This window comes from Paenarthrobacter sp. 10L412 (assembly GCF_056395565.1).
This window is the reverse complement of record NZ_JBFTJT010000012.1, coordinates 57370-172457: the sequence shown is the minus strand read 5'-3', so window position 1 is coordinate 172457 and position 115088 is coordinate 57370. Positions and strand designations below refer to the sequence as shown.

Genomic DNA, 115088 nt, shown 5'->3' with positions numbered 1-115088 from the left:
CCCGTGCCCTGCTACCTCAGTCCATGCGGGACAAAGGCACGCTGGTGATGGCAACAGACCCCACGTATCCCCCGTTTGAATACTTTGACACCGACAACAAGACAGTCATCGGCTGGGACGTGGACATGGGCAATGTCCTGGCGTCCTCCCTCGGGCTCAAGGCGCAATATGTTCCAGCTACGTTCGACACGATCCTGCCGGGATTGGCCTCCAACAAGTACGACGCCGGCATGTCAGCCTTCAACGTCACGGAAGAGCGACAGAAGGTGGTCGACTTCGTTCCATACATCTCTGGTGGTTCCGGCATGGCCGTCCTACCCGGGAACCCGGCCAAACTATCGATGACCGCCGCTTCCTTGTGCGGTAAGAAGATCGCCGCACAAAAGGGCACCCACGAATCCCTCGACATCCTCCCGACCATGTCAGAGGAATGTACCGGCAGCGGCGAACAGGCAATCAATCAGGCTGTGTTTCCCACCCAGACAGACGCAAACCTTGCGCTCCTGTCAGGGCGGGTCGATGGCGTGATGGCAGACAGTATTCCTTTGAGCTATCAAGGAGCACTTGCCGAGAACAAATTCGAGTTGGCGGCTGGTGGCGACTACGAGCCGAGGCTCACTGGTATTGCCCTGAACAAAGAGTCCGGCTTGCGCCCGGCGATCACCGCTGCCATGAAAGCAATTGTGCAGAGCAAAACATACTCCGACATCAACAAGCGCTGGGGAATCCCCTCCGGGTCCAGTATCACCGCTGATCAGATCTCCGAATAAGAGCCACAGTAGACAAGGGATATCCAATGGGAGCAACAACACTTCCGATAGAAACGCCGCAGAGGTCTCTTGATGAGTTCACCACGGTGAAGGCAAAGTATATTGGCCGCTGGGTTTCAGGAGCCTTGATTCTGGTACTTGCCGCGCTGGCATTGCAGTCAGTAGTGACCAATCCCCGTTTCGGGTGGGAAACGGTGGGTAAGTACATCCGTGATGTTTCAATTGTGAACGGCATAGCCGTCACATTGATGCTCACAGCTGTTTCCATGGTGATCGGAATCGTCCTGGGCGTGGTCCTGGCCGTCATGAGGCTCTCCCCTAACCCCGTGATCCGTGCCGCAGCATCAACGTACGTAAACTTCTTCCGAGGCACGCCGGTTTTGGTCCAACTTCTCTTCTGGTACAACCTTGCGGCGCTCTACCCGGTGATCAGTTTCGGCATGCCTGGAGTGGCCCTGGACGCGAACCAGTTCATCACCCCGATAACAGCAGCGATACTTGGTCTCGGTCTGAACCAAGGAGCGTACATGTCCGAAATCGTACGCGCAGGAATTCTCTCCGTAGACCATGGCCAGGCAGAAGCAGCAGGCGCCCTGGGAATCAGCCGCTTCCGCACTATGCAGCGCATTATCTTGCCCCAAGCCATGAAAGTCATCATTCCCCCCACCGGAAATGAAACCATCGGCATGCTCAAAACCACATCCTTGGTGTCAGTGATCTCTGTCCCGGAACTTCTCTACTCGTCACAAATCATCTACGCCAGGACCTTCGAAACCATACCGCTGCTGATTGTGGCCAGTATCTGGTACATCATCATCACCTCCGTCCTGAGCATCGGCCAGTACTACCTGGAACGCCGGTACGCCAAAGGCAACCAACGCAACCTCCCCCTCACCCCTTGGCAGAGCCTCACGCTTTTCTTCAACACCCACCATCGGCCAACCAGAAAAGGCGGTATACGATGACCAGCACCACGACCCAACCGGCCGGAGCAGTCACTGGACCGCGAAGCATGATCAAAGCAGAAGGCGTGGAGAAAAACTACGGTTCGCTCCACGTCCTCAAGGGAATCAACCTGGAAATCGACGCTGGCGAGGTAGTCTGCCTGATCGGCCCTTCAGGATCAGGCAAAAGCACCCTGCTGCGCTGCATCAACCACCTCGAACGGATCAATGGCGGCCGTATGTGGGTCGACGGAAAAGTCATTGGATATGACATCAAAGGCAACAAGTTACACGAACAAAAAGACGCCGACATTCGGCGCAGCCGCGCGGACATCGGCATGGTTTTCCAACACTTTAACCTCTTCCCCCACATGACCGTGCTGGAAAACCTTATCGAAGCGCCCCGACAGGTTCTGAAGCAAAGGAAAACAGAAGTCACCCCGCGAGCACTCCAACTACTGGAACGCGTCGGCCTGGCAGACAAAGCAAACGCGTACCCACGCCAACTCTCCGGTGGCCAACAACAACGCGTCGCCATCGCCAGGGCCCTGTGCATGGAACCAAAACTGATGCTCTTCGATGAACCCACCTCCGCACTGGACCCTGAACTGGTCGGAGAAGTCCTCAAGGTCATGAAAGACCTCGCCCAATCAGGCATGACCATGGTGGTGGTTACCCACGAAATGAACTTCGCCCGCGACGTCGCTGACCGCGTCGTATTCATGGCAGAAGGCGCCATCATCGAACAAGGCCCAGCACAACAAATCATCCGCAACCCACAAAATGAACGCACCCAAACATTCCTCAACTCCGTCCTCTGACTTTCCAGAGAAAGGCTTCGATGTGTTCGGAAGTATCCATCTGATGATGGATTCCGCTGTTGCCGTTGCTGGGGCCGGTCCCGGGATGGCCAGAAAGGGTCTCCTGTGAAGCCGATTCAGGGTTTAGAACCGCGCTTTCATGAGGTCCACGAGCATCAGAACTACAGGCAGAGTGCCCATGGCAAGCACGGTTTGTGTACCTGTTATCGCTGCCATAAGGCGGACATCACCGCCCATCCGGCTGGCCAGGACGTAGGCTGAGGGCGCCGTCGGGATGGCGCAGATCAGCACGATACTGCTGAGGCCGGCTCCCGCGGCGCCTAAGGGTATGGCAATGGCGGCAGCCGAAAGCGGAAGCACGACGAGCTTCAGTAGAGAAACTGCCGCAATATCGGCTGTATCCCGCCATCGAATGTCAGCGTGGAGCGCCGCCCCGGCAATGAGCGTTCCGCAGGCGAGGGCGGGGGCGGCCAGCATAGTGAGTGCCGCGGACACAAACTCCGGAAGAGGCAAGTCCGCCAGGTTAAGAAGCAGTCCCAGAGCGCAGCTTTGGATGAGCGGATTTTCAAGCAACTCCCGCCACAGCGGCCTGCGGCGCACCAAGGCCAGCTTGTCGCCGTATGCGGACAATGTTCCCACGCAGATCACATTCACCAATGGCACAACAACAGCGCTGGCTAGGGCGAAGGTAGCCACTCCCTCCTGGCCGTGGAGCGCGCCGGCAAAGGTGAGGCCAACATAGGTGTTGATTCGGACAGCGCCTTGCACCAGTGAAGTCAACCGGGGGCCATTGGTGCGAAGCATGCGAGCCGAGCCGATGACCAATGCAGCAATAACGGCAATCGGCACGCCGACGCTCAGGAGGAGCGGCCCTACGGGAACGATGCTCAGATCCGTGCCTGCGATGGATGAGATGAACAGCGCCGGAGTAAAAACCTTGTAGCTCAACCATTCCATGCCGCCCCAAAACCCGGAATCAACGAGGAACTTCCGTCGCAAGACCGCCCCAAGAACAAGAAGCGATACAACAGGAATAATTGCGGTGGTTACGAGCAGCATATGGAAAACTGTGCTGCAATGGGTTAGTGCAGTTCAACCATGACAACATGACGGGTCCTGAATTGGCAGTAGACCTGGTCAACCTTGCCGGCGGACCCGACTGGAGCGTTGAGCGTGTCCTGCACATTCTGGACGAGCATCAAATCCGGAAGACCTCGTCTTTGACCGCCAATTCAGCCGAACGCCTCCGGCAATGGGCCCTGATGCTGCGGAAGGCCTTCGACGCAACAGATGCCGAAGGGCTTTGCAGGGCGATCAATTCACTCTTGGAGGCCGGGACCAGCCGGGCCTATCTGAGCACTCACGACGGACTGCAACCTCACCTGCACTGGGCGCCCGAAGAGGAGGATGTTGTAGCGCGCGTCAAAGCAGTAACAGCCGGAGGCCTTGCACTGTTCACTGTCGAATCTGCGGGAAAAAGAATAGGGGCTTGCACCCGCCAAGGCTGCGAAACAGTGTTTGTGGATACTAGCCGCAACGGCAGGCGCTCGTACTGTTCCGCCAAGTGCGGCAATTATGATGCTGTCCAGCGCCATCGACAGGGAGCCCCCAGCAAGTAATTCAGCCTTCCGCACCGCCACGCCAGATGCTCAAAACCAACGCTTTACGGCCTGACGGCCTTTACGGCATGGGTCGCGTGCCGGGACGATCGTCGTAGGCGTCCCGCGCGGCCAGTACCTCGTTGATGTGCTCTTCGGCCCAGCGCCCCAGCGCCGTCAGCGGCTCACGCAGGCTGTGGCCCAGCGTAGTGAGTTCGTACTCCACGCGCGGCGGCATCTCGTTGTATGCGGTTCGCTCGATAATCCCGTCACGCTCCAAATCCCGCAACGTATCGGCCAGGACCTTGCCGCTGATGCCATCTACTTCTTCGCGGAGTTCGCCAAACCTCAAAGAGCCCTTGCTGAGGGCAATGACGATCATTGCCGTCCACTTGTTGGCGATCTTAGCCAGGGAAGTACGTGAGGGGCACGTGGCCACCATGATGTTCCAAACCGGCGCATCCAATCAAACCCAGCTCCTTTAGTTACGTTGATGTAACAGGTTACCGAATGTAACCATGGCTGCGTAATCACAACTGAAGGAGAACTGATGAATGATCAGACGCCGGCGGCCGTGGCCGCCTCGTACTTCGAAGCCCTTGGCCGGGGGGACGTGCCAGCAGCCATGGCGCTGCTGAGTCCTGACGTGGTGTGGCACCAGCCGGGGTCCAACCGCTTTTCCGGTGACCATAAAGGGCTCGACGGCGTAGGTGCCTTGCTGGGCGGGATGATGGAAGCCAGCCAAGGGACCTTCCAATTGGCTGTTACCGGGCCGGCAATGGTCAACGGTGAGCTCGTAGCCGTCCCGGTCACGTTCTCGGGCACGCGGACCGACGCCTCCATGGACATGGCGGGCGTAGACCTTCTCACTGTCCGTCAGGGGAACATCGTAGACGTCCGTTTGTTCTCGGCCGATGGCGCGACGGAAGACTCATTCTGGGGACAGGCCTAGATACAACAGGCGTCCTGACCAGGACACTGCCCCGGACTGCCAGCGCGGCAGGACAATTTCTGCGACGACATCGTCACAGGGCTGCTCATGGGAGTTTCCGGGCCGGGCTTCGAAGCCCTGCCCGGAACTCACGCATGGTCCTAGTTCAGTGCAGTGGTGACTTTCACGGGGTTGGCAAGGGTGTCGCGGATTGGCGAGGTCGCTTCCAGTGCCTTGACGAGGTCCTGAAGATCTTCTCGTGGAGTGCCCGGGCTTTCGAGCTCCACGTTGACCGTGATGTGTTCTGCGCCCTTTCGGACGGACTCGTCGATGCCGAGGAATCCACTCAGATCGATATCGAACCCGAGGGTGAGCCGAATCTCCTCCAGGGTGATGTTGCGAGCTGCGGCGAGTGAGGCAAGGGTAACCATGTAGCAGCCGGCGAGTCCTTTGAGGATGTATTCAGCAGGGCTGACGGCAGTGTCTGTGCCGAGCAGCGAGATGGGCTCGTCACTATGCAGTGTGTACTTTCCACGTCGTGAGTTATCCGGTACGCCTGCCTGCAGCAGCGGGCCTGTTTCGGTCTTCGCTGTCAGACCGCCTGCGGACTCGCTGTTCATGGTAAAAGTGACGCGGCCGAGTTCACGCTGGGCGCTGACAGCCTCGACGGTTGCCTGGATAGCAGCGAGGTCGGCGAACGGCTTCGTGGTGGTGCTGGTGTTCATTTTTTCTCCTTGATTTATTTGACGATTTGTCTTGTACAGGGAAGGTGATTGATGCGTGCCTGGACGATTGCCCGCATGACTTGGCCGGGCAGAGTGATGCTCCAGTGCCTCATTTCGGGCATGACGGGGTAGGGAATTGTTCATTGCTGGTGATCCGGCGATGAGGAAGGCTTGAGTTCCAGGGAACGGGGTAACGCTGCCTTCTGTCGGGTTAGGCTGTCTCTTCGACCTCTCCGCCGAGTTCGTTGAGATAGTTGTAAATGGTGAAGCGGGTGACTCCGAGTGCCGTCGCCGCTGTCTCGGCAGCCTGCTTTACGAGGAAGAATCCACGACGTTCCAGCTCCGCCACGACCTGCACTTTGTGTTCCTTGCGCATTTGCTCAACGGGGACCCCAATGGCGGCGATCGCCGCCTCGACGAGCTTGGAGCTGAGCTCCTCCACACTGTGCGGGAAGTACTCGCTCCCCTGGGGGCCGACCGACGCTGCCCTGTTCGCGGTCGCGGTCGCCAGCATGGAGCTGCCGTCGTGGCCGAGAACGAAGCGGTCCAAGGCTGAGCGGAGCGTGACCCAGGCCGATACGTCAGCATTCAGACACAGAGCCGCGGCGGCTCGGCCTTCCTTGTCGATGTAAATGATCGTCGTGCTTTGGAGGATTCTCCCGTCGAGCAGTTGTGAGCGGTAGCCGATCTCATGGGAGAAGTCGCCGGCTGCCACACGTTCGAGCAATTTGTCGGTAGGCGGGTCTCCGATCTGGCGGCGAGTAACGTCTCCGGCGATAGCACGAACGGTGTTAGGGATTCGCTGCAGATCATGAAGGACAACCTCGGTGGGCTGAGGCACCGCGGCCTGAAGGGGTGCCACCAGGAGCTCGAGGACGCGGTTGATGGACTCGGCGTCCATGCCCTGCAGCGCGTCCGGGGATGGAGCTGTTGAGCCGACCGAACCAATCTGGGTCATCATTGTTGTCCTTCCGATTAGCAGGCGGTCCAGGTTCCCGGACTCGCCATAAATTTCTGCCTTTTTGTTGAAGCGTATCCGCTAGGGCCGCAAGCAGCCTGAGATAGACCTTCTTCGTTCAACATGCTGTTGCAACTAAGGAAGCTTCAGTCAACGTGGGCGGCTCGCCCCATCCGAGTGATGGCTTCGGTGAGATTGGTCTGGGAAGTGGCAAAGTTAAGGCGAACATGTCCTGCCCCACCCGTGCCGAAGACATGGCCGGAGCTCAGAGCGACCCTAGCCTTGTCGAGGAACATCCTGGCCGGCCCGGCAAGGTCGGAAACGGTAGCGAGGCCCTCGTGCCCGGCTGACGAATCGAGGGCCAGATGGCTGCAATCCAGCCAAGCCAGGTATGTCCCTTCGGGAGCAGCGTACCCGACCCCGGGAAGATGCTCGGCGAGCAGCTTGCCGAGGAGGGCCCTGTTCGCATCGAGGCCTCGGAGGAGGGCATCCAGCCACTCTTCACCATCACGGAATGCGGCGGTCTGGGCGATCACACCCAGATGGCTCGGTCCGTGGCTGACCTCTTCGGGCATGCGCTCCAGATCATCGGCAGCATCGGGCCCGGCGATTGCCAGTGCTGCCTTGAGGCCGGCAAGGTTCCAGGCTTTTGACGCCGAAGTGAGCGCAAACGCGTTCTCCGCCCCGGGCACGCTCAGATACGGCGTGAACGTTGCTCCCGGAAGGACGAGCGGGGCGTGGATCTCGTCCGAGACAACCCGGACCCCATATTTGTGGGCGAGGGCGGCGACAGCTGCGAGCTCTTCAGGGCTGTGGACCACCCCGGTCGGATTATGGGGATTGCTGATCAGGTACGCGGCATTCCGTCCGGATGAGCGCGCGCGCTTGAAAGCTTCCTCGAGGGTGGCGAGGTTGATCCGGAGATCCTGTCCTAGCGGCGCCTCAACGATCCTGCGCGAATCATGGGTGATGAAAGCATAGAAAGGCGCATACACCGGGGAGTTGACGACGACTGCGTCGCCTGGGTCTGTAATCAGACGCAGGATCTCGACTACGCCCATCATCACGTCAGGCACGACGGCGGTGCGCTCGACTGCCAGCCCATCCCAGCCCCAGCGCCGGTAAGCGAACGCACTTATGGCTTCCGCGAACTCCGTCCCTGCAGGGTATCCGGTGTCTCCAGCGTCGATGGCTTCGTGCAGCGCTTCCGAAACCGGCGGCGCGAGCCGGACGTCCATCTCAGCAACCCACAGAGGCAGCACGTCGGAGGGATGAGTGCGCCATTTCATGCTCATGCGCTGGCGGAGCTGTTCGAGGGAGAGCTCCTCAAGCGGGTTCCCGACTGCCGCGATGCTGGCGGTTTGAGTCTTCTCGGCTGTCCTTAGCACTGCACAGTCATTTCAATCTCGACACATGCACCCAGCGGCAGCGAGGCTACTCCCACTGCCAGCCGCGCATGGTGGCCTTTTTCTCCCAAGACATCGACGGCGAGCCACGACGCGCCATCGACCACTGCGGGTGCATCCACGAATCCTTCCCCTGCTGAGACGTACCCTCCGATCCTGGCGATACCCTTCACGGCGTCCAACGATCCGAGTTCATCGCGGACGACATCCAGACATCGTCTGGCAGCAAGCACTGCAGCCTCACGCGCCTGCTCGACTGTAACTTCCTGGCCTACGCGCCCGGGATACAGCAAGCCGCCATCTCCGATAGGGAGTTGGCCGGAGACAAAGAGTAAATCCCCCACCCGGACCGCGCGTTCATAGAGCGGTGTGGACGTAACGGATTCAGCCATAAGAAACCTTCCAGACGTTCGAGAGACGGACGCGGCACAGCAGGTACGCCACACCGATCCAACTCAAAGTGTATTCAACACAAAGTTTGAGTAAAGCGGAACTTTCCACAATTATTACACATTTCGTTTACATGCGGAAGGCCGAGCCAACGCTAAATCAGTCCCTGCAAACTGCACATTTCTAGGCATACCCGCCCTCAAGGTCGAAAACCATTCCAACAAACTGTTGATCTTTTGATGTGACTTGCCGCATACTCTCAACTGTGATTTGAATCCCCGGTACTTCGGTGTTCAGGTCTTCCATATCGCATTCTGCCCATTACAGCCCTACCGCGGGCGCCCAGAACGGCAATCCCCTCAAATGCCTGCCCAGACCCCCAACTCCGGCGGTCACTCCGTAGACCATCAGGCCCAATTCAGGTTTCAACCAACAGGAAGGCTTCCCATGTCGATTCAGCCGCCCGTCACAGACTCGGGACACGCGCACTCACCCGATCCCGTCCTGCACGCCGAGGATGCCGGCTACCAGAAAGGACTCAAATCCCGACAAATCCAGATGATCGCTATCGGGGGTGCGATCGGCACCGGCCTGTTCCTCGGCGCAGGTGGCCGACTTGCCGCAGCCGGGCCATCACTCTTCATCGCCTACGCGATCTGTGGGGCCTTCGCCTTCCTGATCCTGCGCGCCCTGGGCGAACTCGTACTGCACCGACCGTCGTCGGGCTCGTTCGTCTCCTATGCCAGGGAATTCTTCGGCGAGAAGGCAGCGTTCACCGTCGGATGGTTCTACTGGCTGGTTTGGGCTGCGACGACGATCGCCGACACGACCGCTGCCGCACTCTACATGAGCTTCTTCGGCAGGTACGTCCCCTGGATCGCCGCGGTCCCACAGTGGAGCTGGGCACTGATCGCCCTGGTGCTCGTCCTCGCCCTCAACCTTGTCTCCGTCAAGGTCTTCGGGGAGATGGAATTCTGGTTTGCCCTCATCAAGGTCACCGCACTGGTCGCGTTCCTCCTCGTGGGCATCTATTTCGTCGTCTTCGGCACTCCTACCGGTGGCGCGGTCGGATTCCAGCTCATCTCCGACAACGGCGGAATCTTCCCGAACGGCGTTCTGCCGATGGTCCTGCTCATGTCGGGAATCATCTTTGCCTACGGCTCAATTGAGCTCGTCGGCACTGCCGCCGGCGAGACCGAGAACCCAGCCAAGGTCATGCCGAAGGCGATCAACGCCGTCATCGCCCGCATCGCGCTCTTCTACGTCGGATCCGTCGTCTTGCTCTCACTGCTGCTGCCCTACACCGCTTATGAAAAGGGCGTCAGCCCGTTCGTGACGTTCTTCAGCTCAATCGGCATCAACGGCATCGACTCCATCATGAACCTCGTTGTGCTCACAGCTGCCCTGTCTTCGCTGAACGCCGGGCTCTACTCCACCGGACGCATCCTACGCTCGATGGCCGCCGCCGGCTCAGCGCCGAGATTCGCACTTCGAATGAACAAGGCCGGCGTGCCCTACGGCGGCATAGCCATCACGGCAGCAGTCTCCTTCCTCGGTATCCCGCTGAACTACATCGTCCCGGGCGACGCATTCGAGATCGTCCTCAACATTGCGGCCGTTGGCATCATCGTCGCGTGGGCCGCGATCGTCCTGTGCCAAATCCAATTTCAGAGGTGGGCCAGGAAAGGGTGGACCCAACGTCCCTCCTTCCGCATGCCCGGAGCCCCGTTTACGGGCTATCTAACCATTGCCTTCCTAGCCGTGGTCCTTGTCATGATTCTTATAGACTCCCCGTTGACCGTGGTCGTAACCGCAATCGCGGTAGCGCTCATGATCGCAGGCTGGTACGCATGCCGCGGGCGGATCCGCGAGATTGCCGCTGCACGCGACGGCCACACCGGAGCGGCGCCCATCGTCACCCAGGCCACAGGGCGGCAGCCGTAAGGTGCGTATCGAACGAGGTGGATGACCATAGCCCCGGCAATGGTCATCCGCCCGTTCCCTGAACCCTGCAATGGTTTGGCTCACGCACGAGCACAAGCCATGAACCCCGGAATCAACAGCCTCCCGGTGAACCAACACCAACTCCAATGCGCGAAGGAACTCGGAGCGTCCGCGGCTGATCACGGAAGCCGCAACTGGAAGTAGAATTCTGAGACCAACCAACGGAACGCATTGCCCTACGGCCGTCTGGGGCTCCATTCCATGTTCCGTAAGACTTGTACGGACAGTTTGCGTCGGGCCTATGCAATGGGCGAGACGGTGTTGTCCGGGTCCTGGCTTCGCCGGCCGACCACCACCCAGATGGCTACACAGTCCTCGGTGAATGGATTGCTAAGCCGGTGTGGGAGGGACGATAAGAAATTGATGCTGTCCCCGGCGTTAAGCGTTCCCGACGAGGAGCCTGCCTCCACGTGGAGCCTTCCTTCAAGGATGTGGAAGTACTCATGCCCACCATGCCGCATGAGGTTGTCCGGCGGGCAGGATTCTGTGCCGCTTCGGTACGTCACGCGAAGCAGCTCCACGCTGGGGTCGTTCTCAGCGGTCAGCCGCTCCCAGAGGACACCGTCGACTCGTAGTTTTGGACGGTCCCTCGCTTCAAGCAGCCCTGGGAGTGGATTGGCCGCCATGGAGGTCACTGAATGGGTGACCCGGTGCTGGTCCTCCGCGGACTTGGTTTCCGCTTCCCCGGTTGCGACGGCGGTGTCAGCCATCCGGAGGTTCGTTACTGGAGACGGAATACTCAACAGGGCCCCATCCTGCATCAGGGTGTCCAGTGACAGGCCCAATTCGGAGACGAGGGCGTAAAGGGTTCCCACGGACGGTGACGTGCGGCCAAGCTCGATTTGTGAAACGAGGCTGGCGGAAACGTCTGCGCGGCGCGCGAGTTCGCGCAGGGACAGCCTGACGCTTTGCCGGGCATTCCGGAGCCGACTGCCAAGCTGTGTGGCCGCGTCCGATCGTTCCTCGGGGGCTGGTGCGCTCACGGTGTTCCGCTTCTTCTTAGGGTGCTTGTCGTGTTTGACCCACGCGCTGCCTCTTGCGGGCAGCGCGTGGGCCGGGAGTATTCAGAAAGCTCAGTCGCTTCAGACCTTTTCGGACTGCTCTGCGGCGATCAACTGGGACGCTGCCTCGAGTGTTGCCGCCGCCGAATCGTGGGCGCGGGCCAGGGCCCGGTCCAAGGGCAGGATCCGGTGTGATTCCGCGAGTATTTCCACACCCCAGTGACCCCGCCAGCCGGCGTCATAGATTGCCTTGACGAAGCTGACGGTGTCCAGGTCTCCCTCGCCGGGGTAGAGCCTCTCGTTGATCGTGTCTTCCCAGAGCGAACCGACAACGTCCTTGCGGGCATCATCGATTTCGACAATGAAGACCTTGTCCATCGGCAGGATGGAGGACAGATCTTCATAACGGGTCCCGCCGCGGCTGGTGTGCCAGGTGTCGACGGTGAGTCCGCCGTGCGGGTTGTTGACTTCGTTGATGAACTTCGCGCCGATTTCGATCGTCTTAAGGTTGTTCATCGGCATCGGTTCCAGGGCGACCCGCGTGCCTGCTTCGCCGGCTTGGGTGGCGAGCCGGTCGAATTCCTCGTGGAATGCGATCTCATCGACGGGCGCCGGTTCACCTTCGAGAGCAAGCTCCGCGCCGATCTTGATGGTCTTGACGCCGAGAATCTCCGCGGCGTTGAAAAGGATCTTGCGCCAGCGATCGGATTCCTCCCGTTCAGGGCCGTTCTTCCACCAATCGGCGAGGAATTCCATCTCGGCGTGGACGATGCCGTTGTCGTCCATCAGCTGGCGGAGTCCCTTAAGGCCAATGGTTTCTTCGATCTGTGGAAGGTCGGCGTGGATGAATCCAAGGCCTTTCCAACCGGCTTTGGCGGCGGCCTCAACCCGGGTCCGCACGTCAATGGGACTTGTTTCGTCGCCACGCAGCGGCGCTGCGTTTCCTGCCCAGGTCCAGCAGGAGGCCAGCAGGTCCCGGTTTTGAATGATGCTCGTGTCGTTCACATTCGTCCTTTGTTAGTTGGCTTTGGGGGTTGGGGAGCTTGGCCCGCCGTCGAGCGCTGTGTCGTCAGGGGCGAGCATGACCTTCGTTTCATGGCTGGAATCCTGTGCACGCTGCAGGGCTTCGTCCCCTCGGGAGAAGGGGACCACAGTGGAGACAATCTCACCGAGGTTCAGGCCCGAGTTGGCAACGAAACGGATCGCTGCCGGCCAAATTGCCACCGGCGCCCCGGTGGAGCTGGCGATTGTCAGGTTCCGTTCCTGGACAAGGCCCAATCGCGCGGGAGCGAATTTCGGAGTGGAGACACCCATCAGCAAGACACGTCCATTGTGGTCAGCGCTCTCGAGCGCAGCCGCTTGAGCCGCCGAGTTCCCGGAAGCCTCAATAACCACGTCTGCGAATGGCCGTCCGATGGCCTCTGATGCCGCAGTAGTGGTGTCCGGGTTCTCCAGGGGATTCACGGCAGCTTTTGCCCCCAGTTTCATCGCAGTGTCGCGACGAAGCGGACTGGGGTCGAACACGACGACGACCGCGCCTGCGGTGACTGCCTGCAGGACGGCGTTGAGGCCGATGGCTCCGAGTCCGTGCACGTGGACGGTGTCCGCAGCGCTGATTCCGCCGATTTTGGTCAATCCGTTCAGTACGCAGGCGAACGGCTCGATGACGGCGGCCGTAAGCATGTCCACCTCGGCGGGGATGTGGAAACACATGTCCGCCGGGACAGTGAAGAGCTCTGCTGCTGCTCCGTCGTGAGTGACGCCAAACCAGTCATTTCCACCCAGGTGTCCGTGGCCGAGCACCCGGTCCCCTGGGTGGAACCCTTCAACGTCAGCACCTGCTTCCACGACGAAACCTGACCATTCGTGGCCCATGACATGGGGATAGTTGATCTTGAAGGATTCCGGCATGCTGCCGTGCAGGATCTCGATATCGGTTCCGCACACCCCTACGTAGGCGGGCCGGATAAGGAGTTCGGTGGGCTTGGGCGATGTGACGGCTGTAGTGCCTGGCTCGACTGTGACGGTGGCGTTGGCGTCTTTGCGGACCAGAACGGCTGGGACAGTGCCCAGAGGGGGTACTGCGGATGCTGGCCGCACGTCTTTGACGGTCTCAGACATGATGTCTTCCTTCTGTAGGTTCAGGCAGCGGGTAGTAACGAGGTTCGTCGGCTTAGACGTCGCTGCCGTGGAGAGCCGCAGTGATGAGCTCCCGGATGCCCTCCGGCGTAACTTCCCTCGGGTTGGCGTAAGGGTTCTTGGTCGCGATTTCGACAATCTTGTCGATATCGGACTCCTTAAGGCCCAGTTCAGCCAGCGACGACGGCGCACCGAGGGCTACGCTCAACTTCTTGAAGTGCGCAGCGGGATTGTCTGAACCGGTTGCGCGCTGCAGGGCCGCGATCGCCTGCGGGGCGTGCTGGGCGTTGTAGGCCAGGGCATAGGGAAGCACCACTGTGTGGGTTTCGGCGTGGGGAAGGTTGAAGGTCCCGCCGAGAGTGTGGCACAACTTGTGGTGCAGGGACATTGTTGTTGCACCCAAAGTAGCTCCGCAGAGCCAGGCACCGTACAGGGCGTCGGAGCGGGCTTCGATGCTGGAGGGGCTTTCGGCGATCTTCGGCATCGCTTCGAGCAGTGCACGGGTGCCTTCCTCTGCCATCAGCGAGATAATCGGCGATCCGTCGGGAGCGTAGAGGGCCTCCACGGCGTGGGCGATGGCGTTGAATCCGCTGGTGATGGACATGGCCACCGGGAGGGTGACGGTAAGTTCCGGGTCGTAGATGACACTGGTGGGCAGAACTTTGGGATCGCGCCCGGTCTTCTTTTCGCCGTCGGCGGTCAGCCCCCACACCGGCGTCATCTCGGAGCCGGCGTAAGTGGTGGGGACGGCGATAATCGGCTGGCCGAACTCGAGTGCGATGGCCTTGCCCAGCCCCGTTGTCGATCCGCCGCCAACAGCAACGTACCCGTCGGCCTGAGCCGCTGCGGCTACCTCACGCGCCCTACGGGCAGATTCGATGGGCACGTGCATTTCAGCTTCCGCATGCACGCCGGCGCTGAGATCTCCCAACTGTGCGGAAACCTCTTCAGCGAGGTCCGCCTGGAAAGGGGTGGCAAGGACCAGAACACGCTTGAGGCCAAGTTTGACCACCTCATCGTTGAGGGAGGCAAGAGATCCTGCTCCAAAGCGGACGCGCATTGGAAGTGCCTGGTACTGAAAATCCTTCATTGGGTGTTCTCCTGTGCTTCGATAATCCGAGCAGTGGCCGGGGACATCACCGCGTTCTGGATAATGTCGGGGTCGACGAGGTCGGGGTGGATAACGATGTCGATCACTGCCTCCATGAACGGGGAGGCAAGCCCGTAGCGGGCTGCGTCGTCCGCTGAGGTGTTGGGCGCGAATTCGGCGATCAGGCTCTTCTTTACGGCGAAAACGGCGTCTGAGTCGATGTAGTCGCTGCCGGCAACAAAGATGTGGGTTGTCAGTTCCCGGAATCCGGGGGCGGTGACGATGAAGTGGATGTGTGCCGGCCTGTTCGGATGGCGCGCAGTGGCGTGCAGCAGGTCACCGACAGGCCCGTCGGTTGGTATCGGGTAATAGCTGGGGATAACGCTGCGGAAGTAGAACTCTCCGGCGGCGTTGGATGTGAACAGACCGCGTCCGTTGCCGATGCTTTGGATGCCGGGTTGCTGAACGTCGTAGAAGCCTTTGGTGTTTGCCTGCCAGATGTCGATGGAGGCATGCGGGACCGGTTCACCGGTGACGGACAGGATGCGACCCCGTACCAAGCAGATATCACCTTCGCTCTCGGGCGAAGCGTTCTCGCCCAGATCCCGTTTCGGGGATTCGACCATATGGAACGGCCCCAGAACGGTGGAGTCGGTGGCGTCCGGGGTTTCGGCGTCGTTGATCGTTTCCACCATCATCGACACGCCCAGCACGTCGGAAAGGAGGATGAACTCCTGGCGGACGGTGTCGCACTTCTGGCCTGTGGCGGTCAGGAAGTTGATGGCGGTTTCCCATTCTTCGATCGTCGGTTCGATTTCCCGGATGAAGTTGTGAAGGTGGGTGGTGAGGCTGGTCAGGATGGTCCGAAGCCGGTCATCCGGGGTGCTGCGGAAACTGTCGATGACTGCGGCAGTCAGTGTTCCGGGGCCGAGGTCCGTGCTCATGGTGCTGTTCCTTCCTTGGAGCTGGGGCGGCTGGTCAGTGGGGCTCAGATGCTGGTGAATCCGCCATCGACAACGAGTTGCGCGCCGGTGATGTATGAGGCCTTGTCGGAGGCGAGGTAGACGATCGCATCGGCGACTTCGCTGGCCTTTCCGGCCCTGTGCATAGGGGTCTTGGCGATCAGCTCATCTGAAATGGCCTGATCCTGGTTTTCCGTCAAGGGTGTTGTGATCAGCCCGGGGTGGACCGAGTTCACGCGGATCCCCTGCGCTGCCCAGGTGGCGGAGGCGTTCTTCGTCATCATCGTCACGGCACCCTTGGATGCCTGGTAGGCGGCGACGCCGGCTGCTCCGACAAGTCCCCAGATGGACGAGACGTTCACGATGGATCCGGATTCCTGCGCCAGCATGGCCGGTGCGACGAAGCGCATTCCCAGGAAGACCCCGGTCTGGTTGATGGAGATGATCCGGTGCCAGTCCTGGATGTCGATATCCGTGATCGATTCGTACGATCCGACCAGGCCTGCGTTATTGACCAGGACGTCGATCCGGCCGTGGGCCTGGAGCACTTCTTCCGTGAGTGCCTTCCAGCCGTCTTCTTCGGCGACGTCGAGGCGCCGCCACTGGATGGTCCCGTCAGCTGCGTCGCCGGCGGCTATGTCAGCTCCGTAGACGGTCGCACCCTGTGCGGTCAGTGCCGTAGCGGTCGCATAGCCGATGCCACTGGCCGCGCCGGTGACGATGGCGACTTTCCCGTCGAAGGATGGTGAACTCACGGTGTGATGCTCCTTGTTTTCAAGGGGTGGCGGATTGGTTACACGACGCGGCGGGTACTCCGGGAACCGGCGAAGTAGTTGAAGATCAGCGCGCTGAGAATGATGAGGCCGTAGATGGCTTTGATCCAGAATGAGGGCACCTGGGACAGGACCAGGATGTTCTGGATGATGCCCAACAGCAATACGCCGCTTAGCGCACCGACCATCGATCCCTTGCCGCCGTTAAGGCTGATGCCACCGATGACGGCCGCAGCGAACACAGTGAAGATGAGGCCGTCGCCCTGGTTGGCGGTCACGGATGCGATGCGGCCGGTGAGCATGAGACCGGCGAATGCGGCGATGATCGAGCCGGCGACGAACACTCCGATGGTCAGGCGCAGCGTCTTGATACCTGCCGCCGCTGCCGCTGCGTTGTTTCCCCCCATTGCGTAGAGTTTGCGGCCGACCGGGTGGCTGCGCATGAAGATGGCGGCAGCGACCAGGAAGATCACGAAGAGCCAGATCTGGATGGAAATCCCGAACCACTTGGCGTTGCCGAGGGCCAGGAACTCAGGGGGCAGGCCCGAGAGGGTCTTGCCGCCGGACAGGCCCATGGTCAGGCCCCGGAGGAGTGTGAGCATGGCGAGGGTGACCATGAAGGCGTTGAGCTTGAGCTTGCCGACAAGGAACCCGTTCGTGAATCCGATGACAATACTGAGGACAAACATGACCGCCATCGCGGCCCAGGGCGACCATCCAAAACCGGAGCCGCCGACCGCGGTGGGCAGGACCAGCCAGACGGCGAGCATCGGGGCCAGGCCCACGACGGATTCGAGGGAAAGATCGAAGTATCCGGAGATCAGGATGATGCTTTCAGCGATCACGACGATCCCAAGGACTGCAGAGGTGACGAGGACGTTGTTCAGGAGGTTGTTCGCCGTGAGGAACTGCGGGGACAGCACCGCGCCGACCACCATCGCCAGGATAATGGCGGGCAGCAGTGCCAGTTCACGTGCCCAGCCTGACGAGCGGGCTTGACCGATGATATTGACGGGCCGGCGGCTGGTCGGCGTACCCGCAACGGTCGGGGTATGCGTGGACATGGGAGTTTCTCCTTGGTTCTTTGGCTCTGTGGGTGTGGGCTGAAGGGGCGTGGCGGCAGTTTTCATTTTCATGCCGCTGCCTCCGCCCCCTGGATGGCGCCTACGAGTTCCCACTCTTCGTAGCCGGCGTCGAGTTCGGCGTGAATTTCGCCCCTGTACATGACGATGACCCTGTCGCAGATTTCCAGGTCCGTGTCGTCCGTGGAGACGATCAGCAGGGACCTTCCGCTTTCGCGCAGCGCCCGGAGTGATTCGTAGATGGACTCCTTGGCCGTTACGTCCACACCGGCAGTGGGATGGACGAGAACCAGCGTGTCCGGGTCGGACGCCAGAGCCCGTGCGAGCACGACCTTCTGCTGATTGCCTCCGGAGAGCTCTTCGACGGCCTGCGTGGGTCCGTCACATTTGATGGCCCAGGCTCCGGACAGTGCTGTGAAGCGCTCGCGGCGTCGGCCTGAATTGATAAGGCCGCCGCGGCCGCGAAGCCGGTCCACGATGGTCAGGGTGGCGTTCTCCTCTACCGACATCTCCGGGACGTAGCCGTTGACGTGGCGGTCTTCTGGGACGAAACCCACGCCAGCGTTGATGGTCTTGATGACGTTGCCTTGACCAAGGGTGTGGCCGTTGTGCTCCACCGTGCCCTTATCCAGCGCGAGCTGACCGGCGATGGCCTGCGCGAGCTGGACGTGGCCTGCCCCATCGAGGCCTGTCAGCCCGACGCATTCCCCAACGCGGATTGTCAGGCTCGCTCCCAGGACACGGGAGCCGACGGCGGCGCCGGTAACAGTCAGGCGCGTGTCGCCCAATTGGTCCTGGCGGCGATGTGCGCCAACGGTACCTTTCTTTGCGGCCGCAGCTTCTTCCTCACTCACCCCTGCCATAACATTGACGATTCGACTAACGGTAAGGTCCGACGTCTGGGCAGTCAGGACGTCCCGTCCATCGCGCAGGATCGTGACAGAGTCGCAGACCTTGAAGATTTCCTCAAGGTGGTGGGACACATAAATGACCGTGACTCCGCGCTGGCGAAGGCTGTTGATCTGGGCGAAGAGTTCGTGGGATGCCCCTTCATCGAGTCCGGCAGTGGGTTCATCCAGAAGAAGGATCCGTGGTCCCCGGGACAGCGCCCGGCAGACTTCGACGATCTTCTTTTCCAGCGGTTCAAGGTCAGCAACCACCTTGTCGGCAATGCGCTCGTAGCCCCAATCTTTGAGCTGGTCAGTGGCCGTCCTGCGGATCGCGGACCAGTCCACGCTCCCCCAGCGCTTTCGCGGGTAGGCACCAAGGCTGATGTTTTCCGCCACCGTCAGTTCCGGCACCAGGGTGCTTTTCTGATAGACGCAGGCGATGGAATCAGACCCGGGGCCTTCGGTGACTTCACCGTTGGCGCCCTGGATGTGAATGGTGCCGGAGTCCGGCGTCACCAGGCCGGTGAGCATCGCTATCAAAGTGGACTTTCCTGCCCCGTTCCGACCGAGCATGGCCCGGGATTCGCCTGAACGGACGATCAGGTTGGCATCTGTCAACGCCTGAGTGGAACCGAAGGACTTCTGGAGCCCACGAATCTCGATGGCATTTTGCGTGTTAACTGTGACCACGATGTCACCCTTTCTCAAATTCAGTCTTCACCCAGGTCCGGCCTGAGGGAAGGAGGGGGCAGCTACTTCTTGTTGCCCCAGAGGTTTTGGTCATCAACGTTGGCTTTGGTGATAACCGGGGAAGGAAGCATGTCAGCCAGGTTTCCCTTGTAGTCGACGATCTCGCTGCCATGTTCGGACGGGCCGACTTTGTATTCCTTGCCGGCGATAGCGTCCTTAAGGTACTGGACTCCGTACTTGCCGTAGAGGTCCACGGGCTGGGAAACGACGGCATCAACGTGGCCGGAACGAATGGCTTCCAAGGATCCCTTGGATCCGTCAATCGTCACCAGAGGAACGTGGCCAGGCTGTCCGGCGGGAGCCCACTTGCCCTGGCCTTCCATTACGGTCTGTACGCCGGAGAGCATCACTGAGTCACTGGCTAGGAAGACCGCGTCGATCTTGGACGTGCTCAGAACCGTTTGAGCATTCTCTACAGCCTTCGCGGATTCCCAGTTGGTGTCTTTCTTGATGATCTGCATGCCGGGGAACTGGGCCGACATGCAGTCGCTGAATCCCTTGTCGCGGTCGAATCCCGACGTCGTTGACAGCGCGCCGTGCAGCTCCAGCACCGTGCCCTTGCCACCGGTGAGCTTGCCGATCTGTTCACAGACACTGGTGCCCATGGCAACATTGTCAGCCCTGATGTTCATGTAGATCTTGCCGCCGTTGGCTGCGGTGTCCACTGTCACCACCGGGATGTTGGCGGCATTCGCGGCCTGGATAGCCGGAACGACGGCATCACTGTCCCGGGGGATGGTCACAAGGCCTTTGACGTTCTGGGAAATCAGTGTGTTGATATCGGTCACCTGCTTGGCGGGGTCGCCTTCAGCGTTGGATGCCGGGAGCATGTTCAGGCCGTTTGAGTTGGCCTCGGTGACGACCGAGTCAACCAGACCCGCAGTGAAGGGGTTGTCGAGGACACCTGCTGAGAAACCAACGGTGGGCTTCTCATCAGCACCTCCAGGTGCTGCACCCCCGCCACAGGCGGAAAGCGCGACAGTGGCGCTGGCGAGCACGGCGACACCGATGTGGCGACGGCTCAGTTTGAATGCGGAGGCGCCTTTGCGATCCTGCACCATCATTTGCTCCTAATTAGAAGGTAGATATACACGGTGGAACTCTTCTTGTTCCGGGGCGGTCCGTCCTCGGCTTCGAGTACCGGGCGCTTGTCGAAAACTTTGGCCGGCGGTGGCGACTGGGAAATCCTCCATTAATGGCCAGCGTCGGCTTCATCACTCCTCAAATGTAAAGTGACACACCCCACACTGTCAAGTAATACAGCACATTGAACTTTACAGCTGGAGGTCCAAACTCGCAGTCGTGCTGGCTGAAGTCTAAATAAACAGCCAAATATCGCCAGAGCGGGCAAGAGAAGGGTAAACTGGCGTGAGCGCAGACTTTACATTGTGGCCAGCTAAGTGGTCGCTTGGTGGACAGACATATCAACGACTGGCTCGCATGCCGGGTTGGATCGCCGGAAAGGCCCACGATGAGTATTCAAGAGACAATACCGGCTACAGAAGAGGGTCGCGCCCAACTGGGCGGTCAGCTCCGGGCCGCACGGACCAAGGCGAAAATCTCCCTCCGGGAGCTCGCCCGCCGGGTCGGCATCTCCGCAAGTTTTATGTCGCAGGTCGAACTGGGCCGTGCCGTCCCTTCCATCGGAACCCTGTACACCATCGTGTCCGAACTGGGACTGTCGCTGGACTCGCTGATGAGCGGTGAGCACTCGGGGCCAGCCCAGCAGGCCAATGACGCCAGCGCCAAAGCGTCAGCGAACAAACTGAACGGTGTTTCCGCGTTCGTCCCTCCGGCAGGTTCCCTGCCAGGAATCCAAAGGGCCAGCGACCGTCCGGAGATCAACATGGGAGGCGTCCGCTGGGAGCGGCTTACGGAACGGGCGGATCCGTTGGTCGAGTTTTTGCGGGTGACGTACGCACCCGGGAGCGAGTCCTGTGCCGCGGACGCCTTGATGCGCCACCCTGGATGGGAGTACATCCACATACTTTCTGGCCACCTGAACGTTCAGGTCTCCTTTGACGGCGATGTTCTCGGGCCGGGAGACAGCATGAACTTCGACTCGAACGTGCCGCACCGTCTCAGTAACACCTCCGGTGAAGACTGCATCGCCATCTGGGCAGTAGTCGGCCGTCAGGGTTTCGCCCATCCTCTGGACCTCGCCAGGGCGAGGCACGGATCCGACGACGGCGATTCCGCGGCGATTGGCCACTCACACTCCTGATTTCTACCCCTTCGTGCCGTCCATCCGTTGCCCTGCCGACGGGCGTCAAGGACGGACTGAGAACCTAGATAAGTCCGCGGATACTGCCGCCGTCCACGCCCCAGACGGATCCGGTGACGAAACTGGTAATCGGGCTGCAGAGCAGGGCGATGATGCGTGCCACTTCCTCCGGAGTGCCCAGCCGTTCCAGTGGCAGCTGACGCAGCTTCATTTCGTGCTCGACCGCCGCCTGGCGTTCCATCCCGTGAAGGGTGGCAAAGGTGTCCGCGAAACCGCCCGGTTTGGTCCAGAACGGTGTCCAGATTGGCCCAGGAGCGACCGCATTGACGCGGATCTTCGGACCCTCTGCGCGGGCAATAGACTTCGTCAGCGCCAGCACTGCCGCCTTGCTTGCCGAGTAGTCAACAGGCTGGGCTTCAGGCTGGCGGGCCAGATCGGAGGCATTGTTGACGATGCATGGCGCCGTTGATTGACGAAGCGTAGGCAGGGCGGCCCGGATGGTGCGTACGTAGCTCATGAAGTTCAACTCCATCGTCCGCTGCCAGTCTTCGTCTGAGATCTGCTCGAAAGTCCGGACCGCCCCGGAGCCGACGTTGTTGACCAACAGGTCAAGGCCGCCGAGCTGGCTAATGGCCTCAATGACCGCGTTGGTGGTGGCTTCGCCGTTGGTGAAGTCCACGACGGCGGGGACAATCCGGCCCGGATTGTCCGCCGCCAGTTCTTCAAGCTCGGTCAGAGCCGATTTGTCGATGTCCAGCGCTGCCACCGTTGCCCCCTCTGCGGTCAACAAAAGTGCGGTCGCACGCCCGATGCCCTGGGCGGCACCTGTCACGATGGCCTTCTTGCCGGTCAGTTCCAATTCCATGAGATCTACCTTTCGGTCCGCACTACGGCAGCGCTGGTTGTGGTGGCGAAGGATTCGAGGACGACGTTAAGTGATTCAACACACAGCTGTCAAGTAAAAGGTTACATAGTTGTTCGAAGCGAACCCAAGCTTGAACGCTCAGAAACTACGAAAAGTGCCTAATTACTGCGCACTACCCGGCGTCTAACGGCGCCCGAGCGATAAGACGTGGCAGGGGCCTGGCTGCTTGGAGCGAGAGATTCGTCAACTATTAGTTGACACTCTTCTTGTCGTCAATTACCTTGGAAGCAGACTGGGGTCAAACACTTCAAGCAAGGAGAGCGCTTTCGTGGATAACGCCACCGCAGCCGAGAAAAACCAGATCGAAACGTTGGAGGCGAAACGCTACCAAGCCGTAGTCGATGGTGACTACGCTGCCTTTGAAGACCTCTGCCACAAGCAGCTGGTGTACACCCATTCACTCGGCGACAGGGACACGTTGGGCAGCTACCTGGAAAAGCTTCGCAAAGGGTTCTACAAGTACCACCGAATCGACCACCCCATTGAAGACATCCTCCTTATCGGGGACACGGCACTGGTGTTCGGCGAGATGAACGCAGATCTCACTGTCAACGGAACCCATAAAACCCTTGCCAACAGTGCCCTGTCTGTATGGGTCAAGGAGGATGAAACCTGGAAGTTTCTGGCCTACCAGCCGACGCCCCGGAAGCCTGCCGCCGCGTAGATCGAGGGGCAAACGAACGAACGCGATGTCTTTCACAGATGACAAAGTCATCTGTATCAACCGTCATTGTCAGGAGGAGAAATGGTGACCTCACGGCGGGACGTGATCCTGAAAAAGAAGGCGATAGCCGCTCGTCGGCGTGCTGCAGGCGGCTCTTTCGCCACCAAATCCTCCCCCTCCACCGTGAAGGAATTCTCCGAGGTTGTCGGCGTCGATGCATGGATCCTAAAAAGGGCTCTCAGTGAAGCGAACAGCATCTCCGCCTTGGGAGCCGCGATTGCGTCCAATCCGGATACGCCCTCTCCTGAACTTGTCCGCAGCCTGCAGGCGGAGGAGAACTGGTGGCGGCGGATCGAGAACGAGTTGCCGTCGATGAGCAGCACTGAGACGGCAGCTTTCCTTGGCGCCAAGGCCACCAACCGGAACTTCGCGTCGTCGCAGCGGTCCGCCGGGAGGCTGCTCGGGTATGCCCGCCGCCAGGCCATCCGCTACCCGAAGTTCCAATTCGATCTGCAGCGCGGTACCGTCCTTCCTGTCATTCCAGAGCTAGTGGCGCTCACCCGCGGTCTCGACGTCCCGGACGAAGACCTGGTCTTATGGATGGCAACCCCTTCATCGGCATTCGCTGATCAGCGCCGGCCAGTGGACCATCTCAACGACCGGGAACAACTGCTCGCCGCGGCTGAGGCCCACTTCGAGGCCATCTGGTGACGGTCGTCTGGCCCACGACCCCGGAGCCACCCGACCCCTTCGAGCCACGCATCGGAGTCTTGGCACTTGGGACCATCCTCCACCGTATTCACTCCAACCGGTTCCGGCCCAACCAGTTCAACCCCGGGCCCCAGGGCGCCGGCCGGTTCCACTTCTTCGGCGACCCCATGGTCCCGGCCCTGTACCTGTCCGAAACCCGGGAAGCTGCCTTGGCTGAGACCCTGCTGCACGATGTCCCTGTTGGCGCCCCGGCGACGCTTCCCGCAGCATTTACGCCAACAGTGTCTTGGCGGGGCTGGAGTTGAAGCGGCAGGTTCGGATCGCAGAATTTTTCGGACTGGGCCTTCGTGCGCCCGGAATCGAAGCCACCCAACTTACAGACACCCCGATGGATAACTACCCACAGACGCGCAAATGGGCACAGGCAGCCCACTCCGCAGGGTTTGACGGCTCGGTTGGATGTCTAGACGCGACAACAGTGCCAGAGCCAACGTGCTATTTGGTGACAGGTTTCAGGAAGACCACCTTGAAGTAGTCCCGGGAAGCGGACTTGCCTTCGCCGCGGCTGACGGCTTCAGCTGGCTCGTGAATACCTGTGCGCCCCTCAAAGTCGACGTTCTCGCGAGGTAGCAGGAGGCCCCGCCGACGAAGGAGAACCCCGGTCCGACTTCCCGGAGAGTTTCGGTGATCCGGCTGGTGGTCAGAGCATTTTCCAGATCACGTTGGACGACTTCCCCGGAGAGGCCGAGGAATTCGAAGTTGTAGGGGTCTTTGGCAACCTGTTGGGCCAGTTCGGATGATTGCGCAGCAAGTTGCCGCGCAAAGTTCGAAGTGGCATTGTCCGTGCGTTCCAGAGCTCTATTCATGATCTTGTTCAGCAGCACATTGCGTGACCACCCGTGCTGAACTGCCCCCATCGCGTAGGCGTTGGTGGAATCGGGGTCCCATGCCCGCCCCGAAACTAGACCATAGAAGGCGCCAAACAACTTTTGCTAAAACGCTTGACCACCCCCCACGATTAACGCTAACTTACTAGTGATCAAACGCTTTAGCAGAATGGACATCAGCGCAGATGAAACGCTCAGTCTTCTTCCAACCCGCCAACGGATGGGTTGGGGACCTCATCCCCTTCGAAAAGGACGGCGAGTTCTGGCTCTTCTACCTTCACGAAGACCGTACGGACCCGAAACCCGGCACTTCATGGAATCTGGTCACCACCAAGGACCTCACGGAGTTTGAGAACCACGGCGTATCCCTGCATCACGGCAGCGAAACCGACGTGGACTTCAACGCCTACACAGGCAGCATCGTCGTCGACGACACCGGCGTCCACCACCTCTTCTATACCGGCCACAACCCCCGGAACCTCGGCCCCGACGGCGCGCCCCTGCAGCTGGTTATGCACGCCACGAGCACGGATGACATGCGGAGCTGGGTAAAGCATCCGGAACTCACCTTCGGCGCCCCTGACGGCTACGAGTCCGGTGACTGGCGGGATCCCTTCGTGTTTCGCGATGAAAGCAAAGGCCAGTGGAGGATGCTGCTGGCGGCACGCCACTCCGCCGGACCGGAACGGCGCCGAGGCGTCATCGCACAGTGCGTGTCCACTGATCTCATGACGTGGCAGCACACCGAACCATTCTGGGACCCGCGCCGCTACATCACCCATGAGTGCCCCGACGTCTTCTCCTGGGGCGACTGGTGGTACATGGTGTACTCCGAGTTTTCCGAATCGTTCACAACCCGCTACCGAATGGCCAAGAGTCCCGACGGCCCGTGGACCGTACCCAATCTTGACAGCGTCGACGGCCGCGCCTTCTACGCATCCAAGTCCGCAGAGCGCGATGGTCGCCGCTTCTTCTTTGGATGGATCGCAAGCAAGGAAGGCAACACCGACGACGGTCCCTGGCAGTGGGCCGGCACAATGTCCGTCCTGGAAGCACGCCAGAACCCCGACGGAACACTGGGATTCTCCTTCGCCGACGAACTCGTAGACAGCTTCTGGGAAGACGTCCCGGTAACCCTGCCAGCCGAACTGCCCACACGACTGGACGTACCGGACGGGTACACCGCCATCGTGTCCGAAGAAGAACTGCCCAGCCAGTTTTACGCCAAGGCAGTACTGGACATTGACCCCAACACCACCGAATGCGGGCTGTTGCTCCGGTCAAGCCAGGACGGGGATCAGTCCTACGTCCTGCGCTTGGAACCGAAGCGCGGGCGCATGGTTTTCGACCGGTGGCCAAGGAAGATCACCGGCGACGCGCAGTGGCATGTCTCCGGGGACATCCCGTTCGACATCGAATTGGAACGCCCCTGCCACCTGCCTCCCGGCGAACACACGCTGGAAGTCATCGTCGACGGGGACCTGTGCGTTGCCGTTGTTGATCGGCAGGTCGCCCTCAGCACCCGGATCTACGACTTGCCCGCGGGGCGGATAGGCATCTTCACCGGGGAGGGCTCCGCTGCTCTTACCGAACTTCAGATACGTAAACGCACAGACAACTAAACACCACCACTTTCGGCTCAAATCAAAGGAGATTGTTCCATGAAGAAACTGATTCGCACGGCTGCGGTCGCGGCCATAGCTGCGCTGTCCCTGGCCGCCTGCGCCGGCGGAGGGGCCGGCGGCCCTGCCAATGTGAGGCCCACCGGCGAGATCAAACCGAGGGAAATCTCATGGCTGCTCTCTCGCCCAGCGGACGGGGCAGTAATCAACATCATGAAGAAGGTCGCGGACGACTATGCCAAGGACCACCCGGGCTTCTCGCTGAACCTCATCACCACCCCCGACCGCCCCTCATATATCCAGAAACTCGAGACCCTCGCCGCCGCGAACAAGCTTCCCGAGCTTTTCGACACGGATGCCACACCCTTCGCCCAACAGCTCGCCAAGCAGGGCAAGATGGTGGACGCGGAAAAGCTGCTCAAAGACCTGGGCGTGTATGACAACTACCGACCCAACGCCCTGAACTACCAGCGATTCGATGACGGATCGCTGTACATGATCCCGTTCCAATTCGAACTGGAGTTCATTTGGTACAACAAGGCCTTGCTGCAGCAGGCTGGCGTCCCGGTACCGAAGTCGCTGGACGACATCCCCGCGATGTGCACCGCACTGCGCAACGCCGGAATCACCCCGATCGCCATCGACGGGCAGGACCAGTGGCCCCTGGAACGCTACATGGCCTACCAGCCGTTCAGGACAGCGGGTCCCGACTTCCTCCAGAAGCTGAAGAAGGGCAACGCGAAGTTCTCAGACGCTGCCGGGAAGAAGGCCGTTGACTGGCTGGCTGCCCTGGGCAAAAACAAGTGCTTCCAGGATGGCTTCTCCTCGCAGGGCTACTCCGACGCCCAGAACATTTTCACCTCCGGGAAGGCAGCGATGTACAACATCGGCACGTGGGAATTGCCAAGCCTGGCGACTGACAAGCTGAACCCGGCAGTTCGGGACAATATTGATTTCCTCACCCTCCCGACAACTGAAGGATCCGTCACCGCTGCCAACGAATACGTCTCGCCGTCCGGAATCGGCATGGCTGTCAATGCCAAGACCTACGACCCGCTCGTCAGTGACTTCCTCAAGTTTGCCCTGACGAAATACCCTTCCGAGTACGCGGCCACCGGCGCTCTTTCACCGACGACCAACGTGCAGACCGCCACCCCGGCCAATGCGACTCCCCTGTACAAGAAGGCCCTCGAGACAGCAAACGACCTGGGAGACCAGCAGGCCATGCCGTGGGATACGCAGCTGGACCCGACAACTGACTCACGGCTCAAGCAAGAACTCGTGCTCCTCGTCCAGGGCGACATCACGCCGGAACAGTTCACCAGCACGATGGACAGCACCATCGCGCAGAACGCACCGAAGTTCTTCAAATAACACATAACGGTGGGGGGCCTCGGCCCCCCACCCGAAAGGCCCCACCATGCTCCCCAACAGGTCCCGACTCTCAGTACTGGTTTTCCTGCTCCCACCCCTGCTGCTCTACGGCGCCGCCGTACTGTTCCCCATCCTCCAGTCCCTGTTCCTCAGCTTCTTCTCCTGGAACGGCATCAGCGACATGGAGTTCGTCGGCCTCGCCAACTACCTACGGATGTTCACCGGCGATGACGTCTTCTGGCGCTCCTTCTTCAATGCACTCGGCTACCTGTTTATCTGTCTGGTCCTGCAGCTCGGCGGTGCGCTGCTTGTCGCCACCCTACTCACCTCTCTGCGCCGCGGCCGCGAACTAATTAAGACTCTTTACCTGCTGCCGGCCGTGATCTCCACCGTGGCTATCGCATTCCTCTTCGTGCGGATCTACTCGATCGACCCGGTGGGTCTGCTCAACCAGGTGCTGCAGTGGATCGGCCTCGGCACCCTCGAACACGCATGGCTCTCAGACGTGAACACCGTCCTCACGGCAGTATCGGTACCGGAAGGCTGGCGCTTCACGGGGCTGTACATGCTCATCATTTACGCGGCCTTGCTATCCGTTCCGCAGGAACTTGAGGAAGCCGCCCGCCTCGACGGTGCATCACGGTGGCAACTGTTCACCAAGATCCGCTTCCCGCACATCCGGCCCGTCTGGATCACCACCACTATCATGGCGACCACTTACGGCCTGCGCGGATTCGACATCCCCTATCTGATGACCAACGGCGGCCCCGGACAGTCCTCGGAACTGCTGACCACCTACATGTACAAGACAGCTTTCACCAGCACCGACTTCGGCTACGCCAGCACCATCTCGGTATTTATCGTTGTCGAGTGCCTGGTCGCCGTCGGACTCATCCTTTTCATGCTCAAACGAAAGGCGGACGCATGACCGCGCAAGCAGCTCGGATCACAAGGCACAGCCCTGCAACATCAGAAAGCAGGCCACCATTGCCCACGCGGCGCAGGCGCAAACGAAGCCTGCACGGCACCCTATCAAAGGTCCTCATCGCGCTCATCGTCATCGTGCAGGTCTACCCGCTCGCATGGCTTTTCATCACCAGTCTGCGCACCGAAAATGACTTCGCGACGGGCGACCCGTTTGCTCTGCCCAAGGCGATCACATTCGATAACTACGCCCGCGCGTTTGAGACCGGCAATCTCGGGATGAACATCGTCAACAGTTTCATTGTCACGATGGGCGCCAACCTGCTGATCGTGCTTCTGGGCATGATGGCGGCCTATGCCCTGCAGGTCCTCGGCTTTCGGTTCAGCAAGTTCGTCCGCAGCTTGTTTATGATTGGCATCATCGTGCCCGTGCAGATCGCGCTGGTACCGCTTTTCATCGACTACTCGACCGTTAACCTACTCGACACCTACCCGTCGATGATCATTCCCCTGGCGGGATTCGCTCTTCCGATGTCGATCTACCTTTTCTCCTCCTTCTTTGAATACATCCCTCGCGAGACATACGAGGCCGCCTCGCTGGATGGCGCGGGCCCCTACCGGATCTTCGGGCTGATCACCCTCCCCCTCTCCGTGAATACTGTGGTCACAGTCGTTCTGGTCAACAGCATCTTCATCTGGAACGATTTCATCTTCGCCAACACGTTCGTGCTCTCTGAGGGCCTCAAGACGATCCCACTGGGCCTGCAAAACTACATCGGAGCCATGGGAAAAACCGACTGGACGGCCACCTTTGCCGCGGTCTGCGTCACGATCACGCCTCTGCTGCTGGTGTTCCTCGTGCTGAACAAGGCGATGATCCAAGGCCTCGAGAGCGGGGCGACGAAGGGGTGACGCCCATGCCAGCCGGATATACTCCCGATGGAGGGCAAATGATTTCGCAGAAGAAAAATTCGGGCAACGCGGCCACCCCCGACGTTCCTGTCAAAATAGGCCGCGCGCATCCGGTTACCCTCCGCGAAGTTGCTGAAGCGGCCGGCGTGTCCACTGCCACGGTCTCCCTGGTCATCAACCAGAAGAAGAATGCCCGCATTGCAGATAAGACGCGTCAACGCGTCCAGGACGCAATCCGGCAGCTTGGATACCGCCCCAATGCAATGGCCAAGACCCTGGTCAGCGGCACCTCACGGTTCATCGGGCTGGTCGCAGACGGCGTCGCTACCACCCCCTTCGCTGGACAGATCATCCACGGAGCCCAGGACGAAGCGTGGAAACACGGGTACGCCCTACTGATCGCCAACACCGAGGGCAACCGCGACCTGGAAAAGGACGCCATCGCCATGATGCTGGAATACAAGGTACGCGGCATCCTGTACTCGACGTGGTTCCACCGGCCCACCGACATCCCGGAAACCCTGCGTGAGGCGGACTTCGTCCTCGTCAACTGCTTCGCTACAGAGCCCGGGGCAGCCCGCGCTGTCGTCCCCGACGAAGCACAGGGCGGGCACTCCGCCACGGAGATACTGCTCAACGCCGGCCACCGACGCATCGCCTTCATCAATGCCACCATCCCCGCCCCGGCAAAAGACGGACGGCTCCAGGGCTACAAAGACGCGTTGGCTGCCGCGAGCATTGGGTTTGACCCTGACCTGGTCATGGAAGCCTACCCCGACCAGGAAGGCGGATACGGCGCCACCGAAGAGCTGCTCAAACGCAACGTCACCGCCGTGTACTGCTACAACGACCGCATGGCCATGGGACTCTACGACGGACTGCGGGAACACGGGCTGTCCATCCCTGACGACATTGCCGTGGTCGGTTTCGACAACCAGGAAGTCATCGCCGCCCACCTTCGGCCGCCGCTGTCCACAGTGTCGCTGCCGCACTACGAACTCGGGGCGGCAGGAGTACGCATGCTGCTGGGCTTGGACGAAGCACCCATCGACTCCGCAGTGAAGATTGCGTGCCCCACCATTGAACGCGCATCCGTGGCTGCGCACTCGCCCGTATAGGTTTCGAGCACCCGGCTGGACTCGGGGACCGCATCGTCGCACTGCGCTGCTGTCGCCGGCGCCCCCGCCAAGCTGCGCCTCCTTATGCCAGAATCCCGCGGCCAAAGGCCGAGGCTATACAAACGATGTTGCGGGAGGAGGTTCTTCCCTCCTCCCGCAAGGCTCAAATCAGGGCTCCGGCGCACATTCGTCATGTCGTCGAGTGTCTGTCTTGCCCAAAAGAACGACGACATGCCCCCACGGCAATTGTGCAACGGCTTGTTGCACAATCAGTGTCCGCGCGGGAGAATCCGGCCAAGACGCGGCGAATTTTTATCCCCGGGAACAATGACGCCGTGGTGCGCGTTGCAGTGTCGTCAGAATCGAACACCCAGAAAAGAGAATCACCTAAGTGGCAACTGACTACGACGAAGTCCGCTCCGACGTTAAGGAATCTCAGGACCGCTCGCTGGAGGCACTGAAATCTGCCAACGCGCCTGATGCCCGCAGCGTCGTCACTGAATTGGACGAGGCCGATGCGTTCGATGAAGGCTTGACTCCCGGCGGTGAAATTGTCTCCGAGGAACTCATCGTTCAGGTCATTCCCCAGGCCGAGGACGAATTCACCTGTTACTCCTGCTTCTTGGTCCGGCACCGGTCCCAATTGGCACGCGAAGCCAACGGCCACTCATACTGCATTGAGTGCGAAGGCTAAACCCCTTGCCGTAGGTACCACCACGAACCCAACGGCATCGCAGAATCGCGCCCAGGCGGCTGGCACCCCAGCCGTCCGCAGTGGCGCAGCTCAGTTGCCCTGAGCCAGCGGCGCCAGCCGGTACCCAACGCCGCGCACGGTCTCGAGCCAGCGCGGGTTCTGGATGCTGTCGCCAAGTTTCTTGCGCAGGTTGCCCATATGTACCTCAACGGCGCGTTCGTCGGCGTCGCTGACGTAACTGCCGACGTCGTAGGGTTCGTTGCGTAGCCGCCGCGCCAGATCTGCCTTGGTCCGCACGATCCTGCCGGTCTCAAGGAGGGCGAGCAGGAGGTCGAATTCGGTGCGTGTCAGCCTCAGTTCCTTGCCGTTCAGGACTGCCGTCCGGGAACCTGCCGAAACGGCAAGGCCGTTGTGGCTCATTTCCGGGTCAGTTTCTTCCACGGCTGCCTTGGACTCCGACGACGCGCGGGGCCTTCGCATCATGGCCTCGACGCGGGCGCGAAGTTCGCGCGGACGGAACGGCTTGGTCAGGTAATCATCACCGCCGGCCTCAAGGCCCATGAGGGTGTCCAGTTCCTCCGCCCGGGCGGTGAGCATGATGATGTAGGCGTCCGAGGATTTCCTGATCTGCCGTGCCACCTCGAAGCCATCGATGTCGGGAAGGCCCAGATCCAGCGTTATGACGTCAGGATTCAGTTCACGGGCTGACGTAACGCCCGCGGATCCAGTGGATGCAACATGGACGTCAAACCCCGCTTGCGAAAGGACCACACGCACCAATTCGCGAATATCCTGGTCATCTTCAATGACCAGCCCCACACGTACTTCACTCATCGCTGCCCCTCAGCCCCTTCGATAACCCTTCGAAGTATAACCATTATGGTTAGGCTGATCTCATGAACCGACTTTCTTCTGCATTCCCGGTGGTTGCGCCGTGACCCGCCCAACCACCTGGGATCTTGGGGAGAAGAAAAAACTCCTGGTTTTTCGGCGCTCTTTCCACGAACACACCCTGCGAATGAGGGTGGTTCTCAGCCAATTGCCGCTGTCTGTCTGTGTCTGCATTTCGGCGATTCTGGTGTGGCTCTTTTTCCCGGCCACCCTCGAGAATCCCCTGTTTCTCCTCTTCCTGCTGAGTCAGGCATTCCTGTTGGCGGTGTGCGTCATTGTGCCTTGGCACCGGCTCCCGTTCCCCAGCTTCCTGACGATACCGATCCTGGACATGGTCTCAATCTCCTTCGGCAGGGAAGGAGGACAGGAATCGCTCACGGGACTCAGCGTCCTGGTGGTCCTGCCCGTCATTTGGCTCTGTGCATCCGGCCTGTACCCAAGACTGGCCATTGCTTTGTCATTCTTGGGCCCGCTTTGCATCGTGTGGGCCCCCTTGTTCGTCAACGGATCACTAACCGAGCGGGACCTCACTAAACCCCTGCTCTTCCCCATCCTGATGCTTGGCATCGGCGTGTCCGTGAGCGTGCTGACGCTAAGCATGGTCCGCCAGCAGCGGGCCTTGGAGCAAAAGGACGAGGAGCTAAAGAAAGCCCTGGACATCAGAACCAAACAGGAACGGCTGCTCAACACCGTCATGGAAGCCCTGCCGCTGGGTGTGGTGGCCGTGGATGGCGACGGTCATGACATCCTCATGAACCGCCGCCAAAGACACACGCACTCCCTGGCAACTCCTGCAGGCAACGACGATCCGAACGAATCCCAGCTGCTCGTCTTCGACCAGGACAGGACCACGCCGTTGCCCGTCGACCGCCGTCCAGTCCGGCGAGCGGTTCTGGGGGAAAGGTTCACGGACCAACTCGTGTGGCTTGGCTCCGGAGCAGACCAACGTGCCTTCACCACGAGCGCCCGCCCCATGGTGGATGACGCCGGGAACTTCGCCGGCTCGGTCGTCGTCTTCAGCGACGTCACGGACCTGGTCAATGCCTTGGCAGCCAAGGACGACTTCGTGGCCAACGTCTCCCACGAATTCCGAACGCCGCTGACGTCCATCCTTGGTTACGTGGAGCTTTTGCTGGATGATCCCCGGTCCCTCGATCCCTCCTCGCGCAGGCAGCTGGATATCGTCCGGCGGAACGCCGAAAGGTTGCTTACCCTGGTGTCCGATTTGTTGGCAGTGCGGTCGGGCCACATGATCATTCAGCCGCACACGGTGGACGTGGCGGAGCTGGTGCGGGGAAGCGTGAGTTCTGCCGGTCCCCGCGCTGCCAAGGCGGGCATCCGGTTGTCCATGGATGTCCCTGACTCTTTGGAAGCCCATGTGGACTCCTCACGCATAGCCCAGGTCCTGGACAACCTGGTATCAAACGCCATCAAGTACTCCCCCCAGGGCGCAGACGTAGAAGTAGCCGCGTGGGAGGACCAGGAATTCGTGTTCTGCCGTGTGTCCGATACCGGCATGGGCATGACCCAAGAAGAGCAGTCCGAGGCGTTCACCAAGTTCTTTCGGGCCGGCGGCGTACGCAACAGCACCATTCCCGGCGTCGGGCTTGGACTGCCCATCAGCAAGGCAATCGTCGAAGCGCATGGCGGAACCATCACGCTGGAAAGCGAACCCGGCCGGGGCACGACCTTCCTCGTGAAGATGCCCGCCTGAGTCTTAGCGCCTGGTGCCGACTGTGCCCACTACTGCGGCATCACGACGGCGGCCGAAGAGGAAGTAGCTCACCGGTCCGAAGAAGTTGATGAACGAAACAGCGCGCCACACCGCCTTCTTCCCCCTGATCATGGAGTCGGGGGTCTTGCCGATACTGCGTTGCGCTGCACCCAGCAGGGCCATATTTATGGCTCCGCTGACGATGAGCATGATCCGCTGGCCCTTGCTCATATCGCGCCACGATTTCCTGCGAGCCATGATGCCTCCATCCGTGAAGATTTAGTTATCAGGCTAGTCCGACGCCGTGCGTCCCGCCACAGCCTGACGTACAACCTCGCCCCACGATTGTTCCGCGAGGTCCGCCACGGCGGCCAGGATCTCCGACGGCGGCAGGGACAGGTCCAGCGGATACTCCACGATGTCGATGTCTGTGTTGAGTATCCTGCGCAGCTTCATCTCCCCCGGCCCGGCATAGACAAGCCACGCAGTCGGGACCCTTAGTGCGGTGCAGTACGCCAGCAATTGGTAATGGTCCGCGTTCAGCGAAGCGCCGGCATCACCTGCGGCGGTGTACTTGGAGTCGTAGACCACCACCGGCCTGCCGCCCAAGAAGTGGACGGCGTCGGGGCGAACTGTCAGGCGATCAGAGTCCCGGACAGCCTCATTGAGCATCGCTCCATACTGGAGGCGCATCTCGCCAGGGTAGGCACTCATCGCGTGGCGCAAGGCCGTGCCCACGAACTCCTCGAAAACTTGTGCCATATCCACCACGAAGGACGCCGTCTGTTGCTTCCCTTCTCCGGCCTCGGCCGAGGCATTGCGCAGGATGACCTCCGAGAGCCGCAGAACGGCGTGGTACCTGAGGTTCATGCGGTTGGCCCGCCACGGCGGCAACGGGGCTCCGGACTGAAGGCGGGTGACGGCGTCGAGCTTTCCCTTGAGCTGGCGCAAGCGGCTCAGGACGTCGGCCCGGACGCCTGGCACCTTTCCCATTCGTTCCAAGGCGGCGCGGAGGATGCGGTTCTCAGCGATGTCCTCGGTGAATTCGTCGTAGGACACTTCCAACGGCACCATCATTCCGGGCCTGCGGGAGATCTGGTCCGAGATGCGGATGCGGCCTTTGACGGTCCGGAGCGATTCGTCAATGGTGAGGTAGCCCTGAAGGACGCCGCGGCTCAGGGCGCGGTCGGCCAGCTGGGCCAGCGACTCGGCCAGGGCGCTCCAGAGATCCGGGTGCTCAATGGCTTCCACGGAGTGGTCACGGAAACCTTGATCACCGGCGTAGCTGAGGAGGAAAAGCAAGCGACTCAGGCCAAGCCTGTCCTTGGGGCGGACCTCAAGCTGGACAGTGGAAGTCCTTACCGATCCGACCTTGCCCACGGGTTCGATCCGGTAGAGGCCCATGCCAATCGGTGAGGCCTTGGCCAGCCCGCTGGCATTGATGAACGCAGCCGTTGGGGGGTCGAGTTTGTCAACGACTCCGCGGGAGAGCTCGTCCATGACGATGTGCCGGGTCCCGGCAGCCGCCGACGTCTTGCCGGCGCTTGCAGGTGGCCGGCGCGGACGTGGCGGGACGTCCTTAGCGGGCAGCAAGTCGTCCCAGCAATTGGTCCAGGCCGAAGCGTTCCTCAAGCTGCGCGCGGTTCAGTTGCCCGTGATAGTGCTCCTCCAGCAACGGCATGAGCTCGTACTTCCAGATGCGGCGAAGACCTGTGGGGTTTTGGGCAGCGTTCTTCATGAAGTAGGACGGCCCGATCATCAGGTCACGGTCCCAGTCGTCGATGGCGTCGTTGAGGGCGTCCAGGAGATCCGCGTTGAGGGTGTCCAAACCACGCGCTTGAAGGAAGCGCCGCAACGAACCCCTGACCGGTTCAACCTTGGGATGGAGTTCGATGAACGCGAAACGACGACGGATGGCGGCGTCCATCATGGCGATGGAGCGGTCAGCGGTATTCATGGTGCCGATGATGTACAGGTTGTCCGGCAGGCTGAAGGGCTCGTTGGGGCTGTACTGCAGGTAAATGCGGTCGTCACGGTACTCAAGGAGGAAGTACAGCTCGCCGAAGACCTTGGCCAGGTTGGCACGGTTCATCTCATCGATGATCAGGAAGTACGGCTTGTGCGCGTTCTCCGGCTTGGCAGCTTCCTCCGCGAGCCGACGCAACGGCCCGGCCACAAGCTTGAAGGAGACCTGTCCGTCGTCGGTCTTGTCCGGCCTGTAACCCTCAAAGAAATCCTCGTACGCGTACGACGGGTGGAACTGCACCAGCTTCACTCGTTCATCGGTGCTGTCGCCTGCGAGCTCCGCAGCGAGGTGCTTGGCCAGGTACGTTTTGCCGGTCCCTGGAGGACCATAAAGAACCAGTTGGCGGTTCTCTTCGAGCAGTTCGGCGATCTCCTTCAGTGGCTCGAGGTCCATGTGGAGGGACGCCGCGAACTCTTCCGTCAACGGCCGGAAACCTTGCTGGACAACTTCGACGACGGCGGTGGGCGGCGCTTCGTCCTCGCCGTCGGTTTCGGCTTCTACCGGCAGGAGTTCCTGCAGCGCCTGAATAACCCGGGTGACATCCACGATGATGCCGGGCGTGGACAATTGCCGCTGTGCATGGCGCGGGAGTTCGGTGATGGCGTAACTGTCATCGAACCAGCGGACCTTGCGACGGATACGCCGATTGTCCTCGTGGTGTTCTGGTTCGCCGAGGACCACGCCAACCCGAACGCGTCCGGCGTTCTGGTAGAGCGTAAGGTCGCCGGGTTTCATCACCGTGAGGAAGGCGAAGACAGCCGTCTTGGTGTCCTCGCGCTCAACATAGCCCAGATGCTTGTAGTCCTCGTCCACGGCATGTTGGACCACGCCCGCAGTGACTCCGGCAGCGAGCGAGCGGAGGTGCTCAACATCCAGCGTGGCTTTCTCTTCAGCAACCCACGCGGCCAGCAAATCAGCGTTGTCGTGATGCGTACGCAGCAACCAGGATCTGCGGCCGGGATCTCCCACCTTGCGCCATTGGCTGACCAGCTGGCGTGCGTACCAATCGATACGCTGCCCGGCTTGTTCGTCCAGGTGGAGCCGGATCCTGTGAATGTCCGCGGTGACGTCTTCCTCGGTCTCGCCCCCGGCGCCACCAACGAGTGAGGCGAAAGCGTCACGAATCTCCCGACGCTCCACGTCGGCCACCACAGGCTCGAAGTAGCTGGGCCACACCAAATACTCAATGCTGCGGCGAAGGGCCGACTGGTCCTCTGGTGTTCCGACCGCAAGCTCGTGGAACTTCAAAGGATCGGCGAGCGCCTGATTGATGGTTTCCGTGCTCTGGCCGTCCACGTGTGCAACAAAGCGGCAAAGCCATTTCAGGTGGTCCCAAATGGTCCAGTTGAACTCCGCGGTGCGGTCGCGGATCACGCCGTGGTCCGTCATGCCCTCGTAGAGCTGTTCCGGTAACTCGATGGCCGGTTCCACCCAGGAGGCAGCCTCGGCCACCCGTGCGCGCTTCACCCTGAGGGACTTGACCTCATGAGCCAGCGGCAAGGACTGCAGGAACAGCAACTCCACTGCCAGCAGCTTGGCCTCGCGGGATGCGCCTTCGAGGTTTTGCCGGAGATTGGTCATCATGGGGGCTTTGGAATCTTCCACCCCGCGTTCAAGGCGTTCAAGCAGCTCCCCGGCGGCGTCTGCCGTCCACGTCAGCGTGCGTCCGTCCAGCGCTGACGATCTTCCTTGGAGGGCCGGGCCCAGCACATACCAGGCCGCGTCCTCGATCTCCTTGGAGATTCCGGGGGCGCGGTCAATGGCAGGCTTCACGGAGGGGGTCACCATGCCAACTTACCTTGTTTGACTTAGCCAAGCATCTGGATTTGGAGCACTGCGAAGGTGCAAAGTCTTGACGTGGGCCTGTCATTCCCATAGACATGCAGTACCCGTAACATGCAGTGATCGGATCCAGACAATGGTGTGGACCTCCAACGCTTTTCGCCGGGCGGGGGCTCATGTCAGGAGCGGGATTTGTGAACAGCAAACCTCCTGACAAAGGCCCAACGCGGCTGCGCATTCGCGCCCGGTTTCCGTTAGCGCTTATTACGGCGGCGGTCCTGCTCGGCTGCTTCCAATCCGGAGCAGCCACCACGGCGCCCTCAGCCATCCAACAGATCCGGGCAAACTCATCGACGGACGCGCCTTCCGTAGCCAACCGGTCCACGAATGACACTCCGGTTCGGGCCACCAACTCATCGGGGATGTCTGAGCCTGCGCCTACAAACCCCTTGGCGTCGACGCTCTGCCAACAAACAGCCTCAGGATTTGGAGTGGCGTCCACAAGCAGCGGCCCTTCAGACCTCCAACTCCGCAATGCTTCGGCCATCATGGTGGCGGCGGAAAAACTGGACCTTCCCTCCGATGCCCAAATCCTTGGGGTACAAGCCGCGCTTGGCGAATCTTCCCTTGAAAGCAAGGATTTCGGCGACGCCGCGGGGCCGGACTCCCGTGGGCTGTTCCAGCAGCGTGCCAATGGCGCATGGGGCTCTTATGCCGATCGCATGGATCCGTTCATCAGCGCGACCAGTTTCTTCCTAGCTCTGAAGGGCATCAAGGACTGGCAGCTTCTGCCTTCCACCCTGGCCATCCACCAGGTACAGCACAACCAGGATCCAGACCACTACACGAAGTACCGGGAGCTGGCCCAGAAGATCGTGGGTTTCCTGAACTCCCAAGGTCCGCTGACACTCCCTTGTTCCAGCGGCAGCGGCTCGTGGCAAACGTCCGTTGGTAACACTGAGTCCCTACACGTACGGCCAGGACCAGGCACTTTAATGTCCCCACTGGTGAATCTGCGCCCCAGCTCACCCTTCGGGCTACGCACCAGTCCCATCACGGGTGCCCCCGGTGAATTTCATACCGGGCAGGACTTCGCGGCGCCCTGTGGAACCCCGGTTCATTCTGCCGACGACGGCTACGTGCGCGAAGTTGGCTGGCATGCCTGGGGCGGAGGCAACCGGATAGAAATCGATCACGGCAACGGGCTTATCACCACGTACAACCACCTGCAGGCGAGCGCCGTCCGTAAAGGGCAAGTAGTCGAAGCCGGGGAAGTCATCGGATTGGTCGGCTCCACTGGTTCCTCGACCGGATGCCACCTTCACTTTGAAACAATTGTGAATGGCGTGCTGGTGAACCCATCATCGTGGAGCCTGATTCCGTTGGACAGGGAGTCGTCCGTGGATCTGCTCAGGCTCACGAGCTACTCACCAGCAACAGGAACGACGCCGGTTGGCGAGGTTCCGGTGTGGTCGCTCGGCGGCGCGCTTGGCGAGCAGGCGACGTCGGCCCCCGCGACGGCCACGCCGTCGACTCCCGAACCTGCAACGACCCCAACGGCTACGCCCACGCCAACTGCCACGGCTGAACCCACCCCAACTGCGACTGCTACGCCGACGCCGACCCCAACGGCCAGCCCCACCCCCACCGCCGAACCCACGGCATCTCCAACAACTACGCCCACGGCCACGGAAACGCCCACGCCCAGCCCAACGGCCAGCCCAACAGCCAGCCCGACGCCAACCGCCGAACCCTCAGCAACCCCAACGCCCTCATCCGACCCCACGCCACCGCCCACTCCAACAGCTACGGCCGTTCCCACCGCAACCATCACGGCGACCCCAACTACCGAACCCACGTCGACTCCAACCATCACAGCAACCCCAACCACCGGGCCCACACCGACGGCAACCATCACGCCCACGCCCACTCCGACGCCCTGAGCGTGTCCACGAGAAGTGTCCGGCCTTCCGTCTGCTTGCGTGCAAGCAGACGGAAGGCGGGACTTATTCTTACCGGCAGCATTCCTGCTGGCCGACAGCGTTCCCGCTGAGCGGGAGCATTCCTGCTAGCCGGCAGCCGCGATCCTGAACACCATGGTTCGGGCTTCAGGCTTGAGGGCGAAATCCGGCCAAACGTCGGGTCCGCAGGCCCGGGAGCCCAGCCCGTGCTGTGCGGCGTCAAGATAGAGGAAGCTGTTCCGGCTCTGCGGCAATTCATGTGGATGGGCTGCGCCCGTGACCTGCTGCGCCGTATGCCGGGACAACGTGAAGCCAGGGAGTCGATCCCTGGAATCGGGCAGTGCATGGAACGTCACCCAGGGATCCGTACTGTTACGCAGTTCCAAGGATCGGACAGCACTCCTGTGCCCTGTCTCCTGCGGCCGGGCGTAGTTCACGCTGAGCTCGTCGATTGCCGCCGAGTAGCGGCCCACCAGGGCGGCACGCATGCTGTCCGGATACGATTCCCGGGGTCCTGTCCCGAACCAGGAGGCTCCATCCACTGATCCGGGCAGGTCAAACCGCACTCCCAGACGAGGCCACACGATGTCCCAGCCCGAGCTGGGTGCAATGTCCAGACGCAGCCACAGCTCTCCCCCGGATACCTGCCACTGCTCGTCCACGGAAACAGAATGTGCGGTGTCCGCGGCGGCATAGCGGGTGGTGACGAACACGCCGTCGTCGGCCTGCACCACTTTCTCGACGCGGGCCGTCAACCTATCAAGACCCGCCTTGAGCCACACACTCTGATTGGACGGAGCCGGGACGCCGTTGCCATTGTTGAGCCAAGGGTCGCCGAGGTCGTAGCTGCCGAAATTCGAACCTCGATCATTGTCCGTTGGTGCTCGCCACAACTCCAGGCGCGGGCCCGATACCGGCAGTCCAGCGAGGGCAACAAGCCGCCCATCCTCAAACTGGGCAGGTCCCAGGGAGGCAGGACCCAGGGATAAGGTGCCACCTGTCCCGGTCTCCCCGCGCCCAGCCGACGACAGTGGTCGCGGGGCCATAGTGGGACGCCTGGCAGCAGATGCAGTGAAATCCAACTGCACAGTGCAATCCAACTGCGCAGTGGAGATGACATGTCCAGCAGGTGCCCACGCGGTGTCCTTGCGCAGGGCAACCTCAACGGTGAGCCACTGTTCGCTGGCCTTCACCTTACTGAGTGCCCGCAGCGCCGACTCCGGCAGCTCCATAACTGTGGACTCACCGGCAGCGAGTTGACCGCCAGCGGAGGTCACGACGTCGAACGTTCCGGACGCGGTCGCCTCGCCGTCAGTTTCGGTGCGCCAGCGAAGGACGACGTCGGACGCGTCCGCCGAGTGCCGCAGGTTGGCGACTGTGAGCATGGGACGGGTCACGCCGTCGGTGACGGCTGTTTCGAAGCCCAAGCGGAGGGGCGCCACGATCTGTTTGAACTCGAACAGTCCCGGGCTGGGCGTCGAGTCCGAAAGGACCATGCCGTCCATGACGAAATTGCCGTCGTGGACAACCTCACCGAAGTCGCCTCCGTAGGCGAAGAACTCCGTTCCATCAGCGGTGGTGGTGCGGATCCCGTGGTCACGCCATTCCCACACGAAGCCTCCATGCAGCCGCGGGTAGCGGTCCACCAGGTCCTCATATTGGTCGATCGCACCGGGACCGTTGCCCATTGCATGCACGTACTCGCAGAGGATGAACGGTTTGCTGCGTTGGCGCGCCGATTCCGCGGCGGAGCAGCCAAGCAGGAGCGAGCCGGAATCGTCGCGGCCAATGGCTTCGGTTTCGGGGATGGAGGAGTACATGCGCGAGTAGACGTCCGTGTACGCGCCGGTGTAGTCGCCCTCGTAGTGCACTGGACGGCTGGAGTCTCGCGCGTGCGTCCAGGCGGACATTGCCGCAAGGTTGGTGCCGGTTCCTGCCTCGTTACCCAAGGACCACATGACGATTGAGGGATGGTTCTTGTCCCGCTCAACGGTGCGCTCCATCCTGTCCACCAGCGCCTCGCGCCAGGCGGGATCGTCACTGGGATTTCCGGCCCAACGGTGCCGCTCAAAGCCATGTGTTTCAAGATCGCATTCCAGGATCACCCAAAATCCCATTTCATCCGCGAGATCCAGCAGGCGCGGGTGCGGCGGGTAATGGCTGGTGCGGACGGCATTGACGTTGAACTGCTTCATCATGGCCAGATCGGCGCGGGCAAAATCTTCGTCGAAGACGCGGCCACTGTCCGGGTGTGTCTCGTGCCGGTTGACGCCGTGGAACACCACCCGCCGCCCGTTCACGAGGAATTGGTCTCCCCTGATCTCCACGGTACGGAAGCCAATCTTCAAGGAGACCGTTTCGCCCTGGCTGGAGACCGTCGCCGCATACAGCCGGGGGACTTCCGCGGACCAGGGTTCGACGGCGGCAATCGCCACCGGAGCGACGTCCGCCGGGGTTTCCCACACGACGTCAACATCGAGCTCGGGAACGCGGAGGCGCACAGGATAGGCAGCAGGAGCAGCGGCAATTTCGGCGTCGATGATGCCTGAACCGGAGTCGCTGGTGCCTTCAAATGGGGTCCGCAACCAGACGTCGTCGATACCTGCTTGAGGACGGGCCTGAAGCGTGACGTCGCGGAAGATGCCCGGCATCCACCACTGGTCCTGGTCCTCGACGTAGCTCGAAGCAGACCACTGATGGACGCGGACGGCGAGGACGTTTTCTCCAAGACGGACTGCCTCGGTGACGTCGAATTCCTGGGCCAGCCGGCTTCCCGTGCCGACGCCGATCACTGTTCCGTTGACCCACACTTTGTAGCGGGACTCCACCCCGTCAAAGCGCAAGACGATCCTCTCCGCACTTGCCCAGTCAGCAGGAATGGTGAAGGTCCGACGGTAGTCGCCCGTTGGATTCTCGTCCGGCACGTGGGGTGGCTCGGTGGGAAAAGGGAACTGGACGTTGGTGTAGATGGGGCGGCCATAGCGGCCCTCACCTTCCAGGACCCAGTGGGAAGGAACCGGGATTTCATCCCAGTCGGAATCATCCAGACCTTCGTCAGCGACTCCTTCTACCTGCTCGCCGGCGGGCAGGACTCCCCTGCCGCCGGGCGTTCCGGGCGCACCGGGCAGCAACCGGAATCTCCACAAGCCGTTGAGTGGGATCGTGGGCGCGTCACTCCGTAGCCAGGAGCGGGCCGGCAGGCGATTGCCGGAGCCGGGGCCGGGATGGGTGATGTAGGAAGTGCCGGCAAACAAGGCCGAAGATGTCGATTCCACGTGGCTCCTTCAAGCGTCCACTGCAGGGTTGGGTGTGACCACGCTAACACAAATTTCGAGTAATTACTCTAATTTCAGAATTCCAATCCCCGCCCGCTGTACACTGACTTGCCATGACCACAAAGGACACGGCGAGCGCCAAGCGGGGACCCTATGCCAAGGCGAAGGAAAAGAGACGACTCATCCTCGACTCCGCCCACGCCGTGTTTGCGGCGAAAGGGTATTTGGGCGGCTCGCTGCAGGACGTTGCCAACCAAGCGGGCATGAGCCAGACCAGCCTCCTGCACTATTTCCCGTCCAAAAGCGATCTCCTGATGGGCGTCCTGGAGTGGCGCGACGAACTGACCGGAAGCGAGAATCCCTCGGCCGAGGAAGAGTCGCTTCAGGATGCCGTGATTCGCACGGCGCTCCATAACGAGAAGATTCCAGGCGTCATCGAGCTCTACACAGTGCTGTGCGCGGAATCGATCACGAATGCCCATCCCGGACGTGATTACTTCACCGAACGCTTCGAACGCATACGGGCAAGCTATAGGCGCTCTTTCTCGACCTTGGCCCAGGAAGGCAAGCTCCGGCCCGGCGTGGATCCAGCGTGGGCAGCCACGTCCCTGGTGGCCCTTTGGGACGGACTTCAAACCCAGTGGCTGTTGGCACCTGACGCCATAGATGTAGCAAAAACCCTGCGCGGCTTCTTCGAACTGGTCCTACTGCCTGAAGCGTGACGGGCCGAAAACCTGCTATGCGTTGCCGTTCCAGCCCCCTAGTGCATTCCAAATTGGTAGTTGAACGGCACAGCTTCGCCCGGACAGACTTCTTCCCAGAGCGCCGCGATGGCATCCTCTCCCTCGCGGAGGTCCGGTATCTCCACCCCTTCGCGCAGGATGGCTGCTGCCCCGCCCGCCTTGCCCACCCGGGCCAGTGCCAGGGCCCTGAGGAACCTCAAACGCCCGACGGCGGCGCCCTCCCTGGGTGCGGACTCCAGCAGTTCCAGCGCCTGGGCCGGATCATCATGGCGGATGCTGAGTGTCACTGCCTCGGTAAGTAACGCTGTGTTGGCGGAGTCGGCTTGAGCACCGCTTCTGAGTTCATCCAGGCCCTCGCGATCCGCGTCCTGGGCCAGTAACGCCAGCCCCAATCCACGATGTGCGAGCGCCAAAGTCTCTGGCCGAACGCCCCCGGCAGCAAGCACCTCGCGGTAGGCCGCCTTGGCTCCCTCCAGATCTTGCCTGGCATGCCTCATCGTGGCCACATGGAAGCGCGCCTCAGGACTTTCTTGTCCCTCCAGCAGCTCCTCCCAGTCAGCTCCGGCCACAAAGCTGGGCGCGCCGTCGAACGTTTTTCCCTTCAGCAGGTCCAGCCATGGTTCCTGCTCAGCTGTAATGCTTTCAGCGACGAACGGGGTGCCGCTCTCGTCAATCCAGCCTTTGCCCGTCCGACGCCGCCGCGCCCGTTCCACCACTCCCCAGCCACTGCCGTGGAGCAGCATGGTGGACGGCGGGACGTCACCATCGGTGGTCGCGGCGGGCAGCATTGCCTCCAGGTCCTCATGCGCCAGGAGCTCCTCGAGCCGTTGGCCGGCGTGGACTACGGCAGCATTCCAGTCCGATCCGTGAGCTGTATCCGGGTCCAGGTGCCCGTTCCCGTACGCTTCCACCCAGGACCATTCCGCACCCGCCGGCATGGCCAAATGCTCAAACTGGGTTCTCGCCAACCCCGCTTGGATCTCGGCGTAAGGGCCAGCACCCGGGCTCAACCACTGCTGCCACCGTTTGCCGCCCTGGCCTTGTCCCCAGACGAAAAGCTTCTTGCCCCTCAGCCGGCTGGTGGACAGCATCGCCAGCCCATCGCCGTCGTCGTCCGCAGCCACAACCCAGCGACGTTCGGAAGGATCAATATCAAAGAAGAAGTCGGCAGCATGCGGGCTGTTGACCAACCACGTGCCGTCGTAGCCGTTGTGGTCCGTGGGCCGGACACGGGTGATGTCCGTGGCGTAGTCGCTGCCAAATGCTTCGTCTGCCGGGGCGATCACGCGGGTGCGGTCCGTCTCCGGAATGGCCGCGTTGCTCCACCAGTACATGGGAACGTCGTGGTCATTGGGGTTGCGGATACGCACTGCCGCAAAGAGCACCTCCGATTCGGCAGGCAACCATATGTCCACTTGGAAGACCACTTCCCGGAGTCGCTCGAACTCCCACACGCGGAGGATGTGCTTTCCGTCCGAGGTATGGATGATCGCGGTATGCAGAGGATCGCAACTGGTGGGTGAGTGACCGCGCGTGCCAATGTTCCACTCCAAACCGCCCGCGAACCACGCCTTTCGCAGCGCGATGTTGGCCAGCTGGGGCGCGTCGTGCGTGTGGAGGAGCTGCTTTCCCGTCACTTTGTCGAACAATTCCCAGATACGGCCGCCCAGCGACGGTATGACCGTCGCCCGGAGTTTGCTGTTCTCAAGCACGACGGCGGGCAGCTCCCTGGGTGCCGCTTCCCGGCTGTAGCCGTCCTGCATGAGGTACGGGTAAACGTTGGCCACCACTCCATAGCGGGCCGCCGCTTGGAGCTCTTCCGGCACGCCCTCGCCCACGGTATAAGGCTGATCGAGTTCCGCAGCCACCACCGGCAAGGGGTTCAGTAGGCCAATATCTGCCATCGTCAGCGAAATGGTGGTGACGGTGAGGTTGGAAGGTGAGATGACAGCCATGTCAGGATCCGTTCGTGAGGAATTCAACGTCCACACCCACAGTCTCCTCGGACCGGGAAGCCAGCGCTAGAGCGGATAATTGCTTACGAATCGTAAGTTTCGTAAGTTTGAGGAATGACCGTAAAAACTGCAAATGAAGCCAGAATGCACTGGTCAGAACTCATTGACGCCGTGCGGCAGGAACCCGTCCACATCACCCGCCGCGGCCGCCCGGTAGCCGTAGTTGTTGACCCGGACTTCTACGAACGAGCCGTGGCAGCGCTTGAAGACGCTGAAGACCTGGCCGATACACACACGGCGAAGACCGAAACAGAACCACGCGTCACTCACGCGGAGTTGCTGCGTGAGCTTGGAATCGAGGCGTGAGCGCAGACTTCAACATCACCTACACGGCCACGGCGGCGAAGCAGATCCGCAAACTGGACAAATCCGCCCAGGTGAGGGTGTTGAAGACCGTGGAAATACTGGGGGCCACTCCACGGCCACCCAAAGCGACCCAACTCGTTGGCGGCGATGGACAATGGCGAATCAGGGTCGGCGATTACCGTATCGTCTACGAAATCCACGACCACGAACTCTTGATCCTGGTTGTGAAGGTAGGACACCGCAAGGAAATCTACCGACACTAAAAGCTCCCTCTGCCGTTCGGGGAGCCCCGGGGTTAGGAGAAGGAGCTGACAACCAGGTTCCGCACAATGGCGGTTCCGCCGTCCACCCGCAACTCGGTGTCGAGGCTCCCGGGCAGGGGAAAAACAAGATCGCTCAGGACAACCCTGCCGTCTTGGGCGAAGACCTCCACTGATTGGTCCACGATAATACGCAGCCTCAGCACGCCGCCGTCGAGCCTCACGGGCGCCGACTCCGCCGACGCGAACTTTTCGTGGAAGCCGGTGTTTCCGGAGTTTCGTCGATCCAGGGTGAGCTGGCTCGTCTCGGCGTCAAAGCTGAGAACCGTTGCGGCGCTCCCGTCCGGGGCGCCGAGCAGCCTGAAAGCAATGGTCCGGGCCGAGCCCGCCAGGATCTCTGCCTCGATCAGCTGGGCTGATCCGGGCACGGCGTCGGGCAGTTGCACTGCGGAGTCGTTAACTTCGGCATCCTGGATAATGCTGGCAGGTTTTCCAGATCCCAGCGGCAACACCGGCCGCTGCACCAGGCGCGGCAAACCGTCCACTGTTGCGAGTTCAACGTCGCGGGCAAGCGACATGCCGGAGCGCCACGGGGCCGTTGGCAAGGAGTTGGCATAGTCCCAGTTGTTCATCCAGCCGATCATGATGCGGCGGTTCTCCGGGACATTGCTGAAAGAGACCGCGGCGTAGTAGTCACGCCCCCAGTCGAGCCAGAGGCATTGCCTGAGATCCATGGTTCCGTCGGCACCGGGTGAAACGAGCGAATCAGGATCGGCAGTGAACTGCACGCCATCGAAGTGCCCCACGAAGTACTGTCCTCCGGAGCCACCGGCCACGGCGCCAGGATTGACGTTGACAACCAGGACCCACTTGACGTTCTCCGGGTTCCTGTCGACGGGTAGCGGGAAGAGGTCCGGGCATTCCCATTCGCCTTCGGCCGAGTTGGCGGGGCCGAAGGTGCTCAGGTAGTCCCAGTCCTTAAGGTTCGCCGAGCTGTACATGACAACCTGCTGATGCTGGGCCTCCACGGCCACCATGACCCAACAGGAGCCGGCAGATCCCTCATAGCGGAACACCTTGGGATCCCGGAAATGGGCCGAGTCACGGCCAAGCACCGGGTTGCCTGCATATTTGCTCCACGTCATGCCGCCATCCGTGGAGAACGCGAGTGACTGGGCCTGTGTCCCCCGATGCGCCGAGCCTTCCTTGAAGGCGCTCGTGTAGATGGCCACCAACGCCGGATCTTCCTCTGTGCCGAATCCTGATGTATTGCCGTGGTCCACCACGATGCTGCCGGAAAAGACGTCTTCTTCCTCGTCGCAGGCGATGGCAACCGGGTGTTCAGTCCAGTGCAGGAGGTCAGCCGAGGTGGCGTGCCCCCAGGACATGTTGCCCCAGACGTTGTCGAAGGGGTTGTTTTGGTAGAAGAGATGGTAAATGCCGTTGTGCCAAAGCAGTCCGTTGGGATCGTTCAGCCAGGTGTTCTTGGCCGTGTAGTGAAGTATTGGGCGCATCGTTGAGGCGGCGTCTTCGCCAGGAACAGCACGGTGCGTTGTTGTTTCAGTCATCGGAGGTCTTTCGGGAGGGAAGCGACGGAATCGCGAAGAACCATGGGGCATGGAAGAACGGTGGGGTGGGTGGCGAACAGCTGCAGGTCGGTTTTCCCTTCGATGGCATCGATCAGGTTTTCCGTTGCCCAGGCACCCATTTCGTAGTGCGGCAGGGCGACCGTTGTCAGCGCCGGGTACAGGTTTTCGGCAATGAGTTCCTGGTTGTCGAAACCGACGAAGGAGATGTCATCCGGAATCCGCAGGCCAAGTTCCGCAGCGGCCCGGTACGCACCCATGGCCATACGGTCGTTGTAGCAGAACACGGCCGTTGGCCGGCTCTCGGATTTCAGCATCCGCAGCGCCGCCTGGTAGCCACCGGGCATCTCCGAGATCTCGGACTGGACCAGTTCTTCGTGGAACGGCAGCCCGGCGTCTGCCAACGTCTCCTTGAAAGCCCTCAATCGGGAGTGGGTTGCGGGCACGTCGTCGGTGTTGTTGAGCATCCCGATCCGGGTGTGACCGGCGTCGATCAGTGTCTGCACTGCGGACCTTGCCCCGCCCACTTCGTCGGGGATGACGGAGGAAACAGTTTGGCTGATGTCTTCGGAGTCCACCAGGACTGCAGGCAGTCCAGCAAGGTTCTTGGGGACAGCCAGCTTCCGGTGATACATCGTGGCGTAGAGGATGCCATCCACTTGCCGGTCCAGCAGATCCGCCACCTGGCTTTCCTTGGACTCCTGGGAGCTGGTGCTGGTGGAGTTGATGATCATGATGTTGTAGCCCCGGCGTTTCGCAGTTTCCTCTGCGCCCAGGATGATCCTGCCTGCATGCGGCGTGGTGGCGATTTCCTCGCTGATGAACCCGAGCATCCCTGAACGTTGTGTCCGCAGGGCCTGGGCCAGGCGGTTCGGGCCGTATCCCAGGCGATGCGCAGCCTCCTGGACCCGCTCCCGCGTTCTTGCGCCAACGCGGGCGTAGGCGACGTCGTTGAGGACGTGGGAGACGGTGGTGACCGAAACTCCGGCCTCTGCCGCCACGTCTTTGATACCCACTGATCTATTGGTCATTGGTCCCCCACGTCCTCATGATGTTGGTGCTGATCCTGCGATCGAATCAGCATGTGCGGCCTGGAAACCCACTGTTGGTGTGGCCCTCAAGGCGTTGACAGCCCTGTCTGCAATAACCTGGTCGTCGGTTCCGGAATCAAGAATCGTGTTCCGGGAAGATCCGGGATCGACCAGGACGGCCGTAACGGCGAGCCCGTCGGAAGCACCCGTGGTCAACAGGGCGTCCACCTGGGCAGAGAAGCAGGAATCACTGGACGTGGCGTGAACGTCCATCGCCACCACGTGGTTGTTGGAGACGAAGTTTCCAGCCCCCTCCAGCAACCGGATGATGACCGGCGTCGCTCCTGCGGGACGGATGCTCTCTGCGTCGATGACCTCGGAGAAGTGGTTGCCCACCACAGAGTTGTTGCTCCCGCTCACGCAGAGAAGCCCGTAAAGGTCGTCCAGCCCGTTATCGACTCCCAGGAAGGGTGTCCAGGGCTCATGGTCACGCAGGAAGTGATTCGTTGCCACTAGGTTCTCGGAACTGTTCTCTGCGAGAACCACCATCCCGGGGTAGAACGAATGCAGCCGGTTGTTGGTGACGCTTGAACGCGTGACGCTGTCCAAATGGATGCTGCTGGCACCCCTGGGGAAGATGTTGTTCGCGGTTATCAAGAGCCCGCCATGGCTCTTGGCATAGATCGAGTGGCCCTTGAAACCTGCTCCGATCAAGTTGTCGGTAATCTTTGACGCCTGTCCCCAACCGCGCAACTCAATGCAGCTCCCGCATTCAGCGATGAAGTTATCGTGAATGGAAAGCGCGTCAGCGTTGTGGATAGTGAGGGCGTTCTCCAGGTAGATGAACCCCATCCCCGTGACGCGGAATGAATCATTGGCGCTCGCCACGTAGATACCGGTCTTGCCATTCACATACGTGTTCTCCGGCGGCAGGTCCGAGCCATCAGGGGTGAAGCGCAAGCCGTCGATGCAGAAGTTGGAGAACTCCACCGAGCTGATCCGTGGGCTCCCGCTTCGCTCAACGTAGAAGGCGGCTCCCTTGGCTTCGGTCGCGCCCTCCCCGACCACGCCGTTCCTGTCAGCGTCCGCGTCCAGTGGAAGATCGACAATAACGCGACTTCCTCCGGGCCACAGCTCATGCAGATCAGGCCACTCGTCTTCGGGGACGTTGAACCGAATGCTCGAGGAAGTAAAGCCGTGCCCCGAACCCTCGATCCTGAGGAAGCTGATATCGATCAGCACCTGCGTACGGAGGTGGTAGTCCCCTGGCGGAAGGTAAATCACCGCTCCTGGCTTTCCTCCATTGTTCACATCACTGGCTGCCTGCCGGGCCTTGACGTCGGCGATGATGCTGTTGATCACTTCACCGACGTCCTCGGACGGATTACCGACCGGCCACGTAGTCACGTCGTAGTAGTTGTTGCTTGACATAGCTTCTGCCCTTTTTGTGGTGTGGTTTCTCAGCCCTTGACGGCTTCTTAGCCCTTGACGGCGCCGAGCGTCATGCCTGCGACGATCTTGCGCTGCAGGAGAAGGGTGAGAAGGATGACCGGGATCGAGTACACGGCGGCCAGCGCCGTCATGGATCCCCAGTCCAGGCCGAACTGGGTCTGGAAGTTCGCGATGACCACTGGAGTGGTCTGCGAGCGGATGGCGGTCATCAGCAGCGCGAAGAGGAACTCGTTCCATGAGGCCAGGAAAGCGAAGATCGCGGTGACGGCGATGCCTCCGGAAACCACCGGGATCACCACCCGCCAGAGCGCACCGAGCCTGCTGCAGCCATCCACGGTTGCTGCCTCTTCCAGGTCGCGGGGAACAGCCTCAAAGAAGCTGGACATCAGCCAGATGGAGAGCGGCAGGGAAATGGTGGTGTGGGCAATGGACAACGCGATCGGCGTATCCGCCAAACCAGCCGAAGCCATCATGGATGCCAGCGGGATACCGATTGCTACCGGCGGCACCATGCGGGTGACCAGTGCGGCCATGATGAACACCCTGCCGCTCGGAGTCTTGTAGCGCGTGATGCCGTAAGCCGCCGGGACAGCCAGCACCAGCGAAAGCAGGGTGCTGATGATCGCGGTCTGGATGCTGTTGATGAACGAAGCCAACACACCGCTGCGGCCCAGGGCGTTCGCGTAATTCTCCAGCGTCCATTCCTTGGGAAGGATGGTGGGTGGAACGGCGATGGTATCGATCGGGGTTTTGAAGGACGTAAACAGCAGGTACAGGAATGGGAACCCGTACAGCACCATGGCTGCGGCCAGCAGGATCCACAGGATGGTACGCGTGCTGCGACGTCCAGCCTCAAGGCCTTCGCGGTTTACACCACGACGCTTGCGCGGGGCGCTTGGCTCAGTAGCCCCCGACGGCGGCCGCACAGTTTTGCCTGTCGGGTCACCGGGTGTTTGCTTCGCTGATTGCGTCTGCTCGGCTGCTTGCGCGTGCTTGGCTGCTGTGAGCCGGGCGACCATGGCCGCGCGACGCGGCCCGTTGCCAGCAGCGGAAGCCGGTGTCCCGCCGTCGTGCGCGGTTTCTGCGGCGCTCATCAGTTGTCCTTCCCTGGCCGCCAGATGGTGGCCACCGCGAAGAATGCGACGGCGAGCATCGCCAGCAGGTAGATGGTGCCCATGGCGCTGGCCAGGCCGGGATCGCCGAAGCGGATCATGGTCCGGTAGATCAGCAGGCTCATGGTTTCGGAAGCGGACTGCGGGCCGCCGTTGGTTTGGATGAGGATGGTGTCAAAGGCCCGGGCGGCATCGATTCCGCGGACCACCAGTGCCACGGCGATCACCGGGCGGAGGAGCGGAAGGATGATCTGGAACAGAAGCGCCGGTGCCTTGGCGCCGTCCAGGCGGGCTGCCTCGATGAGGTCGCCGGGGATGTTTTGGAGGCCGGCGAATAGGACCAGGCACATGAAGGACGTCGTGAGCCAGATGTCCGGGACGGCCACCGAGAACAGCACGATGTTCGGGTCCGAGAGCCAGCCGATCTGGTTGGGGTTGGAGAGGATGCCTGCTTGGTGCAGGATGGTCCCGATGAGGCCGAAGTTATCGATCATGAGGAACTTCCAGAGCAGGCCGGCCACGATCGGCGCAATCATCAGCGGGTAAAGGAAGACCGTTCGCCAGATCTGGGACTTGCGTCCGAGCGTGGTGAACAGGAGGGCCATCCCCAGGCCGAGCGCGAACTCGAGCGTCACCACCACTACTGTGTAAGCCAGGGTTCGCCAGCCGGCACCCATGAAGGCTTCGGAGGCGAACGCCGCCGCATAGTTTTGGAATCCGACAAAGTCACGCGGGCCGCCCGCGATGGGCGAGATCTTGAAAAAGCTGTCTGCGACGAGGCGGAACAGCGGGTAGGCCACAAACACGGCCAGGAACAGTGCCGCTGGGGTCATGAGGTATAGGGCGAAGCGGCGATCGGAGATACGCACGATTTTCTCTTCTGTTTGTTGGGGCCGCGGCCGGCACCGGCTGAGTCGGCTGGTGCCGGCCGCGGAGTCTTTACTTGAGGAGGTCCTGGATCTGCTTCTTGGCGTCAGCCAGGAGGGTGGCGGAGTCGCCGCCAGCTACAGCCTTCTGCAGGAGCGGAACCAGCACGGTGTCCACAATCTGCTGCCACTTGGCTGTTGCCGGACGCGTTGCGGTTGCCTTGCCGTTGAGCGTTTCGATCAGCGGCTTGAAGCTCTCGTAGCCCGGCTGGTTCTGGTACTTCTCAAACGCTGAGATGCGCGAGGCGAGTCCGAGGCTGGATTCCACACCCATGCTGTTGTAGTCGTACGCGCACTTGATGAACTTCTTGGCTGCATCCGCGTTCTTGGTCGCCTTGGGTACGGACAGGTACCACGGGCCCGGAACACCCGCGACGCCGGCGCTGCCGCCAATCATCGCTGCAGCTCCCACCTTGCCTGCAACGGGAGAGTCCTTGGGGATCTGCCGGTAGGCGTGGGCCCAGAAGCGGGTCATGGCGGTCTTGCCCTGGTTGAACAGGTTCTGTGCCGCAGCCCAGTCAACCTGTGCAGCACCCGGAGGGGCGTCCTTGGTGAGGCTGACGTAGAAGTCGAGCGCTTCCTTGTGGGCGGCGTTATCGATGATCACGTTGTTGTTCGCATCAAGGACCATCGGCGAGCCGGCCTGCAGGACGTGGGCAAGCCATTCCGTTTCCACGGCGCCCTTCACGTCCGTGCCATACATGCCGTCCTTGGTGAAGAATTCGGAGATGTCTTGGTACTGCTTCCACGTGGTGGGAGCTGCCAGGTCGTAGCCGTACTTTGCCTTGAAATCTGCCTTGTTCTTGGCGTCCTCGAAGAGATCCTTGCGGTACAGGATGATCTCTGCGTTGGTCCATGCCGGCATTCCGATGAAGTGGCCGTCAACGTTGGCTTCCTTCACGAGGGCGGGGAAAATGTCCTTCTTGGCTTCATCGGTGAACAGTTCATCGATTGGCTGGACTGCATCCTTGAAGCTGGGGAGCCACACGGAGTCCAATGCCGCGACGTCGAAGGAGACATTGCCGGAGGAGAACTCACTGGAGAGCCGGTTGAACATGCCGTCATAGGGCAGTTCGACGAAGTTGACGTCAAGGCCGGTGTCTTTCTTGCATTGCTGGGCAACGCCTGTGAGCTCGGCGTGGCCTCCTGCTTCCACCAGGACATTGACTGTGCTGGATGCGCTTCCGGATGTTGGTGCGGGGCCCCCGGCACCGCAACCAGTAGCAGCGAGTGCGACGGCAGTGCAGAGGCCGCCGAGTGTGACGAGCCTGGAGATGGTCTTTCGAGTGGACATCGCTGTCGACTTTCTCTTGGAACGGGATTGAAAGAATCTTTGGGGATGGAGAATCGTTTTGCCAAAACGACTTGGCAACACCATAGGCCCGATTTCGGCAGTATGTCAAGCGTCACATTTTGGCCAGTTTGGCGTCTTGACGCGCCGGATGCGCCAGCCCTAGAGTCATCGACGCTAGCAGATAAACCGTTTTGGCATATTTTGGCCGATTTGGCAGTTTTTGGCATCCGCTGTGCCCAGTGGGCATCCCCTTCAAAGGAGAACGTATGAAACCCATCCCGGACATCAGCCGGCGAATTGTGCTCCGCGCGCTTACGGCGTCGGCCGCCGTCGCCTTCGCCGTCGCGGCCACCGGCAACGCTGCTGCCGCAGCATCTGAACAAGTGTCAGCAGCGCCCGACGCCGGTCCCCGGCAACAGGGGCACCGCCACCTGATCGGCGTCCTGTAAAGCGACCGTCTATAGAGCAGCCGTCTGTAGAACCACCCTTCTGTAGAACCACCCGGAACCGCCGGAGGCGTGCGGCAGCATGCGTCCAAGCGAGGCACGAGCGAGCATGCAGAGCACGGCGCTCGCGGTTCCGGACGCACTTGAAGAGAAGCAGCACAGTTCAGTCCCCCAACGATGTGAGGAGAACCAGCTTTGACCACCGTCTATGACGTCACCACCTGGAGCGTGCCAGGGAATCCGTCCGCTACCCCGTACAACGACATCGGGCTCATCATTAACAGCATCATCGCTGACATCAAGAGCCAGCAGACCAGCCAGGCGTCCAAGCCCGGTGCCGTGATCTACATCCCGCCGGGAGACTACTCCTTGAAGACCCGGGTTAATGTGGACATCAGCTTCCTGACCATCCGCGGATCGGGCCATGGCTTCACCTCGTTAAGCATCCGCTACAACGCCGGCAATACGTCGGGCTGGCACGAGATCAACCCCGGTGCCAGCCGCGTCAGGGTGGAAAACACCGATGGAAACACCGACGCCTTCCGGGTCTACCGCACAGGCGACCCACGGATCAGCGCGGTGGTGTTCGAGAACTTCTGCCTTGACGGCGTGTCCTTCGGTTCCAACGAAAACGACTACACCAACGGCAAAACAGGCATCCGCTTCGATTCTGCCAACGATTCCTGCCGGGTGGAACGCATGGGGATGGTGTACCTCGAGCATGGGCTTGTGGTGAGGGACACCGATGCCCTGAGCGTCAGCAGCAACTTCCTTGCCGAATGTGGATCCTGCGTGGAGCTGACAGGATCAGGCCAGGCCTCGAAAGTTACTGACAACCTCGTTGGTGCCGGCTTCGTGGGATTCTCGATCTTCGCCGAGGGGCACATGGGGTTGCTGGTCACGGGCAACAACGTCTTCCCCCGGGGCAAGAGCAGCGTGCACTTCAAAGACTGCACCCGCTCTTCCATCACCTCCAACCGCTTCCATGCCTTCTACCCCGGCATGGTGAATTTCGAAGGAAGCTGCACCGAAAACCTCGTTGGAGCCAATCACTTCCTGCGCCAGATGGAACCGTTCGATCCCCTCAAGCCCTACAACAACGGCCTGGATGATCTCTTCGGCCTGGTGCACATCGCGGGCAGCAACAACACCGTGACTGGAAACCACTTCAGCTACGACGTCGCCTCCGGATCGGTCTCGCCGTCGGGGCAGACGCCCACCATCATTTTGGTGGCTTCCGGAAACAACAACTTCATCGCCACTAACAACACCGTCTCGGCCATCGCCGTGCACACCGTAGTCCTGGATGCATCAACTTCCGGGTCCAAGGTGCTGGACAGCGGCGATAGCAACCAGGTGGTTCGGTACGCGTCCAATTATGCGTTCAGGGCAACGCCGTAAACCGAACGCCGCAACAGCACGGCGTCATCGCACGGCATAAGTAACGACGACGGCGGGCGTCGCCCCACGAGGCGGGTCCGCCGTCGTCATCCTGCAACGCAAGCCCTTGACGAAAGGTCTGTCAACGATGACAAGACGCACCAAAGCCCTCATCTCGATCGGGGCGGCCGTGGCACTCACCGCTGCCTCATTCTCCTTTGCAGCCACCGCCCAGGCCACCGACCCGGATCCGGCCACCCACCAATACCGGCCCTACCTGCACTACACGCCGGAAGCGAACTGGATGAACGATCCCAACGGGCTCGTCTTCCACAACGGGAAATACCACATGTATTACCAGTACAACCCCAACGGGACACGCTGGGGTGACATGAGCTGGGGCCACGCCTCCTCCACCGACCTGATCCACTGGGACGAACAACCACTCGCCATTCCGCGGGGCTTCAATGGATCCGGCCAGGTCATCGAGGAAATCTTCTCCGGATCCGTAGTGGTGGACACCCAGAACACCAGCGGGCTCGGGACCCTCCAAAATCCACCGTTGGTGGCCATCTACACGAGCAATTACACTGCGGCCCACCCCACCCTCGCCGGCAAACAAGCGCAGTCGCTGGCGTTCAGCACCGACGACGGACAAACCTGGACCAAGTACGGCAACAACCCGGTCCTGAGCAGGAACACCTCCAGCTTCCGCGACCCCAAAGTCTTCTGGTACGACTCCCCCACTGGTCCGGACTACTGGGTCATGGCAGCCGTTGAAGCCGACGAACACCGCGTCCTCTTCTATAAGAGCAACGACTTGAAGCAATGGACTTATCTGGATGACTTCGGTCCAGCAAATGCGGTCGGCGGGCAGTGGGAATGCCCTGATCTGTTCCCCCTAGCGGTTGACGGAGACCCGAATAACGTCAAGTGGGTCCTCTCCGTGAACATCAATCCTGGAGCCGTCGCCGGCGGCAGCGGCGGACAATACTTCGTTGGAACCTTCAACGGCACGTCCTTCACCGCCGAAAATATAGATCCCGCCAGCCAGCTTCCCCCCGGAAACGTCCTTGCCGGCTTCAACAGTGGCAACTACAGCGGCTGGAACGTCCAGAACGATCCGTCAAACAGTTCCGGGCCCTGGGGAAGCGCCCCCGCCTCCGGAAGTCTTTCAGGACAAATGACGGTTACCGGCACCATCGGAGCCGGGCTGGTTAATGGCTTCCATGGTGGAGATGCTCCCGTGGGAACCATGGAATCAGCACCTTTCACCCTGGACAAGGACTACCTCAACTTCCTCGTCGGCGGCGGAAAACACCCGCAGGAAGCCGGGAAACAGTCGGGAAACCAGGCCCCTCCGGGCTACCTGCTGTTCGACGGCTTCGACTACTCCGGGACCCTCACGCAAGCCGGCTGGCAGCTCACCGGCGACTTCCAAGCGGCACTGAACCCCTCGACGTCGGGCGGTGAATTCGCCATCGGGAAACGGATCAACACTTTCGAAGGCGGCCCGTACCAGGACAATAACGTCGGCACCATCACGTCCCCCGAGTTTTACCTGACCAGCACCAACATCGGCTTCCTCCTGGGTGGCGGCAGCCGCACCAACGGAGAGCTCCAGGTTGAGCTGCTGGTGGGAGGAGTGCCGGTGCGCACCTCAACGGGCACCAATTCGGGCGACCTGAACTGGGAGAACTGGGACGTTTCCCCCTGGTACGGCCAAATCGCCCGCATCCGGGTTGTGGACAACGCAACCGGGCCTTGGGGCCACCTGACACTGGACAACATGGTGTTGGGTTCGGAACCGGCGAAGCCCAGAAGTGCTGAAACCACCGTGAACCTCGTGGTCAATGGTCAAACAGTCCGTACCGCCACCGGCAGCGACTCCGAACATCTGGAGTGGAAAGCCTGGGACGTCAGCGCCTACAAAGGCAGCCAGGCCACCATCAAGATCGTGGACAACAACCGCGGCGGTTGGGGACACATCCTCGCCGACGAATTCGTTTCCTCGGATGCCTCCTACCTGGAGCAGCACGATTGGCTGGACTGGGGCAGGGACTACTACGCCACGGTGTCCTTCAACAATGCTCCAGACGGCAAACGCATCATGCTGGGCTGGATGAACAACTGGGACTACGGCCAGGACACTCCCACCAGCACGTGGCGCGGAACCATGGCGTTGCCGCGTGAAGTCGTCCTTACACAGACGTCCGAGGGCCCGCGGCTGCGGCAGCAGGTGGTGTCCCAAGCCGATGCCTTGAAGAACACGGCAGCAGCGTACACGGCGCCGGCCCAGGACATCACGCCGGGAACAACCACACTTCCCATCACAGGCGATGTGGTCCAGGTTGACGCAGAGTTCTCGCCCGGAACCGCGTCGGCGTTTGGCCTGAAAGTCCTCGACAAGGGAACCGAAGCAACCCGCATCGGCTACGCTCCCTCCACGAAACGGCTTGCCGTCGACAGGACCAACTCAGGCAACGAAGGATTCCATCCAGCCTTCAGTTCAGTAGAGGACCCGCGGGTGGAGTTGATCAATGGCCGGCTTCGCCTTCGCCTGTACGTGGACCGTGCATCTGTGGAGCTCTTCGCCCAGGACGGCCTGACCACCATCACGGACCAAGTCTTTCCAAGCGCTGGGGCGACCCACATCTCGGTCTTCTCAGAAGGAGGAACGGCACGGCTGGAAAGCCTCACGGTTACTCCCCTCAACCAGGCAATGTGGGGCGGCTGACCCGGCAGTGGAAGCTGTTCGGGAGTGGAACCTATGCCGCAGTGGAAACTATTCGGGAGGAGCACCGAGTTCCAGCGCGTTGATCTCCGCCCTCGCCATGCGGACCGTTTCACGGTCTGTGACGGTATAGGCAGTGGGGTCGGCAGCGTCGTGTGCGCCAAGGGATATGGTTCGTTGACCCAGCGTAGAGACAGTTCTCTTGGCGGACAGATGAACGGCCGAGAGGCCGGCCGCGTGCATCGCCGGGATGTCACCAAGCTTCAGTCCGCCGCCGGCCATGATTTCCAGGGCTCCCCCGGCCCGCTCCACCATCTCGGAAAGGTTGGCAAGGCCTGCACCTGCTGTGGCCTCGTGGCCGGACGTGAGTACCCGGGTGAAGCCGAGTTCCAACAACTGATCAAGGGTGGCCAACGGGTCCCGTGATTGGTCGATCGCTCGATGGAAGGTCAACTGCGCTTCAGGGTTGCCCTGCCGGGCAGAATCCACCAGGCGTTGGACCGCGTGAACATCGATGTCGCCCTCTGCGGTCAGGGCGCCCACGACTATGCCGTGGGCGCCCTGAGCCAGCAGGTGACGTACCTCGTGCACCATGGTGTCCACATCCGAGGCGGAGTAGTGGAAATCGCCGGGACGGCATCTCACCAAGGGATGGATCTCAAGGCGCCCGGCAACGTGTTCAATGCTGGCTTCCATGAGTCCCTGGCTGGGTGTGATGCCGCCAAGTTCCAGGCTGCTGCAGAGCTCAATCCGATCGGCACCTTCGGATGCGGCCGTACCGGCGCCCGCCGCGCTCACCACGGCGATTTCAAGTTTCATGGTGAAACTCTACGCGCGGTAACGCTCCAGCTTTTCCTTCTGGTCCGGAGTGAGCCTGAGGACTCTGCCGGTAGCTTCCGCCACGAAGGCCAGGTGTGTAACGGCCTTGACGCAGTTTTCCCGTGTGACGGGGTCCTTGATGACGTAGTGCAAATCAAAGCTGGCCCCCTTGACGACGCCAACCCAAATCTCCACCACCGCGGGGATGTTGCGGTATTCCAAAGTCCGCACGTACCGGACTTTGTGCTCCACAACCAGCGTCATGGTGCCCTCTTCAACATCATTGAAGAGGGCAGCCGGTGGTTCTACCCCTGGAAGGCCAGCACCTCGTGGTGGTCCGAAAGCCGCGATTCGGGCTTCTTCCAGCATCCGAACGATCTGCACATTGTTGATATGCCCGTACGCATCCATGTCACCCCAGCGCATAGGTACGAGTACCTCAATGCGCTGGGGTGCCACGGAATGCTGGGCTTGCACCCCGGTACTCAGGGAATCCGCGCTCAGCTGTGCACCGCCGTCGAATCATCCACGGCGGTCTCTTCCTCACCGGCAAACTGTGACATGTAGAGGCGGTAGTAGGCGCCTTGGAGCACCAGCAACTGGTTGTGGTTGCCCTGCTCCACGATCTGCCCGTTCTCCATCACCAGGATGGTATCGGCGTCGCGGATAGTGGACAGACGGTGGGCGATGACGAAACTCGTCCGGTCCGTGCGGAGGGCGGCCATGGCCTTCTGCAGCAGCAGCTCAGTACGGGTATCCACCGAGCTCGTAGCTTCATCAAGGATCAACAGCGAAGGATCGGAGACGAATGCACGTGCGATGGTGATGAGCTGCTTCTCACCTGCGCTGACGTTATTGCCTTCTTCGTCGATGATCGTCTGGTAACCGTCCGGCAATGCCCGGACGAAGCGGTCCACGTAAGTGGCCTTGGCCGCTTCCATGATTTGTGCCTCGGTGGCGTCCAGGTTGCCGTACTTGATGTTGTCGTAGATGGTCCCGCCGAAGAGCCAGGCATCCTGCAGCACCATGCCCACCTTGGACCGCAGCTCGGAGCGGCTGAGATCCTTGATGTCCACGCCGTCCAACGTGATGCGTCCGGCATTGAGCTCGTAGAAGCGCATTACCAGGTTCACCAAGGTGGTCTTTCCGGCCCCGGTGGGTCCGACGATCGCCACGGTGTGGCCAGGCTCCGCGCTGAAGGACAGGTCCTCGATGAGGGGCTTGTCCTCCACGTAGCTGAAGGAGACATGCTCGAACTCCACGTGGCCGTCGGTCTTGGCCGGCAGGTGGCGGGTGCCGGTCTCTTCAACCTCTTCATCGGCGTCGAGGAATTCAAAAACGCGTTCGGCCGAGGCCACACCGGACTGCAGCATGTTGGCCATGCCAGCGATCTGGCCCAGCGGCTGGGTGAATTCCCGCGAGTACTGGATGAAGGCTGTGGCATCGCCAAGGCTCATCGAACCTGAGGCAACCCGCAGGCCGCCAACTACCGCAATGCCGACGTAGGACAGGTAGGACACGAAGTTCATGGCCGGGAAAATTACGCCGGAAACAAACTGGGCGCCGAACGAGGCCTTGTACAGGGCCTCATTGCGTTCATCGAAGCGCACCAGCATGTCAGCATCCCGGCCAAACACCTTGACCAGGTCATGCCCGGAGAATGATTCCTCGATCTGGCCATTGAGCGAGCCGGTGTTCTTCCACTGTGCAGCGAAGAGCTTCTGGCTCCTGGCACCAATGACGCCGGCCATGACACCGGAGAGAGGCAGCGCAATCAGTGCGATCAGTGCCAGCTCCCACGACACGATGAACATCATCACGGTGATGCCCAAGACGGTAAGCACCGAGCTGACCAGTTGCGCGAACGCCTGCTGCAATCCCTGCTGGACGTTGTCGACGTCGTTCGTCACGCGGGAGAGGATGTCGCCGCGCTGGCGGGTGTCGAAGTAGTTCAGCGGGAGCCTGTTGAGCTTTTCCTGGACGTCATTACGGAGCTTCTTGATGACGCGCATGACGATCCTGTTGAGCAGCCAGCCCTGGGCCCACAGGAAGATGTTGGCCACAAAGTACATCAAGAGCACGATCGAAATGAGGAACGTCAGCTTGGGGAAATCGATCCCGTTGGTGAGTTGCATCTTGGAGACCATGTCCGCAAAGTTCTCTTGGCCTTGCTGACGCATGAGCTCGACGAACTGTTCCTGGGAGACGCCGGGCGGCAGCTGCTTGCCCATGACGCCGCCGAAGATCACGTCCATCGCACTGCCCAGAATCTTGGGCGCAATCACGTTCAGGACCACCGAGACCACCACAAGGCCGATCACGATGTAGACGCCAACACTCTCAGGCTTCAACAAGCCCATGAGTCGCTTGGCTGATGGCCAGAACTCCTTGGCTTTCTTGGCGGGCACATCGCCGAACATACCGCCATCGGCTTCCGACGGGACGTACTCCTCCTCTACGAAGTCGTCGTCATCAAGTGCCTCGGTTGCCACGTCTGCCTCGTCTGGAGCCTGGGCATTCTTCGCGGCCTCTGCCTTGGCAGCCCAGCCACGCTTCTTCTGCTGGTTCTGCTCGCTCATGCGACTTCCTCTACACTCAGCTGGGATTCAACGATTTCCTGGTACGTGGGCGAGGTTTCCAGCAGTTCGTCGTGCGTTCCGCGGTCCACGATCCGGCCGTTATCCAGAACGAGGATCTCGTCCGCATCGGCAATGGTCGAGACGCGTTGGGCAACGATGATGACCGTGGCGTCACGTGTCTTGGCCTTCAAGGCCTTCCGGAGCCTAGCATCGGTGGCAACGTCCAAAGCGGAGAAGGAATCGTCAAACAAGTAGACATTCGGCTTGGTCACCAGGGCCCTGGCAATGGAAAGGCGCTGGCGCTGGCCACCGGAGACGTTGGTGCCGCCCTGGGCGATCCGCCGGTTCAGGCCGGAGGACTTTTCCTCAACGAAGCCCTTGGCCTGCGCAGTTTCCAGCGCCTCCCACAGTTCCTCGTCCGTAGCCTCGGGCTTGCCGAAGCGCAGGTTGTGCTCGATGGTCCCGGAGAAAAGATACGGCTTCTGCGGCACAGCCGAGACGCGGCTGGTGATCTCCGACGCATCCAGTTCGGTGACAGGGACGCCGTCGAGCAGGACATCACCTGAGGCGACATCGTAAAGCCGCGGCAGCAGAGAGACCAGGGTGGTCTTGCCTGCGCCCGTGGAACCGATGATCGCCAGGGTCTTGCCCGGCTCAGCGGTGAAGGAAATGTTGCTCAGCACCGGTGCCTCGGCTCCGGGGTACTTGAAGGTGACATCGCGGAACTCCACGTGGCCCTTCTTTTCAGCCGGAACCACGGGGGATGTCGGGTTGTGGATTGAAGGCTCCACGTCCAGCACCTCGCCGATTCGGTCTGCACAGACGGAAGCACGGGGAATCATCATGGCCATGAAGGTTCCCATCATGACTGCCATCAGGATTTGCAGAAGGTACTGCAGGAAAGCCGTAAGCGAGCCCACCTGCATGTCACCGGAGTCCACACGCTGACCGCCGAACCACAGCACCGCCGCAGTGGACAGGTGCAGGATCATGCCGATGGCCGGGAACATCAGGACAAAGAGATTGCCGATCTTCACGGAGACGGCGGTGAGGTCCTGGTTGGCGTCACCGAAACGCTTGGCTTCATAAGGTTCGCGCACGAAGGCGCGGACAACCCGGATACCAATGATTTGCTCGCGCAGCACACCGTTGATGGCATCGATCTTGGTTTGCATAGAACGGAACAACGGCATCAACCGAACCACGAGGTAGCCCACGACTGCCACCAGGAGGGGCACGGAAACCCAGACCAACCAGGACAGGCTGAGGTCCTCGCGGAGGGCCATGATGATGCCACCCACGCACATGATGGGTGTGGAGACCATGAAGTTCAGGCCCATCAGCACCAGCATCTGGACCTGCTGGACATCATTGGTGCCGCGGGTGATCAATGTAGGAGCACCAAAACGGTTCACGTCCTGGGCGGAAAAACTGCTCACTTGGCGGTAGACGCTGCGCCGGAGGTCCCGGCCGATCGCCATCGCTGTCCGCGCACCGAAGTAGACGGCCGCGACGGCGGTGAGCACCTGAGCCAGTGCGACGGCTAGCATCAGCGCGCCGGTCCGCCAAATGAAGTCGGTGTCGCCGCGGGAGACTCCCTCGTCAATGATTTTGGCGTTGAGGCTTGGGAGGTAGAGCGTGGCAATGGTGGACGCCAACTGGAATATGAGGACGGCCACTATCTGCGGCAAATACGGCTTGGAGTAGCGCCGTATAAGGGTGACAAGCATGCCCACAGGTCCTTAGAAAGAGTGCGTGAATGAAGTAAGAGAAGTGTTGCAGCAGGGGCTGACAGTATTAGCCTCCCTACTCTACGAAATCCGTTGCCTCGGCGAAACAACCTAGGGAAAAGATCATCCCAGCGGAGTATTTCCCGTGTCGGATGTGCTCCCGCTGGCGCAGGCACCACAGCCGCGGCAGGCCGGACCAACCGCAGCAGGCCGGACCAACCGCAGCAGGCAACAAAAACGCCGGCTGGTCACCCAGCCGGCGCTTTCGCTCCCGCACTTGTTCGTCCCGCCCTCGTTCGCCACGCCCCGCGTAGTACGTCAGGAATTTCGAACGAGGGCAGGATCTGTGATGGTTAGCCCGCGTGCTTGCCGTGGTCCGAACGTGCTTCTATGCCTTGGAGGAGCATCAACGCCATGCGTTCCTGCTGCTTGCGTTCACGCTTGAGCTCCTTGCGGAGGGCGGCGAGCTTTTCCGCGGTATGGGCCTGCTGCTCCGCGACCGTCTGCTGCTCCCGCAAACGTGCCTGCAGCTCAACGTTGGCCCGGCTCAGCTGCAATTGCTGTTCGGCCAGGACGTACTGGGTGCGGGACACTTGTTCCTGCAATTCCTTGACGTCGGCAGTTGCCGGGGGACGTTCCTGGGTCAGGATCCGCGCGAATTCGAGGTCAAGATCGGATCCGGAGTCCGTGGCCTGCCCTTGGTGCTCCCCCACCGGAACCTGACGGCCGCCCCCTGAAACGGCGGGCTCGGCACCCAAGCGGCGTGCGCCGTCGTCGGACTTCCCAACCTGAGCGGCGCGGGCGTCAGCGGTATCCAGGGAAGTGGTATCCAGAGACATGGCAGCATCTCCGGACGCCGTCGCCACGAGTTCCTTCTCCGGTGCCGCGTCGACAGTGCGCCGCAGCGGGCGTTCCTTGATGAACAGCACGGCCAGGAGTGCCACTACGCTGATGATCGCGGAGATCAGGAAGATCTGTGCGGTGGCGTCCCCGTAAGCGGCGCGCATGATCTCAGCGATGGGCGCGGGCATATCGGCCAGGTCCATGCTGGCACCGGACCCGCCACCTTGAACCGGAATGCCGGCGGCGGCCATCCCTTGAACGGCCAGGTCCTTCACGTGGTTGGACATGATGGCACCAAGTACGGATACGCCGATTGCACCACCAACGGAGCGGAAGAAGGCCACTGAGGCACTGGCCGTTCCAATGTCCTTGGCCTGGACCGTGTTCTGCACGGCGAGCACCAGGTTCTGCATGAGCATGCCCAAGCCGAGGCCGAACACACCGGTGTAGATGGCAACGATCCACAGTTCAGTGGTGTGGTCCATGGTGCCGGCGAAGGCGAGGCCGCCGATCAGGAGCACGGAGCCTGCGATCAGGAACCGCTTCCATTTGCCAAAGCGGCTGATCAGGACGCCCGATGCCACAGAACCAATGAGGTTGCCGGCGATCATTGGCAGCGTCAGCAGGCCAGCCTCAGTGGGTGTGGCTCCACGGGCAACCTGGAAGTACTGGCCGAGGAACGTAGAGGATCCGAACATGGCGATACCGACCGCGATCGACGCGATGATGGCAAGAGCTGTGGTGCGCTCGGAGATGATCTTGAGCGGAATGATCGGCTGGGCAACCTTGGTTTCCACCAGCACCAGCAACGCCAGCAGCACTACGCCGCCGCCCACCATGAGGGCTGACTGCCAGGAGAACCAGTCGTAGTAGTCCGGGTTGCCGGCGAAGGAAACCCAGATCAGGAGCAGGCTTACGCCGGAGGTCAGCAGGATGGAGCCGAGCCAGTCGATCTTGGCAGGACGCTTGATGTGCTGGATCTTCAGGGTCACCTGAAGCAAAATGAGCGCAATCACAGCCAGTGGCACGCAGACGAAGAAGGTCCAGCGCCAGCCGAGCGGGCTGTCCACAATGAAACCACCCAGCAGCGGGCCGCCGGCAGTGCCCACCGCCATCACGGCACCCATGTAGCCGGAGTACTTACCACGATCCCGCGGCGGGATCATGGAACCGATGATTGCCTGGGCCAGGGCGGTGAGGCCACCCATGGCGATGCCTTGAATGACACGCGCAGTAAGCAGCAGCGGAATCGTCTCGGACAAGCCGGCCATGACGGAGCCCGCCACGAAAATAATGATGCTCAGCTGAACCAGGAGCTTCTTGTCGAAGAGGTCAGCGAGCTTTCCCCAGATGGGTGTAGTGGCTGCGTTCGCCAGCAAAGCGGCGGTGATGACCCAGGCGAAGTCAGTTTGCGTGCCCTTGAGTTCGGACATGATGGTTGGCAGCGCATTGGCGACGATTGTGCTGCTGAGGATCGCGGTGAAGAAGGCAGCGAGAAGACCTGTGAGGGCTTCCATGATTTGCCGGTGGGTCATGGGTGCTGCGGTATTCCCCAGGGCGGCATTCTGAATTGGTGTGGCCATGCGTGGCTCCTAAGCTGTGTGAGTCGTCGTAGTGGAGCCGGCCGCCGTTGCCCGGATTGAGTCCTTGAGGGACGTGGTGAGTTTGTTGATGACCTGGGAGGCCTCGAGGGCGTCAGCCTCGCTCCAATCCGCCAGGTAATCCCGCAGCCTCACGCTGCGTTGTTCTTCGAAGTCGCGCAGCTTCGCCGCACCATCCTCCGTCAGGGCAAGGAGCTGGGCCCTGCCGTCCGCCGGATCAGGCCGCCTGGCGACGAAGCCAAGTTCCTCCAGTTCGGCCACATGCCTGCTCAGGACCGGCGCGCTGACGCCCAGGCGGGCAGCCAGTGCTGTTGCCCGGGTCTCCCCCTCGCCGATAAAGCGCATGACGCCTTGGACCGCCATCCCGACGTCGGGAACGCGGGCCATGTGGGCGGTTACCACGCAGCGCAGAGTGCGCTGGAGGTCGAATATTTGATGCACAAGATCGGTTGCTGTGGCAGAACCGACGGACATGGAAAACACCCCTTTTTTGTTTGCCTAGAGCAACTATAACTCATATTGATTGCTTTGGGAAACTAAAGAAACGACTGGACCCTTAAAAGCATCAAGCCCCGCACGGATAGCGTGCGGGGCTTGATCTTGGGTACCTAGTGGTCCAGGTGGGTGGGGCCGAACATCTTCAGCAGCGTCTCAACCACGACGACGTTGGGGCCGTCAGCTTCGAAGGACTCCTTGAGAGCGTCCCCCACTTCCTCCGGTGGCACCCGGCGGGCCGGAACACCGAAGGACTCGGCCAGCTTGACGAAATCCGGTCGTGCAAGCTCGGTGGCCGTGGCCTTGCCGAAAGCGCCCACCATGTATTCGCGGAGGATGCCGTAGCCGCCGTCGTCCACGATCAGCCAGGTGACCGGGATGTTGTGCTGCTTCGCCGTGGCAAGTTCGGAGATGGAGTACATGGAGGAACCGTCACCGGATACGGCAAGCACTCGACTCGGTTTGCCGGTGGTTTCCAATCCCACGGCGCCGCCAATGGCTGCCGGGAAACCGTAGCCGAGGCCACCAGCACCCTGCGCGGAATGGAACTGGCCCTCGCGAGCATCCCAGCAGCTCCAGCCCCAGTACGCGGAGATGGTCATGTCCCAGAACGTCTGCATATCAGCCGGGACAGCCTCGCGGATGTCGGCCATGAACTTCAGTTCCTTGGCCAGGTCCTGTGATTCCAGGCGGGCCTTCACCTTGGCCAGGGTTCCCTTCACCAGGTCCTCAGGTGCGGTGCCATGCCAGGAACGTGTCACCGTGTCAGCGGCACCGGCTGCTGCGAGAGCTTCGTCAAGGGCTGCGAGTGCCTGGCCTGCGTCGGCACGGATGCCCAAACCTGGCCGGTTGGATTCCAGGACGCGGGGTTCGGCGTCGATCTGGATGATGCGGCCGCGGGGTTCGAACGTGAAGTAATTGGAGGTCACTTCACCCAGGGATGAACCGATGACGATGAGGACGTCGGCATCTTCCAGGACATCGGTCATGTACCGGTCCTCGATCCACGACTGCAAGGACAACTCATGCTTCCACGGGAACGCACCGTTGCCGCCAGGAGTGCAAATGACGGGAGCGCGCAGCTGCTCGGCAATGGAGAGCAGCGACTTCTCAGCCCGGCCACGGCGCGTACCGCCGCCTGCGATGATGGCCGGACGTTCCGCCGTCGAAAGCCACTTCACGGCCTCGCGGATCAGCTCGACGCGCGGCGGGTTATCTGCTGCCTCAGCGAGCGCGTCCTCCACCGGCGGGACCATGATCGGATCCAGCAGGACGTTCTGTGGAATCTCGATCCACACCGGACCCTGCGGCGAGGAAATCGCCTCGGTCCAGGCGTCCTGGATGGCGGACGGGATGCCCGAGGCATGCTGGATCAGGCGCTGGCTCTTGGTGACGTTCGCGGCCGAAGCCTTCTGGTCGTCCAACTGGTGCAGCATGCCCTTGCGGCGAGCGCCCAGGCCCTCGAGCGGAATCTGGCTGGCAATAACCACCATGGGAACACCGGTGGCGTAAGCCTCCTGCAAACCAGCAAGGGAGGTCAACGCACCCGGACCGGTGGACAGAAACAGTACGCCCACCTCGCCGGTGGCGCGGGAGTAGCCATCAGCCGCAAACGCCGAATTGTTCTCCACACGCGAAGACACGAAGTGCAGGTTGCCGCGGCCCATGGCGTCAAAGAGACCCAAAGCGTGCTGTCCCGGGATACCGAAGACCGTCTTCGCACCCAGCGCTTCCAGGGTCTCGACGACGAGGTCCCCACCATTGCGCTGATCAGTACCGCGGGTTGGCGCCGCGGTGCCTGGATCGAAATCGATCATCGCGTCTCTCCCGCGGTGCCGGTTGCCTGGGCGAGTTCTGCGATGCGTGCACCCAAGGCCTGCTGGGCATAGCCGTTCGGTGCGCCGTGACGGTCACCTTCAACGGCGTTGTCTGCCATGAGGGTTACCAGTTCATAAGCAACGTGACTGCCGGCCACGCCCGTGATTTCCGCGTGGTCATAAGCCGGGGCAACTTCCACAATGTCCGCACCAACGAGGTTCATGCCACGGAAACCACGGATGATCTCAAGCAGTTCGCGGCTGGTGATGCCGCCTGCTTCGGGTGTACCGGTGCCGGGCGCGTGTGCCGGATCCAGGACGTCGATGTCCACGGAGATGTACAGCGGACGATTTCCGATGCGGTCGCGGATCTTGGCCACCGTCTCCAGGACGCCCTGGTAGTAGACGTCAGCGGAGGTGACGATTCCGAAGCCAAAGCGGTGGTCGTCGTCGAGGTCTTTCTTGCCATACAGCGGACCGCGGGTACCCACGTGGCTGATGGCCTCCGTGTCCAGGATGCCTTCTTCCACTGCACGGCGGAACGGCGTACCGTGCGTGTATTCCGCACCGAAGTAGGTGTCCCAGGTGTCCAGGTGTGCGTCGAAGTGGAGCATGGCCACCGGCTCACCGGCGCGCTCCGCTGCTGCCCTCAGGAGGGGAAGGGCGATAGTGTGGTCGCCACCCAGGGTGACCAGCTTGCTGCCGTTGGCCGTGAGGTCCAGCGCGTTCTGCTGGATGGTCTCGATGGCTTCGTTGATGTTGAACGGGTTCACCGCCATGTCGCCGGCGTCCGCAACCTGGATGTTCTCGAAGGGGCTGACGTCCCAGGCAGGGTTGTACGGGCGCAGCAGGCGGCTGGCCTCACGCACATGGTTCGCGCCGAAGCGGGCGCCGGGCCGGTAGGAAACACCGGAGTCAAAGGGCACGCCAACAACGGTGACGTCAGCCTTGGATACCTGGTCCAGGCGGGGCAGGCGGGCGTAGGTGGCAGCACCGGCGTAGCGCGGGATGCGGGACGAATCGATGGGACCAAGGTTCCCGTTGGCCTCAATACGGAGCTCTTCCAAAATGCGCCACTCCTTAGTGGATAGGTCGAGATGAATCAGTAACTGTGACACCCATCATACACCCAAAGTTTCCTAATAAGCATCACCTGTTTACAAGTTCTCCTTGGGAGCGAGCCCGCATGAGATGCCGGTCACATCAGGCGTAAAGATTCCATAAAAACGGGGGTCGGGCCGCAGAAGGCGGCCATACGCTCCTTGCGTGAGCAGCACCCTGCTGCCCGAAAGGACAACGTGACCACCCTGACGAGGCCGCCGGCCGACCCTGCCGACCGGCACAAAAAGGCATTCCACCTCAAATCGTGGCTGCTGGAAGGAATGCCGGATACCTCGGGCAAGCGGCAGGGTCCCCACGGACAGCCTGCGGAGGCCCACAAACCGCAGGCTTGGTGGAAGGTCATGTGCCTGACGGGCCTGGACTACTTCTCAACCCTGGGTTACCAGCCTGCGATCGCGGCCCTTGCGGCAGGATTGCTGTCGCCGTTGGCCACGCTGCTCCTGGTCTTCGTCACCTTGGCTGGCGCACTGCCTGTATACCGTCGCGTTGCCAGGGAAAGTCCTCGGGGCGAGGGTTCCATTGCCATGCTCGAGCGCCTGCTTCCTCGATGGGGAGGCAAGTTGTTCGTCCTGGCACTCCTCGGCTTTGCGGCCACGGATTTCATGATCACCATCACCCTCTCCGCCGCCGACGCCACGGCCCACCTCATTGAGAACCCCTTTGCTCCGCACTTCCTGGAAGGCCAGCAGGTTGTCATCACCCTGGCCCTGATTGCAGGACTAGGCATCGTCTTTCTGCGCGGATTCAAGGAAGCCATCAACGTGGCCGTCGTCCTGGTCGCCGCTTTTCTGGCTCTGAACCTTGTGGTGGTCATCGTCTCCATCAGCCATGTCTTCACGGAGTCCCGGGTCATCTCTGACTGGTGGACTGCGCTTAACACATCCCACGGCGATCCCATCCTGATGATTGCCCTTGCGCTGCTGGTGTTCCCACGGTTGGCCCTTGGCCTCTCGGGGTTCGAGACCGGCGTCGCAGTCATGCCACAGATCAAGGGACATCCGTCCGACACTGAAGCGAAGCCAGCCGGCCGGATCAAAGGTGCCCACAAGCTCCTGACCACCGCCGCCATCATCATGAGCTCGTTCCTCATCACGTCCAGCTTCACCACCGTCATGCTGATCCCGGCCGCAGAATTCGAACCCGGCGGCAAGGCTGATGGGCGTGCCTTGGCTTTCCTCGCCCACAAGTTCCTGGGCGACGGATTCGGCACGGTGTACGACGTCAGTACCATCGCTATCCTGTGGTTCGCCGGAGCTTCGGCCATGGCCGGCCTCCTGAACCTGGTCCCCAGGTACCTGCCGCGCTACGGCATGGCACCAGCTTGGGTCCGCGCTCTGCGTCCCCTCGTCCTGGTCTTCACGGTCATCGCCTTCATCGTGACGATTATTTTCCAAGCCGACGTCAACGCGCAGGGAGGCGCCTATGCCACGGGTGTACTCGTCTTGATCACCTCCGCCTCCATCGCCGTGACACTGTCGGCCCGGCGCAAGAAGCAGCGGGCACAGTTCATCGGCTTCGGAGTGGTCTCCCTGGTCTTCATCTACACCACCGTGGTCAACTCGATCGAGCGTCCGGACGGCTTGAAGATCGCCGCACTGTTCATTCTGGGCATCATGGTGGTGAGCTTCATCTCCCGGATCCGGCGTGCCTTCGAGCTACGTGCCACGCACATCAAGATGGACCAGACTGCACTCGAATTCACTGCGAACAACGTCGACGGACCGGTCCGGATCATCGCGCATGAACCAAAACACCTCAGCGCCGGGCGGTACCGGGAGAAGCTCCAACACGCGCAACAGGCCAACCACCTGCCGTTGGATTGCGATGCGGTGTTCATCGAGATCATCGTGGACGACAGCTCAGACTTCGAGCAGGAGCTCCAGGTCGTGGGAAAGAAGCGGCATGGCTTCAAGATCCTGGAAGTCCACAGCAACAACGTGCCCAACACCCTTGCCGCCGTCTTGCTTCACATCCGCGACGTTACGGGTTTCATGCCGCACATCTACTTCCGCTGGACCGAGGGCAATCCGATCTCCAACCTCAGCAAGTTCCTGTTCTTCGGCGAGGGCGAGATCGCGCCGGTGACCCGCGAGGTACTGCGTGAGGCTGAGCCGGACATCACCCGGCGGCCCTGGGTCCACGTGGGCTGACCTCGCGGCGTAGCTTCCTGACCTTCTTTGACGCTCCTCCCCGGTTGGTCCCTCGCCCAGCCGCGCTCCTCCCCGGTTGATGCCTCGCACGCCGCAGGCAAACCCTGAATTTCCGGGCCCCTCGCTTGGGCGATTGTTCGAAATCCGGGGGCAACCGGGGAGGAGCGCGGCGGCTCGGAGCACAAACTGGGAGAGGGCGTCGACCCGGCGTTGCCCACATACGGCAAGTTAGTCATTTCACGCGGCATGGGAAGCGTATGGACTGGCCTGATGGATGCCTTCCAGTACCTCCAAAAACTCGGCGGAGTTGCCCGAACCAGGCAATTGCTGGCCGCAGGCTACTCGCGCGCGGACCTCGCACGCCTGTCAAGCCAAGGGGCACGACAGCCTCGGCGCGGCGTCTTCATGCTTGGGGAACACAAACCAGAGTTGGCAGCGGCCCTACGCCACAACGCCCACGTCTCCTGTGCCAGCGCCGCCCCGCATTATGGGCTGTGGCTGCGCAAAACACCCGACCTCCATCACTTGGCCTGCAACCACGGGCATGGTCTTGGCTTCGTCAGACACAGAACCAACAGGTTCGATCCCCATCCCACACTCCCCATCGCCGCCGTCGAGGACGTCGTGCTGCACGCGATGGCGTGCCTGAAACCACCCGCATCGACGGCAATCGCAACATCGGCGATTCGCTTGCACGGTGTGCCACTCGAACTACTGAAGGAACAGTCACGGGGAGACCGATCACGGCCTGTTCTCGACGCGCTCAATGAGCTGGACCTGAGTGCGGAGTCCATTGTGGAGATCGATGCGCAGCACTTGTTCCGCGCTCACGGCATCGCCTTCAACTCCCAAGTAGCGATCCCTGGAATCGGACGCGTCGACTTTCTCATTGAGGACTTCCTCATCGTGGAAGTGGACGGTTTCGCGTATCACTCAAGCAGGAAATCCCTACGGAATGACCTTGCGAGGAATAATGCCTCCACGGTCAACGGATTCTTGGTGCTGAGGTATCCGCCGGAGGTCATTTGGTTTGAACCGGAGCGCATGCTTGCAGAAATTCGGGCAGTCCTCAGCCTCCCACGCGACGCTCCTCCCCGGTTGGTGGCGCAGTGAAGCCGGCCAGGCCGCGGGATTCCACGGCCCACTCACCAAATCCGGACGGCAAACGTCGGGCAACTGGGACGGACCGCGGCGCAGCGGGAAGGGCCTAGCGGCTCGCTGCGGGCACCAAAATCCAGAGGACCTCGACGGTTTCGTCCGTGGGATTGACCCAGGTATGGGGTTCACGGCCCGGGAAGGAGAGGGTGTCCCCTTCTTCGAGGTCATACTCTTCGTTGGTCAGGATAAGTTTGATGCGTCCTTTGACTACGTGAAGGACGTCAACGTCGCAGTCCACGGCGTAGAGCTCGTTCTCCCCACGGCCCCGCGGTTCGATAGTGGCCTGAAGGATCTGCAGGCGCCGCTCCGAGCGGGCCGTCAACAAGCGCTCCACAATGCCCTCGCCACCCAGGGAAATCCGAGGACCGTCGTCGCGCCTGGTCAGGTGCGTTTCCGGAGCGGCAAACAAGTCCCCTACCGACACGGACAAGACCTGGCAAAGGGTTACCAGGGAAGCGACCGACGGCGAGGTCAGGTCCCTCTCGACGCGGCTGAGGAAGCCCTTGGTCAGTCCCGTGGCGTCCGCCACTTGCTCGATGGTGAGGCGCTGCGCCTGGCGGGCTGCGCGGATTCTGGAACCAATGGCAACGGGAACGTTGCTTGGTTCAACGGGGAGAGCCTTCATTCACGAACCTTTCAGGCCTGTCATTGGGCCCTGTCATTGCAGCAATAGTAGCGGGATCACGGGCTGTGGGAGCCACAAACAGCCCAACGATGACCAAAGCCCCTTGACTGTTACCCCGATCACAACATATCCTCATAGGCAACAAGTGTTGTCTGTGAGGCACACAACACGAACCCAATCTCCAATCATCAGCACGGAGACTTCGGCGCTGCGCAGGAGTATCGTCGAAAACCCCAACCTCCGTGCACCAGCTCCAAGGAGCCACTCATGGACTCATCGTTCATAAACATCGCCATTGTGGTGGTGTACCTGCTTGCCATGCTCGCATTCGGTTGGTGGGGCAAGTCCCGCACCAAGAACAACAGCGACTTCCTGGTGGCTGGCCGCCGCCTGGGACCCTTCCTTTACACAGGCACCATGGCCGCAGTTGTCCTCGGTGGGGCATCCACCGTCGGCGGCGTCGGCTTGGGCTACAAGTTCGGCATCTCGGGGATGTGGCTGGTGGTCGCAATCGGCTCCGGCGTCCTCCTCCTGAGCTTGCTCTTCGCCGGCACCATCCAGCGCCTGAAGATCTACACGGTCTCCCAAATGCTGAGCCTCCGCTACGGCAGCAAGGCTACGCAGACCTCCGGCATCGTGATGCTGGCTTACACGCTCATGCTCTGTGCCACATCCACCGGCGCATACGCCACCATCTTTGTCGTCCTCTTCGACTGGGAACGCTGGATGGCGATCGCCGTCGGCGGTGCAATTGTGCTTGTTTACTCGACCATCGGTGGCATGTGGTCCATCACGTTGGCCGACCAGGTCCAGTTCATCATCAAGACCGTAGGCATCTTCTTCCTGATGCTCCCGTTCGTCATGAATGCGGCCGGAGGACTGGATGGCATCCGTGAGCGCGTCGATGCGAGCTTCTTCCAGATTGACGGAATCGGTCTCCAGACGATCATCACGTACTTCGTTGTTTACACCCTTGGACTCCTGATCGGCCAGGACATCTGGCAGCGCGTTTTCACCGCCAAGACTCCCAAGGTTGCACGCTGGGGTGGAGCGACCGCCGGCGTCTACTGCATCCTCTACGGTGTAGCCGGTGCCTTGATCGGCCTGGCCGCCCGGGTGGCGCTCCCCAACATCGATGTCGCCAACCTCGGCAAGGACGTGGTGTACGCCGAAGTGGCAACGCACATCCTGCCCATCGGCATCGGCGGCCTGGTCATGGCCGCAGCTGTTGCAGCCATGATGTCCACTGCTTCAGGTGCCCTGATTGCCGCCGCCACCGTGGCTCGCGCAGATGTTGTTCCGTTCGTTGCCAGCTGGTTCGGCAAGACCATCAACACTGACGACACCGAAAACCCCGAGCACGACGTCAAGGCCAACCGTTACTGGGTTCTTGGCCTGGGCATCGTTGCGGTGCTGATCTCCATGGCCGCGCAGGACGTGGTTGTTGCCCTCACCATTGCCTACGACATCCTGGTAGGCGGCCTCCTCGTCGCTATCCTCGGCGGCCTCGTCTGGAAGCGCGGAACCGGTATCGCTGCTGCCTGGTCCATGGCAGTGGGCTCGGTATTGACTCTGGCCTTGCTGATCCTGTTCGCAACTGGAGTCATTCCGAGCGTCGATGGCGTTTACGCCAACGAACCCATCTACTACGGCCTGGCGGCCTCGTTCGTGGCATACGTCGTGATTTCCCTCCTCACGCCTCCCACGGATCCCGAAGTTCGGGCCGCTTGGGACAAGCGCGTGGCCGGTGCGGTCTCTGACGAATTGCCCCTGGAGGCCCACCCTGTCAGCAGCCACCACGCCAGCTAGCTGAGCAGACCCAGCCCCAAGTAATGTTCGACGGCGGCGCCGCCCCTTCCCGGGGCAGCGTCGCCGTTGCGCTTTCCGTCTAGATTCGGGCGTTGCGGGGCCACTCTGCGCCCCATCCACGCCCCATGGCACGCACACCAGGCCGCACAACGCAGGGGATCCGAGAGCCATACTTCTCCCGGACAGCACTCCTCCAGTACAGTGGTCCCAGCTTCAAGAGAGGTGGCGCCAAGCTCCGACTGGCCACACACCAACCCCATGTTCACGGGTGGTTCGGATGAGGAAGCGGCCCGCCCCGGACCAGAGACAACCGAGCGGGCAAGAGCACTCCCCAAAGGAGCAGTCCTTGCCGTACCAAGCCCTCAGCACCCCCGCCGAATCCGAAGCGCCCACCGTCCCGGTGATTCCCGGCGTCGACCTTGTCCTTGGGACGGTGACCCTGTTCGTGAACGGTGGCCTGAGCCGGTTCCGGCACCACGAAGCGCACCTGATAGCACAGGCCCTTGCCCAGGCTGTGCGTCCGTCGCGGTGGTGTGATTCGTCGAGGACGTTGACGGTGACTGTTGCAGCGCTCGGGCGTCCGGCGGGACTGGAGCGGCATTTCAGATTCGGTGAAGACGGCCCTGCCTAGAAGAAAACGGTCCTAGAATTCTTCGTCTTCTTCCCCACGGAATTCTTCGGTTTCATCCAGGGGGACAACCCGCTCGTCGTCATCCGGGACGTCGATTTCCTCCACCCAGGGTTCGTCGACTTCCTGGTCATCGCTGTAGTCGTAAGCGGGGTCTGATTCGATGGTCTCCCGTTCCGGGTGGTTGGCGTGCGGTTCGGTGGTGTCCATGCTGCAACCTCCGTCTGGTGGGCTGGCAAGCAGCCTGCTGACCGAGTGCGGGGAGGGCCCCCGCCCCTGTCCTTCCATCTGAGCACTGTGCTTGAAGAGGGTCAAGGCACGCCCGGAGCAAGGCAGGATCTAGCCCAAAATTAAGGCACGCCGAACATTCCCGCTAAGGAATACCGGCCAAAAATCCGCGCCAATAAGCGGTACAGTGGGCGTGCAATGGGGCCGCAACTACCCCACCCAGCACAGGAGAAAAAGTGCAGAAGCACCAGGAATCCCACGGTTCGTCGAGCCCCGCTCCGGACCCCGCCCCCGGATCCGGAACACCGCCCCAACCAGTCCCACCCACGGCCGCGGACATCAGGCGCTGGCGTCAATACCTGGCCGACGAGCGGGCCGAAGCCGCCGTCTACCGGGAACTCGCCCAGCGTCGTGACGGCGAAGAACGCCAGATCCTGCTCGCCTTGGCCGAGGCAGAGGGAAGGCACGAGGCACACTGGCTCAAGCTCCTCGGAGAGCACGCTGGTATGCCGAAGGGAGCTTCAACCCGGAGCCAGCTGCTGGGCTTCCTGGCCCGGCACTTTGGTTCAGTGTTCGTGCTCGCCTTGGCTCAGCGCGCGGAAGGCCGCTCCCCCTACGGTGCCGAACCTGCCGCGACCCCGGCCATGGTTGCCGACGAACAAATCCACGAAGAAGTTGTCAGGGGCCTTGCCACCCGTGGACGCAACAGGCTCTCCGGTACCTTCCGCGCCGCTGTTTTTGGTGCCAACGACGGCCTGGTGAGCAACCTTTCACTGGTTATGGGTATGGCCGCAACGGGCGTTCCCAGCCCGGTGGTGCTCATGAGCGGAGTGGCCGGATTGCTGGCCGGCGCCCTGTCCATGGGTGCCGGCGAGTACGTTTCGGTCCGCTCGCAAAGGGAGTTGCTCAACGCCACGCTGCCCACGCAGGCTACCCTCACAGCCGCCCCGTCTTTGGACATTGAGCACAACGAGCTCGTGCTGGTGTATTTGGCCCGGGGCATGACCCGCGAGGCCGCCGAGCACCGCGCCGCCGAACGCATGGGACTCTTCAGTTGCGACTGCGATCCCAGCCTCTCCTTGCAACCCGAAAAGGAGCAACCCGCCGACGACCACGAAACCGTGGGGTCTGCCTGGGGTGCTGCGATGTCCAGCTTCTGCTTCTTCGCCTCCGGTGCGATCGTGCCCATCCTTCCGTTTATTTTCGGCATGACGGGTGTGGCGGCACTGCTGGTAGCCGGTGTTCTGGTGGGCATCGCGCTCCTGGCGACTGGCGCCGTCGTCGGACTGTTGTCCGGGACCTCACCGCTGAGCCGTGGCTTCCGGCAGCTGGCGATCGGCCTGGGTGCCGCAGCCGCCACCTATGGGCTTGGCCTCGCGTTCGGAACGATGATCGTCTAGGCGGTAATGTTGGTTCGTCCTCCGCGCGGCCCCGCGTGACCGGGGCGTAGGGAATGGAGAACCGTGGATTCGGAGCAGCCGCCGTTGCGCGCGCCAAAACACCGTCGTGCGGGCACAACCCTCCGAATTCTTCGCGGCGTTCTCATGGCCGGTGTAGCCGCCGTCGTGGCTGTCCTTGTCAGCGGTTTGCTCCACGGCGATCCGCGGATCATCGGGCTGTTTCCGGGCGTGGCCCTGCCCAATTCGCCCAAAAGCGAGCCGATCCAACAGACCCCGGCCCGCGCCCTGGACGCGCCGCCTCCAGGAATCGACGAGGCGGACGCCCCGCTGGCATCGCCGCCGCCCCCAGCCAACGCCAGCGATTCGTACAAGTTCCTGGCAACCAACGACGACGGCACTCCGGTGGGGTACTCGCCGTGCCGCCCCTTGCACTACGTGGTAAATGACGCCACCGCACCGGAGGGTACGGATGCACTGCTTGCCACCGCAATCGCCAATATTTCCGCAGCGTCCGGAATCCAGTTCATCAACGATGGCAGCACCGATGAGTTGCCTACCGCTAAACGCGAACCGTACCAACCGTCCAAGTACGGTGACCGGTGGGCACCGTTGCTGATTTCATGGACCACGCCCGAGACGGCTCCGGCGCTGGCTGAGACCGTCATCGGTACGGGCGGCAGCACCATGTACTCACTCAACAATGGTCCCAAGAGCTACATCACGGGCAGCCTGGAGCTCGACACCCCGCAAGTAGCGGAGCTTCTTGCGGAGGAGGGCGGTTCGGACTACGTGCTGGCCGTTATGCAGCACGAGCTGGGGCACGTCATGGGTTTGGATCATGTTGATGATCCGGTTCAGCTGATGTACCCGGAGATCGGCGCCCCTGACGGATTGGCTGCCGGCGACCTGAACGGCCTTCACCTCCTGGCCTCGGCTCCTTGCCGCAAGGACATCTGAAGCAGCGCAGCTTCTCATGAATCGCCATGGACTCGCGGTCCCATGGGTTCTATCCTGACGGAAGCGGCCGACGGCGGCGCCCCACCGTCCGATTGGGCCGTCCCGTGAGGGGGTTCGATGGAACCTTATGGGTCGCCAGAGTGGCCAGACCCCTATCCCCCGCCGCCCTACCAGCATGCCACGCCACCGCCCAGGCCCCCCATCAAACACAGCAGCATCGCGGCCATCCTGTTCCTGTTCGGCGTCCTCGGTTTGGTCTGCGCCGGCGCCTACTTCAGCGGCGAACTGCAAAGTTTCTGGTCCGATTCCACGACGCAGAGCCAAGCGCCACGGCCCGGACTGGTTCCCTTTGGCCAACGTCAGGATCCGCTGCCCGGCTTTGAGGAAGCCGACGCACCACTGGGCAAGCCGGCGCCGTTGCAGCGGACCAGCACTTCCTACAAATTCCTGGCCGTCAAGGAGGACGGAACTCCCCTGGCATACTCCCCTTGCAGGCCGATCCACTACGTGGTGAACTCGGATCTGGCCCCCACAGGCTGGTATTCCATGGTGGAGGACGCAGTCCGGCAGGCCAGCCTCGCCTCCGGGCTGCAGTTCATTTATGACGGTCCGACGTCCGAAATCCCCAGCACCAACAGGGCCGGCTACCAGCCCACCACGTACGGTGACCGCTGGGCGCCTGTGCTCATTGCCTGGACCACGCCGGAGCAGGTGCCGCGGCTGACGGGACAAACGGTGGGCCTGGGCGGAAGCTCTTCCATCGGCCTAAGCAACGGCTATAAGGCGTATGTAACTGGCTCGGTATCGTTGGATGCACCCCAGTTCGCCGGGATCATGGACTCACCCCAGGGCAAGGAAGTGGGCACGGCCGTGATCATGCACGAGCTCGGACACGTTCTTGGTTTGGACCATGTGGATGACCCCCGCCAGCTGATGTACGACCAAGCCTCGTGGGTTCGCGAGTACGCCACCGGGGACAAGACGGGCCTTGCCCAACTCGGCTCCGGCCCCTGCAGCAAGGATTTCTAGCCCGCGGCCACCACTGCGAGCGCGTCCTCCACTGTGTCCACCAGGAAGATCCTGTCCGCCATGGGCCTCCCCGCCGCGAGGCTGCGCAGCATCGGCCACGCCGGATAGGTCTGTTCCCAATGATCGCGGCCCACCAGGACCATGGGAGTGATGGTTTCAGGGGCGCCGTAATAGTTTTCGCAGGCGTCCTGGAAGATCTCCTGCACGGTTCCGGCCGAACCGGGCAGGAACACGATCCCGCCGTTGCAAAGCTTCAGGAGGATCGCTTCCCGGATCGCGTTGGCGAAGTACTTGGCGATGTGGGTGGCGAACAGGTTTGGTGGCTCGTGGCCGTAGAACCAGGTGGGTATGCCCAGCGTCGCGGTGCCTTCCGGGTAGCGTTCGACGACGGCGGCTGCTTGCCGCGCCCAAGCCGACACCGAGGGCCTGAACCCGGGTACGGACGCGAGCGCTTGCAGCGCTGCGGTGGAATCGGCGTCGGGCAGTCCGCTGAGGTAGGCGCCCATGTTGGCTGCTTCCATCGCGCCGGGGCCACCGCCGGTTGCCACTGTGAATCCGGCCTGCGCGAGCAAGCGACCCAGCCGCGCGGCGTCGGCGAATTCCTTGGTTCCGCGCTGCGCTGCGTGTCCGCCCATGACGCCCACGAGTTTGGTGCCTGCCAGGTCACCGTCTTGCAGCAGTTCATCCAGGGCGTCGCCAATCGCGTGGTCGTGGAGGGCTGCGGCGAGCGTTGCGTCAAGGCTTGCACGCTTCCCGGGAAGGATGCTCCACTCATAAATCCGCGCGTCCAGGGTGGCTTCATAATCGGTAGCGGAAATGTCCTCGTAGAGTTCCCTGGCTGTGTAGAGGGTGCCGCGATACGGGTTGAAGGGCACGCCGCGCATCTTGGGAAAGATGAGCGCGCCGCGGCTTCGAAGGCTCTCCTCGATGCCGTCGTCGAAAGTGCATCCCAGAAAGATCGCGCCCTGCGGGTCCATCATTTTCAGTTCCCGCGAGCGGCCGCGGAGGTCCAGCGACTGTGCGTGCCAGCCGTGCATGGATCCCGCCCCGGAAGTAACCAGTTTGTCGAAATGGACGATGCTTTCGACATCGAGCGTCCGTGGACTTGGGTTCAAGGCACCGGAGGGATTCATGGCATCAGCGTAGTAGTGCTCAACGGCTTGCGTCCCGTTTACGCGCAGGGCGATGTTCCGTTGCATGATGAAGCATGAAGACTTCAGATGAGGGCGGCGCTGGCGCCCGGCCGCGTATCGGAGTTCCGATTCGCCTTAGCAGCTCGGACAACCCCGACGCCCGCGTGGGCGAAGCCAACCAACTGTTCACCTTGATTGTGGATTTGCTCCGTGAAGCCGGAGCGCAGCCGGTGTTGCTGACCCCCGTTTCGGCCGACAGCGCGGGGCGTCTGGCCTCCGTCATGAAAACGCTCGACGGGGTGCTGCTGCCCGGTGGCGGGGATCTGGAACCGCGTCTTTATGGCCAGGACCCGGACGATTCGGTATATGACGTCAACCCGGAACAGGACCATCTGGACATTGACGTCGCCCGGGCCACGATCGACGCCGGCCTTCCGCTGCTGGGGATCTGCCGCGGCCATCAGTTGTTGAACGTGCTCTATGGCGGGACGTTGATCCAGGACATGGCGCCGTCTGCCGTCAACCACAACGGATTGAATCCCGACGATCCCGCGGCCGGTGAGTGGGCATGGCATGACGTTGTGCTCGCACCGGGATCGAAGACCGCAGCCCTCTATGGCGCGCCGGAGGGGACCTCCATCAAGATCGCCTCGGGGCATCACCAGGCCGTGGCCAGGGTGGGTGAAGGCCTGGTGGTCACGGCCATCGCCGACGACGGCACAGTGGAAGCGCTTGAGGACCCTTCCCGCTGGGTGGCCTCGGTGCAGTGGCATCCCGAAGCTTCCCAGCTTCCCGATAACAAGCGGCTGGCGCCCTTTAAGGCGTTCGTGGAAGTGTGCCGGAACCCTATTCAGGCTCGCCCCGGAGGAGTACAGTAGCGCTCACTGCATCGCTTTCCGTTCCACTGAGAGTTCGGCTAGCGCATAACTCCATTGGAATGACGTCCTGCGGGCGTCGTAAATTTGCCGGCTGGGGGGCCCAACATCTGCTCAAAGGAGCATGGTTGTGGACCGTCCAAAATACGTCCGTCGTCCCAGTCGTCCGGAACGGCAACCCCATTTCTTCAGGCGCCTCCTAAGCCTGCTTCTTGGTCCGACCCTGGCCTTCGCGGGACTCGTCGTGTTTTCGGGTGCCCCCGCAGTGGCAGCCGTACCACCGTGCGCAGGTACCGGCGGGGCCATGCAGATCGTGGCCCACACCGACGATGACCTGCTTTTCCTCAGCCCGGACTTCATGAGGGACATCCAGGCCAAACGCTGCGTCCAAACGGTGTTCACCACGGCGGGCGAGGCCGGCGAGGGTGCCGCCTACTGGAAGAGTCTGGAAGCTGGAATCAGGGCCAGCTACTCCAAGATGGCGGGGGTTTCTGATTCCTGGACGACGTCGGACGCAGGCGTTCCCAACCGTCCGCTGACGATGCAAACCCTCAATGGCGCACCCAACATCTCGGTAGTGTTCATGCGGCTCCCCGATGGTTTCCCGAACGGTGACGGCAGTGCGGAGTACAACGATCAGAGCATCCTCAAACTCTGGGATGGACGGCTTTCCTCCATCAGGCCCGTGGACAATGCGGCCACGTTCACCAAGTCACAGTTCCAGACGGCGCTGAACCGGCTCGTGGCCAACTTCCAACCGACCACATTCCGAACACAGGATTGGACCGGCAACTTCAACAACCCCTACGACCACAGCGACCACTGGGCAACCGCCAAATTCGCCCAGCTGGCTACGCGTAGCTACACCGGCCCCCACACTTCCCTGGCCTACGACGCATATGTGATTGACGAGTACCCCCAAAATGTGACGGGTGCTGAACTCACCACCAAGGTGGACACCTTCGTGCGGTTCGCGGATTTCGACATGTATATCTGCAGCAGTCCTGGCGAAGGATGCCCCGATTCCCCTTACGATGAGTGGCTGAAACGGCAATACATCACAGCCATTGAGTGGGTGGGCAACGCCGCTAAATCGGCCGGGACCACCGTCACGGCGTCATCCCAGAAAGCAACAGCCCAGAGTCCGGAGAAAGCCCGGGATGGGTACGCGTGGGGCACCCCCATGGACGCAACGCGTGAGTGGGTAACAGCCGGAGAAAAGGCCGGCAGCTGGATTCAGTACAACTTCTCCCCCACAAGGACCATCAGCTCGGTGACATTGTTCGACCGGCCGCTCCTCTCGGACCAGGTCACCGGAGGAAACCTCCTGTTCTCGGACGGAAGCACAGTCACAGTCCCTGCGCTTCCCAATAATGGTTCCGGACTCACCATCAACTTCCCGGCAAAGACCGTGAGCTCCGTGCGTTTGAACATCACCTCAGTCAGCTCCACAACCACCAACGCCGGTTTGGCCGAGTTCGAGGCCTACCTGGGAACGGACAACGTTGCCCCGGTGGTTACTGCGACGCCTCCGGGTGGAACGTACGCTGTGGGCCAGTCCATAACCCTCACCGCCAATGAGACGGCGACGATCTACTACACCACGGACGGCAGCAACCCCACGACGGCGAGCAGCAAGTACGCCAGCCCCATCCCGCTGAATGGCCCGATGACCCTGAAGTACTTCGCCGTTGACGGCGCCAACAATTCCTCGGCGGTGGCCACCCAGACGTACTCCACGGGCCCGGATATCACCAAGCCCGTGGTGACAGCCAACCCTGCGGGCGGGGCCTACGCCGCAGGCACCACCATCACCTTGTCCGCCAACGAGCCGGCGGAAATCCGCTACACGGCGGACGGCACCGATCCTCTCACGGCGGGACTGGTTTACACCGCGCCAATTACGTTCAATGGGCCGGGCCCGATGACCCTGAAGTACTTCGCGAAGGACACGGCTGGAAATACGTCCGACGTCGCAACACAGACGTACACGATTCCGCCGGACACCACGGCCCCAGTGGTAACGGCCAATCCCACCGGACGGGCCTTGGCCAGCGGCGCCACGATCACGCTGAGCGCCAACGAGCCCGGGGCGGCCATCTACTACACCACGAACGGCAGCACCCCCATGGCCACGGAATCTGCTACCAACATCAAGTACTCCAGCCCGATCGTGATGGGCAGTTCCACCCTGACGCTCAAATACATAGGCGTGGACACCTCAGGCAACACCTCGCCCGTGGGCACCCAGACTTACACGGTTCCTGTAGCCGGACCGCCGTCGGCCCATGACTTCAACGGCGACGGCCGCGCTGACGTCCTGGCGGCGGACACCGCCGGCAACCTGTACTTGTACCCGGGCAACGGTGCAGGCGGACTCGCTCCCCGGCAGCTTGCTTTGGCTGCGCCGGCCTGGTCAGCCAACACGGACACCATCACCCCGGGTGACTTCAACAGCGACGGAAAGCCGGACCTCCTGGCACGATCCGGGGACGTCCTGTGGTTCTACCCTGGTGACGGTGCTGGCAGCTTTGGCGCACGGAAGCAGGTCAGCATCGGTTGGAGCACCATGACGCAGATCTTCTCACCAGGGGATTTCAGCGGTGACGGTATTCCCGATTTCATGGCACGTCGCAGCAACGGCGACCTCCGTTTGTATGAAGGAAATGGTGCTGGAGGACAGCGGACTCCCTACACCGTCGGCTGGGGTTGGGGCGTCATGAACGCCATCTTCAGCACTGGTGATTTCAACAGCGACGGCAAGGCAGATGTACTGGCGCGGCGCACTGATACAGGCGCATTATGGCTATATCCGGGCAATGGTTCCGGGGGCTGGCTGCAATGGACGCAGATCGGGACGGGCTGGGGAACCCGCACTGCGCTGGCCGGGCCACGGGACCTTGACGGCGACGGTAAGAACGACGTCGTAGGCCGCATCGGAGACACTTTGTGGCTCTATCCCGGATCGGGAAGCGGAACGCTCAGCAACGTTCCGCCCGTTAGCCTCGGCTCGGGTTGGCAGGCCATGAAGGTCATCGCCTGATCAGCCCCCATAGACCTGGCGCGGGTCGGAGTTTTCCCCCAGACTCATCCGGCCCGCGTCAGCTACGTCCGATCCTCTCTCACATCGGGGCCCCTTTCAGCCGATCCTCTCTCACCTCGGGGCGACTTTCGGCCGATCTTCTCTCACCTCGAAGCCCATTTCGGTCGATCCTCTCTCACATCAGGGCACCTTTCGGCCGATCGTCTCTCACCTCCCCCGCGCAGTAGCTCCCGACGTCGGCACCCAAGTCAGGTGCCGACGTCGTGGCTTTCCTGAAGCAAGGGAGAGATGACCGCCGGCAATCCCCAAGGATGTGAGAGAGGATCGGGAAAAGAGCCGCAGGATGTGAGAGAAGATCAGGCAGCGACGCGGACCGGGACGCCGGTTTCGAGGGATTCCTGGGCGGCGTCGGCCACCTTGGAAGCAGCGACGGCGTCCTCGGGGGTGCACGGATTCTTGCGTTCCCCGAGGACCAATTCCACAAACGCAGCCATCTCGGAGCGGTAGGCCTGGTCGAAGCGCTCGGCAAAGGTCTTGTGGGAGATGCCGGACGGGAAGGCAACCCCTGGCTCAGCCGAACGGACAGCCATCTGTTCATCCATGCCAACCACCACCGAGCCATCAGAGCCCTGGAGTTCCAGGCGGACATCATGCCCGGCCCCGTTGTAACGGCTGGCTGAGACCGTACCTACCGTGGCGTCGTCGAAAGTTACTACTGCCAAGGCGGTATCGACGTCGCCCACCTCACCGATTGCGGGGTCGCCATTGTTGGAGCCCTTGGCATAGACCTCCACGATTTCCTTGCCCGTGAGCCAGCGAAGGATGTCGAAATCGTGCACGGAGCAGTCCCGGAACAGGCCGCCCGAGGTTGCCAGGAACTGGACCGGCGGCGGGGTCATGTCGCATGTGAGGGCACGGACGGAGTGGATCCAGCCCAATTCCCCGGCCTCGTAGGCGCGTTTGGCTTCAAGGTAGCCGGCATCGAATCGGCGTTGGTGGCCGATCTGCACGGTTCCGCCCTTCTCCCGGATGTACTCCAGGACAGGCAGGGACTGGTCAACATTCACAGCCACCGGCTTCTCGCAGAACACGGGAATTCCGGCATCCACGCCGGCGCGGATGAGGTCCGGGTGTGTCGCCGTGCCGGTGGCGATCACCAGTCCATCCACACCCGAGGAGATCAACTCCTCCACCGAACCCATGAATTCCGCTCCACATTCGGCAGCCACGGATCGGGCGTGTTCCTCCGCCACGTCGGTGAGCTTGAGTTGGACCTGAATACCTTCGGGGTTCAGGACCTGGTTGAGCGCGCTGATGTTCTTGGCGTGCATTACACCGATCCGGCCAACACCCACCAGGCCGAGGGTCACTTGCTTCATCATTATCTGTCTCCGTCAGTGCAGCAGAAGTTGATTCCTAAGGGGATTCTTGAGGCGACACTAAACCTTGTCAGTTTGTCCTGTCAAATAGTGCTAACGGCAGAAGCGTTCAGGGCCGCGTCAGCATCCTTAAGGACCTTTGCCGCAACTTCAAGTCCCTCAATGCGGCCCAGGGAAACGTCCTCGTGTTCGATGTTGACCAGCATGTTGGGATCGACGTCGTGGAGGGCCCGGAGGAACTCGGTCCAAAAGGCCGTATCGTGTCCACGGCCCAAGGCCACAAAGTCCCAGGCCGAGTTCTTGGGCCATTCGTTGGCCCACTCGTCGCCGCCCAGGTTGGTGCGGTTTTCCTGGGCTGAAAGCCGTCGGAAGCTGTTGTCCAATACGCCGTACAGCGCAGCGTTGTCCTTGTTCACGCGGACGTCCTTCGCAGCTGCCTGGAACACCAAAGGGCCGAGCTCCCGGACCACTGCTACGGGGTCCATCTGCTGCCAGAACAGGTGCGAGGCGTCCAGTTCGACACCAACATGGGTGGCACCGGTGAGCTCAATGAGTTTGTAAACATCAGCGGTGTTGAACACGACGTTCTGCGGGTGCAGTTCCAGCGCCACCTTGACGCCGTGATCAGCAGCAAGGCGGTCCGTTTCCTTCCAGAACGCAGCGGCCACATCCCACTGGTAATCCAACACGTCCAGGGCCGCAGAGTTCCAGGCGTTGACTACCCAGTTGACGGTGGACGCTCCAGGCTCGCCACCCGGCAGGCCGGACATGGTGACAACCCGGTTCTGTCCAAGTCGATGGGCCAGGCGAATGGAACGGCGGATGTCTTCGGCATGCTTCTCACCGATTTCCCGCTTCGGATGCAGCGGATTGCCGTTGCAGTTCAGGCCAGCGATGGAAACGCCGGTGCCCTCGAAGATCGCAAGGTAGTCGTCGCGGGCGGCGTCGCTTTCCAGAATCTGGTCAAAGGTGGGCACGTGCACGGCGGGCAGGAATCCGCCAGTGTTGATCTCGATCCCAGTGAGACCAAGATCGGCAATGACCTTCAGCGCTTCGGGAAGCGTCCGGTCGTGCAGGATCGCGTTGTAGACGCCGAGCTTCATAGCGTGATCTTCTTTCCGTTGTTCAGGCTGGATTCAGTGACGGCGTTGAGGAGTTCCATGTTGCGGACGCCTTCATCGAAGGTGGCGCAGCGGGGCAGGGATGCTTCTGCGCTGAGCCCGGCGACTTCTTCGAGGAACGCGCGGGCCTGATAGCCGAACGCGTCGTTCTGGCCAAAGCCAACTTCCGGGGCGTCCATGGCGAGGCCTCCGGCGATGTACGGATGTCCCGGGCCGAGGATGACCTGGCGGTAGCCGTTCTCGTTACCCGAACCGTCATTGAGGAAAAGCTGGATTTCGGACGGGCGGCGCTGATCGAACTTGGCGGCGCCGTTCTCGCAGAAGACCTCGAACTGGAGGCTGTTGGCGTGGCCGGCTGCAACGCGGGAGACCTCGAAGCTTCCGGCGCCGTTGGTGAACTCTGCGTTGAAGGCTGCGTAGTCGTCATTCTCCACCGCTTCGAACGTGTCGCTGACGGCCACGTGATCGTGACCCATCACGGCACTCAGCGGAAGGGGTCGCTTGGCAATCGCTGTGGCGAGCCGGCCACCGCTGACGGACTTGATATCGCCGCACAGGAATTCGGAGACATACGTCAGGTGACTTCCGACGTCGGCCAGCGCACCGGAGCCGGGCCCGCCTTTGTATCTCCAGCTCATGGGAGCCGAAGGGCTGAAGCCGTAGTCGGTCCAGTACCGGCCACTGAAGTGCAGGACGTTCCCGAGAACGCCGTTCTGGATCAGGTCACGGATGTAGGCGATGCCCGGAGTCCGGCGGAAGGTGAAGCCAATGCGGGCGAGGGTTCCACGCGCCTCTGCTTGCCGGGCGGCGTCTGCCATGGCCCGGGCATCGGCCAGGGTATCGCTGAGCGGCTTCTCGCACAGCACGTGCTTGCCGGCGGCGAGCAGGCCTTCCACGACTTCGCGATGGAGGGAGTTGGCGATGACCACGCTCACCACGTCAATGTCATCGGCCTCGGCGATTGCCTGCCAGGACGTATCGTTGCGCTCGTATCCAAAGCGCCGGGCAGCCAGGGAACCAAATTCAGCATTCACGTCCCCAATCGAGACGAGGCGGAGCTGTGGCAGTACCGGGCTGTACAGGGCAGATGCCGTGCGGTACGCGGCGGCGTGGGTTTTGCCGGCCATACCTGCACCGATGACGGCGACGCCGAGACTTTCAGCCATTGATTTCTCCTTTGAAATTTCGCCGTGCCATGAGGCATGAACGGCATTTTGTAGCGCTACAATTTTTGCACTGGGTTTGAGCGTAGCTATGTCTATATGTCCTGTCAATCCTTAACCGGCTATCCTCGAGGACAGACACGAAAGGCACACCGATTCCGTTGAACAACGCACAGACCCGACGCCCCACCCTCTACGACGTCGCCACCCAGGCCGGAGTCTCGCCGTCGTTGGTTTCGTTGTTCCTCAAGGACCCGGGGAGGATCAGTGAAAAGCGTCGGGAGGCCGTCCAAAAGGCCATCCACGATCTTGGCTACCGACCCAGCCGGGCTGCCACCACTCTTGCCAGCAACCGCACCAAAAGCATCGGCCTGGTCATCGACGACTACCGCAACCTCTGGTTCGTCGATCTCCTCCGCGGTATGGAATCCGTCCTTTCGGATCTCGGCTACCACGTCATGCTCGCGGACTCCAGGCCTGGCGCGAACCGCATCAAGGAAGCCACGGACGGCCTGCTGGCCATGCACGTGGACGCCTTGGTCCTGGCCGCCGAGCCCAGCGAACCGATGCTCGCTGGAACGTGGGTCCCCACTGTAGTTGCCGGATGGCGGAAGGGCGTTCCGACAGGTGCGGACCTGATAACCAACGACGACGACCGCGGGGGCAGCATGGCAGCGGACCACCTGCTGGGGTTGGGCCACAGCCGGATCGGCCACCTTTCCGGGTCCGACGGCGCGTCAGCACACCGGCGCGCCGGTTACCAAAGCGCCCTGGAGGCTGCCGGAGTCGAAGTCGTCATCGGTGAGACTGAAGGAACGTCTGAAGAAGACGGGTACGGAGCCGCTTGCTGGCTCTTGGACCACCACCCCGGCACTACAGCGATCTTCGCCGCCAACGACACCATGGCTCTGGGTGCTTTCGCCGCCATCAAAGCCCGCGGACTTTCCGTGCCCAACGATATTTCGGTGATCGGGTACGACAACTCCCCGTTGGCCAAGTCCCGCTTTCTGGACCTCACGTCCATCGATAACCGAAGCGACCTTGTGGGGGTGGACGCAGCGCGAAGGCTGCTGGACCGGATCGACGATCCGGCGTTGGAGCCGGAGCGGAAGCTCATCGCGCCGACGCTGGTACTCCGCGGCACGACGTCGGCTGTTCACTAGGAGCCGTTCACTAGAGAGGCCGGACACGACTCCGCCCGGAGCCATCAGGCGCTCCGGGCAGAAGTCCGCCGAACAACCCTAGTGCCGCTTCGTGGCACCCTCCGGTGCAGCGTCAGCCACACCCGCCACCTCAGCCTTGACCTCCTCAAGGGCATCGGAGTGCCCGCCGAGCTGCTCCAGCTCATGCGCCAGCTCCGCGAGTTCTGCACCGCCGGCCATTTGGGCCGTCAGCTCATCCAAGGTGATGTCCTTCTTGTCGTAATAACCGATCGACTTGCCGCGCTTGAGCAGCAGGAAGCGGTCACCCACGGGGAATGCGTGGTGCGGGTTGTGGGTAATGAAGATTACGCCGAGGCCGCGGTCGCGGGCCTGCAGGATGTACCGAAGCACCACGCCGGACTGCTTCACGCCAAGCGCGGCTGTGGGCTCATCCAGGATCAGCACCTTCGCGCCAAAGTACACGGCCCGGGCGATGGCGACACACTGGCGCTCGCCGCCCGAGAGCTGACCGATGGGCTGGTCAACATCGCGGAGGTCGATGCCCATCTCGGCCAGCTCCTTGAGCGTGATGTCCTTCATCTTCTGGACATCCATGCTCTTGAACGGACCGAATCCGCTGATCAGTTCCGAGCCAAGGAAGAAGTTGCGCCAGATGGGCATCAGTGGAACCACGGCCAGGTCTTGATACACGGTGGCGATACCGGCGTCGAGCGCGTCCCTGGGTGAATTGAACTTCCGGGCATCGCCCATCACCTGCAGGGTGCCTTCGTCGTGTTGGTGCAGGCCCGCGATAATCTTGATCAGCGTTGACTTGCCGGCGCCGTTGTCGCCCAGGACGCAGGTGACCCGGCCGTTGTCCACCGCCATGGTTACATCGCGCAGGGCGATGATGTTGCCGTAGTGCTTGCCTACTCCCTCGAGCGAAAGCAGGTGCACGGGTGTGTGCGTCAACGGGTCCTTCTCGTTTTTCAGCAGTGTCTGCTGGTCGATCTGTTGTGCGTTCATTGTTCCGGCCCCTTACTTGAGCTCTGCCCGGCGCTTGACGATCAGATTCACGATGGTGGCCAGCAGGAGCATCAAGCCCAGGAAGAACTTGAACCAGTCTGGATTCCATTGTGCGTACACGATGCCCTTGTTGGCCATGCCAAAGATGAAGGCACCGATGGCGCCGCCCACGGCCGAGCCGTAGCCGCCTGTCAGGAGGCAACCGCCGATGACGGCAGCAATGATGTAGAGGAACTCGTTGCCAACACCTTCACCGGACTGCACGGCATCGAAGGCAAAGAGGTTGTGCATGCCCAGGATCCAGCCGCAGAAACCAACGGCCATAAAGAGGCCGATCTTGGTCTTGGTCACCGGGACGCCAACTGCGCGGGCAGCATTGGCATCACCGCCCACTGCGAAGATCCAGTTGCCAACGCGGGTGCGCAACAGGATCCACGATGCCACTGCCACAAGGATGATCCAGAAGAACACCGTGATCTTGACTTCCACGCCGCCGATGCTGATGGAGGACGCGAATACCGCTCGTGCCGATTCGAACCCGTCCAGCTTGGAGATCGACGGCGAGGAGACGCTGCCGCCGATAAGGCGGGTCAGTGCCAGATTGAGGCCCGTCAGCATGAGGAAGGTCGCCAGGGTGACGATGAAGCTCGGAAGTTTGGTCTTGACGAGAATCCAGCCGTTGATGAATCCAATGCCCAGCGAGACAACCAGTGCCAACGTGACACCAACCCATGCATTCGTTGAGAAGTTCCAGCTGAAGAGCGAGGCGGTCAGGGCGGAAGAGATCACAGCCACACCGGTGGAAAGGTCGAACTCACCGCCGATCATCAGCAGGGAAACTCCTACGGCCATGATGCCAATGGTTGAGGACCCGTACAGCACGGTGGCGAGCGCGTTCGGCTGCGTAAACGTCTGGGAAACAGACGCGAAGAAGATGAAAAGGACAACTGCTCCGACCAGTGCACCGACCTCGGGCCTTGCCAGGAACTTTTGGACCGGACTACGGCGTCCGACCCGTTCGTCGCCAGGCGATGTCGCCGGCGGCAGGGTTGCTGTGTTTGCCATGGGAATGACTCCTTGTTGGTCAGGCTGCGCGGCGGTCTCCCGCCGCGCAGCCTGATGCCTGGATCTAGCGGACGCCCTGCTGGGCGAACTTGAGGACATCGGAGGCGTTGGTCTTGTCTACGATGGTTGGTCCGGTCAGGACCGGCTGCCCGCCGCCGATCTTGAAGCCGCCGCGCTTTGCCTGCCACAGGGCATCAACTGACATGTAGCCCTGAAGCCACGGCTGCTGGTCAACAGTGAAGATCACTTGGCCGTCTACGATCTTCTGGGCGAGATCGGCGTTGAGGTCGAAGCTGGCCACCTTGGCCGAACTGCTGGCGTCAGTGACCGACTTGAGCAAGGTGAGGGTGATGGGGGCGCCGAGACCGATGATCACATCAGCATCTTTGGACGCCTGGAGCTTTGCTGTGGCCGTTGACTGGACCGCGGTCATGTCCTTGCCATCAACGTAGAGGATTTCCGTTGCCGGGACCTTGGCCTTCACGCCGGCGCAGCGAGCTTCCAGGCCCACGTGGCCTTGCTGCTGGATGACGCACACAGGGTGCTTGTAGCCTTCTGAAGCGAGCCGCGTGCCAACTGCCTCGCCTGCGAGCTGTTCGTTGGATCCGAAGTGCGTGAAAGCGCCCAGCTTGCTGGAAACCGATTCACCCGCATTGAGGCTCACCACGGGAATACCAGCATCGGTGGCCTTTTTCAGCACATCCTTCAAGGCGTCCGGAGTTGCCAGTGTGACAGCAATGCCATCCACCTTCTGGTCGATGGCCTGCTGAACAAGCTGCGCCTGGCGCCCGGCTTCGGGATCGCTGGTGTACAGGAGTTCCACGTTGTCCTTGCTTGATGCTTCCTCTGCGCCCTTGCGGACGATGTCCCAGAAGGTGTCACCAGCCGCTGCGTGCGTAATGAGGGCCACCTTAATGCGTGCCGTGCCTGCTGCTTGTCCGGCCGCTGCACCTCCCCCGGAATCTGCCGGCTTACCACCCTGGCTCGAACAGGCGCTCAGGGCCACCAATGGAACCACTGCTGCGACGAGCGCCGCTTTGCGCCACGAGAATTTTGCCACCGTTATCTCCTTTGATGTCAGCTTCGGGCGTCCGGGGACTCGTGCCCGGATCGCCTGCTACCTCGATCATGGTGACTCGTCTCACACTTTGTCAATAGTTTGTCCTGACATTAGGATGTTTTTACGTAAGTTCCTCGAGTAGATGACGCCACGACAGGGCCGGGAGTCACTTCCTTGACCAGCACAGCCCGGCTGCTATTATCAGAAAAAGGCAGTATGTCCTATCAAGAGAACATGAGCGGACATACTCATCCATCCGGCCGGGATACTGCTTCCCCGGCCGGGCTTCCGCAGGTAGGAGAAACCAGTGGCGAACCAACTCAGCCTCAGCATCGACCGTTCGTCCCCGGTGCCGCTCTATCACCAAGTGGTCCAGGGAATCGAAGCCGCCATTCACAGCGGCGTCCTGGAACCGGGCAGCAGGTTGGACAACGAAATCGACCTTGCTGCACAGCTCAATCTGTCACGCCCCACCATGCGGAAGGCCATGGACGAACTGGTCCGCTCGGGCCTTCTGGTCCGTAAACGCGGCGTCGGCACGCAGGTTGTTTCAAGCCAGGTCCGGCGTCCCTTGGAACTCTCCAGCCTTTTCGATGACCTCAGCAATAACGGCAAGAAGCCCACAACAGATGTGCTCAGCTTCTCCCATGTGGAGGCCGACGCCGCCACACTCACCGCGCTTCAGCTGCCGCCCGGGTCAAAGGTCTACCACTTCACCCGCCTCCGCAAAGTCGGCGGCAAGCCCCTGGCGCTCATGGAGAACTGGGTCCGTGACGACATCACCAGCATGGACGAAGCCCAACTCGGCAGCGAAGGACTCTACGCTATCCTTCGCCGCGGCGGCGTGAATTTCCGATTGGCATCCCAGCGCATCGGCGCCATGATCGCCAATGACTACCAGGCTCCCCTCCTCGAAGCCGAAGTGGGTTCGGCGCTTGTGACCATGGAGCGCACCGCGGTGGATGACACGGGACGCATGGTTGAAACGGGACACCACGTCTACCGCGCCGATTCCTACAGCTTTGAAATGACACTCGTACAGCGCTAACGCAAGGACACATACTTATGGCCAACTGGGTCTACCCGCTGGGAACAGCCACCGACGGCAAATGGGACATCTCGCTCGGCACTTCCGATTCCACTCTCGCGATCGACGGCTGGGCTCATACGGGACTGAAGGTTGCGACGCTTGAGGCTGGTGCCGCCGTCGAGCTTCCTGCCGCTGCGGAAGAGCGCATTGTGGTTCCGTTGAGCGGTTCCTTTACCGTCACGGTCGACGACGACGCGTACAGCCTCGCGGGCCGGCATTCGGTTTTCCACGGGCCAAGTGACGTCCTGTACACAGGTATCAATAAGGCCGTCACCATCAGCTCGCACGACGGCGGCAGGGTGGCGGTTGCCACCGCACCGGCCAAGGCTGGGTACCCGACCCGCCTGATTACGGCAGCCGAGACCCCCGTAGAGCTCCGCGGCGCGGGCAACTGCTCCCGGCAGGTCCACAACTTCGGCACTCCGGCCGCGCTTGAAGCTGATCGCTTCATTGTTTGCGAGGTCATCACCCCTGCCGGCAATTGGTCCTCCTACCCTCCCCACAAGCACGATGAGGAGAAGGAAGGCGAGACCAGCCTGGAGGAGATCTACTACTTCGAAACGCGCATCGCCCCGGACTCTCCTGCCCCGGCGGACTCAGACGCAATCGGCTACGCCCGCGTCTACGCCTCCGATGACCGGCCCATCGATGTCTCCGCGGAGGTCCGCACCGGTGACGTGGTACTGGTCCCCTACGGCTGGCACGGGCCGGCCATGGCGGCTCCCGGCTATGACCTCTACTACCTGAACGTTATGGCAGGCCCCGGACGCGTGCGCGACTGGCTCATCAGCGATGACCCCCACCACGGCTGGATCCGCCAGACCTGGGACGGCCAGGACGTCGACGCCCGGCTCCCGTTCGGCGCCTAACCGAGCTTGTGCATAGCTAAGGCCCCCTGGATGACGTCCAGGGGGCCTTAGCTGTACACAAACTACCTATTTTGTCCCGGCGATGTAGTCGTTCATCGTCTTGAGCTGGTACCTGGAAACGTCCTCGGCATTCTCGTCCTCTGCGAACACCGAAGAAACCATGACGGTGTTCTCCTTATCCAGGAATCCGATCTCCTTCAAGCCACCGAAGAACTCGTCCCAGTTCACATCCCCGTCACCGATCTTGAGGTGCTGGTGGACGCGGACAGCGTTGCCCGGCGGGTTGGTGATGTACCTAAGGCCGTGCGAGGCGTGGTGATTCATCGTGTCAGAGACGTGCACCAGGCGGAGCTTGTCGCCGGCTGCACGCATGATCTCCAACGGCTTGTTGCCCATATGGAAAGTGTGGGAGGCAACGTAGACCATGCCGATGTTCGGGGAGTTCACGCCCCGGATCACGCGCAGCGCAGCCAGTCCGTCTTCCACGAAGTCGTCCGGGTGGGGATCAATGAGCACATCCATGTCTTCGCGCTCAATGATCGGCAGGAGTTCCTCCATGGAGCGGTAGAACGCGCGTTCGGACTCCTCGGCCTTCTCCGGGCGGCCGCTGAACTCCGTGTTCATGGTCTGGACCCCGAGATCGACGGCGATCTGGATGGCCCGCTTCCAGTAGCGGACCGCAGCTTCCCGGGCGTCCTCATCGGGTCCGGACCACCGCAGGACGGGCAGGACGGAGGCGATTTCGACGCCGGCATCCTTGCACGCTGCCTTCAGCTTGCCCACAAGCTCGTCATCAGCCTTGGGGTGGTTGAAGAACGGGATGAGGTCCGCATGAGGGGTCATCTGCAAGTACTTATAGCCGAGATCTGCTGCCACACGCGGGAACTCGAGCAGCGTATGGCTGTGGTGGAACGGAGTGGGGTCAAGGGCAATCTTCATATCAGTGTCCCTACTTGTAGAGATCCGGCTTGGTGTTCAACTGGACCTTGACCTTTTCGCCCGACTTCTGTGTCTCGACGCCGGCCTCGCAACAGGCAGCGGTGGCATAACCGTCCCAGGCGGTGGGACCGCCAATTTCGCCGCGAAGGGCGGCATCAACCCAAGCCTGGACCTCGACGTCGTACGCTGCTCCGAAGCGCTCCTCGAAGCCCGGAGTGACGCTGCCGCCCCACTTGCCAGCGGACTGGATGTAAGGGCCACTGTCCCCGCCGATGCTCACGATGCCATCCTCGAAGGACGCCTGAGTGGCAACCTGGTAGCCGAACTTGGCGTTGACGTAAATCTCGACGTCGGCCAACACCCCGGATTCAGTTTCAAGAAGCACATGCTGGGGGTCGTGCTGGCCATTCGGGGCGTTGCGCGTAGGCTTCCCCAGACGGACTTGCACGGACGTGATTTCCTCGCCGGTGAAGTAACGGATGGCGTCGAACTCGTGAACCACGGAGTCGTTGATCAGCATCTCGTTGGTGAAGCCTTCAGGCGTGCTTGGGTTGCGGTGCTGGTGGTGCAACATCAACAGCTCCCCCAATTCACTGTTGCGGATGATCGAACCCAGCGCCGAGTACTCGGCATCAAAGCGGCGCATGAAACCCACCTGGATGCGCTTGTGGCCCAATGCCAGTTCAGCCTGGACAACCTTCCACGCGCTTTCTGCATCCGGTGTCAGCGGCTTCTCGCAGAGAATCGGGAAGTCCTTCTCCAACGCCTTGTACAGGATTTCCTCGTGCAGGAAGCCCGGCGTAGCGATCAGGACGGCGTTGACGTCACCATTGTTGAGCGCCTCATCGGCACTGGACAGCGCCACGGCGCCGTCGATTCCTTCAACGGCAGCCTGCGCGCGGGCAAGGTCAACATCGACGACGGCGGCCACTTCAGCGCCGTGGATGCGGGTGCTGAGGCGCTTGATGTGGTCCGCACCCATGCGGCCTGCGCCGATGACGGCAACGCGGAGAATCTTTGTCACTTTTCTATCCTTCGTGAGGTTCGTTCTTGTTACTGGACCCGCGTGCGGGAGCCGCAGGAGAGCAGATAGTTGCGGGTTCGCTTGGCGATCGGCATCGGCACATCGAACGCTACCGGGTACATGTCCTGTTCCACGATGCCGAAGATCGGCCGGTTGAGGCCTTCCACGGCTTCAATGACGGCGCGCAGGTCCGGCAGGCCGTTCGGCGGCTCGGTCATGACGCCGGCCAGGTTGGCAGCAGCCCAGGTCATGTTCTTCTCGTTGACCTCCGCCAGGACCTCCGGGTTGATCTGCTTGAGGTGCAGGTAACCGATCCGGTCCGGGTAATTCTTGATGAGCTCCAGGCTGGAAGCGCCACAGTATTCCGCGTGGCCCGTGTCCAGGCAAAGGTTCAGGTACCGCGGATCCGTTGCCGCCAAGAGGGTTTCAATGTCCTGCTGAGCGCCAACGTGCGAGTCGGCGTGGGAGTGGAACTGCTGGTGCAGGCCAAAGTCCTCCAACAGGACCTTGCCCATCCGGTTGTGGCCTGCGAAGAGATCAGCCCACTGCTCGTCGGTCAGTTCGCCGTTCTCTACGGCCTCGCCCGTGACGTCGTCGCGCCACATAGCGGGGATAACCACAATGTGTTCACCACCCATGGCCGCAGTCAGTTCGGCCACCTTGCGTGCCGGCTCCCAGGCTTCGTCGTACTGCTTGGCACCACGGTGGAAGGCGGTGAACACCGTTCCGGCAGTGACCTTGAGGTCGCGCTGCTTGAGCTCTTCTGCCAGACGGGTGGGGTCGTTCGGCAGGTAGCCATAGGGACCCAGCTCAATCCATTTGTAGCCGGATTCAGCAACCTCATCCAGGAACCGTTCCCACGGAGTCTGCTGGGGGTCATCGGCAAACCACACGCCCCAGGAGTCCGGGGCGGTGCCGATGATGAGCTTGTTCTCAACGTCAGTCATGACAGCAGTGTCTTTCTTTAGGGCTGATTGGGATTGCCGTTAGTTGGAGGGGAAGTTGTAGGAGGCGCCGGAGGCGTGGGTGGGTTCTGGCCAGCGGGAGGTGATGACTTTGCCGCGGGTGTAGAAGGAGACGCCTTCGGGGCCGTAGATGTGTTTGTCGCCGAAGAGGGAGTTCTTCCATCCGCCGAAGGAGTGGTAGGCCACGGGGACGGGCAGGGGCACGTTGATGCCGACCATGCCCACTGTCACGGAGCGTTGGAAGGTCCGGGCCGCGGCGCCGGATGAGGTGAAGATCGCGGTGCCGTTGCCGTAGGGGTTGGCGTTGATCAGCGCGATGCCTTCGGCGAGGTCGGCGACGCGGACCACCACCAGGACGGGTCCGAAGATCTCCTCCGTGTAGGCGGTCATTTCGGTGCTGACGTGATCGATCACGGTCGGGCCGACCCAGAAGCCTTCTTCGTGGCCGGGGACCACGAGATCCCGGCCGTCCACGACCATGGCAGCACCGGCGGTTTCGGCTTCGGTGACGATCTTCAGGATGCGTTCCTTGGAGGCCGGGGTGATGACCGGGCCCATGTCCGCCCCGGGTTCGGTGCCGTTGCTGACTTTGATGGCCAGGGCGCGTTCTTGGACTTTCTTCACGATCAGATCAGCGGCGTCCCCGACGGCGACGGCAACGGAGATCGCCATGCAGCGCTCCCCCGCGGAGCCAAAGGCAGCGGCGGCGAGGTGGTCCGCGGCGTTGTCCAGGTCAGCGTCGGGCATCACGATGGCGTGGTTCTTCGCCCCGCCCAGGGCCTGGACGCGTTTGCCGTGCTTCGTGGCGGTCTCGTGCACGTACTGGGCGATCGGGGTGGACCCAACAAAGCTGATGCCGTCCACGTCCGGGTGGGTCAGGAGCCCGTCGACGGTTTCCTTCCCGCCGTGCAGGACCTGGAACACCCCATCCGGCAACCCGGCCTGCTTCCACAACTTCGCCAGCAGCATCGGGGCGGACGGGTCACGTTCGGAGGGTTTGAGGATGAACGCGTTGCCGGTGGCGATCGCCATCGGGGCCATCCACAGCGGCACCATGACGGGGAAGTTGAACGGGGTGATCCCTGCGACCACGCCGAGGGGTTCGCGGAAGGAGAAGACGTCGATGCCGGTGGAGACCTGGTCCGAGTAGTCACCCTTGAGCAGGGACGGGATACCGCAGGCGAACTCGATGACTTCCAGGCCACGGCCGATCTCGCCCTTCGCGTCGGAAAGGACCTTGCCGTGCTCGGCCGTGATCAACTCGGCGAGCTCATCCACGTGCGCGGCGACCAGCTCACGGAACTTGAACAACACGCCCGTGCGCTTGGCCAGGGAAATATCACCCCAGGACTCCGAGGCTTTCTTCGCAGCAGCCACCGCAGTGTTCAAGTCAGCTTCGTTCGCCAGGCGCAACTCGGCGGTCACCTGCCCGGTCGCGGGGTTGTAGACGGGCTGGGTGCGGTCGCCAACGCCTGCGGACTCGGCGCCGTTGATGAAGTGGTTAATGGTGGTCAGTGTGGTCGTCGTCGACATGCGGACTTCCTTTAGTCTGTGGCTTCAAAAGCTGTGGGGTCTGTGTTGGGAGTTAGCCGAGCAGCTTGCGCTGGCGGTTCTTCTGCTGCGTGTAGCTCGTGTAGGCCTGCTGGGTGGATTCGAGGTCCGAGACCTGGGAGACGGGAACGTCCCACCAGGACTCGGAGCTGGGGGCGTCCAGCAGAGGATCGGACTCGACGTGGATGACGATCGGGCCGGTTTCGGGGGCTGCCTTGGCTTCCTTGATGGCAGCGCCGAGGGATTCGATGACGTTCTCGCCCGGTTCGATCCGGATGACCTTCGCGCCCAGGGACTCGGCGTTGGTGGCCAGATCGATCGGCAGGTGCTCACCGGCGTCGAAACTGTGTTGTTCCTTGTCCAGGACCCGGTATTGCGTCCCGAAACGCTGGGAACCGAGCGACTCGGACAGGGACCCGATGGAAGCGTAGCCGTGGTTCTGGATCAGGACCACGATCAGTTTGATGCGTTCGGCGACGGCGGTGACCAGTTCGGTGTGCATCATCAGGTAGGAACCGTCCCCCACCATCACCACGACATCCCGGTTGGGACCGCCGGCAGCGGCTTCGGCCAATGCTGCGCGCTTCACGCCCAACCCGCCGGGGATTTCGTAGCCCATGCAGGAGTACGCGTATTCCACGTGGTAGCCGAACGGGTCCCGGACCCGCCACATTTTGTGCAGGTCCCCGGGCAGGGAACCCGCGGCGCAGATGACAACGTCCTGGTCATCCATGGCCTTGTTCGTGGCACCGATGATCTCGTTCTGGGCCGGCAACGGCGTGAACCGGGTCTCGAACGCTTCGTCCACGATCGCGTTCCAGCGCTTCTTCTCCGCCGCGACCTTCTCTTCAAGGTCAGCACCCACACGGTAGCCGCCCAGTGCCTGGTTCAGTTTCACCAGGGCCTTGCGGGCGTCAGCGACGATCGGGAGGGTGGTGCCGTGCTTGTAGGCATCGATTGGGGCGACGTTGATGTTCACGAACTTCACGTCCGGGTTCTGGAACGCGGTGCGGGAGGCGGTGGTGAAGTCTTCGTAGCGCGTGCCGATCCCGATGACCAGGTCCGCGTCGGCTGCGATGGCGTTGGCCGCCGTCGTGCCCGTGGACCCGATGGCCCCCAGGGAATGCTTGTGGTCCCACGACAGGACCCCTACACCAGCTTGCGTGTTGCCCACCGGAATCCCGGTGAGTTCAGCGAACGTGGCGAGTTCCTCGTTGGCGTAGGCGTAGAGCACGCCGCCGCCGGCGATGATCAGGGGGCGCTTCGCGGCCCGGATGGCTTCCACGGCGCGGCGGATGTCCTCGTCCTCGGCCTCGGGACGGCGGATCCGCCAATCACGCTCCGCCAGGAATTCTTCCGGGACGTCCAGGGCCTCGGCCTGGACGTCCTGCGGCAAGGAAATGGTCACTGCGCCGGTCTCGGCCGGGTCCGTCAGGACACGCAGGCCGTGGTGGAAGGCCGAGAACAACTGCTCCGGGCGGGACACCCGGTCAAAGAACTTCGACAACGGACGGAACGCATCATTGACCGTGATGTCGTACGCATACGGCAGCTCCAACTGCTGCAGCACAGGGTCAGCTGCACGGGTGGCGAACGTGTCACTCGGAAGCAGCAGCACCGGCAACCGGTTCGTCGTGGCCAGGGCGGCACCGGTCAGCAGGTTCGAGGAACCCGGACCAATCGAGGTGCTGATCGCGAACGTCTGGCGCCGGCGCGTGTGCCGGGCGTACCCCACGGCCTGGTGCGCCTGGGCCTGCTCATTGCGGCCCTGGTAGTACGGCATGATGGACGGATCCGCTGCCTGGTACTGCTTCAAAGCCTGACCAACACCGGCAACATTGCCGTGCCCGAAGATGCCGAACATGCCCGGGATCAGGCGCTCACGGTACTCCTGGCCACCGATGGAATCCACCGTGTACTGCTTGGAAAGGAACTCGACCACGGCCTGGGCCACGGTCATCCGACGGGTTGCTGTTCCTGTTGAGGTCCGCATGGCGGGGCTACTCCGATACTTTCACTGGAATACGGTCAGACGAGGTGGGCTCCCCCGCAGCAGGCGCCGCCACGGACTCACTGCTGTTCAGCAGCGAGGCGGCGGTCGCTACGGCACCTGCCACATCGCCGTCGTGCGGGTACAAAAGCGTCCGGCCCACCGTGAGGCCGCGGACGCCCGGCAGCGCGAGGGCGGCCTGCCAACTGGCGAAGACCTCGTCCTGGGAGCCGTCAGGGTCACCGCCCAACAGCACCGTGGGAAGCGTGGTGGAGGCCATGACGCGCTCCATGTCGGCCACCACCGGCAGTTTCATCCACGTGTACGCGCTGGTGGAACCCAGGCCCTCGGCGATCCCGACGGACTTGATCACGGCGTCCGCGCGAAGATCGTTGCGGACCTTGCCATGTGCGTCACGCACCGACAGGAACGGCTCCACCATGGCGATGAGCTTGCGTTCGGCCAACGAATCGATGGCTTTGGCGGTCGCTTCAAGCGTGGCGACGGTGTCCGGATCGCCCAGGCAGATCCGCGTAAGCATCTTCCCGCCGTCTGCGCCCAGTGCCTGCAACGCGGCAGCTGTGTGGCCGGTGAACCGGTCATCGAACTCGTTGACCAGACCAGCCAGGCCACCACGGTTCATCGAGCCGAAGATCAGTTTGCCGTCCAAAGCACCCAGCAGCAGCAGGTCATCCATGATGTCCGGTGAGGCGAGGATGCCATCCACGGCCGGGTTCGCGAGGGCGATCTGCAACCGGTCCAGCAGGTCCCGGCGATCGGCCATCGCCATCGGCTCCGGACCGACCGACAGTGCGCCACGGGCCGGATGATCCGCCGCAACAATGAAATTCTGGACACCGTGCTTCAACCCCGGATGGCGACGCCGGGTGTCAGCCGCGCGCGCGACGGCTTCCGGGTCCTCCAGCCGGATACGGCTCAAGTGCTCATACCGGCGGGGGTCATCGTTCAAGCTCAACGGACTGCTCCTTCTGCGAACGTGGGTGCTGCCGGCGCAGGGGCCGCAACAGGGGAAGCTCCCGGGATCCGCCGGCCGCGTTCCTCGAGCAGCGAGGTGACCTCATCCGGCGTCGGCATCGCATCCGCGCAGGAAAGCCGCGAGGCGACAATCGCGCCGGAAGCGTTGGCGTAATCCAGGACCTCGGACAACGGCCAACCGGACAACAGCCCATGGCAGAAAGCCCCGCCGAAAGAATCACCCGCGCCCAGGCCGTTGACGGTTTCCACCGGCACAGGGGCCGAGACAACACGCTCGGTACGGGTCTTGGCCATGACGCCTTCCGGGCCGAGCTTCACCACGGCGATCTCGACGCCGGCGGCCAGCAGGCGGTCCGCCTGCTCGTCCGGCGTCCCCTCCCCAACCGCAACGGCGCATTCCTTATCGTTGCCGATCGCGACCGTAACGTGCGGGAGGATCTTGGCAACCTCCGCGCGGGCTTCCTCTTCCGAATCCCAGAACATCGGCCGGTAATCCAGGTCCAGGATGGTGAACTGGCCGTCTTTCAAACCAGTCCGGGGCCGTGCTTCGTGGGCGGCGAGATGCGCGCTGCGGCTCGGTTCCTGGCAAAGGCCCGTCACCGTGGACCAGAAAATGCCAGCATCCCTGATAGCGTCCAGATCCAACTCTTCGGCCTCGATCTGCAGGTCTGGCGCCGTGGGGAACCGCCCGTAAAAGTACAGCGGAAAATCCTCCGGCGGCTTGATCGCACAGAAAGTCACCGCCGTCGGGTATTCCTTCACCGGGGAGACGAACGAATCATCAACCTTGAACTTGCGCAGTTCCCGGTGCAGGTAATTTCCGAACGCGTCATCGCCTGTGCGGGTAATCACACCGGTCCGGCGGCCGTGGCGCGCAGCAGCGACGGCCACGTTGGAGGGCGAGCCTCCCAAATATTTGCCGAAGGACGTCACATCCTCCAGGTCCACCCCAATATCGTTCGGGTAGATATCAACGCTGATGCGCCCGATCGTAAGCAGTTCGTGGGTCACGATGATCGTTGACCTTTCTCTTGTGAACTCTGAACCTTTGAGCGCTGGGCCCCAATGCCTTGCCACCCCTCAGTGAGCGGGGCCACATGACTACTTTGCCCCAGATTTCATGTCCTGTCAAAGGTTTGTACTGACATATTTACAACATGACACGGACTGGAATCTACTTGCGCGGAACGGCCAATTCTCCGGTGACATACTGGCTCCGACCGAAGCCGAACGACCAGTCGCCGGCGGAGTTCTCCATGTAGCCAATGAAGACATCCTCGCCCTTGACGCCAAGCTCGCTAAGCCCTCCGGCAATGGCCTCGAAGAGCGAACTCTTGGCCATCTGGGTTCGTCCGGCCTGCGTGAAGATCTGGATCATGATCACGTCAAGGCTCCGCTCAAAGCCCAACCCGGCATCCTGGGCCACTATCTGCGCCTCCGGATGTTCGGTGAGGATATGGAAGTAGTCACGCTCAGGGATTTCATACTCAGAGACGATTGCATCGTGGATGGCCCGGCTGATAGCGGCCAATTCCTCCGCCGACCGGCCCTGATTGACGTCGATTCTTACCAGTGGCATCTTGTGTGCTCCTTCGAAAGTAGTTTGTCCTGACATACTAACAAACGAAGGGCATGAAGGTACAGGGGCTTTGCGTTAAAGCACGACGGCGACCCCGCGCCTTCCGTGGTGAAAGGTGCGGGGCCGCCGTCGTGCTTTATAGAGCAACGCGGGGTCACTTTGAGCCCATTCCACGTTCAGGAATGGGCCACAAGTGACCCCGCGTTGCTTTGGGTACTAGAGCGTTGCGAAAACCTCGCGCAGCAGCTTAGCGGTTTCGGACGGCGTCTTGCCGACCTTCACGCCTGCGGCTTCGAGAGCTTCCTTCTTGGCCTGTGCGGTACCTGCGGAGCCGGAGACGATGGCGCCGGCGTGGCCCATGGTCTTGCCCTCAGGAGCCGTGAAGCCTGCAACATAACCGACGACCGGCTTGGTGACGTTGGCCTTGATGAAGTCAGCGGCGCGCTCTTCAGCATCGCCACCGATTTCGCCGATCATGACGATTGCCTTGGTCTCCGGGTCAGCTTCGAACGCAGCCAGGGCGTCGATGTGCGTGGTGCCGATGATGGGGTCGCCACCAATTCCGATGGCGGTGGAGAAGCCGAGGTCGCGGAGCTCGTACATCATCTGGTAGGTCAAGGTACCGGACTTGGACACGAGGCCGATGGGGCCCTTGCCCGTGATGTTTGCCGGGGTGATGCCAACCAGGGCTTCGCCCGGGGTGATGATGCCGGGGCAGTTCGGTCCGATGATGCGGGTGATCTGGTTGCCGTCGGCGTCGACCTTGGACTGGGCGAGTGCCCAGAATTCGGCAGAGTCCTGAACCGGAACGCCTTCAGTGATGACTACAACGAGGCCAATGCCGGCTTCGATGGCTTCAACAACGGCGTCCTTGGTGAATGCCGGCGGAACGAAGACGATGGAGACGTCTGCGCCGGTTTCAGCGATGGCTTCCTTGACGGTGCCGAAGACGGTGATTTCCTTGTCGCCGTGCAGGACCGTGGTGCCGGCCTTGCGGGCATTGACGCCACCAACAATGTTGGTGCCAGCCTTGAGCATCAGTGCGGTGTGCTTTGTGCCTTCGCCGCCGGTGATGCCCTGAACGATGACCTTGGAGTCTTTGTTGAGGTAGATAGACATTGTCGCGTCCCTTTACTTAGCTGCGTTGGCGAGCTCGGCGGCCTTGTCGGCGCCCTCGTCCATGGTGGCGGCCAGGGTAACCAGCGGGTGGTTGGCCTCGGTCAGGATGCGGCGGCCTTCCTCGACGTTGTTGCCATCGAGGCGAACGACCAGCGGCTTGTTCGCAGCGGATCCAAGCTCAGCAAGTGCACCCACGATGCCCTTTGCCACAGCGTCACAAGCGGTGATGCCACCAAAGACGTTGACGAAAACGCTCTTGACCTGGGAGTCGCCCAGGATGACGTCCAAGCCGTTGGCCATAACCTCGGCGGAAGCTCCACCACCGATGTCCAGGAAGTTGGCGGGCTTGACGTTGCCGTGGTTTTCACCAGCGTAGGCAACGACGTCCAGGGTGGACATCACAAGACCGGCGCCGTTGCCGATGATGCCTACTTCGCCGTCCAGCTTGACGTAGTTGAGGTCCTGCGCCTTTGCCTTGGCCTCGAGCGGGTCAGCTGACTCCTTGTCCTCGAGCAGTGCGTGGTGCACGTGGCGGAAGTCGGCGTTTTCGTCGAGGGTGACCTTGCCGTCGAGGGCAATGATGTCGCCTGCGCCGGTGCGGACCAGAGGGTTGACCTCAACCAGGGTTGCGTCTTCCTTCTTGAAAACGTCCCAGAGCTTCAGAATGACGTCGGCCACTTTGCCGCGCAGTTCTTCAGCGAAGCCTGCGGCTGCCACGATCTCGTCAGCCTTGGCCTGGTCGATGCCCACAGCGGGGTCGATGGCGATCTTGGCCAGGGCCTCGGGACGCTCAACAGCCAGCTGCTCAATTTCCATGCCGCCTTCAACCGAGCACATGGCCAGGTAGTTGCGGTTGGCGCGGTCCAGGAGGACCGAGAAGTAGAATTCCTCGGCGATGTCCGCACCCTGGGCGATCATCACCTTGTTAACGGTGTGGCCCTTGATGTCCATGCCCAGGATGTTGGTGGAGTGCTCAAGCGCCTCTTCGGCAGTCTTGGCAACCTTGACGCCGCCAGCCTTGCCGCGGCCACCAACCTTAACCTGTGCCTTTACGACAGTAACGCCGCCGATCTTCTCGGCAGCTGCCTTTGCTTCTTCAGGAGTGTGCGCCACGATGCCGGCGAGCACGGGTACACCGTGCGCTTCGAACATATCGCGCGCCTGATATTCAAACAGGTCCACGGTTTAGTGTCCTTCTACGTCGAAGTAGTTTTCTGTTCAGCCGGGAACCGCGATGACCGCGATAGCCAGCTGCGGAAAGTACGCGGTAACAACCAGGATTGAAGCCGGTCACATTGCGTAAGGTCCTCTCGGAACTTTAGCCCTTTGAGGAGTCCCGCCAGCTACACACTACCTGTTAAGTGAGTAACCTTACACTTCTATCGGCTGTAGAAAACCCGCAGAATGACGCGGTTTTTTGGCCGTTCATCGTCTGTCCAAAGGCGATCACGACGCCGGTTTCAGGTTCCCCGTGACCGTTTTGCCGCCGTCGGAAATCAGCTGGTAGCCCTCCCTGCTGACAAAGAACGCCACGCCACCGGAGACATTCCCGCAGGCAACGCCGCCGTTATAGGCCGAGCAGCGAAGGCCGTTGCGCTCGATGTTCTGTCCGTCAGCCAACTCGCGCAGCTTGGAAATGGGGCCGCTCCGGCTACCTTTGGGCCCGAACTCTGACTCCATTTGTGTTACGCCGGAACGACACGAGCCATAGACCGCCTTATCGGGAGAGAGAAGCACTGTCCCGCCGAGATAACCCAGGCCTGTGCCGGCGCAGTCATCGGCGATGTCATCGATCTCCGGTTTGGCATACTTCGCCAATTCGCAGTGCACCACAGGCACCACGGCAAATTTGTTGTTGGCCGCATCAGAATACGAGTTCGCCTCATACGGCAGGTTGAGGTGCCCGCCCTTGGAGGAGGTCATGGCGCAGACGATGTTGCGGTCCGGCGTCACAAACGCGGTGACGGCCTCGCCGGCAGCCAGGGTGGTCTGCTCGGTAACCGGGACCTGCTTGAGCTGTTCCAGCGGAGGCAAGGGCGCGGGCGGAACGTAGTCGGGGTCCTTGGTGGCGAAGGAGCAGCCCGTGGCCAACACCATGAGCAAGGCAGCAAGAATCCCCAAAACAGTCCGTCGCATGCCACCAATTATGCCGTGAGGCGTCAGGCATCCAGTTTGGTCAGGGGCGCGTACCGCAACAGCAGGCGCTTCTCGCCGACGTCGAACTTCACCTTGGCGACGGTCTTGTCACCCGAGCCTTCGACTCCGAGCACAACGCCGTTCCCGAAGCTTGTGTGGTTGACCTTGTCCCCCACCACCACGGAAATGACCTCCTTTTGCGGCTGCACCCTGTTGCGTGCGACGGCGGCCGGGACGTCGGCGTTGAAACCTGCGGTTGGGCTGGCGGCAACGCCGCGTGACGTGCCTGCGCCCCAGAAAGAGCCGCCATAGCGGTTGGAGCCGATGGGAGCGCTTCCCCAACCGCCGCCGGCCGCTTGCCGGCTCATTCCTTCACGTTTCCAGTCCACCAGTTCGGAGGGAATCTCCTCCAGGAACTGGCTGGCGGGGTTGTACTGGCTTTGGCCCCACATGCTGCGGACCTCGGAGCGCGTGACGTAGAGCCGTTTGCGTGCACGGGTAAGGCCCACGTAGGCGAGGCGGCGTTCTTCGGCCAGTTCCTTGGGGTCCGTGGCCGAGCGCTGATGGGGGAAGATACCGTGTTCCATGCCGGTCAGGAAGACCACCGGGAATTCCAGGCCCTTGGCAGTGTGCAACGTCATGAGCGTGACAACGCCCATGCGCTTGGCTTCGGCCACCGCGGCGTCAATGTCCCCGCCGGGAGCATCAGGAATTTGATCGGCGTCAGCCACCAGGGAAACCTGCTCCAGGAACTCGCCCAGCGAACCGTCCGGGTTGTCGCGTTCGTACTCGCGGACGACAGCGACCAATTCAGCAAGGTTCTCCACGCGGGACTCGTCCTGCGGATCGTTGCTGGCGCGCAGACCGGCAAGATATCCGGTCTGCTCTAGGACGGCCTCCAGGGCAGCGGCAGCACCGGATCCGGAAGCCACCTCAGCAAGGTCATCCAGTAGCTTCACAAAGCCCAGGACTGCGTTCACAGAACGCGTTGCCATGCCGGGCGCTTGGTCAGCACGGCGGGCGGCGGCCATAAAGGACGTCCGTTCACGTTCAGCCAACGCAGCGACGGCACCTTCGGCGCGGTCGCCGATCCCCCGTTTGGGTTCGTTCAGGACACGGCGGAGGTTGACGTCGTCGTCAGGGTTTACCAGAACGCGCAAGTACGCCAGGGCGTCTTTGATTTCCTTGCGTTCGTAGAACCGCGTGCCGCCCACAACTTTGTACGGCAGGCCCACCCGGACCAGCACGTCTTCAATGGACCGCGACTGGGCGTTGGTGCGGTAGAAAATGGCGACATCCCCAGGACGCAGCCCTTCCTCGTCCTGAAGCCGGTCGATTTCCTTGGCGATGAACTGGGCTTCGTCGTGCTCGTTCTCCCCGACGTAGCCGACGATCTTCTCGCCGTCTCCCTCTGCCGTCCACAGCCGCTTTTCCTGGCGGTTCGGATTCCGTGAAATCACGGAGTTGGCGGCGGTGAGGATGTTCTGCGTGGAGCGGTAGTTTTGCTCAAGCTTGATGGTGCGCGCGTTGGGGTAATCGGCTTCGAACTCCACGATGTTGCGGATGTCCGCACCACGGAAAGCGTAGATGGACTGATCGGAGTCTCCAACCACCGTGAGTTCGCTGGGCTCGACGTCAGTATCAGTGCCCACGCCAACGATTTCCCTGACCAGCGCGTACTGGGCGTGGTTGGTGTCCTGGTACTCGTCCACCAGCACGTGCCGGAAACGACGGCGATAGGACTCCGCGAGCGCGGGGAACGCGCGGAACATGTAGACGGTCTCCGCGATGAGGTCATCGAAGTCCATGGCATTCGCTTGGCGAAGGCGCTGGGTGTAGCCCTTGAAGACCTCTGCCACGGCTTGCTCGAAGGGGTCGTTGTGGTTTGCCGAGGAGACGTAGGAGTCGGCGTCGATTAGCTCGTTCTTGAGTGCGGAAATCTTGTGCTGGATCGCCTTGGGCGGGAACTTCTTGGGATCCAGATCCAGGTTCTTGGACACAAGGGTGATCAGGCGCAGGGAATCCGCGGAGTCGTAGATGGAGAAGTTCGAGTTCAGACCCACGTTGGCGGCCTCGCGGCGAAGGATGCGCACACAGGAGGAGTGGAACGTAGAGATCCACATGCTCTTGGCCCGGCCACCTACCAGGGCCTCGATACGTTCGCGCATCTCCGCGGCGGCCTTGTTGGTAAAGGTGATTGCCAGGATTTCGCCGTGGTGTGCACGCTTGGTGGCAATGAGGTAGGCAATCCGGTTACTCAGCACACGGGTCTTGCCTGAGCCTGCACCCGCAACGATCAGCAACGGGCTGCCGACGTGCTTCACGGCTTCTTCCTGCTGCGGATTCAAGCCCTGGAGGAGGGCGTCGGCGGATGGAAGCCTTCCGGCCTCTTGGTTGCCCCAACCACCGGAAGCAGGGGTGTCGTTTGTTCCGCTGCTGGGCCCACCACTGCCCTCACCGAACCGGGCGCGGGAAGCGCCGCCGCCCGCGTGCGAAAGCTCCGGGGCAGCCTTGGTTGCGGCTTTGGAGCCTGCGTTGAAGGGGCCGTCTGCGTAGGGGTCGAACAACATATCCATGGTGACTACCAGTCTAGGCGGTGCCTCTGACACTCAAGGGCCACCCCAAAGAGAGCACCGCCCAGGCGATCAAAAACTACGCAAACTGGGGAACAGAGGTGAGGGCCCCGCTCAGCTCGCGGACCGCCGTCGGGCCTCCTGCAATGAACCAGTTAAGGCCGTTGACCTGCACGACGGCGGTGTCCCCGCCTGCAGCGCGGACGATCGCCTTGCCAGGGAGCCAGTCCCACTCAGGGCAGCTGTGCTGGAACCAGCAGCCGAGCTCGCCATCAGCCACGCGGCCGAGGTCGCACGAGCCTGAACCGAACATGCGCAGCGATGCGGCGGAGACAGCTGCGGCATGCCAGGGCATTGCCGTGCGGGGGTCCGCCAACCAGGTGGGGTGGATGTAGGTTGCTGCGCAGATTTGGCCAACAGAGAGGTCTCCGGAACCTGAAATACGTTCGCCGTTCAGGCTGGCGGGGTGCTCGTCGCCGCCTAGCCATAGCTTGTCCAGTTCGGGCTGGTAGATGGCCCCAAGCAACACGTCCGGATCCGCAACCGGATCGACTCGATCATCTGAGGGATCTGAATCGTCGCTTTTGAGGGCAATGGCAGAGCACCAGTACGTGGATCCGTGAAGGAAGTTGTATGTTCCATCCACAGGATCGATCACCCAGGTCCGGCCACTGGTACCGGCAACAGAGGTACCCTCTTCGCCAAGGATGCCATCCTCCGGGCGGCAGCGTTGCAACTGTTCCAGGACATAAGCCTCGGCCGCATGATCGGCTGCCGTGACGACGTCGGACACTGACGTCTTGCGTGTGCCCTGCAGTCCGCCCATCCGCATGAGCAGCGCCAGTTGGCCTGCCTCGCGGACCAGTGCGCTGGCCAATTGGTAGTCATCAAGTGATGGATCAAGTTCAGTTGCGGTGTGCCTGCCGGTGGTCATGATCCCAGCTTATGTGGCGGGATAATGAATGACATGGCCAAGACACCTGCGCAGCGCATCAAGAAGCACGGAGCCAAGGCGGTGGTCCCCGATCACACCCTCCCACCCGTGATCAATCCCACCACGCGGCGGCCCCCCCAGAAGGCGCAGAGCAACTCCAAGCTCATTGTCATTGCAGGCGTTGTGGCCAGCCTGTTCCTGTTCTGGTACCTGCACTTGCTGACGCTGAACCAAATGACCCAGCTTTCCGGCGGCCTGGCCATGCCGGATTCGCTGATCGGTGGGTTCTCCCCGGACTACGTCGCCCAGCTTCGCGTCGCGATGGACGAGGCCGCCCGGGGCCAGTTGAACTACGTCCATAAGACGGCCGGCACGCTCTTTCCGCTGATCTTCGGCTTCAGTTGGCTCCTGCTGATCGGCATCAACGTTGCGCGCAAGTCGTGGCGCTGGGCAATGTGGGCCGCTCCCCTGCTTTTTGCTGTGGCTCACTTGTGGTCCAACGTCGCCATTGATTCGATGCTGGCTGCGGAAACGCCCGACGCCGGTTCGGTTGCCCTGGCTTCCGCCGTCACCATTGCGTCGTGGGTACTGTTCCTCATCAGCCTGCTGTGCGGCGTGGCGGCGGTGTTCCTTGGACGGAAGAACGCGAAACAGCCCTGACAGCTTTCCGTTCCCTTGTGACGCGGTGAGCCACTACCAGGCCTACCAAGGACAACCCCAGGATGATCGGATACGCCATGGTGCGCTCGATGGCACCCGGCTCCTCGACGCGCAACTGCACCGCAAGCACGTAGATGGTTGCTCCCAGAGAAACAACCCCGAACAACAGCACTATCCACGACATCTGAGTGTGCCCCCGCCAGACGAAGCCCAGTACCACCAAGGACAGCGGTCCGGCGATGAAGTACAGTCCCGCACCCGTCAGATGCAGCGCAAGGTCAGTGTCTTCCGGGATGAGGCCAACCATCGCCTGGCCGATGCCCGCCACGAGGATGAGCACCCTGACTGCCCCGGCTGCGACCCAAGGAAACGCGTCCGGTGACGCGACGCTTGATGCCATCCTTGGCCGGATGACCCGGGCACCCGGTTTAGCCGCCACAGACAGGACAGCCGAGCTCAGGAGCACTGCCCCGAGCACCATGGCAACACCTTGGAGGACGAACGAGGCATTCATCAGCCAATTAAGCGGCGAGCACACCTCGTAACCGTTGAACGGACCACAGTGGGCAGCGCCCAGATCGCTGATGACGTGGGCACGCCGGTCATAACCTGGATTGCCTTGCCACACAGCCATCGCAATGGCTTCCACCACGAAATAGTGGATGAGGGTGATCGCGGCCCAACCCCCAATCAGCTCGCGCCGGCCAGCGAGGTCAGGCAGAAGTCCCCGGTCCCCGCCGAGCGGACCACCCGCCGTCGTCATAGCGCCAGAATAGTCCCGGAGTCCCCCGAGCGCACCCGTCCCGCTCCTGCCCTCCCGCTGCCTGAATTACCGCAGGGCATTCGCGGCTCTACGTACAGTGTGCACGCGCTGGGCGATGACCAGGCCGGCAGTTGCCAGGCCGATGGTCACGGGGTAGCCCATCAGTCGCTCCAGTGTTCCGGGCTGGGGAACCTCCATTCCCGTGATCCCGCCAACGATGAGTGCGCCGATACAGAGGGAGCCGCAGGCAGCGATGAACCAGCTCATCGGCGTCTGCCGGAACCAGAGGATGCCCAGCAGCAGCAATGCGAAGCCACCGCCGATGAAGAACATCAGGGCCCCGGCAAAATGCCATGGGGAGCCGACATCCTCGGGCACGAGTCCAACGATTACCGTTCCGGTGCCGGAAACACCCGTGAGTATTCGAATGGCCACAGCCATGATCCAGGATTTGGCCAAGACCCGGGTCCGCGGCTCTTCATCGGGTGCGGCGGTGTGGAAGCGCTGGGCATGCACACCCGGACGCGCTGCCACGCACAAAAGCCCTGCGGTCAGGAACACCGCGCCAAGGATCAATGCCAGGCCTTGGACAACAAAAGAGGCGTTCATCAGCACATGTAAAGGCGAGCACACTGCCCGGTCCTCGTAGACGCTGCACGATACTGCGCCGAGATCGCTGATGAACCCGGCGGCCCTGCTGTAGGGTTGCGGACCGGCCCAGGCCTCGATGACAGCAGACTCTGCGACGAAATACTGGACCACGCTCAACTGGGCCCAGCCGCCGATGTTTGCCCGCGTGGCGCGAACGTCCGGAAGGAACGTGCCGGTGCTTTCCCGTGCTGTCGCATGCCCTCTCATGACCGCCAGCCTAGCCGTGTTCGGGCACTGGCCCGGCAGCTTGTATGCTTGTAGTCGTGTCCGGCCATGGAGCCCCGTAACCGTACTCCCGGCCATGGACACGCAGGCCCTCGTAGCTCAGTGGATAGAGCACGGCTCTCCTAAAGCCGGTGTCGTTGGTTCGATTCCAATCGAGGGCACTTGAACCACCAGCAGCCCATCCAGGACTTGCGGGCCTATTTGGCCGGCACGTGGAATGTGGAGCGGACTCTCCTGGACCGGTCCTCCGGCACCCGCGGAACCTTCACCGGCGTCGTGCAGTATACGGAAGAGCCCGACGGCGGTGGCCTTCACTACCGCGAAGACGGAACCATGCACTGGCCCACCCACACAGGCCCGGCGTTCCGCGAATATCTCCTCAAGCCAGGCCCTGAACCGGATTCCATGGACGTTTTCTTCCCCGATGGCCGGCCATTCCATGTGATGAGCTTCGCGACGCAAGCCAACCAGGACAAACACTGGTGCGATCCCGACGACTATTACGTGAACTACACCTGGGAAGGCCCGGATGCGTTCAGTTTCACGTGGGATGTCCGCGGTCCGGCCAAGGACCTGCTGCTGGAATCGCATTTGGTTCGTATGAACAGCCTGTCCAAATCAACACTGGGAGGCAAGCGTGAGCGTTACTGATGTGATCGTGGTAAGCGCCGTGTGCGTTTACAACAAGGAGGGCCAACTCCTGACCGTCCGCAAACGGGGCACGGACAAATTCATGCATCCCGGTGGCAAGCCCGAAGCCGGTGAAACCGCGGCAGAAGCTGCAGCCCGGGAATTGCTCGAGGAAGTGGGCATCGAGGTTGCCCCCGAAGACCTCGAACCCCTGGGCGCTTGGCTCGCAGTGGCCGCCAACGAGGCCGCGACCAACATCGAAGCCACGGTCTTCACCGCTCCTGGGACCTGGGAAGCGCACCCTTCGGCCGAGATCGCCGAGATCCGTTGGCTGGACCTCACAGCACCTTTACCCGGGGACCTCGCACCGCTCCTGACGGATCACGTGCTGCCTTTGCTCACCCCACCCAAGTAGCTGGCATTAGTGGTTGTTCTGAGGGCTCAGAACAACCACTAATGCGAGCTAGTTGCCGACAGCGTTAGAGTTCTGGAACAGCTTCCTCGGCCACCGCCGTGGCCTCCGCGAACTGGGTCCTGTACAACTCCGCATAGCGGCCGTCGGCAACAAGCAGCTCGGTGTGAGTGCCGCGCTCCACGATCCTGCCATCCTCTACCACCAGGATCACGTCCGCAGCACGGATCGTGGACAACCTGTGGGCAATCACGACGGCGGTACGCCCTTCGAGCGCTTCCCCCAAGGCCGCCTGGACGGCGGCTTCGTTGGTGGAGTCCAGCGCGGCGGTAGCCTCATCAAGAATCACCACGCGCGGCTGCTTGATGAGCAAACGGGCGATGGTAAGCCTTTGCCGTTCCCCACCGGAGAGCCGGTACCCGCGCTCGCCAACGACTGTTTCCAGGCCATCCGGAAGAGACCGGATCATGGGTTCCAGGCGTGCCCGCCGGAGCACTTCCCACATGTCCTCTTCCGTGGCATCCGGCCGGGCAAGGCGCAGGTTGGATGCAATGGTTTCGTGGAACAGATGGCCATCCTGGGTCACCATGCCCAGTGCGTCGCGCAGGGAGTCAAAGCGGAGGTCCCGGACATCCACGCCGGTGCCAGGTCCGCGCCCACCAAGGCGCACCGCTCCGGAGTCGACGTCGTACAGGCGCGACAACAGTTGGGCCACCGTGGACTTTCCTGCGCCGGAGGAGCCCACCAAGGCCACCGTCTGGCCCGGCTCAACACGGAAGCTGACACCGTGCAGGACTTCCTCGCCGCCACGTGTGTCCAGGGTGGACACGTCTTCGAGGGAGGCAAGGGAAACTTTGTCCGCCGACGGGTAGGAAAAGCGGACGTCGTGGAATTCCACGGCGACGGGTCCGGACGGAACGGCTACAGCGTCCGGCTTTTCCGTGATGAGTGGCTGCAGGTCCAGGATCTCGAAGACCCGCTCGAAGCTGACAAGTGCGCTCATGATTTCCACACGCGCGTTGGAGAGCGCGGTGAGCGGAGCGTAGAGACGCGTCAGGAGGAGGGCCAGGACCACTACGTCCCCTGGCGCCAGTTGGCCACCAAGGGCAAGCCACCCGCCCAAACCGTAAACGAGGGCCAAGGCCAAGGCCGAGACCAAAGTCAGCGCCGTGACGAAGGTGAATTGCAGCATGGCGGTGCGGATGCCGATATCGCGCACCCGGCCGGCCCGGGCAGCGAATTCCTGGGATTCCTCGTCCGGCCTGCCGAAGAGCTTCACCAGTGTGGCGCCGGGAGCGGAGAACCTTTCCGTCATCTGCGTACCCATGGCAGCGTTGTGCGCGGCGGCCTCGCGGCGGAGGTCTGCCAGCTTGGAACCCATGCGCCGGGCAGGTATGAGGAAGATTGGCAGCAACACCATGGCCAGAACCGTGACCAGCCAGGACGTGTTGAGCATGACCACCAGGGTCAAGGCGAGCGCCACGACGTTGCTCACCACGCCGGACAACGTGCCGGCGAAGGCTGACTGTGCCCCGATAACGTCATTGTTCAGGCGGCTGACCAGTGCGCCTGTGCGGGTCCTGGTGAAGAAGGCGATGGGCATGCGCTGCACGTGGTCGAACACGCGGGTACGGAGGTCCACGATGACCCCCTCGCCGATGGTGGAGGACAACCATCGGGTCACCAGCCCGACTCCGGCCTCGCCCACAGCCACAACCGCAATGAGGACGGCCAGCCAGATCACGGTGCCCACGTTTGCCTT

Annotated in this window: 100 protein-coding genes, 1 tRNA gene, 1 pseudogene and 1 riboswitch (2 of these 103 only partly in view); of the genes and pseudogenes, 40 read left to right on the top strand and 62 right to left on the bottom strand. The window is 61.8% G+C overall.

What is annotated here, in order from left to right; translation table 11 throughout:
- The 3 genes in view from AC1DD7_RS17880 to AC1DD7_RS17870 are tightly spaced (at most 26 nt apart) and all read left to right on the top strand, a layout consistent with a single transcriptional unit that may run on beyond the window.
- Window positions 1–770 carry the 3' portion of an ABC transporter substrate-binding protein gene (locus AC1DD7_RS17880; RefSeq protein ID WP_477516021.1) on the top strand. The gene continues 157 nt to the left of window position 1, outside the view, so the window shows 770 of its 927 coding nt (coding positions 158–927); its start codon lies off the left edge, out of view; its stop codon occupies window positions 768–770.
- A 26-nt stretch (window positions 771–796) separates the two neighbouring features.
- Window positions 797–1735: an amino acid ABC transporter permease gene (locus AC1DD7_RS17875; RefSeq protein ID WP_477516020.1), complete on the top strand. Its 939-nt coding sequence runs from the start codon at window positions 797–799 to the stop codon at window positions 1733–1735.
- Entirely contained in the window at window positions 1732–2535 is an 804-nt protein-coding gene (locus AC1DD7_RS17870) for an amino acid ABC transporter ATP-binding protein (RefSeq protein ID WP_477516019.1), read from the top strand. Before AC1DD7_RS17875 ends, AC1DD7_RS17870 begins: the two co-directional genes overlap by 4 nt.
- A gap of 123 nt (window positions 2536–2658) precedes the next feature.
- On the opposite strand, the gene AC1DD7_RS17865 is transcribed toward AC1DD7_RS17870, so the two are convergent.
- Window positions 2659–3594 carry an AEC family transporter gene (locus tag AC1DD7_RS17865; RefSeq protein ID WP_442005896.1) on the bottom strand — a complete coding sequence of 312 codons (936 nt, stop codon included), beginning with the start codon at window positions 3592–3594 and terminating at the stop codon, window positions 2659–2661.
- Between the two features lie 47 nt (window positions 3595–3641).
- Here AC1DD7_RS17865 and AC1DD7_RS17860 point away from each other — a divergent pair, with 47 nt between their 5' ends.
- A complete protein-coding gene (locus AC1DD7_RS17860; protein ID WP_442005895.1) occupies window positions 3642–4154 on the top strand; it encodes a CGNR zinc finger domain-containing protein in 513 nt (170 codons plus the stop codon).
- Window positions 4155–4215: 61 nt separating this feature from the next.
- Here AC1DD7_RS17860 and AC1DD7_RS17855 read toward each other — a convergent pair whose 3' ends face one another.
- Window positions 4216–4599, bottom strand: coding sequence for a winged helix-turn-helix transcriptional regulator (locus AC1DD7_RS17855; RefSeq protein WP_442005894.1), 384 nt, complete (start codon window positions 4597–4599; stop codon window positions 4216–4218).
- An 84-nt stretch (window positions 4600–4683) separates the two neighbouring features.
- On the opposite strand from AC1DD7_RS17855, the gene AC1DD7_RS17850 reads away from it, so the two are divergent.
- A complete protein-coding gene (locus AC1DD7_RS17850) occupies window positions 4684–5085 on the top strand; it encodes a nuclear transport factor 2 family protein (RefSeq protein ID WP_442005893.1) in 402 nt (133 codons plus the stop codon).
- Between the two features lie 140 nt (window positions 5086–5225).
- Here the strand turns inward: AC1DD7_RS17850 and AC1DD7_RS17845 are convergent, their stop codons facing one another.
- From AC1DD7_RS17845 to AC1DD7_RS17830, 4 genes are all read right to left on the bottom strand, one after another.
- Window positions 5226–5789 carry an OsmC family protein gene (locus tag AC1DD7_RS17845; protein WP_477516018.1) on the bottom strand — a complete coding sequence of 188 codons (564 nt, stop codon included), beginning with the start codon at window positions 5787–5789 and terminating at the stop codon, window positions 5226–5228.
- Window positions 5790–6000: 211 nt separating this feature from the next.
- On the bottom strand, window positions 6001–6750 hold the full coding sequence (locus AC1DD7_RS17840) for a helix-turn-helix transcriptional regulator (protein WP_442005891.1): 750 nt from the start codon (window positions 6748–6750) through the stop codon (window positions 6001–6003).
- Window positions 6751–6893: 143 nt separating this feature from the next.
- Window positions 6894–8135, bottom strand: a complete 1242-nt coding sequence (locus AC1DD7_RS17835) for a MalY/PatB family protein (RefSeq protein ID WP_477516017.1) — start codon at window positions 8133–8135, stop codon at window positions 6894–6896.
- Window positions 8129–8545 (bottom strand): RidA family protein, encoded by a 417-nt coding sequence (locus AC1DD7_RS17830; RefSeq protein WP_442005889.1) that lies wholly within the window; start codon window positions 8543–8545, stop codon window positions 8129–8131. The genes AC1DD7_RS17835 and AC1DD7_RS17830 overlap by 7 nt, the downstream gene beginning before the upstream one ends.
- Window positions 8546–8990: 445 nt before the next feature.
- On the opposite strand from AC1DD7_RS17830, the gene AC1DD7_RS17825 reads away from it, so the two are divergent.
- Window positions 8991–10487, top strand: a complete 1497-nt coding sequence (locus tag AC1DD7_RS17825; RefSeq protein WP_477516016.1) for an amino acid permease — start codon at window positions 8991–8993, stop codon at window positions 10485–10487.
- Window positions 10488–10786: 299 nt separating this feature from the next.
- Here AC1DD7_RS17825 and AC1DD7_RS17820 read toward each other — a convergent pair whose 3' ends face one another.
- The 9 genes from AC1DD7_RS17820 to AC1DD7_RS17780 all read right to left on the bottom strand — a co-directional run bounded on the left by AC1DD7_RS17820 (window position 10787) and on the right by AC1DD7_RS17780 (window position 20298).
- Window positions 10787–11530: a helix-turn-helix domain-containing protein gene (locus tag AC1DD7_RS17820; protein WP_442005887.1), complete on the bottom strand. Its 744-nt coding sequence runs from the start codon at window positions 11528–11530 to the stop codon at window positions 10787–10789.
- Window positions 11531–11629: 99 nt separating this feature from the next.
- Entirely contained in the window at window positions 11630–12553 is a 924-nt protein-coding gene (locus tag AC1DD7_RS17815) for a sugar phosphate isomerase/epimerase family protein (protein ID WP_442005886.1), read from the bottom strand.
- Window positions 12554–12565: 12 nt separating this feature from the next.
- Window positions 12566–13669: a zinc-dependent alcohol dehydrogenase gene (locus AC1DD7_RS17810; RefSeq protein ID WP_442005885.1), complete on the bottom strand. Its 1104-nt coding sequence runs from the start codon at window positions 13667–13669 to the stop codon at window positions 12566–12568.
- A gap of 52 nt (window positions 13670–13721) precedes the next feature.
- Window positions 13722–14777 (bottom strand): maleylacetate reductase, encoded by a 1056-nt coding sequence (locus AC1DD7_RS17805; RefSeq protein ID WP_477516015.1) that lies wholly within the window; start codon window positions 14775–14777, stop codon window positions 13722–13724.
- Window positions 14774–15721, bottom strand: coding sequence for a dioxygenase family protein (locus AC1DD7_RS17800; protein ID WP_442005883.1), 948 nt, complete (start codon window positions 15719–15721; stop codon window positions 14774–14776). The genes AC1DD7_RS17805 and AC1DD7_RS17800 overlap by 4 nt, the downstream gene beginning before the upstream one ends.
- 44 nt (window positions 15722–15765) lie before the next feature.
- Entirely contained in the window at window positions 15766–16494 is a 729-nt protein-coding gene (locus AC1DD7_RS17795; protein WP_442005882.1) for an SDR family NAD(P)-dependent oxidoreductase, read from the bottom strand.
- Between the two features lie 38 nt (window positions 16495–16532).
- Window positions 16533–17576 (bottom strand): ABC transporter permease, encoded by a 1044-nt coding sequence (locus AC1DD7_RS17790; RefSeq protein ID WP_442005881.1) that lies wholly within the window; start codon window positions 17574–17576, stop codon window positions 16533–16535.
- A gap of 68 nt (window positions 17577–17644) precedes the next feature.
- Complete coding sequence (locus AC1DD7_RS17785; RefSeq protein WP_442005880.1) at window positions 17645–19174, bottom strand: sugar ABC transporter ATP-binding protein; 1530 nt, start codon at window positions 19172–19174, stop codon at window positions 17645–17647.
- 62 nt (window positions 19175–19236) lie between these two features.
- Window positions 19237–20298 (bottom strand): sugar ABC transporter substrate-binding protein, encoded by a 1062-nt coding sequence (locus tag AC1DD7_RS17780; protein ID WP_442005879.1) that lies wholly within the window; start codon window positions 20296–20298, stop codon window positions 19237–19239.
- 407 nt (window positions 20299–20705) lie between these two features.
- Between AC1DD7_RS17780 and AC1DD7_RS17775 the strand changes: the two genes are divergently transcribed.
- Window positions 20706–21458: a helix-turn-helix domain-containing protein gene (locus AC1DD7_RS17775; protein ID WP_442005878.1), complete on the top strand. Its 753-nt coding sequence runs from the start codon at window positions 20706–20708 to the stop codon at window positions 21456–21458.
- Between the two features lie 64 nt (window positions 21459–21522).
- Here AC1DD7_RS17775 and AC1DD7_RS17770 read toward each other — a convergent pair whose 3' ends face one another.
- Window positions 21523–22323, bottom strand: a complete 801-nt coding sequence (locus tag AC1DD7_RS17770) for an SDR family NAD(P)-dependent oxidoreductase (RefSeq protein WP_442005877.1) — start codon at window positions 22321–22323, stop codon at window positions 21523–21525.
- Between the two features lie 328 nt (window positions 22324–22651).
- On the opposite strand from AC1DD7_RS17770, the gene AC1DD7_RS17765 reads away from it, so the two are divergent.
- From AC1DD7_RS17765 to AC1DD7_RS17755, 3 genes are all read left to right on the top strand, one after another.
- Entirely contained in the window at window positions 22652–23047 is a 396-nt protein-coding gene (locus AC1DD7_RS17765) for a nuclear transport factor 2 family protein (protein WP_442005876.1), read from the top strand.
- 81 nt (window positions 23048–23128) lie between these two features.
- Window positions 23129–23758, top strand: coding sequence for a hypothetical protein (locus tag AC1DD7_RS17760; RefSeq protein ID WP_442005875.1), 630 nt, complete (start codon window positions 23129–23131; stop codon window positions 23756–23758).
- Window positions 23755–24063 (top strand): RES family NAD+ phosphorylase, encoded by a 309-nt coding sequence (locus AC1DD7_RS17755; protein ID WP_442005874.1) that lies wholly within the window; start codon window positions 23755–23757, stop codon window positions 24061–24063. The genes AC1DD7_RS17760 and AC1DD7_RS17755 overlap by 4 nt, the downstream gene beginning before the upstream one ends.
- Window positions 24064–24399: 336 nt before the next feature.
- On the opposite strand, the pseudogene AC1DD7_RS17750 reads toward AC1DD7_RS17755, so the two are convergent.
- Window positions 24400–24681 (bottom strand): annotated as a pseudogene (locus AC1DD7_RS17750) (PDDEXK nuclease domain-containing protein); the annotation flags it as partial.
- A 149-nt stretch (window positions 24682–24830) separates the two neighbouring features.
- On the opposite strand from AC1DD7_RS17750, the gene AC1DD7_RS17745 reads away from it, so the two are divergent.
- The 6 genes from AC1DD7_RS17745 to AC1DD7_RS17720 all read left to right on the top strand — a co-directional run bounded on the left by AC1DD7_RS17745 (window position 24831) and on the right by AC1DD7_RS17720 (window position 31289).
- Window positions 24831–26267, top strand: a complete 1437-nt coding sequence (locus AC1DD7_RS17745; RefSeq protein ID WP_442005873.1) for a glycoside hydrolase family protein — start codon at window positions 24831–24833, stop codon at window positions 26265–26267.
- A gap of 39 nt (window positions 26268–26306) precedes the next feature.
- A complete protein-coding gene (locus AC1DD7_RS17740; protein WP_442005872.1) occupies window positions 26307–27641 on the top strand; it encodes an ABC transporter substrate-binding protein in 1335 nt (444 codons plus the stop codon).
- A 46-nt stretch (window positions 27642–27687) separates the two neighbouring features.
- Window positions 27688–28569, top strand: coding sequence for a carbohydrate ABC transporter permease (locus AC1DD7_RS17735; protein ID WP_442018276.1), 882 nt, complete (start codon window positions 27688–27690; stop codon window positions 28567–28569).
- Window positions 28566–29477, top strand: a complete 912-nt coding sequence (locus AC1DD7_RS17730) for a carbohydrate ABC transporter permease (protein WP_442018277.1) — start codon at window positions 28566–28568, stop codon at window positions 29475–29477. The genes AC1DD7_RS17735 and AC1DD7_RS17730 overlap by 4 nt, the downstream gene beginning before the upstream one ends.
- A gap of 38 nt (window positions 29478–29515) precedes the next feature.
- Complete coding sequence (locus AC1DD7_RS17725) at window positions 29516–30595, top strand: LacI family DNA-binding transcriptional regulator (RefSeq protein WP_477516014.1); 1080 nt, start codon at window positions 29516–29518, stop codon at window positions 30593–30595.
- 391 nt (window positions 30596–30986) lie between these two features.
- The gene (locus tag AC1DD7_RS17720; RefSeq protein WP_442005868.1) at window positions 30987–31289 is read left to right on the top strand and encodes a DUF4193 domain-containing protein; all 303 of its coding nucleotides are present in this window, start codon (window positions 30987–30989) and stop codon (window positions 31287–31289) included.
- A gap of 90 nt (window positions 31290–31379) precedes the next feature.
- Here the strand turns inward: AC1DD7_RS17720 and AC1DD7_RS17715 are convergent, their stop codons facing one another.
- The gene (locus tag AC1DD7_RS17715) at window positions 31380–32123 is read right to left on the bottom strand and encodes a response regulator transcription factor (RefSeq protein ID WP_442005867.1); all 744 of its coding nucleotides are present in this window, start codon (window positions 32121–32123) and stop codon (window positions 31380–31382) included.
- 100 nt (window positions 32124–32223) lie between these two features.
- Between AC1DD7_RS17715 and AC1DD7_RS17710 the strand changes: the two genes are divergently transcribed.
- Window positions 32224–33894 carry a sensor histidine kinase gene (locus tag AC1DD7_RS17710; RefSeq protein WP_477516013.1) on the top strand — a complete coding sequence of 557 codons (1671 nt, stop codon included), beginning with the start codon at window positions 32224–32226 and terminating at the stop codon, window positions 33892–33894.
- Window positions 33895–33897: 3 nt separating this feature from the next.
- On the opposite strand, the gene AC1DD7_RS17705 is transcribed toward AC1DD7_RS17710, so the two are convergent.
- From AC1DD7_RS17705 to AC1DD7_RS17695, 3 genes are all read right to left on the bottom strand, one after another.
- The gene (locus tag AC1DD7_RS17705; RefSeq protein ID WP_477516012.1) at window positions 33898–34152 is read right to left on the bottom strand and encodes a PLDc N-terminal domain-containing protein; all 255 of its coding nucleotides are present in this window, start codon (window positions 34150–34152) and stop codon (window positions 33898–33900) included.
- 33 nt (window positions 34153–34185) lie between these two features.
- Window positions 34186–35394 carry a 5-methylcytosine restriction system specificity protein McrC gene (locus AC1DD7_RS17700; protein WP_477516034.1) on the bottom strand — a complete coding sequence of 403 codons (1209 nt, stop codon included), beginning with the start codon at window positions 35392–35394 and terminating at the stop codon, window positions 34186–34188.
- Between the two features lie 79 nt (window positions 35395–35473).
- Window positions 35474–37708 carry an McrB family protein gene (locus tag AC1DD7_RS17695; RefSeq protein ID WP_477516011.1) on the bottom strand — a complete coding sequence of 745 codons (2235 nt, stop codon included), beginning with the start codon at window positions 37706–37708 and terminating at the stop codon, window positions 35474–35476.
- Between the two features lie 485 nt (window positions 37709–38193).
- Between AC1DD7_RS17695 and AC1DD7_RS17690 the strand changes: the two genes are divergently transcribed.
- Complete coding sequence (locus AC1DD7_RS17690; RefSeq protein ID WP_477516010.1) at window positions 38194–39645, top strand: M23 family metallopeptidase; 1452 nt, start codon at window positions 38194–38196, stop codon at window positions 39643–39645.
- A gap of 125 nt (window positions 39646–39770) precedes the next feature.
- Here the strand turns inward: AC1DD7_RS17690 and AC1DD7_RS17685 are convergent, their stop codons facing one another.
- Entirely contained in the window at window positions 39771–42938 is a 3168-nt protein-coding gene (locus AC1DD7_RS17685) for a glycoside hydrolase family 2 TIM barrel-domain containing protein (protein WP_477516009.1), read from the bottom strand.
- A 113-nt stretch (window positions 42939–43051) separates the two neighbouring features.
- Between AC1DD7_RS17685 and AC1DD7_RS17680 the strand changes: the two genes are divergently transcribed.
- The gene (locus tag AC1DD7_RS17680; RefSeq protein ID WP_477516008.1) at window positions 43052–43660 is read left to right on the top strand and encodes a TetR/AcrR family transcriptional regulator; all 609 of its coding nucleotides are present in this window, start codon (window positions 43052–43054) and stop codon (window positions 43658–43660) included.
- Window positions 43661–43698: 38 nt separating this feature from the next.
- Here AC1DD7_RS17680 and AC1DD7_RS17675 read toward each other — a convergent pair whose 3' ends face one another.
- Window positions 43699–45636 carry a DUF5107 domain-containing protein gene (locus AC1DD7_RS17675; RefSeq protein WP_477516007.1) on the bottom strand — a complete coding sequence of 646 codons (1938 nt, stop codon included), beginning with the start codon at window positions 45634–45636 and terminating at the stop codon, window positions 43699–43701.
- Between the two features lie 114 nt (window positions 45637–45750).
- Between AC1DD7_RS17675 and AC1DD7_RS17670 the strand changes: the two genes are divergently transcribed.
- Entirely contained in the window at window positions 45751–46002 is a 252-nt protein-coding gene (locus AC1DD7_RS17670; protein ID WP_477516006.1) for a type II toxin-antitoxin system Phd/YefM family antitoxin, read from the top strand.
- A complete protein-coding gene (locus AC1DD7_RS17665) occupies window positions 45999–46265 on the top strand; it encodes a type II toxin-antitoxin system RelE family toxin (protein ID WP_477516005.1) in 267 nt (88 codons plus the stop codon). The genes AC1DD7_RS17670 and AC1DD7_RS17665 overlap by 4 nt, the downstream gene beginning before the upstream one ends.
- A gap of 32 nt (window positions 46266–46297) precedes the next feature.
- On the opposite strand, the gene AC1DD7_RS17660 is transcribed toward AC1DD7_RS17665, so the two are convergent.
- From AC1DD7_RS17660 to AC1DD7_RS17635, 6 genes are all read right to left on the bottom strand, one after another.
- Window positions 46298–47830, bottom strand: a complete 1533-nt coding sequence (locus AC1DD7_RS17660; RefSeq protein ID WP_477516004.1) for a glycoside hydrolase family 32 protein — start codon at window positions 47828–47830, stop codon at window positions 46298–46300.
- The gene (locus AC1DD7_RS17655; RefSeq protein WP_477516003.1) at window positions 47827–48879 is read right to left on the bottom strand and encodes a LacI family DNA-binding transcriptional regulator; all 1053 of its coding nucleotides are present in this window, start codon (window positions 48877–48879) and stop codon (window positions 47827–47829) included. The genes AC1DD7_RS17660 and AC1DD7_RS17655 overlap by 4 nt, the downstream gene beginning before the upstream one ends.
- A gap of 15 nt (window positions 48880–48894) precedes the next feature.
- Window positions 48895–50310, bottom strand: a complete 1416-nt coding sequence (locus AC1DD7_RS17650; RefSeq protein WP_477516002.1) for a NosD domain-containing protein — start codon at window positions 50308–50310, stop codon at window positions 48895–48897.
- 47 nt (window positions 50311–50357) lie between these two features.
- Entirely contained in the window at window positions 50358–51350 is a 993-nt protein-coding gene (locus AC1DD7_RS17645) for a carbohydrate ABC transporter permease (RefSeq protein ID WP_477516033.1), read from the bottom strand.
- A 74-nt stretch (window positions 51351–51424) separates the two neighbouring features.
- Window positions 51425–52312, bottom strand: coding sequence for a carbohydrate ABC transporter permease (locus tag AC1DD7_RS17640; RefSeq protein ID WP_223936080.1), 888 nt, complete (start codon window positions 52310–52312; stop codon window positions 51425–51427).
- Window positions 52313–52382: 70 nt separating this feature from the next.
- On the bottom strand, window positions 52383–53663 hold the full coding sequence (locus AC1DD7_RS17635; protein WP_442018291.1) for an ABC transporter substrate-binding protein: 1281 nt from the start codon (window positions 53661–53663) through the stop codon (window positions 52383–52385).
- Window positions 53664–53929: 266 nt separating this feature from the next.
- On the opposite strand from AC1DD7_RS17635, the gene AC1DD7_RS17630 reads away from it, so the two are divergent.
- The 3 genes from AC1DD7_RS17630 (at window position 53930) to AC1DD7_RS17620 (ending at window position 58226) form a co-directional block, all read left to right on the top strand.
- Window positions 53930–54112 carry a hypothetical protein gene (locus AC1DD7_RS17630; RefSeq protein ID WP_477516001.1) on the top strand — a complete coding sequence of 61 codons (183 nt, stop codon included), beginning with the start codon at window positions 53930–53932 and terminating at the stop codon, window positions 54110–54112.
- 192 nt (window positions 54113–54304) lie between these two features.
- The gene (locus AC1DD7_RS17625) at window positions 54305–55510 is read left to right on the top strand and encodes a NosD domain-containing protein (protein WP_477516000.1); all 1206 of its coding nucleotides are present in this window, start codon (window positions 54305–54307) and stop codon (window positions 55508–55510) included.
- A 127-nt stretch (window positions 55511–55637) separates the two neighbouring features.
- A complete protein-coding gene (locus AC1DD7_RS17620; RefSeq protein ID WP_477515999.1) occupies window positions 55638–58226 on the top strand; it encodes a GH32 C-terminal domain-containing protein in 2589 nt (862 codons plus the stop codon).
- Between the two features lie 48 nt (window positions 58227–58274).
- Here the strand turns inward: AC1DD7_RS17620 and AC1DD7_RS17615 are convergent, their stop codons facing one another.
- The 8 genes from AC1DD7_RS17615 to speB form a co-directional block, all read right to left on the bottom strand.
- Window positions 58275–59042 carry a copper homeostasis protein CutC gene (locus AC1DD7_RS17615; RefSeq protein WP_477515998.1) on the bottom strand — a complete coding sequence of 256 codons (768 nt, stop codon included), beginning with the start codon at window positions 59040–59042 and terminating at the stop codon, window positions 58275–58277.
- A gap of 9 nt (window positions 59043–59051) precedes the next feature.
- A complete protein-coding gene (locus AC1DD7_RS17610) occupies window positions 59052–59468 on the bottom strand; it encodes an acyl-CoA thioesterase (RefSeq protein ID WP_477516032.1) in 417 nt (138 codons plus the stop codon).
- 74 nt (window positions 59469–59542) lie between these two features.
- Entirely contained in the window at window positions 59543–61621 is a 2079-nt protein-coding gene (locus AC1DD7_RS17605) for an ABC transporter ATP-binding protein (RefSeq protein ID WP_477515997.1), read from the bottom strand.
- Window positions 61618–63351, bottom strand: a complete 1734-nt coding sequence (locus AC1DD7_RS17600; protein WP_477515996.1) for an ABC transporter ATP-binding protein — start codon at window positions 63349–63351, stop codon at window positions 61618–61620. Before AC1DD7_RS17600 ends, AC1DD7_RS17605 begins: the two co-directional genes overlap by 4 nt.
- Window positions 63352–63704: 353 nt before the next feature.
- Window positions 63705–65777 carry an MFS transporter gene (locus tag AC1DD7_RS17595; RefSeq protein ID WP_442005848.1) on the bottom strand — a complete coding sequence of 691 codons (2073 nt, stop codon included), beginning with the start codon at window positions 65775–65777 and terminating at the stop codon, window positions 63705–63707.
- A gap of 9 nt (window positions 65778–65786) precedes the next feature.
- Entirely contained in the window at window positions 65787–66269 is a 483-nt protein-coding gene (locus AC1DD7_RS17590; protein ID WP_442005847.1) for a MarR family winged helix-turn-helix transcriptional regulator, read from the bottom strand.
- Window positions 66270–66403: 134 nt separating this feature from the next.
- Window positions 66404–68107: a thiamine pyrophosphate-binding protein gene (locus AC1DD7_RS17585; RefSeq protein WP_477515995.1), complete on the bottom strand. Its 1704-nt coding sequence runs from the start codon at window positions 68105–68107 to the stop codon at window positions 66404–66406.
- A complete protein-coding gene (gene speB / locus AC1DD7_RS17580; protein ID WP_416416767.1) occupies window positions 68104–69174 on the bottom strand; it encodes an agmatinase in 1071 nt (356 codons plus the stop codon). Before speB ends, AC1DD7_RS17585 begins: the two co-directional genes overlap by 4 nt.
- Before the next feature lie 231 nt (window positions 69175–69405).
- Here speB and AC1DD7_RS17575 point away from each other — a divergent pair, with 231 nt between their 5' ends.
- Window positions 69406–71379, top strand: coding sequence for an APC family permease (locus AC1DD7_RS17575; RefSeq protein WP_477515994.1), 1974 nt, complete (start codon window positions 69406–69408; stop codon window positions 71377–71379).
- Window positions 71380–71649: 270 nt separating this feature from the next.
- Window positions 71650–72492 carry a DUF559 domain-containing protein gene (locus tag AC1DD7_RS17570; protein ID WP_477515993.1) on the top strand — a complete coding sequence of 281 codons (843 nt, stop codon included), beginning with the start codon at window positions 71650–71652 and terminating at the stop codon, window positions 72490–72492.
- A 94-nt stretch (window positions 72493–72586) separates the two neighbouring features.
- Here the strand turns inward: AC1DD7_RS17570 and AC1DD7_RS17565 are convergent, their stop codons facing one another.
- The gene (locus tag AC1DD7_RS17565) at window positions 72587–73162 is read right to left on the bottom strand and encodes a helix-turn-helix domain-containing protein (protein ID WP_477515992.1); all 576 of its coding nucleotides are present in this window, start codon (window positions 73160–73162) and stop codon (window positions 72587–72589) included.
- 267 nt (window positions 73163–73429) lie between these two features.
- On the opposite strand from AC1DD7_RS17565, the gene AC1DD7_RS17560 reads away from it, so the two are divergent.
- Both AC1DD7_RS17560 and AC1DD7_RS17555 read left to right on the top strand, forming a co-directional pair.
- Entirely contained in the window at window positions 73430–74971 is a 1542-nt protein-coding gene (locus AC1DD7_RS17560) for a sodium:solute symporter family protein (protein ID WP_477515991.1), read from the top strand.
- Between the two features lie 211 nt (window positions 74972–75182).
- Window positions 75183–75302: riboswitch (SAM riboswitch) on the top strand.
- 15 nt (window positions 75303–75317) lie between these two features.
- Window positions 75318–75602: a hypothetical protein gene (locus tag AC1DD7_RS17555; RefSeq protein ID WP_477515990.1), complete on the top strand. Its 285-nt coding sequence runs from the start codon at window positions 75318–75320 to the stop codon at window positions 75600–75602.
- Between the two features lie 12 nt (window positions 75603–75614).
- On the opposite strand, the gene AC1DD7_RS17550 is transcribed toward AC1DD7_RS17555, so the two are convergent.
- Window positions 75615–75809: a hypothetical protein gene (locus AC1DD7_RS17550; protein ID WP_224093790.1), complete on the bottom strand. Its 195-nt coding sequence runs from the start codon at window positions 75807–75809 to the stop codon at window positions 75615–75617.
- 254 nt (window positions 75810–76063) lie between these two features.
- Here AC1DD7_RS17550 and AC1DD7_RS17545 point away from each other — a divergent pair, with 254 nt between their 5' ends.
- From AC1DD7_RS17545 to AC1DD7_RS17535, 3 genes are all read left to right on the top strand, one after another.
- Entirely contained in the window at window positions 76064–77227 is a 1164-nt protein-coding gene (locus tag AC1DD7_RS17545) for a VIT1/CCC1 transporter family protein (RefSeq protein ID WP_477515989.1), read from the top strand.
- A gap of 144 nt (window positions 77228–77371) precedes the next feature.
- The gene (locus AC1DD7_RS17540; protein ID WP_477516031.1) at window positions 77372–78184 is read left to right on the top strand and encodes a matrixin family metalloprotease; all 813 of its coding nucleotides are present in this window, start codon (window positions 77372–77374) and stop codon (window positions 78182–78184) included.
- Window positions 78185–78301: 117 nt separating this feature from the next.
- On the top strand, window positions 78302–79213 hold the full coding sequence (locus tag AC1DD7_RS17535) for a matrixin family metalloprotease (protein ID WP_477515988.1): 912 nt from the start codon (window positions 78302–78304) through the stop codon (window positions 79211–79213).
- Here the strand turns inward: AC1DD7_RS17535 and AC1DD7_RS17530 are convergent.
- Entirely contained in the window at window positions 79210–80346 is a 1137-nt protein-coding gene (locus AC1DD7_RS17530; RefSeq protein WP_477516030.1) for an LOG family protein, read from the bottom strand. The two genes, AC1DD7_RS17535 and AC1DD7_RS17530, sit on opposite strands and share 4 nt — an antisense overlap.
- 74 nt (window positions 80347–80420) lie before the next feature.
- Between AC1DD7_RS17530 and AC1DD7_RS17525 the strand changes: the two genes are divergently transcribed.
- On the top strand, window positions 80421–81224 hold the full coding sequence (locus tag AC1DD7_RS17525) for a gamma-glutamyl-gamma-aminobutyrate hydrolase family protein (protein ID WP_477515987.1): 804 nt from the start codon (window positions 80421–80423) through the stop codon (window positions 81222–81224).
- Window positions 81225–81345: 121 nt separating this feature from the next.
- Complete coding sequence (locus AC1DD7_RS17520; protein WP_477515986.1) at window positions 81346–84264, top strand: chitobiase/beta-hexosaminidase C-terminal domain-containing protein; 2919 nt, start codon at window positions 81346–81348, stop codon at window positions 84262–84264.
- Between the two features lie 356 nt (window positions 84265–84620).
- On the opposite strand, the gene AC1DD7_RS17515 is transcribed toward AC1DD7_RS17520, so the two are convergent.
- From AC1DD7_RS17515 to AC1DD7_RS17505, 3 genes are all read right to left on the bottom strand, one after another.
- Window positions 84621–85643, bottom strand: a complete 1023-nt coding sequence (locus tag AC1DD7_RS17515) for a Gfo/Idh/MocA family oxidoreductase (protein WP_477516029.1) — start codon at window positions 85641–85643, stop codon at window positions 84621–84623.
- Window positions 85644–85726: 83 nt separating this feature from the next.
- Window positions 85727–86746, bottom strand: a complete 1020-nt coding sequence (locus AC1DD7_RS17510) for a sugar phosphate isomerase/epimerase family protein (protein ID WP_477515985.1) — start codon at window positions 86744–86746, stop codon at window positions 85727–85729.
- On the bottom strand, window positions 86743–87930 hold the full coding sequence (locus AC1DD7_RS17505; RefSeq protein ID WP_477515984.1) for a Gfo/Idh/MocA family protein: 1188 nt from the start codon (window positions 87928–87930) through the stop codon (window positions 86743–86745). Before AC1DD7_RS17505 ends, AC1DD7_RS17510 begins: the two co-directional genes overlap by 4 nt.
- Window positions 87931–88088: 158 nt before the next feature.
- On the opposite strand from AC1DD7_RS17505, the gene AC1DD7_RS17500 reads away from it, so the two are divergent.
- Window positions 88089–89090, top strand: coding sequence for a LacI family DNA-binding transcriptional regulator (locus AC1DD7_RS17500; protein WP_477515983.1), 1002 nt, complete (start codon window positions 88089–88091; stop codon window positions 89088–89090).
- Window positions 89091–89168: 78 nt separating this feature from the next.
- Here the strand turns inward: AC1DD7_RS17500 and AC1DD7_RS17495 are convergent, their stop codons facing one another.
- From AC1DD7_RS17495 to AC1DD7_RS17485, 3 genes are all read right to left on the bottom strand, one after another.
- Entirely contained in the window at window positions 89169–90095 is a 927-nt protein-coding gene (locus AC1DD7_RS17495) for an ATP-binding cassette domain-containing protein (RefSeq protein ID WP_431118631.1), read from the bottom strand.
- A gap of 12 nt (window positions 90096–90107) precedes the next feature.
- Window positions 90108–91160 carry an ABC transporter permease gene (locus AC1DD7_RS17490; RefSeq protein WP_442018312.1) on the bottom strand — a complete coding sequence of 351 codons (1053 nt, stop codon included), beginning with the start codon at window positions 91158–91160 and terminating at the stop codon, window positions 90108–90110.
- A gap of 64 nt (window positions 91161–91224) precedes the next feature.
- Window positions 91225–92220 (bottom strand): substrate-binding domain-containing protein, encoded by a 996-nt coding sequence (locus tag AC1DD7_RS17485; protein ID WP_477515982.1) that lies wholly within the window; start codon window positions 92218–92220, stop codon window positions 91225–91227.
- A gap of 307 nt (window positions 92221–92527) precedes the next feature.
- On the opposite strand from AC1DD7_RS17485, the gene AC1DD7_RS17480 reads away from it, so the two are divergent.
- Together AC1DD7_RS17480 and iolB are read left to right on the top strand one after the other, a co-directional pair.
- Window positions 92528–93268 carry a GntR family transcriptional regulator gene (locus AC1DD7_RS17480; RefSeq protein ID WP_477515981.1) on the top strand — a complete coding sequence of 247 codons (741 nt, stop codon included), beginning with the start codon at window positions 92528–92530 and terminating at the stop codon, window positions 93266–93268.
- Between the two features lie 17 nt (window positions 93269–93285).
- A complete protein-coding gene (gene iolB, locus AC1DD7_RS17475) occupies window positions 93286–94179 on the top strand; it encodes a 5-deoxy-glucuronate isomerase (RefSeq protein ID WP_477515980.1) in 894 nt (297 codons plus the stop codon).
- A 66-nt stretch (window positions 94180–94245) separates the two neighbouring features.
- Here iolB and AC1DD7_RS17470 read toward each other — a convergent pair whose 3' ends face one another.
- The 13 genes from AC1DD7_RS17470 to AC1DD7_RS17410 form a co-directional block, all read right to left on the bottom strand.
- The gene (locus tag AC1DD7_RS17470; RefSeq protein ID WP_477515979.1) at window positions 94246–95118 is read right to left on the bottom strand and encodes a sugar phosphate isomerase/epimerase family protein; all 873 of its coding nucleotides are present in this window, start codon (window positions 95116–95118) and stop codon (window positions 94246–94248) included.
- Window positions 95119–95128: 10 nt separating this feature from the next.
- Window positions 95129–96142: a Gfo/Idh/MocA family protein gene (locus AC1DD7_RS17465; RefSeq protein ID WP_477515978.1), complete on the bottom strand. Its 1014-nt coding sequence runs from the start codon at window positions 96140–96142 to the stop codon at window positions 95129–95131.
- Between the two features lie 29 nt (window positions 96143–96171).
- On the bottom strand, window positions 96172–97089 hold the full coding sequence (locus AC1DD7_RS17460) for a sugar phosphate isomerase/epimerase family protein (RefSeq protein WP_477515977.1): 918 nt from the start codon (window positions 97087–97089) through the stop codon (window positions 96172–96174).
- A 39-nt stretch (window positions 97090–97128) separates the two neighbouring features.
- A complete protein-coding gene (locus AC1DD7_RS17455; protein ID WP_477515976.1) occupies window positions 97129–98640 on the bottom strand; it encodes a CoA-acylating methylmalonate-semialdehyde dehydrogenase in 1512 nt (503 codons plus the stop codon).
- Between the two features lie 52 nt (window positions 98641–98692).
- Window positions 98693–100618, bottom strand: coding sequence for a 3D-(3,5/4)-trihydroxycyclohexane-1,2-dione acylhydrolase (decyclizing) (iolD, locus tag AC1DD7_RS17450; RefSeq protein WP_477516028.1), 1926 nt, complete (start codon window positions 100616–100618; stop codon window positions 98693–98695).
- A 40-nt stretch (window positions 100619–100658) separates the two neighbouring features.
- Window positions 100659–101624: a Cgl0159 family (beta/alpha)8-fold protein gene (locus AC1DD7_RS17445; RefSeq protein WP_477515975.1), complete on the bottom strand. Its 966-nt coding sequence runs from the start codon at window positions 101622–101624 to the stop codon at window positions 100659–100661.
- Window positions 101621–102655, bottom strand: coding sequence for a 5-dehydro-2-deoxygluconokinase (gene iolC / locus AC1DD7_RS17440; RefSeq protein WP_477515974.1), 1035 nt, complete (start codon window positions 102653–102655; stop codon window positions 101621–101623). The genes AC1DD7_RS17445 and iolC overlap by 4 nt, the downstream gene beginning before the upstream one ends.
- Before the next feature lie 163 nt (window positions 102656–102818).
- A complete protein-coding gene (locus tag AC1DD7_RS17435) occupies window positions 102819–103223 on the bottom strand; it encodes a tautomerase family protein (RefSeq protein ID WP_477515973.1) in 405 nt (134 codons plus the stop codon).
- Between the two features lie 216 nt (window positions 103224–103439).
- Window positions 103440–104342, bottom strand: a complete 903-nt coding sequence (gene sucD / locus AC1DD7_RS17430; protein ID WP_442018485.1) for a succinate--CoA ligase subunit alpha — start codon at window positions 104340–104342, stop codon at window positions 103440–103442.
- 12 nt (window positions 104343–104354) lie between these two features.
- Complete coding sequence (sucC, locus tag AC1DD7_RS17425; protein WP_224093741.1) at window positions 104355–105524, bottom strand: ADP-forming succinate--CoA ligase subunit beta; 1170 nt, start codon at window positions 105522–105524, stop codon at window positions 104355–104357.
- Window positions 105525–105788: 264 nt separating this feature from the next.
- Complete coding sequence (locus tag AC1DD7_RS17420) at window positions 105789–106478, bottom strand: hypothetical protein (RefSeq protein WP_477515972.1); 690 nt, start codon at window positions 106476–106478, stop codon at window positions 105789–105791.
- A 23-nt stretch (window positions 106479–106501) separates the two neighbouring features.
- Window positions 106502–109054 (bottom strand): DNA helicase PcrA, encoded by a 2553-nt coding sequence (gene pcrA, locus AC1DD7_RS17415; protein WP_477515971.1) that lies wholly within the window; start codon window positions 109052–109054, stop codon window positions 106502–106504.
- Window positions 109055–109130: 76 nt separating this feature from the next.
- Window positions 109131–109985, bottom strand: a complete 855-nt coding sequence (locus AC1DD7_RS17410) for an inositol monophosphatase family protein (protein ID WP_477515970.1) — start codon at window positions 109983–109985, stop codon at window positions 109131–109133.
- Between the two features lie 33 nt (window positions 109986–110018).
- Between AC1DD7_RS17410 and AC1DD7_RS17405 the strand changes: the two genes are divergently transcribed.
- Window positions 110019–110645, top strand: a complete 627-nt coding sequence (locus AC1DD7_RS17405) for a hypothetical protein (RefSeq protein ID WP_477515969.1) — start codon at window positions 110019–110021, stop codon at window positions 110643–110645.
- Here AC1DD7_RS17405 and AC1DD7_RS17400 read toward each other — a convergent pair.
- Both AC1DD7_RS17400 and AC1DD7_RS17395 read right to left on the bottom strand, forming a co-directional pair.
- On the bottom strand, window positions 110584–111408 hold the full coding sequence (locus AC1DD7_RS17400) for a DUF998 domain-containing protein (RefSeq protein WP_477515968.1): 825 nt from the start codon (window positions 111406–111408) through the stop codon (window positions 110584–110586). The genes AC1DD7_RS17405 and AC1DD7_RS17400 overlap by 62 nt on opposite strands.
- 66 nt (window positions 111409–111474) lie before the next feature.
- Window positions 111475–112266, bottom strand: coding sequence for a DUF998 domain-containing protein (locus AC1DD7_RS17395; protein ID WP_477515967.1), 792 nt, complete (start codon window positions 112264–112266; stop codon window positions 111475–111477).
- Window positions 112267–112372: 106 nt separating this feature from the next.
- Here AC1DD7_RS17395 and AC1DD7_RS17390 point away from each other — a divergent pair.
- The 3 genes from AC1DD7_RS17390 to AC1DD7_RS17380 all read left to right on the top strand — a co-directional run bounded on the left by AC1DD7_RS17390 (window position 112373) and on the right by AC1DD7_RS17380 (window position 113329).
- A tRNA-Arg gene (locus tag AC1DD7_RS17390) sits at window positions 112373–112445 on the top strand.
- A gap of 1 nt (window position 112446) precedes the next feature.
- Complete coding sequence (locus AC1DD7_RS17385; RefSeq protein WP_477515966.1) at window positions 112447–112935, top strand: DUF6314 family protein; 489 nt, start codon at window positions 112447–112449, stop codon at window positions 112933–112935.
- Window positions 112922–113329, top strand: a complete 408-nt coding sequence (locus tag AC1DD7_RS17380; protein ID WP_442005952.1) for an NUDIX hydrolase — start codon at window positions 112922–112924, stop codon at window positions 113327–113329. Before AC1DD7_RS17385 ends, AC1DD7_RS17380 begins: the two co-directional genes overlap by 14 nt.
- 64 nt (window positions 113330–113393) lie before the next feature.
- Here the strand turns inward: AC1DD7_RS17380 and AC1DD7_RS17375 are convergent, their stop codons facing one another.
- Window positions 113394–115088: the 3' portion of an ABC transporter ATP-binding protein gene (locus AC1DD7_RS17375; protein ID WP_477515965.1), read on the bottom strand. Its footprint extends 219 nt past the window's final position; 1695 of the gene's 1914 nt are visible here — the last part of the coding sequence; the start codon falls outside the window, past its right edge — the gene reads right to left on this strand; it ends in the stop codon at window positions 113394–113396.

Coding starts and splice junctions, on each gene's coding strand:
- AC1DD7_RS17800 (WP_442005883.1), bottom strand. CDS start 15,721: ATGAGCACGGACCTCGGCCCCGGAACACTGACTGCCGCAGTCATCGAC.
- AC1DD7_RS17660 (WP_477516004.1), bottom strand. CDS start 47,830: ATGACTGAAACAACAACGCACCGTGCTGTTCCTGGCGAAGACGCCGCC.
- AC1DD7_RS17490 (WP_442018312.1), bottom strand. CDS start 91,160: ATGGCAAACACAGCAACCCTGCCGCCGGCGACATCGCCTGGCGACGAA.
- AC1DD7_RS17460 (WP_477515977.1), bottom strand. CDS start 97,089: ATGACTGACGTTGAGAACAAGCTCATCATCGGCACCGCCCCGGACTCC.
- AC1DD7_RS17410 (WP_477515970.1), bottom strand. CDS start 109,985: ATGACCACCGGCAGGCACACCGCAACTGAACTTGATCCATCACTTGAT.
- AC1DD7_RS17635 (WP_442018291.1), bottom strand. CDS start 53,663: ATGTCCACTCGAAAGACCATCTCCAGGCTCGTCACACTCGGCGGCCTC.
- AC1DD7_RS17700 (WP_477516034.1), bottom strand. CDS start 35,394: ATGGACGAGCTCTCCCGCGGAGTCGTTGACAAACTCGACCCCCCAACG.
- AC1DD7_RS17615 (WP_477515998.1), bottom strand. CDS start 59,042: ATGAAACTTGAAATCGCCGTGGTGAGCGCGGCGGGCGCCGGTACGGCC.
- AC1DD7_RS17805 (WP_477516015.1), bottom strand. CDS start 14,777: ATGAAGGATTTTCAGTACCAGGCACTTCCAATGCGCGTCCGCTTTGGA.
- AC1DD7_RS17600 (WP_477515996.1), bottom strand. CDS start 63,351: ATGCTTGTCACCCTTATACGGCGCTACTCCAAGCCGTATTTGCCGCAG.
- AC1DD7_RS17650 (WP_477516002.1), bottom strand. CDS start 50,310: ATGTCAAGCAACAACTACTACGACGTGACTACGTGGCCGGTCGGTAAT.
- AC1DD7_RS17515 (WP_477516029.1), bottom strand. CDS start 85,643: ATGAAGCAAGTGACCCTCGGCCTGGTGGGTGTTGGCCGGATCGGTGTA.
- AC1DD7_RS17510 (WP_477515985.1), bottom strand. CDS start 86,746: ATGAAGCTCGGCGTCTACAACGCGATCCTGCACGACCGGACGCTTCCC.
- AC1DD7_RS17540 (WP_477516031.1), top strand. CDS start 77,372: ATGGCCGGTGTAGCCGCCGTCGTGGCTGTCCTTGTCAGCGGTTTGCTC.
- AC1DD7_RS17505 (WP_477515984.1), bottom strand. CDS start 87,930: ATGGCTGAAAGTCTCGGCGTCGCCGTCATCGGTGCAGGTATGGCCGGC.
- AC1DD7_RS17875 (WP_477516020.1), top strand. CDS start 797: ATGGGAGCAACAACACTTCCGATAGAAACGCCGCAGAGGTCTCTTGAT.
- AC1DD7_RS17850 (WP_442005893.1), top strand. CDS start 4,684: ATGAATGATCAGACGCCGGCGGCCGTGGCCGCCTCGTACTTCGAAGCC.
- AC1DD7_RS17670 (WP_477516006.1), top strand. CDS start 45,751: ATGACCGTAAAAACTGCAAATGAAGCCAGAATGCACTGGTCAGAACTC.
- AC1DD7_RS17775 (WP_442005878.1), top strand. CDS start 20,706: ATGAGTATTCAAGAGACAATACCGGCTACAGAAGAGGGTCGCGCCCAA.
- AC1DD7_RS17675 (WP_477516007.1), bottom strand. CDS start 45,636: ATGGCTGTCATCTCACCTTCCAACCTCACCGTCACCACCATTTCGCTG.
- AC1DD7_RS17790 (WP_442005881.1), bottom strand. CDS start 17,576: ATGTCCACGCATACCCCGACCGTTGCGGGTACGCCGACCAGCCGCCGG.
- AC1DD7_RS17610 (WP_477516032.1), bottom strand. CDS start 59,468: ATGCGCTGGGGTGACATGGATGCGTACGGGCATATCAACAATGTGCAG.
- AC1DD7_RS17780 (WP_442005879.1), bottom strand. CDS start 20,298: ATGATGGTGCAGGATCGCAAAGGCGCCTCCGCATTCAAACTGAGCCGT.
- AC1DD7_RS17745 (WP_442005873.1), top strand. CDS start 24,831: ATGAAACGCTCAGTCTTCTTCCAACCCGCCAACGGATGGGTTGGGGAC.
- AC1DD7_RS17585 (WP_477515995.1), bottom strand. CDS start 68,107: ATGATCGATTTCGATCCAGGCACCGCGGCGCCAACCCGCGGTACTGAT.
- pcrA (WP_477515971.1), bottom strand. CDS start 109,054: ATGGATATGTTGTTCGACCCCTACGCAGACGGCCCCTTCAACGCAGGC.
- iolD (WP_477516028.1), bottom strand. CDS start 100,618: ATGACCGTGGCCCAGGCCGTGGTCGAGTTCCTTTCCAAGCAGTACACG.
- AC1DD7_RS17810 (WP_442005885.1), bottom strand. CDS start 13,669: ATGTCTGAGACCGTCAAAGACGTGCGGCCAGCATCCGCAGTACCCCCT.
- AC1DD7_RS17590 (WP_442005847.1), bottom strand. CDS start 66,269: ATGTCCGTCGGTTCTGCCACAGCAACCGATCTTGTGCATCAAATATTC.
- AC1DD7_RS17605 (WP_477515997.1), bottom strand. CDS start 61,621: ATGAGCGAGCAGAACCAGCAGAAGAAGCGTGGCTGGGCTGCCAAGGCA.
- AC1DD7_RS17830 (WP_442005889.1), bottom strand. CDS start 8,545: ATGGCTGAATCCGTTACGTCCACACCGCTCTATGAACGCGCGGTCCGG.
- AC1DD7_RS17405 (WP_477515969.1), top strand. CDS start 110,019: ATGGCCAAGACACCTGCGCAGCGCATCAAGAAGCACGGAGCCAAGGCG.
- AC1DD7_RS17395 (WP_477515967.1), bottom strand. CDS start 112,266: ATGAGAGGGCATGCGACAGCACGGGAAAGCACCGGCACGTTCCTTCCG.
- AC1DD7_RS17770 (WP_442005877.1), bottom strand. CDS start 22,323: ATGGAATTGGAACTGACCGGCAAGAAGGCCATCGTGACAGGTGCCGCC.
- AC1DD7_RS17865 (WP_442005896.1), bottom strand. CDS start 3,594: ATGCTGCTCGTAACCACCGCAATTATTCCTGTTGTATCGCTTCTTGTT.
- AC1DD7_RS17535 (WP_477515988.1), top strand. CDS start 78,302: ATGGAACCTTATGGGTCGCCAGAGTGGCCAGACCCCTATCCCCCGCCG.
- AC1DD7_RS17740 (WP_442005872.1), top strand. CDS start 26,307: ATGAAGAAACTGATTCGCACGGCTGCGGTCGCGGCCATAGCTGCGCTG.
- AC1DD7_RS17760 (WP_442005875.1), top strand. CDS start 23,129: ATGGTGACCTCACGGCGGGACGTGATCCTGAAAAAGAAGGCGATAGCC.
- AC1DD7_RS17630 (WP_477516001.1), top strand. CDS start 53,930: ATGAAACCCATCCCGGACATCAGCCGGCGAATTGTGCTCCGCGCGCTT.
- AC1DD7_RS17725 (WP_477516014.1), top strand. CDS start 29,516: ATGATTTCGCAGAAGAAAAATTCGGGCAACGCGGCCACCCCCGACGTT.
- AC1DD7_RS17455 (WP_477515976.1), bottom strand. CDS start 98,640: ATGTCGACGACGACCACACTGACCACCATTAACCACTTCATCAACGGC.
- AC1DD7_RS17470 (WP_477515979.1), bottom strand. CDS start 95,118: ATGAAGATTGCCCTTGACCCCACTCCGTTCCACCACAGCCATACGCTG.
- iolB (WP_477515980.1), top strand. CDS start 93,286: ATGGCCAACTGGGTCTACCCGCTGGGAACAGCCACCGACGGCAAATGG.
- AC1DD7_RS17735 (WP_442018276.1), top strand. CDS start 27,688: ATGCTCCCCAACAGGTCCCGACTCTCAGTACTGGTTTTCCTGCTCCCA.
- AC1DD7_RS17595 (WP_442005848.1), bottom strand. CDS start 65,777: ATGGCCACACCAATTCAGAATGCCGCCCTGGGGAATACCGCAGCACCC.
- AC1DD7_RS17420 (WP_477515972.1), bottom strand. CDS start 106,478: ATGCGACGGACTGTTTTGGGGATTCTTGCTGCCTTGCTCATGGTGTTG.
- AC1DD7_RS17845 (WP_477516018.1), bottom strand. CDS start 5,789: ATGAACACCAGCACCACCACGAAGCCGTTCGCCGACCTCGCTGCTATC.
- AC1DD7_RS17400 (WP_477515968.1), bottom strand. CDS start 111,408: ATGACGACGGCGGGTGGTCCGCTCGGCGGGGACCGGGGACTTCTGCCT.
- AC1DD7_RS17695 (WP_477516011.1), bottom strand. CDS start 37,708: ATGGTGACCCCCTCCGTGAAGCCTGCCATTGACCGCGCCCCCGGAATC.
- AC1DD7_RS17825 (WP_477516016.1), top strand. CDS start 8,991: ATGTCGATTCAGCCGCCCGTCACAGACTCGGGACACGCGCACTCACCC.
- AC1DD7_RS17715 (WP_442005867.1), bottom strand. CDS start 32,123: ATGAGTGAAGTACGTGTGGGGCTGGTCATTGAAGATGACCAGGATATT.
- AC1DD7_RS17435 (WP_477515973.1), bottom strand. CDS start 103,223: ATGCCACTGGTAAGAATCGACGTCAATCAGGGCCGGTCGGCGGAGGAA.
- AC1DD7_RS17645 (WP_477516033.1), bottom strand. CDS start 51,350: ATGGTCGCCCGGCTCACAGCAGCCAAGCACGCGCAAGCAGCCGAGCAG.
- AC1DD7_RS17655 (WP_477516003.1), bottom strand. CDS start 48,879: ATGACCAATAGATCAGTGGGTATCAAAGACGTGGCGGCAGAGGCCGGA.
- AC1DD7_RS17550 (WP_224093790.1), bottom strand. CDS start 75,809: ATGGACACCACCGAACCGCACGCCAACCACCCGGAACGGGAGACCATC.
- AC1DD7_RS17730 (WP_442018277.1), top strand. CDS start 28,566: ATGACCGCGCAAGCAGCTCGGATCACAAGGCACAGCCCTGCAACATCA.
- AC1DD7_RS17495 (WP_431118631.1), bottom strand. CDS start 90,095: ATGAACGCACAACAGATCGACCAGCAGACACTGCTGAAAAACGAGAAG.
- AC1DD7_RS17560 (WP_477515991.1), top strand. CDS start 73,430: ATGGACTCATCGTTCATAAACATCGCCATTGTGGTGGTGTACCTGCTT.
- AC1DD7_RS17525 (WP_477515987.1), top strand. CDS start 80,421: ATGAAGACTTCAGATGAGGGCGGCGCTGGCGCCCGGCCGCGTATCGGA.
- AC1DD7_RS17705 (WP_477516012.1), bottom strand. CDS start 34,152: ATGGCTCGCAGGAAATCGTGGCGCGATATGAGCAAGGGCCAGCGGATC.
- AC1DD7_RS17870 (WP_477516019.1), top strand. CDS start 1,732: ATGACCAGCACCACGACCCAACCGGCCGGAGCAGTCACTGGACCGCGA.
- AC1DD7_RS17840 (WP_442005891.1), bottom strand. CDS start 6,750: ATGATGACCCAGATTGGTTCGGTCGGCTCAACAGCTCCATCCCCGGAC.
- AC1DD7_RS17570 (WP_477515993.1), top strand. CDS start 71,650: ATGGATGCCTTCCAGTACCTCCAAAAACTCGGCGGAGTTGCCCGAACC.
- AC1DD7_RS17520 (WP_477515986.1), top strand. CDS start 81,346: ATGGTTGTGGACCGTCCAAAATACGTCCGTCGTCCCAGTCGTCCGGAA.
- sucD (WP_442018485.1), bottom strand. CDS start 104,342: ATGTCTATCTACCTCAACAAAGACTCCAAGGTCATCGTTCAGGGCATC.
- AC1DD7_RS17565 (WP_477515992.1), bottom strand. CDS start 73,162: ATGAAGGCTCTCCCCGTTGAACCAAGCAACGTTCCCGTTGCCATTGGT.
- AC1DD7_RS17530 (WP_477516030.1), bottom strand. CDS start 80,346: ATGAATCCCTCCGGTGCCTTGAACCCAAGTCCACGGACGCTCGATGTC.
- AC1DD7_RS17680 (WP_477516008.1), top strand. CDS start 43,052: ATGACCACAAAGGACACGGCGAGCGCCAAGCGGGGACCCTATGCCAAG.
- AC1DD7_RS17860 (WP_442005895.1), top strand. CDS start 3,642: ATGACGGGTCCTGAATTGGCAGTAGACCTGGTCAACCTTGCCGGCGGA.
- AC1DD7_RS17620 (WP_477515999.1), top strand. CDS start 55,638: ATGACAAGACGCACCAAAGCCCTCATCTCGATCGGGGCGGCCGTGGCA.